Source organism: Enterobacter sp. C3_dUdeg, from assembly GCF_057536195.1.
In genome coordinates this window covers 342863-439181 of the sequence record NZ_BAAKFX010000003.1, presented here as the reverse complement: position 1 = coordinate 439181, position 96319 = coordinate 342863, and the positions used below count along the sequence as shown (strand labels likewise).

Here is a 96319-nt window from a genome sequence, read left to right as displayed (position 1 = left end):
CGGGAATAGCTCAGTTGGTAGAGCACGACCTTGCCAAGGTCGGGGTCGCGAGTTCGAGTCTCGTTTCCCGCTCCAAATTCTTCTTAATCTCTAAAATATCCACAGCGAAAAGAGTCGTTGGGGACGTTTTCTATTGTCTCTGAAATACTCTTGTGAACAGAGTTATCCACAGAAACTACGCTTAACCGTAACAGGGTTAAAGCTTAGCAGGGTGAATAATATCTTTGTAACGCACTGTATTTAGTAAATAAATTTTCATTTCAAAATGTTATTGAGATCACTTGACCTCTTCTCCAGCCCAGATGGCGCTTGAGTTTGTAATTTTATTCACAGGCTGTGAATAGTTCAGGCATCCCGCGTAAGCCCTTTTTCAATTACCCGCACCAGACGCTGTTTCTTCGGTAGCTGCACCTCGATCGTGCAGGCATTACGCTTCTCTATTTGCTGCGCAATCGCCCATTCTATGTGTTCATCAAGAAGTGGGTGCTCACCTTTACGGCTTTCAAGCGCCCGAATATTCGCTTCATCCCACGGGGCATTACCCAGCGCGACGGCAACATTACGCAGCCAGCGCAGATGACCGATACGGCGAATGGCCGAACCTTCCGTCACTTTCAGGAACCAGGCTTCGGTCCAGGCGAATAACTCAATGAGCTGCGGCGCATGCAGCGCCTTACGCGGGCTGAAATCCTCTTCGTCCGTGAGCTGCGAATAGCGGTTCCACGGGCAGATCAGCTGGCAGTCGTCGCAGCCGTAGATGCGGTTGCCGATAAGCGGTCGAAATTCCTCTGGAATGGCTCCTTCCAGTTCGATAGTGAGGTAGGAGATGCAGCGGCGCGCATCAACGGTGTAAGGCTCGACGATGGCACCCGTCGGACAGATGGTCATGCAGGCCACGCAGCGTCCGCAGCCTTCCTCTACCGGGCCGTCTACCGGCAATGGTAAATCAATCAGCAGTTCACCCAGGAAGAAAAACGATCCGGCGTCGCGGCTGAGGATAAGTGAGTGCTTACCTGTCCAGCCAAGCCCGGCTTTTTCGGCGATCGGGCGCTCAAGAATAGGCGCAGAATCGACAAAGGGTCTAAAATTCAGCGAAACACAGTGCTGCTGAATAGTTTCCCCGAGTTTTTTTAAACGGTTACGCAAGAGCTTATGGTAATCACGGCCCAGAGCGTACCGGCTGACGTAACCCAGAGAGGGATTTTTTAGCGTGCGCGCAAAGGCCGCGTTGGCGGGCAGATAATTCATGCGCACGCTGATGACGCGTAACGTGCCCGGCAAAAGCTCGTGAGGGCGGGCGCGCATCATGCCATGACGCGCCATCCACTCCATTTCGCCGTGGTATTGTTTGTCCAGCCATGCCTGCAGTTTTGGCTCGCTGGCGGAAAGGTCGGTATCGGTAATGCCCACCTTCTGGAAGCCAAGCTCAGCACCCCACTGTTTTATTTTTTGCGCTAATTCATTGAGATCGAGGGGCTGTGACATGACGGACCATACGGTGAAGAAAAACCCCACAAGTATACCACATTCCATCTGGCATGCGGATGACCTCCGGCGCGCCGAAAAAGAGGCCGCAGACAGCCTCGGGATTACCCTTTATGAACTGATGCTGCGCGCGGGGGAGGCGGCGTTTAACGTTGCCCGCAGCGTGTACCCTCAGGCCGCCCACTGGATGATTCTGTGCGGTCACGGCAATAACGGCGGCGACGGCTACGTCGTCGCCCGTCTCGCGGTTGCGGCAGGTATCCGCGTGACGTTGCTGGCCCTGGAGAGTGATAAACCGCTGCCGGAAGAGGCCAGCGGGGCGCGGGAGGCGTGGCTTAACGCAGGCGGCGTGATTCATGCGCCTGATATCGTCTGGCCGGAAGAGGTGGATCTGATTGTTGACGGTCTGCTGGGTACCGGGCTACGCAGTGCGCCTCGCGAGAACATTGCCGCCCTTATTGAACACGCTAACAGACATTCCGCGCCGGTAATTGCCCTGGATATTCCCTCTGGCCTGATTGCACAAACCGGCGCGACGCCGGGGGCGGTCATTCAGGCTGCACATACGGTAACCTTCATCGCCCTCAAGCCGGGGCTACTGACCGGTAAAGCACGAGACGTTGTTGGCGTGCTGCACCACCATGCGCTGGGGCTGGAGAGCTGGCTGTCCGGGCAGGAAACGCACCTCGCGCGTTTTGATGCTTCGCAGCTTGCGGCGTGGCTCCCGCCGCGCCGGCAGACGTCCCATAAGGGCGATCACGGTAGGCTGGTGATTATTGGCGGCGACCATGGTACGGCAGGTGCAATTCGCATGACCGGCGAAGCGGCCCTGCGCTGCGGTGCCGGATTAGTGCGAGTACTCACTCGCATTGAGAATATTGCGCCGATCGTTACGGCCCGACCGGAGCTGATGGTCCATGAGCTTACGCCTCAGTCGCTTGAAGAAAGCCTGGAATGGGCGGACGTGGTGGTGATCGGCCCCGGGCTTGGGCAGCAGGCATGGGGTAAACAGGCCCTGCAAAAGGTCGAGAATTTTCGTAAACCGATGCTGTGGGATGCCGACGCGCTTAACCTTCTGGCAATAAACCCCGATAAGCGTCACAATCGCATTCTGACGCCACACCCCGGCGAAGCCGCGCGCCTGCTTAACTGCAGCGTGGCAGAAATTGAAAGCGATCGCTTACTTTCTGCTCAGCGTCTGGTAAAACGTTACGGAGGTGTTGCTGTTTTGAAAGGGGCTGGAACCGTTGTCGCCAGTGACGAGACGCAGGGCATTATTGATGCCGGAAATGCGGGCATGGCAAGCGGCGGCATGGGCGATGTGCTTTCCGGCATCATTGGCGCATTGCTTGGACAGAAACTTCCCCTTTATGATGCAGCCTGCGCGGGCTGCGTGGCCCACGGTGTCGCGGCGGATAAACTGGCCGCGCGTTACGGTACACGCGGCATGCTGGCCACCGATCTTTTTTGCACGCTGCGGCGTGTTGTTAACCCGGATGTGATTGACGTAGAAAATGACTAATCGAGCGATTCCTTTACCTGATGAACAAGCCACTTTAGAACTCGGCAAGCGCGTGGCGCAGGCCTGTCAGGGGGCAACCGTCATTTATCTGTATGGTGATTTAGGTGCGGGTAAAACCACCTTCAGCCGGGGTTTTTTGCAGGCGTTAGGGCATAACGGGAATGTGAAAAGCCCAACCTACACGCTGGTAGAACCGTACACCCTTGAAAATCTCATGGTGTACCACTTCGATTTATACCGCCTTGCGGATCCTGAGGAGCTGGAATTTATGGGGATCCGTGATTATTTTGCCAACGATGCCATTTGCCTGGTGGAGTGGCCGCAACAAGGTGCGGGTGTGCTGCCTGACCCGGATGTCGAAATTCACTTAGATTACCAGGCACAAGGGCGTGAGGCACGCATCAGTGCTGTTTCCTCATCAGGCAGTTCCTTACTGGCACGACTGGCCGGTTAAGCGTAGGGATGACGGGATGATAAATCGCGTTAAAGGTTGGTTGTTGGCTGCCACCGTGCTGCTGTGCGCGCAGGCCGGGGCGGCAAACCTCTCAGATATTCAGGTATCAAACGGCGAAAGCCAGGCCCGGATCACGTTCAGCTTTATGGGCGACCCTGAATATGCGTTCTCACAGCCAGACAGCCACAGCGTGGCGCTGGATATCAAACAAACAGGCGTGATCCAGGGGCTACCGCTGCGGTTCAGCGGCAACAACTTGGTAAAAAGTATCCGTTCGGGAACGCCGCAGGATAGCCAGTCGTTACGCCTGGTGGTTGATCTGACCGAAAATGGCAAAACGAAGGCGGTGAAGCAGCAAAACGGGGCGAACTATACGGTGGTGTTTACCATCAATGCCGACGCGCCGCCACCGCCTCCACCGCCGCCGGTCGTAGCGAAGCGCGTGGAAGAACCGGTGTATACGCCGCGTCCTTCTGAACCTGCGCGTAATCCGTTTAAATCGCAGAACGATCGCATTACTGCGGCAACCAGCAGCAATACGGTGACGCGTCCTGCGGCCAGCGCGCGACGCGCGACGGTCAGCGGTGACAAAGTGATTATCGCCATTGATGCGGGCCACGGTGGGGAAGACCCGGGGGCGATTGGCCCTGGCGGCACGCGAGAAAAAAACGTGACTATCGCGATCGCGCGGAAACTGCGTTCGCTGCTCAATGACGACCCGATGTTTAAAGGCGTGTTGACCCGCGACGGGGATTACTTTATCTCCGTAATGGGGCGCTCGGACGTGGCGCGTAAGCAAAACGCAAACTTCCTGGTCTCTATTCATGCGGACGCCGCACCGAATCGTAGCGCCACCGGCGCCTCGGTTTGGGTGCTGTCGAACCGTCGCGCTAACAGCGAAATGGCCAACTGGCTGGAAGAGCACGAGAAGCAGTCTGAACTGTTAGGCGGCGCGGGCGACGTGCTGGCGAACAGCCAGTCCGATCCGTACCTCAGCCAGGCGGTGCTGGATTTACAGTTCGGTCATTCGCAGCGCGTCGGGTATGATGTCGCCACTAACGTATTGAACCAGCTGCAAAGCGTTGGCGTGCTGCATAAGCGCCGTCCGGAACATGCCAGCCTCGGCGTTCTGCGCTCCCCGGATATTCCGTCCATCCTTGTAGAGACGGGCTTTATCAGTAACAACGGTGAAGAGCGTCTGTTGGGAAGCGACAGTTACCAGCAGCAAATTGCCGAAGCGATTTATAACGGTTTACGTAAATATTTTGAGGCGCATCCTCTGCAGTCTGCGCCGCAGAGCGGCTCAGCACAGACGGCCAGCGCAGCGCTGCCGGGTGAGATGACCGCGACCAACTAAGGAGCATTCATGCCGATTCAGGTTCTACCGCCGCAGCTCGCGAACCAAATCGCCGCCGGTGAGGTGGTGGAACGCCCTGCGTCGGTGGTGAAGGAGCTGGTGGAAAACAGCCTCGATGCGGGCGCAACCCGCATCGATATTGATATCGAACGCGGTGGCGCGAAGCTTATCCGCATTCGCGACAACGGCTGTGGCATTAAAAAAGAGGAGCTGGCGCTGGCGCTGGCTCGTCACGCCACCAGTAAAATCGCCTCTCTGGACGATCTGGAAGCGATTATTAGCCTCGGTTTTCGCGGCGAAGCGCTGGCCAGTATCAGCTCCGTTTCGCGCTTAACGCTGACCTCCCGTACTGCTGAACAGCAGGAAGCCTGGCAGGCTTACGCCGAAGGGCGCGATATGGATGTGACGGTCAAACCCGCGGCGCACCCTGTCGGCACGACGCTGGAAGTCCTGGATCTGTTCTACAACACCCCCGCCCGACGCAAGTTTATGCGTACCGAGAAGACCGAGTTCGGCCATATCGACGAGATCATTCGCCGTATTGCGCTCGCCCGATTCGATGTCGCCATCAACCTCAGCCATAACGGTAAGGTGATGCGCCAGTACCGCGCGGTGGCGGAAGGTGGACAGAAAGAGCGTCGCCTGGGCGCTATCTGCGGGACGCCGTTTCTGGAACAGGCTCTGGCCATTGAGTGGCAGCACGGCGATCTGGCTTTACGCGGCTGGGTTGCCGATCCAAACGCGAGCAGTGCTGCGTTCTCTGAAATTCAGTATTGCTACGTGAACGGGCGCATGATGCGCGATCGTCTCATCAATCACGCGATTCGCCAGGCCTGCGAAGACAAACTCGGGGCCGATCAGCAGCCAGCTTTCGTCCTTTATCTGGAAATCGACCCCCATCAGGTGGATGTAAACGTTCATCCTGCCAAGCATGAGGTGCGTTTCCACCAGTCGCGTCTGGTTCACGACTTCATTTATCAGGGCGTGGCCGCCGTGTTGCAGCAGCAGGCAGCGCCAACGCTGCCGCTGGAGAACGACGCCCCTGCGCCGCGTCCGCTGCCTGAAAACCGTGTAGCGGCAGGGCGCAACCATTTTGCTGAGCCTGCCGTCGCGCGTGAACCGGAAGCTCCGCGTTTCTCCCCGACCGGGAGCGCACCGCGTCCAACGGGCGCGAACTACCCGAATGCCCAGCCGGGCTATCAGAAGCAGCAGGGAGCGTTGTACCGCAAGCTGCTGGAAACGCCCGCCGTGGAGCGTAAAGAGCACATTCCGCCCGCTCAGCCTTCTCTGGACGGCCATAGCCAAAGTTTTGGCCGGGTGCTGACGATTATCGCGCCCGATATGGCGCTGCTTGAGCGTGACGGCAAACTGATGCTTCTGGCCCTGCCGGTCGCCGAACGCTGGCTCAAGCAGGTGCAGCTTACGCCAGGCGAAAATGCAGCCTGCGCGCAGCCGTTATTAATTCCGGTTCGCCTGAAAATATCCCCTGATGAAACGAGGGTATTGCAGCGCGCAGAGCCGCAGCTGGCGCAAATGGGTATTGAAACTGTGCTCGAACCACAACATGTGACAATTCGTGCAGTGCCTTTACCCTTACGCCAACAAAATTTACAAAACTTGATTCCTGAACTGATAGGCTACCTGGCGCAGCAAACGTCGTTTGATGCCGCCAACACCGCGCAGTGGATCGCCCGCCATCTGGCAAGCGAACACGCGCCGTGGAGTATGGCGCAGGCCATTAGCGTGCTGGCGGAGGTAGAACGCCTCTGTCCGCATCTGGTGAAAACGCCGCCGGGTGGGTTATTACAACCTGTTGATTTACAAACGGCGATGAACGCCCTGAAACATGATTGACGCAAGTAAGGCGAGCCTGCCTAAGGCAATTTTTTTAATGGGCCCAACGGCCTCCGGCAAAACGGCGCTAGCCATTGAGTTGCGTAAAGTTTTGCCTGTAGAGTTGATTAGCGTCGACTCCGCCCTCATCTACCGGGGGATGGACATCGGCACGGCGAAGCCTGACGCAGAAGAGTTGCGTGCGGCACCGCACCGTTTGCTCGATATTCTCGACCCGGCTCAGGCGTACTCCGCAGCGGATTTCCGCCGGGATGCCTTAGCCGAGATGGACGAGATAACGGCGGCGGGACGTATACCGCTGTTGGTTGGCGGAACCATGCTCTATTTCAAGGCGTTGCTGGAGGGGTTGTCACCTCTGCCATCCGCGGATCCGGAAATAAGAGCGAAAATTGAGCAGCAGGCGGCAGAGCAGGGTTGGGACGTTTTGCATCAGCAACTGGCGGAGATTGACCCGGTTGCAGCAGCACGGATCCATCCAAATGATCCGCAAAGGCTTTCCCGGGCACTGGAAGTTTTTTTCATTTCGGGTAAAACTTTAACGGAACTGACGCAAACGTCAGGAGACGCTCTGCCGTATCAGGTGCATCAGTTCGCCATCGCCCCGGCGAGCCGTGAACTGCTCCATCAGCGAATTGAGCAGCGTTTTCATCAGATGTTAGCTTCAGATTTTGAAGCAGAAGTGCGGGCGCTATTTGCCCGTGGAGATTTGCATACGGACATGCCTTCCATTCGTTGTGTGGGATACCGCCAGATGTGGTCGTATCTTGAAGGTGAGATTTCATACGATGAAATGGTTTATAGAGGTGTTTGCGCCACGAGACAGTTAGCGAAGCGCCAGATCACCTGGTTGCGCGGTTGGGAGGGTGTTCACTGGTTAGACAGTGAAAAACCGCAACAGGCGTTAAACGAAGTGATTGAGGTTGTTGGTGATATCGCTCACTGAATGTGTACAATTGAGACGTATCGTGCGCAATTTTTCAGAATCGCAAGGTTCTAAGTACAAAACAAGCATATAAGGAAAAGATAGAATGGCTAAGGGGCAATCTTTACAAGATCCGTTCCTGAACGCATTGCGTCGGGAACGTGTTCCAGTTTCTATTTATTTGGTGAATGGTATTAAGCTGCAAGGTCAGATTGAGTCTTTCGATCAGTTTGTGATTCTGTTGAAAAACACGGTCAGTCAGATGGTCTACAAGCACGCTATTTCTACTGTTGTTCCGTCCCGTCCGGTATCTCATCACAGCAATAACGCTGGCGGCGGCACTGGTAGTAACTACCATCATGGCAGCAGCGCGCAGGGTTCTTCAACGCCGGCGCAGGACAGCGACGAGACCGAATAAGGTTTCGCACTGTTATCCACACGGGGAGCCAGGGATCCTGCGTTCCCCGCTGATCTTTTTAGAGAGGTTTACGCTTGTTTGACCGTTATGATGCCGGTGAGCAGGCGGTGCTGGTACACATCTATTTTTCGCAAGACAAAGATATGGAAGACCTCCAGGAGTTTGAATCTCTGGTCTCTTCCGCCGGTGTCGAAGCAATGCAGGTGATTACCGGTAGCCGTAAAGCGCCGCACCCAAAGTATTTTGTTGGTGAAGGTAAAGCAGTCGAAATTGCGGATGCCGTAAAAGCAACCGGCGCGTCAGTCGTGTTGTTTGATCATGCGCTGTCTCCAGCCCAGGAGCGCAACCTGGAAGCCCTTTGCGAATGCCGTGTTATCGATCGCACGGGTTTGATTTTAGATATTTTTGCTCAGCGTGCACGTACCCACGAAGGGAAACTGCAGGTTGAGCTGGCGCAGCTGCGCCATCTGGCAACGCGTCTGGTGCGTGGCTGGACACACCTTGAAAGACAAAAAGGCGGGATTGGTTTGCGCGGCCCGGGTGAAACCCAGCTCGAAACCGACCGTCGTTTGCTGCGTGGCCGAATTACCCAGATCCTTTCACGTCTGGAACGTGTAGAGAAACAGCGTGAACAGGGGCGTCGGGCGCGAACCAAAGCCGACATCCCGACGGTGTCGCTGGTGGGCTATACCAACGCCGGTAAATCCACCCTGTTTAACCAGATAACCGAGGCCCAGGTGTATGCCGCAGACCAGCTGTTTGCGACCCTGGACCCTACGCTGCGCCGTATTGACGTTGCAGACGTCGGTGAAACGGTGCTGGCGGATACCGTAGGGTTTATCCGCCACCTGCCGCATGACCTGGTGGCGGCGTTTAAAGCCACCCTGCAGGAGACGCGACAGGCGACTCTGCTGCTGCACGTGATTGATGCGGCAGACGTGCGCGTGCAGGAGAACATCGACGCGGTGAACGTGGTGCTCGAAGAGATCGACGCCCACGAGATCCCAACGCTGTTGGTCATGAATAAGATCGATATGCTGGACGATTTCGAACCGCGTATCGACAGAGATGAAGAAAACAAACCGATTCGGGTCTGGCTTTCTGCCCAGACCGGTATTGGTGTGCCACTGCTTTTCCAGGCTTTGACAGAACGTCTTTCCGGTGAGGTAGCTCAGCACACGCTGCGACTGCCGCCACAGGAAGGCAGGCTGCGCAGCCGGTTTTATCAGCTTCAGGCGATAGAAAAAGAGTGGATGGAGGATGACGGCAGCGTGGGGATGCAGGTGCGTATGCCGATCGTTGACTGGCGTCGCCTCTGTAAACAAGAACCTGCGCTGGTCGACTATATCGTCTGATCAGAAAGGGGATGCCTGAATAATTCGCCCTTGCATAACAAATATGGAGCATATACATGGCGTGGAATCAGCCCGGTAATAACGGACAAGACCGCGACCCGTGGGGAAGCAGCAAACCTGGCGGCAACTCTGAGGGAAATGGCAACAAAGGTGGTCGCGAGCAGGGGCCGCCGGATCTGGATGATATCTTCCGCAAACTGAGCAAGAAGCTTGGTGGCCTTGGCGGAGGAAAAGGTTCTGGCTCGGGTGGCAATTCCACTCAGAGCTCGCGCCCGCCAATGGGTGGCCGCGTAGTGGGCATCGTGGCCGCTGCGGTAGTCATCATCTGGGCAGCCAGCGGGTTCTACACCATTAAAGAAGCAGAACGCGGCGTAGTCACCCGTTTCGGTAAGTTCAGCCATCTGGTTGAGCCGGGTCTGAACTGGAAGCCGACCTTCATTGACGATGTGACCGCGGTAAACGTGGAATCTGTCCGTGAACTGGCCGCCTCTGGCGTGATGCTGACCTCTGACGAAAACGTGGTGCGCGTTGAGATGAACGTGCAGTACCGCGTGACCGATCCTGAGCGTTATCTGTTTAGCGTGACCAGCGCCGATGACAGCCTGCGTCAGGCGACCGACAGCGCCCTGCGTGGCGTGATCGGTAAATACACCATGGACCGTATTCTGACCGAAGGTCGTACCGTTATTCGTAGCGATACCCAGCGCGAGCTGGAAGAGACCATTCGTCCGTACAACATGGGTATTACCCTGCTGGACGTTAACTTCCAGGCTGCACGTCCGCCGGAAGAGGTGAAAGCCGCATTTGACGATGCGATTGCTGCCCGTGAAAACGAACAGCAGTACATCCGTGAAGCAGAAGCGTACACCAACGAAGTTCAGCCACGCGCTAACGGTCAGGCGCAGCGTATTCTGGAAGAAGCGCGCGCGTATAAGACGCAGACCATCCTGGAAGCTCAGGGTGAAGTGGCCCGCTTCGCGAAGATCCTGCCGGAATATAAAGCTGCACCGGAAATTACCCGTGAGCGTCTCTATATCGAGACCATGGAAAAAGTGCTGAGCCACACCCGCAAAGTGTTGGTTAACGACAATAAAGGCGGGAACCTGATGGTTCTGCCGCTGGATCAGATGCTGAAAGGCAGTTCTGCGCCAGCAGCGAAAGGCGACACCAGCGGCGCGAACAACCTGCTGCGTCTGCCGCCAGCCTCATCAGGCAGCGCCAGCACGAACACAACGCCTTCTTCGAACGATGGTGACATTATGGACCAACGCCGTGCTAACGCGCAGCGTAACGACTACCAGCGTCAGGGGGAATAAGGATGCGTAAGTCAGTTATTGCGATCATCGTCATCGTACTGGTCGCGCTTTATACCTCGATCTTTGTGGTGAAAGAAGGCGAGCGTGGGATTAAGTTCCAGTTCAGCAGCGTCGTGCGTGACGGCGACAAACGCCCGGTGATTTACGAGCCGGGTCTGCACTTCAAGGTGCCGTTTATTCAGTCCGTGAAAACGCTTGATGCGCGTATCCAGACCATGGATAACCAGGCCGACCGTTTCGTGACCAAAGAGAAGAAAGACCTGATCGTTGATTCCTATATCAAATGGCGCATCAGCGATTTCAGCCGTTACTTCCTGGCAACGGGCGGCGGTGACGTTTCTCAGGCAGAAGTGCTGCTGAAACGTAAGTTCTCTGACCGCCTGCGTTCCGAGATTGGTCGTCTGGATGTGAAAGACATCGTGACCGACTCCCGTGGTCGTCTGACCCTGGAAGTTCGCGATGCGCTGAACTCCGGTACAGCGGGCACTGAAGACGAAGTTTCAACGCCGGCAGCAGATGATGCGATTGCCAAAGCGGCTGAACGCGTTCAGGCGGAGACCAACGGTAAAGTGCCGGTGATCAACCCGAACAGTATGGCTGCGCTGGGTATCGAAGTCGTTGACGTGCGTATTAAGCAGATCAACCTGCCAGTAGAAGTGTCCGAGGCGATTTACAACCGTATGCGCGCCGAGCGTGAAGCGGTAGCCCGTCGTCACCGTTCACAGGGCCAGGAAGAGGCTGAGAAGCTGCGTGCTGCAGCGGACTACGAAGTCACCAAGACGCTGGCGGAATCTGAGCGCCAGGGCCGTATCCTGCGCGGTGAAGGCGATGCCGAAGCGGCGAAGCTGTTCGCGGATGCCTTCAGCCAGGATCCTGACTTCTACGCCTTTATCCGTAGCCTGCGCGCTTACGAGAATAGCTTCCAGAGCAACCAGGATGTGATGGTGCTCAGCCCGGACAGCGATTTCTTCCGTTATATGAAGACGCCGACTAACGCAACGCGATAAACTCAGGCCCGTTTGAGTATTCAAACCACCGCTCCCAACGGAGCGGTGGTTTTCTTTTATAAGGAATAAAAATGAATTCAACGATCTGGCTCGCACTGGCTTTGGTCCTTGTGCTGGAAGGTCTTGGACCGATGCTTTATCCGCGTGCCTGGCGCCGAATGATCGCCACGATGAGTCAGCTGCCGGATAATATTTTGCGTCGTTTTGGCGGCGGTCTTGTGGTTGCGGGCATCGTGATCTACTACATGTTGAGGAAAACGATTGGCTGATCAAAAAGTAGGCGCAATCGGCGTATTTTGAGGTCAAAAAGTGCTGTATATCTGAAAAAGCGATGGTAGAATCCATTTTTAAGCAAACGGTGATTTTGAAAAAAATGGGTAACAACGTCGTCGTACTGGGCACCCAATGGGGTGACGAAGGTAAAGGGAAGATTGTTGATCTTCTGACTGAACGGGCTAAATATGTTGTACGCTACCAGGGCGGTCACAACGCAGGCCATACTCTCGTAATCAACGGTGAAAAAACCGTCCTCCATCTTATTCCATCAGGCATTCTTCGTGATAACGTCACCAGCATCATCGGTAACGGCGTTGTGCTGTCTCCTGCTGCGCTGATGAAAGAGATGAAAGGTCTGGAAGACCGTGGTATCCCTGTTCGTGAGCGTCTGCTGCTCTCCGAAGCCTGCCCGCTGATCCTGGATTATCACGTGGCGCTGGACGTAGCGCGTGAGAAAGCGCGCGGCGCGAAAGCGATCGGCACCACCGGTCGTGGTATCGGTCCGGCTTACGAAGATAAAGTTGCACGTCGCGGTCTGCGCGTGGGCGACCTCTTCGACAAAGCAACCTTCGCTGAAAAACTGAAAGAAGTGATGGAATATCACAACTTCCAGCTGGTGAACTTCTACAAAGCTGACGCTGTTGACTACCAGAAAGTGCTGGATGACGTCATGGCGATCGCTGACATTCTGACCGGTATGGTTGTTGACGTATCCGATCTGCTGGACCAGGCGCGCAAGCGTGGCGATTTCGTCATGTTCGAAGGTGCGCAGGGTACGCTGCTGGACATCGACCACGGTACCTATCCGTACGTAACGTCCTCTAACACCACTGCAGGTGGCGTGGCGACCGGCTCTGGCCTGGGTCCACGTTATGTGGATTACGTACTGGGCATCATCAAAGCGTACTCCACTCGCGTGGGTGCGGGTCCATTCCCGACCGAGCTGTTTGATGAAACCGGCGAGTTCCTGTGCAAGCAGGGTAACGAGTTTGGCGCGACCACCGGTCGTCGTCGTCGTACCGGCTGGCTGGATGCGGTTGCAGTGCGTCGTGCGGTGCAGATCAACTCCCTGTCTGGCTTCTGCCTGACCAAGCTGGACGTACTGGACGGCCTGAAAGAAGTGAAAATCTGCGTAGGCTACCGTATGCCAGATGGCCGCGAAGTGACCACCACTCCGCTGGCTGCTGACGACTGGGAAGGCATTGAGCCAATCTACGAAACCATGCCGGGCTGGTCTGAGACCACTTTCGGTGTGAAAGAGCGTAGCGGCCTGCCGCAGGCGGCGCTGGATTACATCAAGCGTATTGAAGAACTGACCGAAGTGCCGATCGATATTATTTCTACCGGCCCGGATCGTACTGAAACGATGATCCTGCGCGACCCGTTCGACGCATAATCTTCGTGACTGCTGGCCTGCGGGGAGACCCGTAGGCCGGATAAGCGTAGCGCCATCCGGCGACCGCTCTTGGATCTCCGCTTTTTCGCCCCGTCTGTCAAATAAATTAGCCGCTAACTATCTGGCTGGTTTATCATCATTAATGAATATCTCTGCGGTTTGACCGCGTTTTCCCTTTTTCCTGAGGTTGATGTGCAGTTAACAAGTTTCACCGATTACGGCTTACGTGCGCTGATTTACATGGCGTCGTTACCCGAGGGGAAGATGACCAGTATCTCTGAAGTGACAGAGGTCTACGGCGTATCCCGTAATCATATGGTCAAAATAATCAATCAACTTAGTCGTGCCGGATACGTTGCTGCCGTCCGCGGGAAGAATGGTGGGATCCGTCTCGGTAAACCGGCACAGAGTATTCGTGTTGGCGATGTGGTACGTGAACTGGAGCCGCTGTCTCTGGTGAACTGCAGCAGCGAGTTCTGCCACATCACGCCCGCTTGCCGCCTGAAAAAGGCGCTTTCAAAGGCCGTGCAAAGTTTTCTCATGGAACTGGATAACTACACGCTGGCCGATTTGGTTGAAGAGAATCAACCGCTTTATAAATTATTGCTGGTGGAATGAAGAAAATTTCCACCGGAGCTGACAACGGAGGAACCGACATGTCACATGATCCTTTCCAGGAACGCGAAGCCGAAAAATACGCGAATCCTATTCCCAGCCGCGAGTTCATCATTGAACACTTAACAAAACGCGAAAAACCCGCCAATCGTGAAGAACTTGCCGTTGAATTAAACATTGAAGGTGAAGAGCAAATTGAAGCCCTTCGCCGCCGCCTGCGCGCGATGGAGCGTGACGGGCAGCTGGTCTTTACTCGCCGCCAGTGCTACGCGCTGCCAGAACGCCTCGATCTGCTGAAAGGGACCGTCATTGGTCACCGCGATGGCTTCGGCTTCCTGCGCGTGGAAGGCCGTAAGGACGATCTGTACCTCTCATCTGAACAGATGAAAATGTGCATCCACGGCGACCAGATCCTGGCGCAGCCGCTGGGCGCTGACCGTAAAGGCCGCCGCGAAGCGCGCGTGGTACGCGTTCTGGTGCCAAAAACCAGCCAGATCGTCGGCCGCTACTTTACCGACGCGGGCGTAGGCTTCGTGGTGCCGGACGACAGCCGTCTGAGCTTCGACATTCTGATCCCACCTGAAGAGGTGATGGGCGCCCGCATGGGCTTTGTGGTGGTGGTTGAACTCACCCAGCGCCCAACCCGTCGCACCAAAGCGGTAGGTAAAATCGTCGAAGTGCTTGGCGACAACATGGGCACCACGATGGCCGTTGATATGGCATTGCGTACCCATGAAATTCCGTACATCTGGCCGAAAGCGGTTGAAGAGCAGATCGAAAGCCTGCGCGAAGAAGTGCCGGAAGAATCCAAAGTGGGCCGCGTGGATCTGCGCTCCCTGCCGCTGGTCACTATTGATGGCGAAGACGCCCGCGACTTCGATGACGCCGTATACTGTGAGAAAAAACGCGGCGGTGGCTGGCGTCTGTGGGTTGCTATCGCTGACGTAAGCTATTACGTCCGTCCGCACACCCCGCTGGATAACGAAGCCCGCAGCCGCGGTACCTCGGTCTACTTCCCGTCCCAGGTCGTGCCGATGCTGCCGGAAGTGCTGTCTAACGGCCTGTGCTCCCTGAACCCGCAGGTTGACCGCCTCTGTATGGTTTGCGAGATGACCATCTCCACCAAAGGGCGCTTAACCGGCTACAAGTTCTACGAAGCGGTGATGAGCTCGCACGCGCGTCTGACCTATACCAAGGTCTGGCATATGCTGCAGGGCGACCAGGATCTGCGCGAACAGTACGCGCCGCTGGTCAAACATATCGAAGAGCTGCATAACCTCTACAAAACGCTGGATCAGGCGCGCGAAGAGCGCGGCGGGATCTCGTTTGAGAGTGAAGAGGCGAAATTCATTTTCAACGCCGAACGCCGCATTGAGCGTATCGAGCAGACCCAGCGTAACGACGCGCACAAGCTGATCGAAGAGTGTATGATCCTGGCGAATATCTCGGCGGCACGTTTCGTCGAGAAAGCCAAAGAGCCAGCGCTGTTCCGTATTCACGATAAGCCGACCACGGAAGCCATTACGTCGTTCCGCTCCGTGCTGGCTGAACTGGGTCTGGAACTGCCCGGAGGCAACAAGCCAGAGCCGCGCGATTACGCCGAGCTGCTGGAATCCATTAGCGATCGTCCGGATGCAGAAATGCTGCAGACGATGCTGCTGCGCTCTATGAAGCAGGCGATTTACGATCCGGAAAACCGCGGCCACTTCGGCCTGGCGCTGCAGTCTTACGCCCACTTTACGTCGCCGATCCGTCGTTATCCTGACCTCTCTCTGCACCGTGCGATCAAGTATCTGCTGGCGCAGGAGCAGGGCCATAAAGGGAACACCACCGAAACCGGTGGCTACCATTATTCGATGGAAGAGATGCTGCAGCTGGGTCAGCACTGCTCCATGGCCGAACGTCGTGCCGATGAAGCAACACGTGACGTGGCGGACTGGCTGAAGTGTGACTTTATGCTCGATCAGGTCGGTAACGTCTTTAAAGGCGTGATTGCCAGCGTGACCGGCTTTGGTTTCTTCGTTCGTCTGGACGAGCTGTTCATCGACGGTCTGGTGCACGTCTCCAGCCTGGATAACGACTACTACCGCTTCGACCAGGTCGGCCAGCGCCTGATTGGCGAGTCTGGCGGCCAGACCTATCGTCTGGGCGACCGTGTGGAAGTGAAGGTCGAAGCCGTGAATATGGACGACCGTAAGATCGACTTCAGCCTGATCTCCAGCGAGCGCGCGCCGCGTAACGTCGGTAAAACCGAGCGTGAAAGGGCGAAAAAAACCGGTAACGGTAAACCGGGCGGCGGTAAACGTCGTCAGGCGGGCAAGAAGGTAAACTTCGAGCCGGACAGCGCGTTCCGCGGCGAGAAGAAACAGAAGCCGAAGGCGGCGAAGAAAGAAGCTCGTTCAGCGAAAAAACCTTCCGCGAAAACGCAGAAAATCGCTGCCGCCACCAAAGCGAAGCGCGCGGCCAAGAAAAAGCAGGCGGAGTAAATTCTCCCCTCAACCTGACCCTCTCCCCAGCGGGGGGAGGGGAAATACTTATTACGAGAACCATCAATGAGTGAAATGATTTACGGCATCCACGCGGTGCAGGCCCTTCTCGAGCGCGCACCGGAGCGTTTTCAGGAAGTGTTTATTCTGAAAGGGCGTGAAGATAAGCGTCTGATGCCGCTGATCCACGCCCTGGAAGCGCAGGGCGTGGTGATCCAGCTGGCGAATCGCCAGTTCCTGGATGAGAAAAGCGAAGGCGCGGTCCACCAGGGGATCATTGCCCGCGTGAAGCCGGGTCGTCAGTATCAGGAAAACGATCTGCCGGATCTGATTGCTGAGCTGGATAACCCGTTCTTCCTGATCCTCGACGGCGTTACCGATCCGCACAACCTCGGGGCGTGCCTGCGCAGCGCCGATGCGGCGGGCGTGCACGCGGTGATCGTGCCGAAAGATCGCTCCGCGCAGCTGAACGCGACGGCGAAGAAGGTGGCCTGCGGCGCGGCGGAAAACGTTCCGCTGATCCGCGTGACTAACCTGGCGCGCACTATGCGTCTGCTGCAGGAAGAGAATATCTGGATCGTCGGTACCGCCGGTGAAGCGGATCATACTCTGTACCAGAGCAAAATGACCGGCCGTCTGGCGCTGGTGATGGGTGCGGAAGGCGAAGGCATGCGTCGTCTCACCCGCGAGCACTGCGACGAGCTGATCAGCATCCCGATGGCGGGCAGCGTGTCGTCCCTGAACGTTTCCGTTGCGACGGGCATCTGCCTGTTTGAAGCGGTGCGTCAGCGCGGAGAATAAACAGCAAGGCCGTCCACAGGACGGCCTTTTGTGTTTTCTCCCTCTCCCCGTTGGAGAGGGGCGGGGTGAGGGCACCTGACGGTGACAACCTCACTCCTCCAGTGACCGCAAATGGTCGTCCTTCCTCAGCGTCATCAGCGCGAAAATACTCACTACCGCCGTCGCCATCACGTAATACGCCGGAATATCCAGGTTGCCCGTCTGCTTAATCAGCCCGGTAATAATTAACCCTGCGCATCCCGAGAAAATCGCGTTCGACAACGAGTAGGCCAGCCCCAGCCCCGTATAGCGCACGCGCGTCGGGAACATCTCAGATAGCATCGCCGGGCCCGGACCCGCCAGCATGCCCACCAGACCGCCCGCAATCAGCACCACAACAGCCTTCACCGCCAGCGTACTCGACTCCGCCTGCAGGATTTTCAGCAGCGGCAGGGCGAGGATCAGCAGCAGCGCGGTGGCGAGAATCATCACCGTGCGGCGGCCGAGCCGGTCGCTCAGGATCCCCGACGGAATGATGGTGAGTGCAAAACCAATATTTGAAATCACCGCTATCAACAGCGCCTGGTTGAACCCGGTGTGCAGCGCCGACTGAAGATAGGTCGGCATAATCACCAGGTAGGTATACCCCGCCGCAGACCAGACCATGACGCGCCCGATTCCCATCACGATGGCCCGGAGCGTGGCGGCAGTATCCGCCTGAGCGACAGCCGGTTTATCCTGCTGCTGCACAAAGCTCGGTGTCTCTTCCATACTGACGCGAAGCCACAGCGCCACAACGCCCATGGGCAGCGCCAGGAAGAACGGAATGCGCCAGCCCCAGTCGTGCATGGCTTCAGGCGTGAGAAGGGTGGAGAGCAGCGCCACGATGCCTGCGCCCGCCAGCAGCCCCAGCGCCACGGTAAAGGACTGCCACGCGCCATAGAGCCCACGCTTGCCGCGCGGGGCGAACTCCGTCATCAGCGAGACCGCACCGCCGTACTCGCCGCCCGCGAACAGCCCCTGCAGGATGCGCAGCAGCGTAATAATCAGCGGCGCGGCAATCCCGATGCTGGCGTAGACCGGCACAATGCCGATGGCGGCGGTAGCGAGCGTCATCAGCACCAGCACGATGATTAGCGTCGGTTTACGGCCAATCCGGTCGCCGATGCGGCCAAACACCACCGCACCCAGCGGGCGGAAGAAGAAGGCGATGGCAAACGAGGCGTAGGTGAGGATCAGGCTGGTCAGCCCCGCCTCTCCTTCAAGCTGGAAGAAGTTTTTCGCAATGACGGTCGCCAGAAAACCGTAGACCGCAAACTCATACCACTCGATAAAGTTACCAATGGAGCCTGCAATTAATGCTCGCTTGTGCGCGTCCGGTTGCATAACGATCCTCACTGAAAAGGGTAAGAATAAATTATTCAACAAAAGCGAAGTCATGAAATAGTTTATTCTTATGTTCTGTGAGCTATTTCACGAATGATATCAGCGGGATCGTGAACGTGTGACTCCCCTCCCATGCAGCGTGCGCGCGGTCTGTCCATACTTATCGTCATTGCCACTGAAGGAGGGAGACAGCATGCACTGGCAGACCCATACCGTTTTCAATCAACCTGCACCGCTTTCCAACAGCAACCTTTTCCTCTCGGACTGCGCCCTGCGCGATGCGGTCGCGTGTGAAGGAGCCGAGTGGGATTTTGAGCTGCTCGCCAGCATCGGGCAGCAGTTGGGCACCGCGGAGTCGCTGGAGCTGGGCAGGCTGGCTAACGTCAACCCGCCCGAGCTGTTACGCTATGACGCCACCGGGGAGCGGCTGGACGACGTGCGTTTTCATCCGGCATGGCACTTGCTGATGCAGGGGCTTTGCGCCAACCGCGTGCATAACCTGGCGTGGGAAGAGGAGGCGCGTAAAGGGGCGTTTGTCGCTCGGGCCGCACGCTTTGTGCTGCATGCTCAGGTGGAGGCGGGCACGCTTTGCCCGGTCACCATGACGTTCGCCGCCACGCCGCTGCTGCAGCAGGCGCTCCCCAAAGCATTTCACGACTGGCTGACGCCGCTGCTCAGCGATCGCTACGATCCGCATCTCGCCCCCGGTGCGCAAAAGCGCGGCCTGCTGATTGGCATGGGGATGACGGAAAAGCAGGGCGGCTCGGACGTGCTTAGCAACACCACCAAAGCGGAAAAATGCAGTGACGGCAGCTACAGGCTGGTGGGGCATAAATGGTTTTTCTCCGTCCCGCAAAGCGATGCGCATCTGGTACTGGCCCAGGCGAAGGGCGGGCTGTCCTGCTTTTTTGTGCCGCGCTTTTTGCCTGACGGACAGCGCAACGCCGTGCGGCTGGAGCGCCTTAAGGACAAGCTCGGGAACCGCTCCAACGCCAGCAGCGAGGCGGAGTTCCTCGATGCCTCCGGCTGGCTGCTGGGGGAAGAGGGCGAAGGGGTACGGCAGATCCTCAAAATGGGCGGTCTGACGCGCTTTGACTGCGCGCTGGGCAGCCACGGACTGATGCGTCGGGCGCTCTCGGTGGCGCTGTACCATGCCCACCAGCGTCAGACCTTCGGCAAAAACCTCATCGATCAGCCTTTAATGCGCGAGGTATTAAGCCGGATGGCGCTGGTGCTGGAGGGGCAAACGGCGCTGCTGTTCCGCCTGGCCCGGGCGTGGGACAAGCGTGCCGATCCGCAAGAGGCCGCCTGGGCGCGGCTGTTTACCCCGGCGGCGAAATTTAGCGTCTGTAAAGCAGGCATCCCGTTTGTGGCTGAGGCGATGGAGGTGCTGGGTGGGAATGGATATTGCGAAGAGAGCGAACTTCCCCGCCTGTACCGCGAGATGCCGGTGAACAGCATCTGGGAAGGGTCAGGAAATATTATGTGCCTGGACGTTCTGCGCGTGCTGGCGAAGCAGCCGGGTATTCACGACCTGCTTGCCGACGAGTTTGCGCAGGTGAAAGGGCAGGACAGACACTTCGACCGCAGCTGGCGACAGCTTCAGCAAAAACTGCGTAAACCGCAGGAGGCGCAGGGGCGGGAGATCGCGCAGCAGCTTTTCTTGCTGGGTGCCGGAAGCCAGATGCTGCGGCACGCATCGCCCCCGGTGGCGCAGGCGTGGTGCCGTATGATGCTGGATACCCGTGGCGGCACGCTGATGAGCGAGCAGGTGCAAAGCGACCTGCTGCTGCGTGCGACGGGCAGAGTTGGTTAGCCTTTTAGCTGGAACAGGCTCACCAGCTGAGTCAGGTGTGAACCCTTCTCGCGCAGCGTTTGAGCCGTTTGTTCGCTGCGTGAGATGCGATCGGCATTGATATGCGACGCTTCGCCAATATGGGTCATGGCGAGGTTCACCTGGCCGATCCCGGCGGACTGCTCGCGTGAGGCATGGTTAATCTCGGTGACCAGCTGGCTGATGTTATCGATATGAATGATGATGTCGTCCATCGCCAGGCGCGTCCGTTCAGACAGCGCATGACCCTCACTCACTTTTCTGAGCGTATCGCCAATCAGCTGTTCAATCTCCTTCACCGCGTTAGCGCTGCGTCCCGCCAGGGCGCGAACTTCCTGCGCGACTACCGCAAACCCTTTTCCGTGCTCGCCTGCGCGGGCCGCTTCCACTGCCGCGTTCAGCGCCAGAATATTGGTCTGGAAAGCGATGGACTCGATCACGCGGGTGATGTCTTCGATGCGTTTTGACGCTTCGCGAATGTCGTCCATGGTCGACACCGCGTGAGTGACCGTCTCACCGCCCTGATGGACCGCGAGCGAGGTTTCACCCACCAGCTGCTGCGTTTGCTCCATGTTGGCGGCATTTTGCTGCACGGTGGCGGCCAGCTGCTCCATGCTGGCGGACGTCTCCTCCACGCTGCTGGCCTGCTTGTTGATCTGCTCTGAAATCTCGCCAGTGTCGGCGGCCAGCGCGTTGGTGCCCAAATGGATCTCGCCTGCAGCCTCACGGACCTGCAGGACAATTTTTTGCAGGCCGCCGCCGATGCCGTTGATGGCATCGATCAGCTGGCCGACTTCGTCCTGACGCGTCACGGGCAGGCTGGAACGGAGATCCCCTGCGGCATATTGACGGGCAAGATGGATCACGTTGCGCAGCGGTCGGGTCAGCACGCGGCGAATAATGACCACGAACAGGCCAGCAAAAAGGATGGATAAGACCACGCCGGCCAGCAGGAAGCGATCGCGCATGGCGGTAACGCTTGAGAGCAGCACCGATTTATCCACTTCGCCCACGATAGTCCAGTTCCAGCCCGGCAGCGGGGTATAGGCCATTTTCAGCGTCCGGCCGTCGTCGCTTGAACGCTCCAGCGTGCCGGGTTTGTCACTCAGAAGCTGTTGCTGCGTCGCGCCGTCCCATTTCGGCAGTTTTCCCTCTTCGCTGGCGTGGAACAGGTATTGCCCACGCGTTTTGCCGTTGCTGCGATCCAGCACGAAGAAGCGACCGCTCTCGCCCAGGCGGCGGTTGAGGATTTTCTCGCGCATGACGTTCCAGGAGTGGGTGATGTCCACCCCGACAAAGACGATCGCAATGACCTGCCCTTCGGCGTTTTTAACGGGCTGGTACTGGGTGATGTAGCGTTTGCCGAAAAGCAGCGCCAGGCCGCGGTAGACTTCACCTTTGTTGACGGCAGCAAAGGCCGGGCTGGCGTTATCCAGAACGGTACCCATTGCCCGATCGCCATTCTCTTTGCGCAGGGAAGTGGCTACGCGAACAAAGTCGTTACCGCTGCGTACAAACAGCGTCGAAATGGCTCCCGTACGGTTCAGGAACTCGTCCGAAAGGGGGTTATTTTCATGCAGCCCGGTGTCTCCGCCTTTCAGAAGCGGAACGCTAAGTCCGTTAATCGTCTGGTGTTGGGAATTATCAATGTTCAGGGGCTGCGGTAAAAAGGTGGAAAACAGACGGGTATAGCTCTCAACCTCTTCACTCAGGCTGGTGTTGAACATCTGCACCATGTCGACCATGCCGGTGGACTGATTATGCAGATCTTCGACCGCAAGGGCTTCAAGCTGCTGGCTGGCTTTTTGGCTGAGCAGAAAAGTGAATAGCAGAAACAGCGTGGCGACACTGACGCCAGTTAGCAGCGAGAGTTTCGACCCCAGGCCCGCACGGCGGAAAAAGTTGATCATAAATTGCTCATCTTTGAAAAGTTATGGTTCTTCAACGGCAGAGCGGGGATTACGTTTACTGTTTTAATGTAACAAAATGTTATTTAATTGTTCTTTATTGGTTTTATATAAGATAAAAAATTTGCAAAAACGAAAAGCCACTAAAAGTAAGTGGCTTTTATCAGGAGGGAGTTTACACGTAGAGAATGGCCTGTACCCGCCAGCGATCGATATGGTTATCTTCCTGCATCTGGATGATGCGATACCATGAAGCACCCTGCTCATCGGCCTTTAATGCCACGACACGTTCAACGTCTTGCGGGCTCCCCGAGATATTATTCACGGAGATCTGGCCAATTTCATTCAGGCCAGTCACACAATCAGCACTGGCGAATTCTGCTGACTGCGCGGTGGTGCTCAGCAGGCCTGCTGAGAGCAACAGTGAGGTCAAAGCAAGAGTTCGTTTCATCGTCAGCTCCATTTCACATATATCCGGTATCCGCCGGGCAATCCTTCGCTAATAAACTCCCTTCCATTGATGCGGGCGTGGAGTTTATTGTGGACAGGAAAATGTCTATGGACGCAAAGCAGTGTAAATCTCGTTCAAAGGAAAACCATTATTTACGGTACAAAATGGCCTGTGAATACCATTGTCCCGTTATGATGGTTTCGTCGATCATAATGATGACGTAATAATCTGCTTTGGCAGCGACGGCCTGTGCTTTTATTGCCGATTCTGCGTCATCCGGAGAACCGCGAACCAGCGCGGAGATGGTGCCCATTCGTTGTAATCCTTCCGTCTGATTACGACGAATCTCCTGTGGATGATCGGCGACCGGTGGAGCGGGTTGCGGCGTTCCCTGCAGCGCGCTACAGCCACTCAGCAGAAACACCAGCAATAAAGCAGCAAACCTGCGCATAACCATATCTCGTTTCCTGATAGCCATAGTGTAGTTGGCTGTGAATTTAGTTTTGGGGGAATGTTCCCGAAGTGTTATCTGGGACGTATATTTCGAATGAAAATGACGCGAAAGCGTAACCCAGTTCTCAACATTATGAATCATAGATTCGCACAGGGTCGACAATGATTGAAATTGAAATACGCCACCTCGGCGACCATGAAATTTTACACGCGATGCCGGTGGGTAAACGTGATAAACCGCTGCCTGTTGTGGTTTTTTATCATGGGTTTACCTCATCGAAGCTGGTTTACAGTTATTTTGCGGTAGCGCTGGCGCAGGCGGGTTTTCGCGTGGTGATGCCAGATGCACCCGACCACGGCGCACGCTTTACGGGTAATGAACAGGCGCGGCTGGGGCAGTTCTGGCACATTCTGCACGGGAGTCTGACCGAGTTTTCCGGGCTGCGCGATGCGCTTTATGAGGCAGGGCTGGTGGCCGACAATCGTCTGGCGGTAGCCGGGGCATCGATGGGCGGTATGACGGCGCTGGGGATTATGACGCATTATCCTGAAGTGAAGTCTGTCGCCTGTCTGATGGGCTCGGGCTACTTTACTTCGCTGGCGAAGACCCTCTTTCCCCCTCAGGATTTAACGGAAATGACCGCGACGCTGGCAGAGTGGGAAGTGACCCGGGCATTGCCGCGCGTGGCCGATCGCCCGCTGCTGCTGTGGCACGGTGACGCGGATGATGTGGTCCCGCCCGAGGGAACCTTCCGTCTGCAGCAGGCGTTAATCAATGAAGGGCTGGACGCTAATCTGACCTGTCTGTGGGAACCGGGCGTCCGCCACCGCATTACGCCAACGGCGCTGGACGCTACGGTGGCTTTTTTCCGCCAGCACCTGTAAACGCGCAGGACTTTGACGCCCTTACCTTCCAGCATGTGAAGGATCTCAGGGGGCTCTTTTACCGGGAGTATTCCGGAGCCATTCAAAAAAAAAGCCCCCGGGCAGGGGGCAACGTCAACTATGGCTATGTTCTCGTTGTTGGCTTTCCTGGTGCTAGCGTTAAAGCGTTATCGGTAAATATCTGCACTGGCGTGCATGTTGCCGTTGCTGCCGGGCTCACGGGTTAACATCACGTGATAATAGGTTGCGCCCTGCGCATCGGTTTCTGCGTTTAATGCCTGATCTGCTTCACTTTCCGTGGCGAAATTATGATTGATGTAAATTACGCCCAAGCTTTGCACATCATCCATGTTTCTGGCCTGTCGGCTGTCTATCTTGATGGCTGCCATCGCGTTTGCACTGAGCAAAAGCGCAGCCATTATGGCTAATGCGATTTTTTTCATGATATGCGCTCCACGACTACGTGCTGCGAGAGGGGGGATGCTCCTTCTTTAATTCAGGCGATCTCTAATTAAAGTGTAATCACTCATCCGGCGGGGATGCGTGACCATTTCTGATGCAGTTGTTCAAAAAAACAACGCTTCCGGGTGTGACCAATTTTAAATCACCCACTTAGACCCGCTTCGCGCTTTGTGCGAATTATTTGTGCAATCAGCTTGAGTTTCCAGGGGCGCGCAAGTATTATGACGCGTCAATTTTTCAGCCGACCTTTAACACGTTCCTTGCCTCCCCGGGCCTCGGCTGACCCAGACAGGAGGCTGAATAATCCGTAAGGAGCAATTCGATGCGTCATTACGAAATCGTTTTTATGGTCCATCCTGACCAGAGCGAACAGGTTCCGGGTATGATCGAGCGTTACTCTGCTGCCATCACTGGTGCAGAAGGTACGATCCACCGTCTGGAAGACTGGGGCCGCCGTCAGCTGGCTTACCCGATCAACAAACTGCACAAAGCACACTACGTTCTGATGAACGTTGAAGCGCCGCAGGAAGTGATCGATGAGCTGGAAACTACCTTCCGCTTCAACGATGCCGTTATCCGCAGCATGGTTATGCGTACCAAAAACGCAGTTACCGAAGCATCTCCGATGGTTAAAGCGAAAGACGAGCGCCGTGAGCGTCGCGATGATTTCGCAAACGAAACCGCAGATGATTCTGATGCTGGGGATTCTGAAGAGTAATTTCTGATGGCCAACCGTCTGGCGTTGTCCGGCATCGTATGCAGGGCTCCCCTTCGAAAGGTCAGTCCATCAGGAATTCCGCATTGCCAGTTCGTGCTTGAGCATCGTTCTGTGCAAGAGGAAGCCGGGTTTCACCGGCAGGCGTGGTGCCAAATGCCCGTTATTATTAGCGGACACGAAAACCAGGCCATTACTCACAGTTTAACGGTCGGTAGCGCAGTAATCGTTCAGGGGTTCATCTCTTGCCACAAGGCAAAGAACGGCCTGAGCAAAATGGTTCTGCATGCCGAGCAGATTGATTTGATAGATTCTGGAGACTAGCCATATGGCACGTTATTTCCGTCGTCGCAAGTTCTGCCGTTTCACCGCGGAAGGCGTTCAAGAGATCGACTATAAAGATATCGCAACGCTGAAAAACTACATCACCGAAAGCGGTAAGATTGTCCCAAGCCGTATCACCGGTACTCGTGCAAAATACCAGCGTCAGCTGGCTCGCGCTATCAAACGCGCTCGCTACCTGTCCCTGCTGCCGTACACTGATCGTCATCAGTAATCGGGCACGGTCCATTAATACGACTTTAAGAGGATAAGGTAATGCAAGTTATTCTGCTTGATAAAGTAGCAAACCTGGGCAGCCTGGGTGATCAGGTTAACGTTAAAGCGGGTTACGCACGTAACTTCCTGGTTCCACAGGGTAAAGCTGTTCCAGCTACCAAGAAAAACGTAGAGTTTTTCGAAGCACGTCGCGCTGAACTGGAAGCCAAACTGGCTGACGTTCTGGCGGCTGCTAACGCTCGCGCTGAAGCAATCAACGCACTGGGCACCGTTACCATCGCGTCTAAATCAGGCGACGAAGGTAAACTGTTCGGTTCCATCGGTACTCGCGATATCGCTGATGCAGTTTCTGCAGCAGGCGTTAAAGTGGCTAAGAGCGAAGTTCGTCTGCCGAACGGCGTTCTGCGTACCACTGGTGAGCACGAAGTTGACTTCCAGGTTCACAGCGAAGTGTTCGCTAAACTGGTTGTTAACGTTGTAGCTGAGTAATTTTTTACTCTGCTCACGTTGAAACGCCGGCCTTGTGCCGGCGTTTTGCTTTTTAGAAAACCGGGTCTTAACGCGCCCTGATAAAACTGCCGTCTGGCTGGCGGGTAAACAGCACCTGTTGTCCATTTCCCGTATCAATCGTTAACCCTGTCACCACCCCGCTGGCATTCTGGCGAACCTGTACCATCTGTCCATTCTGCAGATTACTGAGCGGTTTACCCGCACCTTCCACCTTCGCCATGGCATACACGTCGGTTGGCGGCAGATTGTGGTCGCGGAACAGCTGTGCCAGAGTTTTGCCCGGCTCTACGCGATAGGAACGCCACTGTTGCTCAATACCGGTAGGCTTTTGCGTCTGAGGCTGAGACGGGGCGGCGGCTTGATCCTGCGGCTGTTCATCCTGAATAGGTTCTGGCTCAACCGGCGCGACCTGACCCGGATCGTTAGACGGGGTCACAAGCTGCGTCTGCATCGGCTGTGCGTCATGCTGCGGCCGCGTCTGCGACTGAATGTCCAGCTGAGCATTGCGGGTGACGGGTGCGGTATCGACATCATCGCCCCCGGAAGGAAGCAGGAAGCCCACGATCACCATCAGCGCGCCAATGATGATCCCTCTGCGATGCAGAGGAGGCAGCGGGTCCATGATGCGAAAATTGTCCGGCGCCTGCCAGATTTTCGCCAGGGTAGGTTTCAGTTCAAATCGCCCGGGCATGGCACTCCTCCTGCTCCGCGTATTTTTTATCCTGTGCCCCGAAGTATAGTTTGCTAACTGCCTGAACGGCGTAGTAAACCCGACATCCGTGACATCAGTTCGGGATTAATCCTGGTTATCTCTATTGTTTCTGTTTCGTCGCGGTTTGTCACCTTAACTTCAGACAAAGTTTTACCCATAAGGGCATGGCTGATATGCTGCCCGCTACTTTAAATGCGATGGAAGGAAAACCCATGACCACCCCGACTTTTGACACTATCGAAGCGCAGGCAAGTTACGGTATCGGCTTGCAGGTAGGACAGCAGCTGAGCGAATCCGGCCTGGAAGGTCTGTTACCAGAAGCGCTGGTGGCGGGTATCGCTGACGCGCTGGAAGGCAAACAGCCTGCCGTTCCGGTAGACGTTGTGCACCGTGCGCTGCGTGAAATCCACGAACGTGCTGACGCCGTGCGTCGCGCGCGCTTCGAAGAGATGGCTGCCGAAGGTGTGAAATATCTGGAAGAGAACCGCGAGCGTGAAGGCGTGAACAGCACCGAGTCTGGTCTGCAGTTCCGCGTGATCAATCAGGGCGACGGCGCAATCCCGGCGCGTACCGACCACGTTCGCGTGCATTACACCGGTAAACTGATCGACGGTACCGTGTTCGACAGCTCCGTGGCGCGCGGCGAACCGGCTGAGTTCCCGGTCAACGGCGTGATCGCAGGCTGGATCGAAGCTCTGACCCTGATGCCGGTCGGTTCCAAATGGGAACTGACTATCCCGCATAACCTGGCCTACGGCGAGCGCGGCGCTGGCGCGTCCATTCCGCCATTCAGCACCCTGGTCTTTGAAGTCGAGCTGCTGGAAATTCTGTAATCGACTTTTCTTATTTCCTCTTCCCGGTTGGGGAGAGGAAATAGTGTTAAAACCTATAGTTACGACGTAATCAATATTTTATCTTGCAAACGAAACTGTTGCGTGTATTTTTGTGAGCTGTTTCGCGCTGTATGAGTGATATGACACTCACTTTCAACATATTATTAACATAATATCTAAATCATAGTATTCATCCCGCCGATTCTTACCTAATATCGATTAGCCCTTACAAGGGAACGTCATCTTTTGACGTATTTAAAGGCCAGAAGAGCCTTAACAACACAGACAGGCATAAACAGGAAAATATCACATGGTAGATCAGGTCAAAGTCGTCGCCGACGAAGAGGCGTCGTCTGAACAGTCGCTACGGCGCAATCTCACTAACCGTCATATTCAGCTCATTGCGATTGGGGGTGCCATCGGTACCGGGCTGTTTATGGGGTCAGGCAAAACCATCAGTCTCGCCGGGCCGTCGATCATATTCGTTTATATGATCATCGGTTTTATGCTCTTCTTCGTGATGCGTGCAATGGGTGAACTGCTGCTCTCGAACCTCGAATACAAATCCTTTAGCGACTTCGCTTCTGACCTGCTCGGGCCGTGGGCGGGCTATTTTACCGGCTGGACCTACTGGTTCTGCTGGGTTGTCACCGGTATGGCGGACGTCGTGGCGATTACCGCCTACGCGCAGTTCTGGTTCCCGGGGCTGTCGGACTGGGTCGCCTCGCTGGCGGTCATTGTTCTGCTGCTGAGCCTTAACCTCGCCACCGTTAAAATGTTCGGTGAGATGGAGTTCTGGTTCGCGATGATCAAAATCGTGGCGATTGTCGGGCTTATCGTCGTGGGGCTGGTGATGGTGCTCACCCACTTCCAGTCCCCAACGGGCGTTCAGGCGTCGTTTACCCATCTGTGGAATGACGGCGGCTGGTTCCCGAAAGGCATTAGCGGCTTCTTTGCCGGCTTCCAGATCGCGGTTTTTGCTTTCGTGGGCATTGAGCTGGTGGGCACGACGGCAGCGGAGACCAAAGATCCCGAGAAGTCTCTCCCGCGCGCGATTAACTCTATTCCGCTGCGTATCATCATGTTCTACGTCTTCGCGCTGATCGTCATTATGTCCGTGACGCCGTGGAGCTCCGTGGTGCCAACCAAGAGCCCGTTCGTTGAGCTGTTCGTGCTGGTAGGCCTGCCTGCTGCCGCGAGCCTGATTAACTTCGTGGTGTTGACCTCTGCTGCCTCGTCTGCCAACAGCGGCGTATTCTCCACCAGCCGTATGCTGTTTGGTCTGGCGCAGGAAGGCGTGGCGCCGAGCGCGTTCGCCAAGCTGTCGAAGCGCGCGGTACCGGCAAAAGGGTTGACCTTCTCCTGCATGTGCCTGCTGGGCGGCGTGGTGATGCTCTACGTGAACCCAAGCGTGATTGGCGCGTTCACCATGATCACCACGGTCTCAGCGATCCTGTTTATGTTCGTCTGGACCATCATCCTCTGTTCATACCTGGTGTACCGCAAGCAGCGCCCGCACCTGCATGAAAAATCGATCTACAAGATGCCGCTGGGCAAGCTGATGTGCTGGGTGTGCATGGCGTTCTTCGTCTTCGTGCTGGTTCTGCTGACGCTGGAAGATGATACCCGTCAGGCACTCATCGTCACGCCGCTGTGGTTTATCGCGCTGGGGCTGGGCTGGGTGTTTATCGGTAAGAAACGTATGGCAGGCGTAAGGTAAAAGCAAAACGGCAACTTCGGTTGCCGTTTTTAGTTTTTGCACCCTCTCCCCGTGGGAGAGGGCCGGGGGGAGGGCATCAGGCCGCAGCGGCCTTTTTTATTCCCCAGCTAATGCCCGCGGGAACAGAACGTTGTTCTCAAGACTGATGTGTTCCATCAGGTCGTCAATCATCTCGTTAATGCCGTTGTACATCGCTTTCCACGTTGTGCACGCTTCTGGCGGCGGCGTGACGTTGTGGGTGGTGTGTTTGATCACTTCCAGCAGCTCACCCGCATCATCGTGCTCGCTTTCCATCACGCTGATAGGCCCCATCGCCTGGCTTCCCATTCCCTGTTTAATCATCGGGAAGAGGATCTGCTCTTCTTTCATCATATGGCTGGAAAGCTCTTCGTGCAGCAGGGTCAGGTATTTCGCCAGACCGCGCGGTACGGAAGGTTTGTCGGCATGTACGCGCTCGACTTTGGTTGCCTGCAGGATCAGTTCCGGCAGCTGTTCACGGTGACGGTCATGGTATCGCACGATGATATGGTCGATGATTTCAGCGAGCGGGGCGGTTCGCCAGTCTTTGTCGGCGGGCTGCCCGGCCAGCTGCGCCAGCTCTGCTTCAATCACCTCAACGTCCAGTTCCTTGCGTGAGGCCGCACGCGCCAGGGTTTGCTTACCACCGCAGCAGTAATCCATATCGTATTTACGGAACAGCGCAGAAGCGCGAGGAATGGAGAGCGCCAGCTCGCCAAGGGGTTGGTCGCGAAAGGCCATAGCAGTTACCTCGTCATCAATAATATAAGGTGCATATTAAATGCATCTTTAAGCCAGCGCTATAACCCTTTAGAGGGAAGGGGAAAGTGAGATGCAGATCACAAAAAAATACCCCGTTTAACTCTCTGAATGGACTTAGGAAAGTGGTTTAGAAACTTTTTAAAGGTGTAGAAACAGTAAACAACCCGCCGCGCCTGCCGATATATCCACGTCAGACAAACCTGCATATAACAAAGGCAACGCATGTTTAAACGTATAAAAGTCATTACCCTTCTGATTTCGGTGCTGCTTGTGCTCGGCATCATGCAAGTGATTTCCGCGGGTATCTTTATCAACGCGCTGAATAACGATAAAGACAACTTCACCGTGTCGCAGCTCTCCAGCAAGAACGTGGCGGAGTTTACCGATGCGTGGATCAGCCTGAACCAGGCGCGCGTGACGCTGAACCGCGGGATGCTGCGTCTGCAAAGCAGCATGGCCTCTCAGATTAACGGTGGGCAGCTTAATGAGCTGGTCAACACGGCGAAAAATCTGCTCGCCGATGCGCAGGTCCATTACGATAAATACTATGCCCTGCCAAATACGCCGGGCCTGGACGAGAACCTGGCTAACCGGCTTGAAGAGCAGTACCGCATTTACTCTGCAACGCTGACGCAAATGAACGTCCTGCTGAGCCAGGGCAATCTGGAAGACATGTTCAAGCAGAACGCGGAGCAAAAGCAGACCGCGATGCAGGCGGTTTACCGTGAATGGCGTGAAGCGCAGGCAACGCTCACCGATAAAGGCATCCAGGACAATGAAAGCGACTACAAGCGCATCCTGTGGATCCTCTCTGCGGTTATGCTGCTGGTGATTGTGGTGATTATTTCCAGCTGGGTAGCCATGCGCCGCGTGCTGCTGCTGCCTCTGGAAGAGGTGATTAACCATATTCGCGCCATTGCGGCGGGAGATTTAACCCAGCCGATTCAGGCTGAAGGTAAGAACGAAATGGCTATCCTGGCGCGCAACGTTCAGGAGATGCAGACCTCGCTGGCGAACACCGTGGGCGTGGTGCGTGAAGGTGCGGATACCATCTACACCGGTGCCGGTGAAATTTCTGCCGGCAGCAACGACCTCTCTTCCCGTACCGAGCAGCAGGCCGCGTCTCTGGAAGAGACGGCAGCCAGCATGGAACAGCTGACGGCAACCGTGAAGCAGAACGCCGATAACGCGCGTCAGGCTTCCCGTCTGGCGCTGGACGCCTCCTCAACGGCGAAGAAGGGCGGTAACGTGGTGGAAGGCGTGGTGCGTACAATGGACGAAATCGCCACCAGTTCCAGTAAAATCGCGCAAATTACTAACGTGATCGACGGTATTGCCTTCCAGACTAACATTCTGGCGCTGAACGCGGCGGTTGAAGCGGCGCGCGCGGGCGAGCAGGGCCGTGGTTTTGCGGTGGTAGCAGGGGAGGTCCGTACTCTCGCACAGCGCAGCGCCCAGGCGGCGAAAGAGATCAAAGCGCTGATCGATGATTCCGGCGAGCGCGTGAACGCGGGCTCCCAGCTGGTCAACGAAGCCGGGGAGACGATGGCAGAGATCGTTAATGCGGTCACCCGCGTCACCGACATCATGGGTGAAATTGCCTCGGCCTCTGACGAGCAGAGCCGCGGTATTGACCAGGTGGGCCAGGCGGTAGCCGAGATGGACCGCGTGACCCAGCAGAACGCATCGCTGGTAGAGGAATCTGCGGCCGCGGCGGCGGCGCTGGAAGATCAGGCTGCCCGCCTGAACGAAGCGGTGGCGGTGTTCAAAATCACCCGCAACCAGGCGGTCAAAGCGGCGCCGGTGAAAACCTATGTACCTAAAGCGCAGCCCGTAGCGGCGGCGTCTGAAGGGAACTGGGAAACGTTTTAAGGGCTTGCCCGGTGGCGGCTACGCCTTACCGGGCCTACGATTTTGTAGGCCCTGCAAGCGCAGCGCCGCTGGGCAATGCTCACATCTCCGAAGCCGGAATGACCCTCGGTTTTTCCGGCTTCGCTCTTACCGCCATCACCACTCCCACCACCAGCAGCGCGATCCCGCAGGCCGTGAATAACGGCGGTAAGCTCTGGCGCATCAGGAAGGTATAAAGCAGTCCGGCCAGGGTTTCGAAGACAATCAGCGGCCCTAAAATCACCGTCGGCAGCTTCTGGCTGGCAATGTTCCAGCACAGCGCGCCCACCCATGAGCACAGCACCGCAATCGCAACCATCAGGCCGATAAAAACCCAGGGTCTTGGCCCGAAGGGTTGGGCGAAGTCTGGCTGTTGATGGCCTAACCAGATGCACGCGCCGGCATAGCCCACCAGCGAGACGGGCAGCGTAACCAGCGCCTGCGCCGTCGCCCACATCATCGGATGCTTGTCAGGGTTCTCCCGCAGCCAGCGCGCGTTGCGCAGGGCATACCATGCCCAGCACGCCACGGAAATGAACGCCAGCACAATGCCAGAGCCGTAACGCCACAGGTCAACATCCGCCTGCCCGTGACGCAGCTCGGCAATATTGACGCATACCAGCCCCATGGCGGTGCATACCAGCGCCGGCGCCATTTTTGACCACGCCAGTTTGCCATCGCGGTGGCTGTAGAGCAGGTTAGCAAAGACGGGAATGACGACCGGCAGCGTGCCGATAATCATGGTAGATACCGGCGCACCGGTACGCTGAATGGCACTCGCAAGGCAAACGTAGTAGATAAGATTGCCCATCATGGTCAGCGCCAGCGCGGTGCCCCAGTCCTGACGGCTGAGCTGACGCAAGCGCGCGCGTCCCAGCCACGCCAGGGGCAGGGCAATCAGCCCGAGCGCCAGATAGCGTCCGGTCGACTGCAGTATTGCCGGATACTCGGGCACGATCAGCGGGCCGACAAAAATAAGCCCCCACATCATCCCGGCCAGCAGGGCATACAACACTCCACTAATCATTTTTCCATCCACAGGTATTTACGCTGCATGCAGTGTAGGAGGGGAAAATGCGTGCGTATTGTATGAGATTGCGCATTAGCGCCGGGTGACCTGCTTCTGGTAGCGCACGGGCGTAATGCCGTAGCGGCGGGTAAACGCGCGGGTTAAGTGGGACTGGTCGGTCAGCCCGGTCGCGGCTGCCACTTCGGCGGCTGGCATGCCGTGGGTGAGGAACGCTTTAGCGCGCCAGAGGCGAATGGCCATCAGCATCTGGTGCGGCGTAACGTGAAAATGGGCTTTGAACTGGCGCTGGAAATGGTACGGGCTCAGCGAAACGACGCTGGCCAGCTCGTCCAGCGTCAGGGCGTGCATGTAGTTGTCGTGCAGGTACTCGCGCACGCGTTCGAAGCGGTGCGCGCCTTCCTGAATCACCGGCGCGTGATGGGCCAGCGGCTGGAAGGTCTCAATCAGATCCAGCAGTAATCCTTTTTGCGCAAGCGGATCGTCCGTATGCCACAATCCGTAAATCAGCCTGCCGATTTGCTGCGAGCGCAGCGGGTCATGACGCGTGACATCGCTAAACCACCAGTGCCGGAGGCCGGTCACCTCTTCCAGAAGATCGGGTTCGATATAGACCATCCGGTAGCGCCAGCCGCCTTCGGTGGCGGATTCGCCGGTATGGATCTCGTCCGGGTTCATGGTGACGACGGATTTTTCCGCCGCGAGATGCTGGGTACCGCGATAGCGAAAGCGTTCGGCACCGGTTTCAATCGTGCCGATCCCGAAGGCTTCATGGGTGTGAGGCTCAAAGGCGTAGTCAGAAATATGCGCGTGATAAAGCTCCAGGCCCGGCAGCTGCGCCAGATGGCGAAAGCGCGCGCTGTCTCTTTCATCATTAAACTGTTCCGGTACGCCTTGCACGTTGAGCCTCCTCGTGGTCATCTTTTCATTATCAGAGATGACCGCAGTTTATGCACTAAACATCTTTGCCCGGACGGTCTTACGGTAATCCCCCGGTGAAACCGTTGTTTTATGCTTAAACTGGCGATTAAAGTGCGCAATATCCTGATATCCAACCGCATTTGCAATCTCCTGAATACACAGATTGGTGGATTGCAGCATTGTCATGGCGGATTCAATTCTGGCGGTTAATAAATACTGCAGTGGGGACATGTCGGTGGCATTTTTAAAGCGGCGATTAAAGTTGCGCAAACTCATGCCGGCCATATCTGCAAGATTCTGCATGGATATATCCGAGGCGCAGTTGGCTTTTATCCAGATTTGAATTTGAACAATATCTTCATCCGGATGGGGTTTGTTTTCTTCACTGTAACATTGGCGTTCAAACTGGCTACGAATTTCATGGAAAAATGTCCGTTGAGTATGGGTGGCTACACGTTTCCCGTATATCGTTTCTATAAAATGGATCGTCAGATCGGACAGGGCCTTAACGCTTGCGGCGCAGAAAATATTATCGGCCTGAGTGAGAAAATGCTTTGTCTGTAATTTTACGCTGGGGTAGTCGCGCGAGAATTGTTTGAAGTAGTGCCAGTGGGTGGTGGCGGGCTTTCCGTTTAGCAATCCCGACTCCGCCAGAAAACAGCAGCCCGTTCCGACGGCGGCGATGCGGGTTCCTCGCGCGGCCTGCTCGGTCAGCCATTCCAGAAGTTCAGGCTGTTGTCTGACCACCGCGCGAGGATTGCGCCACAGGGCAGGAAGATAGATAACGTCATAGTGTCTGTCTGCGGCAAGGGTGGTATCGGCGGTAATGCTAAAACCACTGTGCGTCAGGATGGGCTCGCTGTTTATGCCAATGGTATTCACCTTCAGAATATTCTCCGGGCGACAGAGCCTGAAGGGTGACTTCTCCGGTTTGTGCGTGCCTGCGTGGGATGTTGTTTTTTGCTCAGCTAAATAGCTACTGGCTGCCGCTTTCCACATTTCAATCGGAAGGCTGAGACCGGAACTTAGCATGCGTTCACATAACACAAATCCTATTTGTGTATTTGTCATTTTTGATTAATACCTGTTTTGACTATTATTTTTGGTAGCTCATCGTTGCCGTGGCCAAAAAAGTCAGCGTTTTGGCTGGATTTTCATATTAGCTTTTGTTGGTGATTTGTAAACTAATATCTGAAATTATCGCACTTGCTTAATAAAATAAATCCACGACCACGAGAGAATAAATTATGGTGAAATTACCCGTAATAACGGCTTTTGGCGGCTATGGTCCAGCTGGGCGTAGTTCTTCACATCATGCATTCCGTCGAATGATTATTGAGTCATTATCGGAAGAGGAACGGCAGGATACGTTATTATCGTTAGCCATCCTGATGGGCATCCTTAAATATGATGAAGGTGGGTATTACGATATTTCCGGTAAAAGATTCACACCTGCTCAGGCTGCCGCGAGGATAAAAGACGAGGTGCTTGAGGGAACCCTTATCAGAAAAATTACGCGCGACTACTTTGATGTCGATGCTATTGCCGGCCATGCAAAATTGAATATGGCTTCAGGCGAAGAGGGATTCAGTTTTAATATATCTGCCAGGCAATTACCTCAACCCTTACCGGCGGGATGGCACGTTGAAGAATTAGCGGAGCGGCGCGTCCGTATTACCGTCCAGGGAGAGATGGACTGTAAAATTGAGGCGTTGCTGCGCACGGAGGTTCAGGCTGCAGGGCTGTTGCCGCAGGGATTCCGTCCGGGCGACCATTACAATTCGCAGTTCCATCCGCGGGCGTTACAAATGGCGATTGTCGGAGCGTCAGACGCCATCAACGCGCTGGGGATCCCGTGGCGAGAGGTACAGGCCAAAATCACGCCGGATCAGCTCGGCGTCTATTCGGGCAATATCATGGGGCAGCTCGACGATTATGGCTTTGGCGGAATGCTGCAGTCGCGCCTGAAAGGCCATCGCGTCAGCGCCAAACAATGCCCGCTGGGCCTGAACAGCATGTGCGCCGATTTCCTCAATGCGTATGTGCTGGGTAGCGTCGGTCATACCAGCGCCACGCTGGGGGCGTGCGCCACGTTTCTGTATAACCTGAATGCGGCAGTTGAGGATATCAAAGCGGGGCGCATTCGCGTAGCCGTCGTTGGCAGCGCCGAAGCGCCGGTCACCTCAGAAGTGATTGAAGGATTCGATGCCATGGGCGCCCTGGCAACGGAGAGCAAGCTTAAGCACACTGATGAAACGGAAACGGCCGACTGGCGCAACAGCAGCCGCCCGTTTGGTAACAGCTGCGGTTTTGTTATCGCAGAATCCAGCCAGTATGTCGTGCTAATGGACGACGAGCTGGCGCTGCAGCTTGGCGCAGAGATCCACGGTTCGGTGGGGAATGTCTTCATCAACGCTGACGGCTTTAAACGCTCTATTGCGTCGCCGGGGCCGGGGAACTACATCACCATGGCGAAAGCCGTAGCCTCTGCGGTATCGATGGCCGGGATAGAGACGGTGCAGAAGGGATCGTTTATTCAGGCGCACGGCTCAAGCACGCCGAAGAATTGCGTCTCCGAGGCCGATATTTTTGACCGCGTTGCGCAAGCTTTTTCGATTCGCGACTGGCCGGTGACGGCGGTGAAATCGTACCTCGGTCACTCCCTGGGCCCAGCCAGCGGCGACCAGCTGATCGGCTGCCTCGGCGTCTTCCGCTATGGTATTTTGCCGGGAATTAAAAGCGTGTCCCACATCGCGCCGCAGGTGAACAATGCGCGCTTAACCATTCCTCTTCAGGACTGCAAATTAGAGGAAGGTCAGGGACAAATCGCCTTTATTAATTCAAAAGGCTTTGGCGGTAATAATGCCACGGGGGTGGTTTACTCGCCAAAGCTTACCCATCAATGGTTGCGCAAACGCTATGGGGAAACGGTGTTTGCGGATTATCAGCAGCGTAACCGCCAGGTGCGACGTCAGGCTAACGCCTACGACCAGGCGGCGTCACAGGGGGAACTGAATGTCATTTATCTGTTCGGCCAGCAGGGGATAAATGAGGAAGATATTAAGATTGATATGAATGGCATCACCATTCCCGGATTTGAAAAACCGATAACGTACGCGACGGATAAAGAATACCCGGACTTTTAATCGTTATATCTGTTTTTATTATTAATAAATATGAGCGGGCCGGGTAAGGGAAATCACCCGGCCGCAGGAAAGAACGGTGACACTGTTAAAGAATGGCTTTAATACTCTGCGCCAGCGGCGTCGTTGCGCGCCCGATCAGTTTGCTCAGCGTATGGCTATCGTCAAAGAGTCCCCCTTTGGACGCACCCACATCCGAGTCCGCCAGCATATCTGCCAGCCCTGCAGGCAGGCCGACGCTTTTCAGGGCGGCGGCAAAATCCGCTTCACTGAGATTCTGATAGGTTACCGGCTTCCCGCTCTGTTTGCTGAGTTCAGCCGCCAGTTCGCTCAGCGTCCAGCCGTGGTCGCCCGCCAGTTCGTAGACCTTGCCCGCGTGGCCCTCTTCAGCAATCACTTTGGCGGCTGCCGCGGCATAGTCGGCGCGGGTGGCAGAGGCAATTTTGCCTTCGCCTGCCGCACCAATAAACACGCCGTGTTCCAGCGCAGGCGGCGCGCTCGCCAGGTAGTTTTCGGTATACCAGCCATTGCGCAGCAGGGCATAAGGGATGCCGGACGCCGCCAGCGCTTTTTCAGTGGCAACATGTTCAACATGCAGACCCAGCGGTGAGTTGTCCGCATGCAGCAGGCTGGTGTAGGCGATAAATTTCACGCCTGCCGTTTTGGCGGCGTTAATCACGTTCTGGTGCTGGGTCGCGCGCTGGCCGACTTCGCTGGAAGAGATCAGCAGCAGCTTATCCACGCCGCTCAGCGCGGCGGTGAATGCGGCTTCATCCGTGTAGTCCGCCTGGCGAACGACAATTCCCTGCTGGCTTAAGGCCTGCGCTTTCGCCGGGTTACGTACGATGGCCACAATCTGGCTGGCCGGTACGGTTTTCAGCAGCTGTTCGATAACGAGATGGCCAAGCTGGCCGGTAGCGCCGGTAATCGCGATCATGATGAATCTCCTTCGTGTTTGTCTGGTGTTGTGGCACACTAGCACCATGGCTAACTTTTAGTAAGTACGTACAAAAAGGTAAGTATGAAAACAACGATACCGACGCTCAGCGAACAAATGCGCGATGGCAATCTTTTCGCGGAACAGTGCCCTTCACGCGAGGTGCTCAAACACGTGACCAGCCGCTGGGGTGTCCTGATTCTGCTGGCCCTGCGCCAGGGAACGCATCGCTTTAGCGATCTGCGCCGTAAAATGGGCGGGGTGAGCGAAAAGATGCTGTCCCAGTCACTCCAGGCGCTGGAGCTGGACGGGTTTGTCGATCGCGTGTCGTATCCGGTGGTGCCGCCGCACGTAGAGTATAGCCTGACGCCGCTGGGGATTGAGGTCAGCGAGAAAGTCGCCGCGCTGGCGGACTGGATTGAGGTGAATACGCCGAAGGTGATGGCGAATCGGGACGATCGTGCGGCCTGATGTCTTCACCCTGACCTAATGCCTGCGTGGGCGACCCCCTCTCCCTTGAGGGAGAGGGCTGGGGTGAGGGGGGAACATATAACTCTGGTGGTCATTCCGTTCACTTTATGTTCCTTGCTTCTCTGTAACGACATGGCCTGTGAACGTGCCAGGGCGGCTCAATCGCCGCCGCCCTGGCGACCCGGGCTCCCGGCGGTAAATCGCCGCTTCGCGGATTGCTCGCCCCATCCCTGGGGCTCACCCTTTCAGGGCCAGCTCAGGCGCTGTCCAAAATTGCTCCCGGCAATTTTGTCCTCAGCTTATTCCTTCAGGCTATCGGGTCGGGCATGAGCCTGCATCCCTGCAGGCCACGCCCTCTCGGCGCATCCTTGCGCCTCGCCCCGGCCTTGCGGAAACGCTTCGGCGATTTACAGCCGGACCAGGGCATCGCTGCAATTCATTAATTTTTCTGAAGAAATATTCATCGCTTCGAGTTGGAAAATTACTGAGGACCCCTCTCCCATAGGGAGAGGAAACAAACACGAAAAACGGCAACGTATGTTGCCGTTTTGTTTTTACTTACTCAAATCCACCTGATAAATCGCGAACCCGATATCATCTGTTGCGACCTTCTTCATCGGATACTGGGCTTTATCCTTGATGAACGCGGCTGCCTTATCGGACGGCGACGTTTCTATGCGGATATCCAGCTTCGTATCGCTGTGGATCGGCGCGAGGCGCCAGTTGTTGTCCACCGCCGGATGAATTTCGCCCGCCTTCTTCGACTCCGCGCTGATCCACGCCGCCAGCACCGAGCGGTTCTCGTCCGGCGAGGCAAAGGCGATGTGGCTATCTCCCGTACCGGCAAACTTACCGCCGTAGGCGCGGTAGTTATTAGTCACCACCAGGAAGGTGGCATTCGGGTCGATCGCCTTGCCGTTGAAGGTCAGGTTTTTGATGCGCTCCGCCTGCGGGTTGATCGCCTGACACTCGCCGTCATATTTCGCCGGCTGGGTGACGTCAATCTGGTAGTTCACGCCGTCGATCACGTCGAAGTTATAGGTACGGAAGCCGTCCCAGTTAATCAGCGACTGCGGCTTACTGCTGTGCGGGTCAATCTGGTTAAACTGTCCGGCAGAGCACTCCAGCCACTCTTTCACCTCCTGGCCCGTCGCTTTTACCACCACCAGCGTGTTCGGGTAGAGATAGAGATCGGCGGCGTTACGGAAGGTCAGCTGGCCCTTTTCGACTTCAACATAGCTTGCCGGGTCGTTCTTACGCCCGCCAACCTTGAATGGCGCAGCCGCTGACAGGACCGGCAGTTTTGCCAGATCCGGATCGCCCTGCACAAAGTGTTCCGCATAGGCTTTCTGCGCCATGTTGACGACCTGAACGGTCGGGTCGTCCTGCACTAGCGCCAGGAAGCTGTACATGTTATCGGCGGATTTGCCGATCGGCTTGCTGACGAATTCGCGCGTGGCGTCGTGATCGTGCTTCAGCACGTCGACCAGTTTTTTATCTTCCGCCGCCAGAGATTTTTTAGCCGCAGCGTCGTAAATCGGGCGCGCTTCGGCTTTTGACTGCGTCACCTTCCAGCTGCCGCCGTCGTTATTCAGCACCAGATCCACCACGCCAAGATGGTCGCCCCACATGCCCGGCATCACCGAAGGCACGCCGTTGAGCGTCCCTTTCTCAATGTCCGCTCCTTTTATGCTGGCGAAATCTTTGCCCGGGAAGACCGCGTGGGCGTGGCCGAACAGGATCGCGTCGACGCCCGGGACTTCACTCAGATAGTAAACGGAGTTTTCTGCCATGGCCTGATACGGATCGGCGGAGAGACCCGAGTGGGCGACAACGACCACCAGATCGGCGCCTTTTTCGCGCATTTCCGGCACGTATTTCCGCGCGGTTTCGGTGATGTCGTTAACGGTCACTTTGCCGTCGAGGTTGGCCTTATCCCACGTCATGATCTGCGGCGGCACAAAACCGATATAGCCGATTTTCAGCGTCTGTTTTTTACCGTCCTGGTCGACGACGTTTGTCTCTTTAATCAGGTAAGGGGTAAAGAGCGGCTTTTGCGTCTTAACGTCGATGATATTGGCGTTAACGTACGGGAATTTCGCACCGGCCAGGGCGTCATGCAGGTATTTTAGACCGTAGTTGAATTCGTGGTTGCCGAGGTTGCCGACGGTATAGTCCAGGGTGTTCATCGCTTTATAAACAGGATGGATCTCGCCTTTTTTCAGCCCCCTGGTCGCCATGTAATCCCCGAGCGGACTGCCCTGAATGAGATCGCCATTGTCGACCAGCACGCTGTTTTTCACTTCGCCACGCGCCGCATCGATCAGGCTTGCCGTGCGTACCAGACCGAATTTTTCCGTCGGGGTATCTTTGTAGTAATCGAAGTCCATCATGTTGCTGTGCAGATCGGTCGTTTCCAGAATACGCAGATCTACCGTCGCCGCCTGTACGCTTGCTGCAATCAGCGTCGCCAGAAGCGTTGCACTAAACTTAATCATCAGAGGAGTCCTTTTTTCGATGCAGAGCACAAAAGAGTATGTATCTATAGCTTGTTGCTTACAGAAATGTGAATCCTGACAGAAAAAAGTCACCTGAAACCGGAATTGCTTCACAGATAGCGGAATTGTTCACATTACGATATAACTAAAACAAAGAGTTAACCTCACTGCGTTAACAAAGAGGTGGAAAATGCTAGATAAAATTTGTCAGCTCGCACGGGATGCGGGAGATGCCATCATGCAGGTGTATGACGGCAGTAAACCTATGGAGGTGGTCAGCAAGGCCGACGACTCTCCGGTCACGGCGGCGGATATCGCGGCGCATAAGGTGATCCTGAAAGGATTACAGGCCTTAACGCCGGACATCCCCGTTCTGTCAGAAGAAGCGCCGCAAAGCTGGGACGAGCGCCAGCACTGGCAGCGTTACTGGCTGGTCGATCCGCTGGACGGGACAAAAGAGTTCATCAAGCGCAACGGTGAATTCACCGTCAATATCGCCCTGATTGAGAAGGGCAAAGCGGTGCTGGGCGTGGTCTACGCGCCGGTAATGAAGGTGATGTACAGCGCTGCAGAAGGGAAGGCGTGGAAGGAAGAGTGCGGCGTGCGCAAGCAGATCCAGGTGCGCGATGCGCGTCCACCGCTGGTGGTGATTAGCCGCTCGCACAGCGACAGCGAGCTGCAGGAGTACCTGCAGCAGCTGGGTGAACACCAGACCACCTCGATTGGCTCATCGCTGAAATTCTGCCTGGTGGCGGAAGGCCATGCGCAGCTCTACCCTCGCTTTGGGCCAACCAACGTCTGGGATACCGCGGCAGGTCATGCCGTTGCCGCGGCCGCCGGGGCGCATGTTCATGACTGGCAGGGCAAGCCGCTGGACTATACCCCGCGCGAATCCTTCCTCAACCCCGGTTTCCGCGTCTCTATTTACTGAGCCAGCAGCTTATGCAGCAGGTCGACAACCTGCTGCACCTCTTCCTGGGTTAACGCGCCGTCTTTCGCCCACTGTACGCGGCCCTCTTTATCCAGCACGATAATCGCGGAGCTCTCTTCTTCCAGCTGCCAGGCCTTACGGGTTACGCCGTTGCTGTCGACGATAAACTGCGACCACGGGTAGAGCTTTTTATTGCTCTCAAGGCTTGAGCGCACAAACATCCCGGAGCCCGGAATGGCGTCGTCGGTGTTAACAATCGTGGTCGTCTGGTAGCGGTCGTGAGGGAATTTTGCGGCCTTGATCGCTTCCACCAGGGTAGCATTTTTCTCTTTTGCGGATGTACGACCGGCAATATGTTGTACAACTCTCACTTTGCCCGCGAGCTGCGCGCTATTCCAGGGTTTGTAGCTAAACTTATCATTGTCGAGAATCAATTCTCCCCGGTCAGCAATGCCGACTGGCGGTACACGTTGTCCTTTTTCAATGTTGTGAGCGGAAGCCCACAGCGGCAGCAGCAGGCAGGTTGCTGCAAGGATATTACGTAGGGTCATGGCGTTTCCTTATTGTTTGCAGGTGATCCGACCACTTGGTCTTGCGCTTTTAATCATAAGTGCGATCAATGGGGTTTTCCCGCAATCCCGATGCCAGTTTGCGGGCGAACGCACATATCCATGAAAAAACGACGGCTTATACTGCGCCCGGTCACGCTTTGCAAAGATTATTCTGAATAATTGTAATCAAACGGTAAATAAACTTATGCACACTGGGTAACACCGTAGTTCTGGTCTATAGTCATTGGGCATTAAAATTTGCGCTCAGGACAGTCGGGCCGATTGTGGCACCGCAAGAGCGTATGATTCGCAGGAGATACAAGAATGAAAATTTTCCAACGCTACAACCCGCTTCAGGTGGCGAAGTACGTGAAGATCCTGTTCCGTGGACGGTTGTACATCAAGGATGTTGGCGCTTTTGAGTTTGATAAGGGCAAGATCCTTGTCCCAAAAGTGAAGGACAAACAGCACCTGTCTGTGATGTCCGAAGTCAACCGTCAGGTTATGCGTCTGCAGACTGAGATGGCTTAACCAACGTGCTATGCAGTAGTTAAAAAAACGGCTCCCAATGGGAGCCGTTGATGTTTGTAGAGGCTGGTACTTTACGCCGACACCTTCTCTTCCGCGTCCGGCAGCTTCGGTACCAGTACGGTCGGTTTGTTATCGATGCGCGTCACCAGCAGCTGGTCGATGCGGTAGTTATCAATATCCACCACTTCAAACTTGTAGCCGGAGAACTTCACCGAGTCGGTACGTTTCGGGATCTTACGCAGCATAAACATCATAAAGCCGCCGATGGTCTCGTAGTTGCCGGACTGCGGGAACTCGTCGATATCCAGCACGCGCATCACGTCTTCAATCGGTGTGCCGCCATCAATCAGCCACGAATTATCGTCGCGCTGAACAATCTGCTCTTCCAGCCCCTGGCCAACCAGGTCGCCCATCAGCGTGGTCATCACGTCGTTCAGGGTGATAATACCCACCACCAGCGCGTATTCGTTCATGATAACCGCGAAGTCTTCCCCGGCGGTTTTGAAACTTTCCAGCGCTTCTGAGAGCGTCAGGGTGTCCGGCACAATCAGGGTATTGCGGATCTGCACGCCGCTGTTAAGCGCCAGGCTCTGGTTTGCCAGCACGCGGTTCAGCAGGTCTTTGGAGTCGACGTAACCGATGATGTGGTCGATATCTTCATTACAGACCAGGAACTTAGAGTGCGGATGCTGCGCCACTTTGTTCTTCAGGCTCTGCTCATCTTCATGTAAATCGAACCAGATAATGTTTTCACGGCCCGTCATGGAAGACGGCACGGTACGGGATTCCAGTTCGAATACGTTCTCAATCAGCTCGTGCTCCTGCTTGCGCAGCACCCCGGCCAGCGCGCCGGCTTCCACCACCGCATAAATGTCGTCAGAGGTGATGTCGTCTTTACGCACCATCGGCAGCTTAAAGATGCGGAAAATGACGTTCGCCAGGCCGTTGAAGAACCACACCAGCGGACGAAACACGTACAGACAGAAGCGCATCGGGTTGATGATACGCAAAGCCACAGCTTCTGGCGCAATCATACCGATGCGTTTCGGGGTCAGGTCTGCAAAGAGGATGAACAGGCCGGTTACCAGCGAGAAGGAGAGGATAAAGCTCAGCTGTTCGGCCAGTTCAACGGACATGTACTTAACAAACAGACTATAAAACGCCGGAGAAAACGCCGCATCACCCACGATACCGCCGAGAATGGCGACCGCGTTGAGGCCAATTTGCACCACGGTGAAGAACATCCCGGGATTTTCCTGCATTTTCAGGATGCGGGTGGCATTGATGTTGCCTTCATCGGCAAGCAGCTTCAGTTTGATTTTACGGGACGCGGCCAGCGAGATCTCAGATATCGAGAAAAACGCGCTGACGGCAATCAGACAAAGTATTACTAAAATACTGTTTAACATAGTTTATCCGGCTTATCGCCAGATCCTCAGAAGGGGAGTTGATACCATTTGTGTGAAAACACATTGAAAATCAGCTCGTAGCGTTGAGCCGATTATTTCAGCGGGTAGTATAGCGTAAAGAGATGTAAATCTGCCAGAGGTCACATTTTGGCATAAAAAAGACCGGACAGCGTGGCGCTGTCCGGTACGGGCGACGATTTAACGGCTGATAATCAGGCCAGCTGTGGCGGCAGGCAGACGCCGATGCCCCCGATACCGCAGTAGCCGTACGGGTTTTTATGCAGATACTGCTGGTGATCGTCCTCGGCATAGTAGAACGGTTTCGCGGTGGTGATTTCCGTCGTCACCTCGCGCGTATCGCCCGCTTCACGCATGGCCTGCTGGAAACGCTCAAGGCTGGCGCGCGCGGCGGCATCCTGCTCGGGCGTGAGCGGATAAATGGCCGAACGGTACTGTGTGCCGTGGTCGTTGCCCTGACGCATGCCCTGCGCCGGGTCGTGGTTTTCCCAGAAGACCTGCAGGAGCTGTTCGTAGCTAATGACTGCAGGGTCATAGACCACGCGTACCGCTTCCGCATGCCCGGTTTCGCCGGAGCAGACTTCGCGATAGGTAGGATTCGGCGTGTAGCCGCCCGTGTAGCCAGCCGCCGTGCTGTAAACGCCGGGCAGCTGCCAGAAGAGGCGCTCAACGCCCCAGAAGCAGCCCATGGCGAACAGGGCGATTTCCATTCCCTCCGGCACGTTTGTCATGGAATGGTTATTGACGGCGTGTAAGGTCGCCACAGGCATAGGGGTGTTGCGTCCCGGTAATGCATCAGTTTGTGAAACCAGATGCTTTTTGTCGAATAAACTCACGATGGGGCCTCCCGGGGTGCGATGTTTCGGTTAAGGTTGTCACGAAGCGTTTAATTGAACACAATAAATGCGCTGAATGAGTCTAGATTTAATCATAAGAAATATTTGGGTGTTACACCCGTTTTCAACCCGTGATTTGGGTTTTTGGCCAACAGGCCGTATTTTGCCGCGGAGCGGTACTTCATTTGCTTCCAGGGTGGAAACAGGGATATTCAGGAGAAAACGTGACAAAAATCCGCCAGTTATGTTTAGTCAGTGTATTGCTGACAAGCGGGATTGCCAGCGCGGCGAATGTCCGTTTGCAGGTTGAGGGGTTATCCGGGGCGCTGGAAAAAAACGTGCGTGCGCAGTTGTCGACCATCCAGAGTGATGAGGTGACGCCGGACCGGCGTTTTCGCGCGCGCGTCGATGACGCCATCCGTGAAGGGCTGAAAGCGCTGGGGTATTACGAACCCACCATTGATTTCGATCTCCGCCCGCCGCCAAAGAAGGGGCGCCAGGTTCTTATTGCCCGCGTTTCGCCGGGTGAGCCGGTATTGATTGGCGGCACGAACGTCATTCTGCGCGGCGGGGCGCGTACCGACCGGGATTACCTGGACCTGCTCAACACGCGGCCGAAAATCGGTACCGTGCTTAACCACGGTGACTACGACCATTTCAAAAAAGAGCTGACGAACGTTTCCCTGCGTAAGGGCTACTTCGACAGCCAGTTCAATAAAAGCCAGCTGGGGATTGCGCTGGATCGGCGTCAGGCCTTCTGGGATATCGATTACGACAGCGGAGAACGCTACCGCTTTGGCGATGTGACGTTTGAAGGTTCGCAAATTCGTGAAGAGTATCTGCAAAACCTCGTGCCGTTCAAAAAAGGGGATTACTACCAGTCGAGAGACCTGGCGGAACTGAACCGTCGTCTTTCCGCTACCGGCTGGTTTAACTCCGTGGTTGTCGCACCGGAATTTGATAAGTCTCGCAAAACGAAGGTGTTGCCGCTGCATGGCGTTGTCTCGCCGCGCACCGAGAACACCATTGAGACCGGTGTTGGCTACTCGACGGATGTTGGACCACGCGTGAGAACCTCGTGGAAAAAGCCGTGGATGAACTCGTACGGTCACAGCCTGACCACCAGCCTGAGCCTCTCTGCGCCCGAGCAGCAGCTGGATTTCAGCTACAAAATGCCGCTGCTGAAAAACCCGCTTGAGCAATATTACCTTGTGCAGGGCGGTTTTAAGCGCACCGACTTGAACGACACCAAGCAGGATTCTACGACCCTTGCGGTCTCCCGCTTCTGGGATCTCTCCAGCGGCTGGCAGCGCGCCATTAACCTGCGCTGGAGCCTGGACCACTTTACCCAGGCCAACGTCACCAATACCACCATGCTGCTTTATCCGGGCGTGATGATCAGCCGTACCCGCTCGCGCGGCGGCCTGATGCCGACCTGGGGCGACTCACAGCGCTACTCCATCGATTATTCCAACTCCGCCTGGGGCTCCGACGTGGATTTCTCGGTGATTCAGGCGCAAAACGTCTGGATCCGCACGCTGTACGACAAACACCGCTTTGTGATGCGCGGCAATCTCGGCTGGATTGAAACGGGAGACTTCGAGCGCGTTCCGCCGGATCTGCGCTTCTTCGCCGGGGGCGACCGCAGCATTCGTGGGTATAAGTACAAATCGATCTCACCTGAGAACGAGAAAGGCCAACTGACCGGTGCATCAAAACTGGCGACCGGATCGCTGGAGTATCAGTACAACGTCAGCGGAAAGTGGTGGGGCGCTATGTTTGTTGACGGCGGTGAGGCGGTGAACGATATCCGCCGCAGCGACTTTAAAACCGGCGCGGGCGTGGGCGTACGCTGGCAGTCACCCGTCGGGCCCATCAAGCTCGACTTCGCCGTGCCTGTCGGTGACAAAGAAGAGCACGGATTACAGTTTTACATCGGTCTGGGGCCTGAATTATGAGTTTATGGAAGAAAATAAGCCTCGGGGTGCTGATTTTTATCGTGCTGCTGCTCGGTACGGTGGCGTTTCTGGTGGGAACGACGACCGGGCTGCATCTGCTGTTTAACGCTGCGAACCGCTGGGTGCCGGGGCTGGAGATTGGCCAGGTAACGGGCGGCTGGCGCGATCTGCGTCTGAAGAATATCCGCTACGAGCAGCCGGGCGTGGCGGTGAACGCCGGGGAGTTCCACCTGGCGGTGAAGCTGGGCTGCCTGCGCGACAGCAAGCTCTGCGTCAACGATCTGTCGCTTAAAGACGTCAACGTGGCGATAGATTCGAAAAAAATGCCGAAGTCTGCGCCGGTCGAGGAAGAGGACAGCGGCCCGCTGAATCTCTCCACGCCGTACCCGATCGCGCTCTATCGGGTCGCGCTTGATAACGTCAATATCAAAATCGACGACACTACCGTGTCCGTGATGGATTTCACCTCCGGCCTACGCTGGCAGGAGAAAAACCTCACCCTGACGCCGACGTCCCTGCAGGGCTTGCTGATCGCGTTGCCGAAGGTGGCCGACGTGGCGCAGGAAGAGATCGTCGAGCCGAAGATCCAGAACCCGCAGCCGGAAGAAAAGCCGCTGGGCGAAACGCTGAAAGATCTCTTCTCGAAGCCTGTCCTGCCGGAAATGACCGACGTTCACCTGCCGCTGAACCTCAACATCGAGGAGTTCAAAGGCGAGCAGCTGCGCCTGACCGGCGATACCGATCTGACGGTCTACACCATGCTGCTGAAAGTCAGCAGCATTGACGGCAACATGAAGCTCGACGCGCTGGATATCGACACCAACCAGGGCTCGGTGAATGCGTCAGGGAATGCCCTGCTGCGCGATAACTGGCCGGTGGACATCACGCTTAACAGTGCCCTCAACATCGATCCGCTGAAAGGCGAAAAGGTGAAGGTCAAAGTGGGCGGTGCGCTGCGCGATAAGCTGGATGTCGGGGTGAATCTCTCAGGCCCGGTGGACATGGTCCTGCGCGCGCAAACGCAGCTGGCGGAAGCCGGGCTGCCGCTCAATCTGGAGGTTGTCAGCAAGCAGCTTTACTGGCCGTTCACCGGCGAAAAGCAGTTCCAGGCCGATGATCTGAAGCTGAAGCTGAGCGGCAAGATGACCGACTACGCGCTCTCGTTCCGCACCGCGGTGAAGGGACAGGGCGTGCCGCCCGCGAACATCACGCTGGATGCGAAGGGCAACGAACAGCAGGTCAACCTCGACAAGCTGACCGTCGCGGCGCTGGAAGGCAAAACCGAGCTGACCGCGCTGCTCGACTGGCAGCAGGCGATCAGCTGGCGCGGCGAGCTGAAGCTGACGGGTATTAACACCGCCAAAGAGGTGCCGGACTGGCCGTCGAAGCTGGATGGCCTGATTAAAACCCGCGGCAGCCTGTACGGCGGTACGTGGCAGATGGACGTGCCGGAAATCAAGCTCACCGGGAACGTGAAGCAGAACAAGGTTAACGTTGAAGGCTCGGTGAAAGGCAACAGCTATCTGCAGTGGGTTATCCCGGGGCTGCACGTGGCGCTGGGCCGCAACACGGCGGATATCAAAGGCGAGCTGGGGGTGAAAGATCTCAATCTGGACGCCACCATCGACGCGCCGAATCTGGATAACGCCCTGCCGGGGCTGGGCGGCACGGCGAAGGGCCTCGTGAAAGTGCGCGGTACGGTGGAGGCACCGCAGCTGCTGGCGGACATTACCGCCAATAACCTGCGCTGGCAGGAGCTGAGCGTTGCCCGCGTCCGCGTGGAAGGGGATGTGAAATCCACCGATCAGATCGGCGGTAGCCTGAACCTGCGCGTGGAGCGCATTTCTCAGCCGGACGTGAACATTAACCTGGTCACCCTGGACGCCAAAGGGAACGAGAAACAGCACGACCTCCAGCTGCGCGTGCAGGGCGAGCCGGTCTCCGGCCAGCTTCACCTTACCGGCAGCTTCGACCGCAAAGAAGAACGCTGGAAAGGGACGCTGGATAACACGCGCTTCAATACGCCGGTCGGGCCGCTGGCGCTCTCGCGCGCCATTGCCCTCGACTACCGCAACGCTGAGCAGAAGATAAGCATTGGGCCACACTGCTGGACCAACCCGAATGCGGAGCTGTGCGTGCCGCAGACCATCGATGCGGGTGCGGAAGGGCGCGCGCAGATCAACCTCAACCGCTTCGATCTGGCGATGCTGAAGCCGTTTATGCCGGACACGACCCAGGCCAGCGGCGTCTTCAGCGGGAAAGCCGATGTCGCCTGGGACACCACCAAAGAGGGGCTGCCGCAGGGCAGCGTCACGCTGTCCGGGCGTAACGTGAAGGTGACGCAGGAGGTCAACGACGCGCCGCTGCCGGTGGCGTTCGACACCCTGAACCTGAGTGCCGATCTGCATAACAATCGCGCACAGCTGGGGTGGACGATCCGCCTGACCAACAACGGTCAGCTGGACGGGCAGGTCCAGATTACCGATCCGCAGGGACGGCGTAATCTGGGCGGCAACGTCAACGTCCGTAACTTCAACCTGGCGATGGTGAACCCGATTTTCGCGCGCGGGGAAAAAGCGGAGGGCATGCTGAACGCTAACCTGCGCCTGGCCGGTAACGTGCAAAGCCCGCAGCTGTTCGGTCAGATGCGGCTCAGCGGCGTGGATATCGACGGTAACTTCATGCCGTTTGACATGCAGCCCAGCCAGATCGCGATGAACTTCAACGGTATGAGCTCGACGCTGAGCGGCTCGGTATTGACGCAGCAAGGGCAAATCAACCTGAGCGGCGACGCGGACTGGAGCCAGCTCGACAACTGGCGCGCCCGTATTGCCGCGAAGGGCAGCCGGGTACGCATCACCGTACCGCCAATGGTGCGCCTGGACGTTTCGCCTGATGTGGTCTTTGAAGCCACGCCAAGCCTCTTTACGCTTGACGGGCGCGTCGACGTGCCGTGGGCGCGCATCGTGGTTCACGACGTGCCGGAAAGCGCGGTCGGCGTCTCAAGTGATGAAGTGATGCTCAATGAAAATCTGAAACCTGTCGAACAGAAGAGCGCGGGCATACCGATCAATAGTAACCTCATCGTGCACGTGGGAAATAACGTGCGGTTGAATGCGTTTGGGCTGAAGGCGAGGCTCACGGGCGATCTGAAAGTGGCGCAGGATAAACAAGGGCTTGGCCTGAACGGGCAGATCACTATCCCTGAAGGGCGTTTCCACGCCTATGGTCAGGATCTGATTGTGCGCAAAGGCGAGCTGCTGTTCTCCGGCCCACCGGATCAGCCCCTGCTGAATATCGAGGCGATTCGTAACCCGGAAGCGACGGAAGATGACGTCATTGCTGGCGTTCGCGTCACCGGCTCCGCCGACGAACCGAAGGCGGAGATCTTCTCTGACCCGGCGATGTCGCAGCAGGAAGCCCTCTCTTATCTGCTGCGTGGACAAGGTCTGAACAGCGGACAAAGCGACAGTGCGGCGATGACCTCGATGTTAGTGGGTCTGGGGGTTGCACAAAGTGGGCAGGTTGTGGGTAAAATCGGCGAGACGTTCGGCGTAAGCAATCTGGCGCTGGACACCCAGGGCGTGGGTGACTCCTCGCAGGTGGTGGTCAGCGGCTATGTATTGCCGGGTCTGCAGGTAAAATATGGTGTGGGGATCTTTGACTCACTGGCAACTCTCACGTTACGCTATCGCCTGATGCCCAAGCTATATCTGGAAGCAGTGTCCGGCGTAGACCAGGCACTTGATCTGCTCTATCAGTTTGAGTTTTAGCAATGCGAATATTTGTCTACGGCAGTTTACGAACCAAGCAAGGCAACAGTCACTGGATGACCAATGCCCTGCTGCTGGGGAATTACAATATCGAGAACTACCAGTTGTACAGCCTGGGCCACTATCCAGGCGCGGTTCCGGGCGAAGGAACAGTACAGGGTGAAGTCTATCGTATTGATAACGCGACGCTTGCCGAACTTGATGCCTTGCGCACCAGGGGCGGTGAATACGCACGCCAGTTGATCCAGACGCCGTACGGAAGTGCGTGGATGTACGTCTACCAGCGTCCGGTCGAAGGGTTAACGCGGATTGTAAGCGGTAACTGGTTAGACAGAGACCAGTACTGAAAAAAACAACGCCACCGTGAGGTGGCGTTGTTTTTTTTATTCCTTCAACTCTCTTCTGTATCCCGGCGTCGGGTTAAAAACAGAGGAACGAACAGCATGATGTACGGGGCAATAAGCCATAAAAAACACAAGGCGCGTGAACGGCCATAGTAGTTTATGCACCGCGTATTGCTTGAAATGACGGGCAGGAAAAACAGTAAAAACAGCAGAATCACATAATCGCTTCGATAAGGGATCCATAAGTAAAACAAAAACCAGGCAAGCTGGAATGTCATGATGCAGAGATACTGCCATTTACTGTCTTTACCGTAACAGTCAAACGCCTTTATGTAGCCCATCTTTATGCTTTGAAGAAAGAAACTTAGCATGTATAACGCTCACGATCGCGACGGTCAGGAGTGTGCTCATCAGCAACGCCCCTAAAAAATAGCTTTGGGTGATATCAGTAGCACCCGAGCCTAAAGTATGCAATTTACTATAACCTCTATCTACTGCAACAAAAAGCGTATATAGCCCTATGTTAATAAAGAATTGCAGAAGACAAGAAAAAAAGATATTTCTGGGAATTGTTTTTAATAGAGTGAGTAACGCATAAATAATGCTTGATGATAGCGCGAAGTAAAGTCCGTTAAGTAAACCAGATAGTAATGCGCTATTTATTTGACTGAATATTAAATGATCGCTTCCATAGTACCATGACAGATATTCAACATAAGTACTTCTGCCAAAGACAAAGGAGGCAATAATAAGGACGAATAGGCTCATGACATGGCTTTTCTTACTCATAATTTTGCTCCCTTAGATAGCAGCTCCTTCATCGTTTTACTGGCTTCTAGCTGATCTTTGATTATGGCAAGGTCACGAGTATTGTGGTTATATTTTGCAATAGCGGTTGGTGTACCCTTACCACCATTATCCATAAAGAAGACTATATCCTTACGACCATAAAGAAGGACTTGTGGGATGGGATCACGCCCATAACTCACCGCCTGTGGAAGGGAGTGGATAGACTCTGTCGTGAGGAAGCGAGGAATATTTTCATGCTCAATATTACCTAAAGGCGTGGTGGCAACAAGGGAGCCGATAAAATCGGTCGTATACACTAACGCATCTGTATCCTTGGTCGTTACTTTTGAACCCGTAATATATTTTATCTGTTGCCAAAGGGTAATATCTTTAGGGGTAACCTTAACACCATCCATAAACATATCCTGCTTGCGTTTTAGCTGAATGACAGTACGGTGCACCTGTGTCAAAGAGGGGCTGATTTCCCCAATAGAAGGCATATAACCATCGCGGGAATACAACCGTTCAATGATAAAATAAATTCCAGTTGGGCGGGCAACATCAATGTTAATGGATGACATATGAATCCTGTAATGAATGGGGATTAATGATCATCATGACAGTATGTTGTGAACAGCCAGGCTATTCAACCACTCCCACTATAAATGATAGGGAGTCTTTTTTTGTTTTTAATATCCAAAACAAAAGGAATGGGATTATTCTTAAAAGTTAAGTTTGTACTACTCTCAACCAGGGAAATAAAAAAGCCCCGACTCGCGGGGCCTTCATTAACAGCAGTAAGAATTACTTCTTAGCAGCGCGTTCGAAGGAGGCGATGATTTCTGCTTTCGCCGCTTCTGCGTTGTCCCAGCCGTCAACTTTAACCCACTTGCCTTTTTCGAGGTCTTTGTAGTGCTCGAAGAAGTGAGTGATCTGCGCTTTCAGCAGCTCTGGCAGGTCGTTCACATCTTTGATGTGATCGTATTCTTTGCTCAGCTTGGTGTGCGGTACCGCAACCAGCTTCGCATCTTCACCGGATTCGTCGGTCATTTTCAGCACGCCAACTGGACGGCAGCGAATGACGGAGCCTGGCTCCAGTGGGTATGGCGTTGGGACCAGCACGTCAACCGGGTCACCGTCCAGAGACAGGGTGTGGTTGATGTAACCGTAGTTGCATGGATAGAACATCGCGGTAGACATGAAACGGTCTACGAACAGGGCGCCGCTCTCTTTGTCCACTTCGTATTTGATCGGATCTGCGTTAGCCGGGATTTCGATAACTACGTAGATGTCTTCTGGCAGTTCTTTACCCGCTGGGACGTTGAGTAAGCTCATGTCGGTGTCCTTTAAAATGGATGGTAAACAAGTGGCAGGTATTATAGCCAACTCGCGCTGAATGTCTCCGCCTGTTTTCGCTTTCTCTCCCCGCTTTCTCCACTTTTCAGACCGATTCCATGACAGAAAAATCCATAAACTCAGCCGCATTTTTCATGGTGAAATGAAAGCGATTACAAACTTGTGATTAACGTTTTATTCACTTTTCTGAAGTGTGATGTAACGCAATTCGTTACATATTTCATGGGCTATAGTCATTTCGCAGAACATCTTTTAACCAACAATAAACACCCCTACGAGGACGCTCATATGTGGAAGCGCTTACTTCTTGTCACAGCAGTTTCGGCAGCCATGTCGTCTATGGCGATGGCCGCTCCCTTAACCGTAGGTTTTTCGCAGGTCGGCTCCGAATCTGGCTGGCGAGCGGCAGAAACCAACGTTGCGAAAAGCGAGGCTCAGAAACGCGGCATTACCCTGAAAATCGCCGATGGTCAGCAAAAACAAGAGAATCAGATCAAAGCCGTGCGCTCCTTTATCGCCCAGGGCGTGGATGCCATCTTTATTGCACCCGTCGTGGCGACCGGCTGGGAACCCGTCCTGAAGGAAGCGAAAGACGCTGAGATCCCTGTCTTCCTGCTCGACCGTTCCATCGACGTCAAAGACAAATCCCTCTATATGACCACCGTGACCGCCAACAACGTGCTTGAAGGGCAATTGATTGGCGACTGGCTGGTGAAACAGGTCGACGGCAAGCCGTGTAACGTCGTTGAGCTGCAGGGCACTGTCGGCGCGAGCGTGGCCATCGACCGTAAAAAAGGCTTTGCTGAGGCCATCGCTAAAGCGCCAAACATCAAGATTATCCGCTCTCAGTCCGGCGACTTTACGCGCAGTAAAGGTAAAGAGGTCATGGAGAGCTTCATCAAGGCTGAAAACAACGGCAAGAACATCTGCATGGTTTACGCCCACAACGATGACATGGTGATCGGTGCGATTCAGGCAATTAAAGAAGCGGGCCTGAAGCCGGGCAAAGATATCCTCACCGGCTCTATCGACGGCGTGCCGGACATCTACAAAGCGATGATCGACGGCGAAGCCAACGCCAGCGTGGAGCTGACGCCAAACATGGCTGGCCCGGCATTCGACGCGCTGGAGAAATTCAAGAAGGACGGCACGATGCCTGAGAAGGTGACGGTCACTAAGTCCACGCTCTACCTGCCTGATACGGCGAAAGAAGAGTTAGAGAAGAAGAAGAATATGGGCTACTAAGAACCGCGCCCCTCACCCCAGCCCTCTCCCCGGAGGGGAGAGGGAAAAGGCAGGGCGGAGCTGGATATTAACAATTGGCACGATCAATCCCCTCTCCCCTCCGGGGAGAGGGTCAGGGTGAGGGGGGAAACCATGACCACTGAACAACACCAGGAAATCCTCCGCACAGAGGGCTTAAGCAAATTCTTCCCCGGCGTAAAGGCGCTGGATAACGTTGATTTCAGCCTGCGGCGCGGTGAGATCATGGCGCTGCTGGGCGAGAACGGCGCGGGAAAATCGACGCTGATTAAATCCCTCACCGGCGTTTATCACGCCGATCGCGGCACCATCTGGCTGGAAGGCAACGCCATTTCGCCGAAAAATACCGCCCATGCCCAACAGCTGGGGATCGGGACGGTGTACCAGGAAGTAAACCTGCTGCCGAATATGTCGGTGGCGGATAATCTGTTTATTGGCCGTGAGCCGCGACGTTTTGGCCTGCTGCGCCGCAAAGAGATGGAGGCGCGGGCGACAAAGCTGATGGAGTCGTACGGCTTCTCCCTTGACGTCCGCGAGCCGCTGAACCGCTTTTCCGTGGCGATGCAGCAGATCGTCGCCATCTGTCGCGCGATCGATCTCTCCGCGAAGGTACTCATCCTCGACGAACCCACCGCCAGCCTCGATACCCAGGAAGTTGAGATGCTCTTTACCCTGATGCGCCAGCTGCGCGATCAGGGCGTCAGCCTGATCTTCGTTACCCACTTCCTCGATCAGGTATATGAGGTAAGCGATCGCATCACGGTGCTGCGCAACGGCAGCTTTGTCGGCTGCCGCGAAACCCGCGAGCTGCCGCAGATCGAGCTGGTGAAAATGATGCTGGGCCGCGAGCTGGAAACCAACGCCCTTCAGCGCGCCGGGCGCACGCTGCTCAGCGAGAAACCGGTCGCCGCGTTCAGCGATTACGGCAAGAAAGGCGTGATATCGCCGTTTAATCTGGAAGTCCGCCCGGGCGAAATTGTCGGGCTGGCGGGCCTGTTAGGATCCGGACGAACCGAAACCGCCGAGGTGATCTTCGGGATCAAGCCGGCCGACAGCGGCAGCGCGCTGATCAAGGGCAAACCGCAAACCTTACGATCCCCGCATCAGGCCTCCTGTCTGGGCGTCGGCTTCTGCCCGGAAGACCGAAAAACGGACGGCATTATTGCCGCGGCCTCGGTGCGGGAAAATATCATTCTGGCGCTGCAGGCCCAGCGCGGCTGGCTGCGCCCGATCCCCCGTAAAGAGCAAAACGCCATTGCCGAGCGCTTTATCCGTCAGCTGGGTATTCGTACCCCGAGCGCGGAACAGCCTATCGAGTTCCTCTCCGGCGGCAACCAGCAGAAGGTGCTGCTCTCCCGCTGGCTGCTGACCAAACCCCAGTTCCTGATCCTCGACGAACCAACCCGCGGCATTGACGTGGGGGCGCACGCCGAAATTATCCGGCTTATCGAAACCCTGTGCGCGGACGGTCTGGCGCTGCTGGTTATTTCGTCCGAGCTGGAGGAGCTGGTGGGCTATGCCGATCGCGTCATCATCATGCGCGATCGCAAACAGGTGGCAGAGATCCCGCTGGATAAGCTGTCCGTTCCGGCGATCATGAATGCCATCGCGGCATAAGGAGTAAATCGTGATGCCCCGTTCGCTTTCGCAAACCGGTGAGTCAAAGCGCCGCTTCAGCTGGCCAACCGGCACGCCGCAAATCGCAGCGCTGCTGGTGGTGCTGCTGGTTGATAGCCTGGTCGCGCCGCATTTCTTCCAGATTATCGTGCAGGATGGCCGCCTGTTTGGCAGCCCGATAGACATTCTAAACCGTGCCGCGCCCGTGGCGCTGCTGGCCATCGGGATGACGCTGGTCATCGCCACCGGCGGGATTGACCTCTCCGTCGGCGCGGTGATGGCTATCGCCGGGGCCACGGCAGCCTCCATGACCGTGTCCGGACACAGCCTGCCGGTGGTACTGCTGGCGGCCTTAGGCACCGGCGTGCTGGCCGGATTATGGAACGGCATTCTGGTGGCGGTGCTGAAAATTCAGCCCTTTGTCGCCACCCTTATCTTAATGGTGGCCGGGCGCGGCGTGGCGCAGCTGATTACCTCCGGGCAGATTGTCACCTTTAACTCGCCGAGCCTGGCGTGGATCGGGAGCGGCAACCTTCTGTTCTTCCCGACGCCGGTGATCGTTGCCCTGGTCACGCTCGTTGTCTTCTGGCTTTTCACCCGCAAAACGGCGCTGGGCATGTTCATTGAAGCCGTCGGGATCAACATCCGCGCCGCGCGCAACGCCGGGGTCAACACCCGTCTGATGGTGATGCTGACCTACGTGCTGAGCGGCGTCTGCGCCGCCATCGCCGGGGTCATCGTCGCGGCGGATATTCGCGGGGCCGATGCCAACAACGCGGGACTTTGGCTGGAGCTGGACGCGATCCTCGCGGTGGTGATCGGCGGTGGATCGCTGATGGGCGGGCGCTTTAACCTGCTGCTCTCGGTGATTGGCGCGCTGATCATTCAGGGAATGAACACCGGGATCCTGCTCTCGGGGTTCCAGCCGGAACTCAACCAGGTGGTGAAAGCGGTGGTCGTGCTCTGCGTGCTGATCGTCCAGTCGCCGCGCTTTGTCAGCATCATTAAGGGGATCCGTGGCCATGATAAAACGTAATTTACCGTTGATGATCACGCTGGGCGTGTTTGTGCTGGGGTATCTCTACTGCCTCACCCAATTCCCCGGTTTTGCGTCGACGCGCGTGATTTGCAATATCCTGACCGATAACGCCTTTTTAGGCATTATCGCCGTCGGAATGACCTTTGTGATCCTCTCCGGTGGGATCGATCTCTCCGTCGGGTCAGTGATCGCGTTTACGGGCGTGTTCCTCGCGAAGGCGATCGGCTTCTGGGGGATCTCTCCGCTGGTGGCGTTTCCGCTGGTGCTGGCGATGGGCTGCGCGTTTGGCGCCTTTATGGGGCTGCTGATCGACGCGCTGAAAATCCCGGCGTTTATCATTACCCTCGCGGGAATGTTCTTCCTGCGCGGGGTGAGCTACCTGGTGTCGGAAGAGTCGATTCCGATTAACCATCCGGTGTACGACACGCTCTCCAGCCTGGCGTGGAAAATTCCCGGCGGCGGCCGCCTGAGCGCGATGGGGCTGCTAATGCTGGGCGTGGTGGTGATTGGCATCTTCCTCGCCCACCGTACCCGGTTTGGCAACCAGGTTTACGCCATCGGCGGTAACGCCACGTCGGCAAACCTGATGGGGATCTCCACCCGCAGTACCACCATCCGCATCTATATGCTCTCGACCGGCCTGGCGACGCTGGCGGGGATCGTCTTCTCGGTGTATACCCAGGCGGGTTATGCCCTTGCAGGCGTGGGCGTTGAGCTGGATGCGATTGCTTCTGTGGTCATTGGCGGCACGCTGCTCAGCGGCGGGGTGGGGACGGTGCTGGGAACGCTGTTCGGCGTGGCTATCCAGGGGCTGATACAAACCTATATCAACTTCGACGGCACGCTCAGCTCCTGGTGGACGAAGATCGCCATCGGCATTCTGCTGTTTATTTTTATTGCCCTGCAGCGCGGTCTTACGGTGCTCTGGGAGAACCGCCAAAGCTCACCTGTTACCCGCGTAAACACATCGGTAACAGAGCGATAACACGCTGAATTTGCTTAAAGTCTAAACATTTTCCGGTAGCGGCCGATACTCTTTTTTTATGCCCAGAAATATCTCGCTACCGGAAATAATATCATGCTTAAAACGCTATCGATTCGTACCGGCTTGCTCTCTTTACTGGCCGTTATGACCCTTCTGCTGCTGATTGTCAGCGGCATTGGCATTTATGCCCTCACACAGAGTTCTTCTTCACTGCAGCGTATTAATCACCTTCAGGGTGAGCAGATGGTGCAGCTTAATTCAGGCTATACGCTGATCCTGCGCGCGCGCAATGAGGCGGGCCAGGCCGTCCGCATGATGGAAATCGGCATGCTGGACGATGCGGCCAAAGCGGTAAAAAACATCAATCAGGAAGTTGCCCTGGCCCAGAAAACGCTGAAAGGCGTGATCGACGGCGGCGTGGCTGACGAGCAGGGACAACAGCTGCTCGATAAAGTGGCGGCCAGCCTGGCGACGTATAGCCAGCAGGGGATCAACCCGATGCTGAAAACCCTGAATGACCAGAGCGCGGACGGGTATTACGATCTGCTGGAGAAGACGCTGATTCCGGTGGCGAAGCAGTTTGATAACGACATGCAGGCGTTTCAGAAATGGAGCGAAGCGCGTGGTCAGGCGGAAGTGAGCGCCGTGCAGGCGAGTAAAACCCGCGTACTGATCCTGATTATCGTCGCAGCGCTGCTGACGGCGGGTATTATCGTGCTCGCGTGGCTGGTGCTGCGCCATATGCTGCTCAAGCCGCTCTCTGCATCGATCGCTCAGCTGGAGAACGTGGCGGCGGGGGATTTAACCCATACGCTGAATGCCCCCGCGAGCCAGGAGTTTAACCGCCTCAACGCGGTGATAGAGGAGATGCGACAGTCGCTGATGAACTCGGTTATGCGGGTACGCGATGCCAGCTCGCAAATTGACACCGGTAGCCGCGAGCTGACGTTGGGAAACCGCGATCTTGCCGAGCGTACGGAATCCACCGCCACGTCGCTGGAGCAGACGGCGGCCAGCATGGAACAGATCACCGCGACGGTGAAGCTCAACGCCGATAACGCCGAGCAGGCGCACCAGCTGGCGAAGTCGGTGTCCGACACGGCCGATCACGGCAGCGAAATGGTCTGCTACGTGATTGAAAAAATGCGCGATATCTCCGGCAGCTCGGCGCGCATCGCCGACATCCTGAGCGTGATCGACGGTATTGCCTTCCAGACCAATATCCTGGCGCTTAACGCCTCCGTGGAAGCGGCGCGCGCGGGCGAGCAGGGGCGCGGGTTTGCCGTCGTCGCGGGCGAAGTGCGAAACCTTGCCAGCCGCAGCGCCGACGCGGCGAAAGAGATCCGATCGCTTATCAGTGATTCGCAGACCCACGTTAACGAGGGCAGCGAGCTGGCCCAGCAGGCTGGCGAAACGATGGACGAAATCGCAACAGAAGTGCTGCGCATGACCAAACTGATGCGTGAGATTGCGACCGCGTCTCAGGAGCAGAGCCGCGGTATTGAGCAGGTGAATATTGCGGTGAATCAGATGGACGAAACCGCGCAGCAGAATGCCGCGCTGGTGCAGCAATCCTCCGCCGCGACCCGCTCTCTTGAGGAGCAGTCGCGTCAGCTGATTGAAGCCATGTCATCATTCAAAGTGACGACTCAGACCGCTGCATAATATTACCCAGCCCCGGTACGTTCTGTGCCGGGGTTTTATTTTTTCCGGAATTAACTGCCGCAATATTATCGTGAATTTCACCCATTAATATTTCCAGTGAGCTGGTTAAAGCTAACGCTTTTTCCGTCGGTTCAAGATATAAACCTTTGCGGAAAAATAACGGTTCATCAAAGAGTTGATTAAAGCGCTTTAAGGCCAGGCTCACCGCCGGACGTGACATCTCCAGACGCAAAGAGGCTTTTGCCATGCTGCCGCAGCGGACGATTTCAATAAATACAGGGATAAGATTTAAATCAATGCCGGTATTAGCACGGGAATAATTGTTCATTGCGATTCTGCTCCACGAAATATCTGTCAAACTGTTATGGAAATAATGCAGGAGCAGTGGTGAATATTAAAGCCTGTTTTTTATAAACACTTATACGGTAAAACATATAAATGACCAGGGGAGCCAGAACAGCTCCCCTGTAGAGAGGCATTACGCGTCCGGATACTCACGGATAAAACGTTCAACGTCTTCAACCATGTGGTTGTTGCCGACGAAGAATGAACGGCGCTGGTGAAGGCTTTCCGGCACGATATCCAGAATACGCTCTTTACCGTCGCTCGCCTTGCCGCCCGCCTGTTCGGCGAGGAACGCCATCGGGTTGCACTCGTACAGCAGGCGCAGCTTCCCGTCCGGGTGGCTGGCGGTGCTTGGGTAGAGGTAGATACCGCCTTTCAGCAGGTTACGGTGGAAATCTGCGACCAGAGAGCCAATATAGCGGGACGTGTACGGGCGCTGGGTCGCTTTATCTTCTTCCTGGCAGAATTTAATGTACTTCTTCACGCCGTTCGGGAAGCGGATGTAGTTGCCTTCGTTGATGGAGTAGGTGTTGCCCTTCTCCGGGAAGCGCATGCGTTCCTGGCTCAGGCAGAAAACGCCCAGTGAAGGATCGTACGTAAAGGCGTGAACTCCGCAGCCGGTGGTGTACACCAGCATGGTGGAGGAGCCATAAACGACGTAACCGGCAGCAACCTGGTTAATGCCCGGCTGCAGGAAATCTTCTTCGGTCACCGGCGTGCCAACAGGCGTGACGCGGCGGTAGATGGAGAAAATGGTACCGACAGAAACGTTAACGTCGATGTTTGAGGAGCCGTCGAGCGGATCCATCAGAACAACGTATTTAGCGTGTTCACACCCTTCGAAAACAACAATTTCATCTTCTTCTTCAGAGGCGATACCCGCAACGATGTCGCGCGCGCGCAGTGCAGCTTTCAATTTTTCATTTGCGAACAGATCGAGCTTCTGTTGAACCTCGCCCTGAACGTTCTCGGCACCGCTGGCACCCAGGATATCGACCAGACCGGCCTTGTTGATATCGCGGTGGATGATCTTAGCGCCCAGCTTTATTGCCGACAGCAAAGCAGTGAGTTCACCGGTAGCATGAGAGAACTCGTGCTGCTTTTCGACAATAAATTCACCTAACGTTTTCATAACACTTTCCCTGCATCTTTGTGAGTAGAGCGATTGTATGTTCACTAAAACGACTAAAGCCCAACAATCTTAACAAACATTCAAATATTAGCGCAGAGGTGAATCGCGCCAGCAACATACGGATTTACCTGAAATGCGTTTCACAGCCGCTAACATGTGAGTAAAATGTGCGCCACATTGAAGAAGGATAGTGACGTATGCGCATTCATATATTGGGGATTTGTGGCACTTTCATGGGCGGACTGGCAATGCTGGCGCGCTCGCTGGGCCATGAAGTGACAGGTTCGGACGCCAATGTGTATCCGCCAATGAGCACACTTCTGGAGAAACAGGGCATCTCGTTAATTCAGGGCTACGATGCCAGCCAGCTGGATCCCGAGCCGGATCTGGTGATCATCGGCAACGCCATGACCCGCGGCAATCCGTGCGTCGAGGCGGTTCTGGAACGCAATATTCCGTTCATGTCCGGCCCGCAGTGGCTGCATGACTTCGTCCTGCGCGACCGCTGGGTGGTTGCCGTTGCCGGTACCCATGGCAAAACCACGACCGCGGGCATGGCGACCTGGATCCTCGAAGCCTGCGGCTACAAGCCGGGCTTCGTGATTGGCGGCGTACCGGGTAATTTCGACGTTTCTGCGCGTCTGGGTGACAGCCCGTTCTTCGTGATCGAAGCCGACGAATACGACTGCGCGTTCTTCGACAAGCGCTCCAAGTTCGTGCATTACTGCCCGCGCACGCTGATCCTCAACAACCTTGAGTTCGACCACGCGGATATTTTTGACGACCTTAAAGCGATCCAGAAACAGTTCCACCACCTGGTGCGCATTGTTCCGGGCCAGGGGCGCATCATCCTGCCGGAAAACGACATCAACCTGAAGCAGACGATGGCGATGGGGTGCTGGAGCGAGCAGGAGCTGGTGGGCGAGCAGGGCCACTGGCAGGCGAAGAAACTCAACGCCGATGCCTCCGAGTGGGAAGTGCTGCTCGACGGTGAAAAAGTGGGTGAGGTGAAGTGGGGCCTGGTGGGCGAGCACAACATGCACAACGGCCTGATGGCTATTGCGGCGGCGCGTCACGTTGGCGTTCTGCCTGCGGATGCGGCCAATGCGCTGGGCTCGTTCATTAACGCCCGTCGCCGTCTGGAACTGCGCGGTGAAGCCCACGGCGTTACCGTATATGACGATTTTGCACACCACCCAACGGCCATTCTGGCAACGCTTGCCGCCCTTCGTGGCAAGGTCGGCGGGACAGCCCGCATCCTCGCGGTGCTGGAACCGCGCTCGAACACCATGAAGATGGGCATCTGCAAAGATGATCTCGCGCCGTCGTTAGGACGTGCCGATGAGGTCTTCCTGCTGCAGCCGCAGCATATTCCGTGGCAGGTGGCCGAAGTGGCCGATGCCTGCATTCAGCCCGCGCACTGGAGCGCGGATGTGGATGCGCTCGCGGATATGGTGGTGAAAGCCGCTCAGCCTGGCGACCACATTCTGGTGATGAGCAACGGCGGTTTTGGTGGGATCCATCAGAAGCTGCTGGACGGTCTGGCGAAGAAAGCGGAAGCGGCAGCCGCAGAGTAAAAAAAAGCCCGGTGGCGCTTGCGCTTACCGGGCCTACTTTCTTTTCTCCCTCGCCCCTACGGGGTGAGGGTCGGGGTGAGGGGAACAGATTACTCTTCGTTTTCAGACAGCTCGCGCAGATACTGGAAAATCAGGCGCGCAGACTTCGGCGGCTTATTCCCTTCTTTCTCTTTCTGCGCGTTGCGGATCAAAGAACGCAGCTGCTGGCGGTCGGCATCCGGCCACAGGTTCAGCACTTCCGGTACGGCGTCATCACCCTGTTCAATCAGGCGATCGCGGATCTGCTCAAGCTTATGGAAAAACGCAACCTGCTGGTTGTGGCGGTTTTTCAGCTTGTCCAGCGCCTGGCGGATCGGATCGACGTCGCGCTGACGCAGCATTTTCCCGATAAGCTGAAGCTGGCGACGACGGCCTTCTTTCTTGATTTTCTGTGCCAGTTCAATGGCATCACGCAGATCCTGGTCGAGCGGGATCTTGTCCAGCGCGTTTTTACCCAGTTCTACCATTTCTGCGCCAAGCTGTTTTAACTCTTCGGCGTCACGTTTAATTTCACTTTTACTGACCCAGATGATCTCATCATCTTCGTCTTCGATGTCATCACCGGGAACGTCGTCGAGCCAGTCTTCGGGCTGCTTAGTCATGTCAGGCTCCTTAAAAAAAGAGGCTAATGTTACCAGTTAAGACGCGCACTGAAAAACGGTTCTCTGTTAGACTTCAGATAACTCTCTCTTACAGTATGGCATTTGCGATGAAAGTAACCTCACAAGTTGAAGCGCAGCGTAAGATTCTTGAAGAAGCCGTCTCCACCGCGCTGATGCTTGCTTCAGAAAAATCAGATGGCGCCGAAGTGGCGGTCAGCAAAACCACCGGCATCAGCGTGAGTACCCGCTATGGTGAAGTGGAGAACGTAGAATTCAACAGCGATGGCGCGCTTGGGATCACGGTGTATCACCAGAATCGCAAAGGCAGCGCGTCATCCACCGATCTCAGCCCGGATGCCATTGCCCGCACGGTGCAGGCTGCGCTGGATATCGCCCGTTATACCTCCCCGGATCCTTACGCAGGCGTGGCGGATAAAGACCTGCTGGCGTTTGACGCGCCGGATCTCGATCTTTTCCACCCGGCGGAAGTGACCCCGGACGAAGCGATCGAACTGGCCGCGCGCGCCGAGCAGGCTTCCCTGCAGGCCGATAAGCGCATCACCAATACCGAAGGCGGCAGCTTCAACAGCCACTACGGCATCAAAGTCTTCGGCAACAGCCACGGCATGCTGCAGGGCTACTGCTCCACCCGTCATTCTCTCTCCAGCTGCGTGATCGCCGAAGAGAACGGTGACATGGAGCGCGACTACGCCTACACCATTGGCCGCGCGCTGGGGGATTTGCAGTCTCCTGAGTGGGTGGGTAAAGAGTGTGCCGAACGCACGCTGTCACGCCTGTCGCCGCGTAAACTCTCCACCATGAAGGCCCCGGTTATTTTTGCCAACGAAGTGGCGACCGGTCTGTTTGGCCATCTGGTGGGCGCTATCGCGGGCGGCTCGGTTTACCGTAAATCGACCTTCCTGCTCGACTCGCTGGGCAAGCAGATCCTGCCGGAATGGCTCACCATTGAAGAACATCCGCACCTGCTGAAAGGGCTGGCCTCCACGCCGTTCGACAGCGAAGGCGTGCGCACCGAACGTCGCGATATCATCAAAGACGGTATTCTGACCCAGTGGCTGCTGACCAACTACTCCGCGCGCAAGCTGGGGCTGAAAAGCACCGGACACGCTGGCGGCATCCACAACTGGCGCATTGCCGGACAGGGCCTGAACTTTGAGCAGATGCTGAAAGAGATGGGCACCGGGCTGGTGGTGACCGAGCTAATGGGCCAGGGCGTAAGCGGCATCACCGGCGACTACTCGCGCGGCGCGGCGGGCTTCTGGGTGGAAAACGGCGAAATCCAGTATCCGGTGAGCGAAATTACTATCGCCGGCAACCTGAAGGACATGTGGCGCAATATCGTTACGGTCGGTAACGATATTGAAACACGTAGCAATATACAGTGTGGTTCTGTACTTCTGCCGGAAATGAAAATCGCCGGTCAGTAATACCCGTAAAGGCGTTTTAATAATAAAAAGGAAGTGAGCAATGCGTAAACATCTGTTAGCGATCGTCGCGGCTTCAACGCTGGTTCTTGGCTCTTCTGCGTTTGCTGCCGATCTTGAAGACGACATGGGCATCCTCGGTCAAAACCTGAAGGTGGTGCAGAAAACCGACAATGCGGCTGAAATGAAAGACGCGCTGACCAAAATGCGTGAAGCGGCGCTCGACGCACAAAAAGCGACGCCTCCGAAGCTGGAAAGCAAAGCGGCAGACAGCGCAGAGATGAAAGACTACCGCCACGGCTTTGACGTGCTGGTCGGCCAGATCGACGGCGCGCTGAAGCTGGCTAACGAAGGCAAAGTGAAGGAAGCCCAGGCGGCGGCCGAGCAGTTTGTGACGACGCGTAACACCTATCACAAGAAATACCGTTAACCGATCGCGCATCTGACAAACAACCAGCGGGGGCCAGCGGCCCCCGTTTTTTTTACGCGGTAATAAGTAAACCCTATCGCCATCACATTTTTGCGTCACCGCGCCTGAACGTTTCGTTTCCCCGGCGCGCGTTTTGCCGCTGGAATACGTGATATTCATCACGCAAATACCGTCATTAATTCAGATTGACCGCATTTATGTGGCACAGATCACTGCTGCGGCTCGCCTTTCCACTTCGAAGTGGAAAACAACTCGCTACAAACAATTCCCCCCCAACGTTAGTTTTATTCCAGAGCCATTAACGGGGTAAGACCAGTGATTAACGGAGCGGTAATGAACGACGTTGGGGAACAGGCAGAGCAAACAGAACAGCTCGCGAACACCATGCTGCAGCAGGTTTATGCCCTGCTGGCCCGAAACAACATCATCCCCAATGCGGTACAGGAGCAGATGCTCACCTCCCACGTGCGCGCAATGGCGCACCGGTCCGTGACCGGCGAGCCGCTGCCGGAGGTTGAAGCAGAGCTGTTTGACGAAATTTCACCGGATTCAATGCGGCTCGCCCGTGAAGTGGTCGCGCAGTTTGGCAATCTTCCTGATGAAGAAGCCTGGCTGCTCTCCGTTCACTTTGAAGTCGCGAAAGACAACCTTTAAGGAGCAACACATGGAACAGATTACAGTCGTGATTGGCGATCGCCTGGGTAAAGGTCAGAAAGTGGCTGCCGGTGTGGAAAAAGCAGGTGGACGCGCGGTGGTCGTACCGGGCATGGCGGCGGACATGAAGCTCGGCGACGTGATGAAAGCGGAAAACGCCACCTTCGGCATCTCCTTCTGCGGCAGCGGCGGCGCGGGTGCCATCACTGCCCAAACCAAATATGGCTATAAGGCCAAATACGGCATGCGTTCGGTGGAAGAGGGCGTGACCGCCATCAACGAAGGCTGCAACGTGCTGGGCTTCGGCTTTATGGATAAAGAAGAGCTGGGCGAGCGTCTGGTACAGGCGTGGCAGAAGAAATACGGCGCATAAGCATGAAAGAACAGTTCACAACCACGGTGAGAGTGAAGGGCAAAGGCGACGCCAAAGCGCGCGCCTTTGCCGACGCGCTCAACCACGTTCAGGCCGCGGTGATGAAAGCCTCACCGCATATCTTACTGCGTATTGAGCCACAGGATGTGCAGGTCGTTCAGGCGCAAGAAGCGGTGCGAAAAGAAGCGTTTCTGTTCTTCTTTCTGCGCCGGGAAAGACGCACCTACAGCGTGGAGCTGGATGTGACCGTCAACGTGACCGCTATCAATCTTGACCAGGTGGATTTCGTCACGCAACGCTGATTATTCATAAAAGGGCAGACTGATGTTCTTAATTATATTAATAAAATCGCTCATCATTGGCGGCCTGGTTGGCGTCGGTGTTGGCGCCGGGGCTGCACGCATGTTTCATGCGCCTACCACTCAGGGTATGGGCGCGTTTCGTACGTTGGGGGAACTGAACTCCTGTGAAGGGGATCCGGCGTCCCACTTCTCCTTTGGGTTAGGTTTCTTCTTTAACGCCTGGGCCTCTTCCGTGGCCGCAGGTGCCTTCACACAGGACGTTGACCACCGCATCATCCCGAACTGGGGTGCTGCTGCACTGATGATCAAAAACCGTAACGTCGGCGAAACGCTGCACGATCCCCGCAAAATGGCGATTGCCTGCGGCGTGATCGGCATGATTGTCGTCACCTTCCTGAACCTGACCGCCTCCTCCGTTCCGGCAGCGCTCCAGGTCACCGCCGTGAAGGTGCTGGTACCGGCGGCAAACCTGCTGGTCAACACCGTCATGCCGGTGATCTTCTGGCTGGCGGCCATCGACGCGGGTAAAAAATCGGGCTTCTGGGCCACCATCTTTGGCGGCGCGGCGCAGCTGATTATGGGGAACGCCGTACCGGGCCTGGTGCTGGGGATCCTGATCGGGAAAGGTGTCGAAGAGAGCGGCTGGAACCACGTCACCAAAGTGATGATGGCGGCGATCGTCCTGCTCTTCGTGCTGAGCGGCTTCTTCCGCGGCTTCGACATGAAGATGATCGAATCCTTCCATCTGACCGTGCCGAACTGGCTCGACATGATCCACAACTCGCTCAGCGGTAAATAACAGGAGCCTCTAAATGGAACAGAATAAAGGTTTTTGGTATGCCGACTGGTCGTTCCCGATCTTCGTTGGCCTGCTCTCCTCCGGCGTTTTCGCCGGGACGCACATGTACTACCTCTACGGCATCGGCGCGTTTAACGAAGTGGCCTTCGTGGCGATGCTGAAAGCGGGGATCGATACCGGGGTTTACGGCGCGGTGGCGGCGTTCGGCGCGAGCTTCCTGTTCGCCCGCATTATCGAAGGGTCGCTGGTGGGTATTCTCGACATCGGCGGCGCCATCCAGACCGGCGTGGGCCTCGGCGTTCCGGCGCTGCTGCTGGGCGCGGGCATCATGTTCCCGGTGACCAACTTCATTGCCGCGCTGATTACCGGCCTGGTGATTGGTCTGGCGATTGGCTACGTCATCATCCTGGCGCGTAAGTTCACCATCAACCAGAGCAACTCCACCTACGGTGCAGACGTGATGATGGGCGCGGGTAACGCCTCCGGCCGCTTCCTCGGGCCGTTGATTATCCTCAGCGCCATGACCGCCTCCATTCCTATCGGCGTCGGCTCCCTGCTGGGTGCGCTGGTGTTCTACATCTGGCAGAAGCCGATCACCGGTGGCGCGATCCTCGGCGCAATGCTGTTGGGCTGGCTGTTCCCGGTCGCCCTTTAATACCCGCGGGCGCTCAGGCGCCCGCCTTATCAGGAGATCCTCATGTTTGATTTACTCCTGCGCCGTGCGCGCCTTGCCGACGATACCCTGACCGATATCGCCATTCAGGACGGGAAGATCGCGGCGCTGGGCGAGATTGACGCCCCCGCGCATAAAACGGTTGAGCTGAACGGCGACGTGTTCGTCAGCGCAGGCTGGATTGACTCCCACGTTCACTGCTACCCGAACTCCCCGATTTACCACGACGAGCCGGACAGCGTGGGCATTGCCACCGGCGTCACCTCCGTGGTGGACGCGGGCAGTACCGGTGCCGACGACGTGGACGATTTCTACGAAATCACCCGTAAAGCCTCCACCGAGGTGTTTGCCCTGCTGAACATCTCCCGCGTGGGGCTGATTGCCCAGAACGAACTGGCCAACATGGCGAATATTGACGCCGACGCGGTGAAGCAGGCGGTGAAGCGCCACCCTGATTTTATCGTCGGCCTGAAGGCGCGCATGAGCAGCAGCGTGGTCGGTGAAAACGGCATCACGCCGCTGGAGCGCGCCAAAGCCATTCAGAAAGAGAACGGCGACCTGCCGCTGATGGTGCACATCGGCAACAACCCGCCGAACCTCGACGAAATTGCCGAGCTGCTGAGCTCCGGCGACATCATCACCCACTGCTACAACGGCAAACCCAACCGCATTCTGACGCCCTCCGGCGAGCTGCGCGCCTCCATCACCTCCGCCCTGAAGCGCGGCGTGCGTCTGGACGTCGGCCACGGCACGGCGAGCTTTAGCTTTGAGGTGGCGAAACGCGCCATCGCGATGGGCATTCTGCCGCACACCATCAGCTCGGATATCTACTGCCGCAACCGCATCAACGGGCCGGTCGGCTCGCTGGCAAGCGTGATGTCGAAGTTTCTCGCCATCGGCATGTCCTTGCCGCAGGTGATTGACTGCGTCACCGCGAACGCCGCCGACGGCCTGCGCCTGGCGCGCAAGGGCCGCATCCAGCCGGGTCTCGACGCCGACCTGACGCTGTTCACGATTAAACGCCAGCCGACGGTGCTGACGGACGCCGAAAACGACAGCCTGCAGGCTGAACACATTCTGGTGCCGCTTGCCGCGATCCGCGCGGGCAAGGGCTACATGACCGAACAAGGGAGCACGGAACATGCCTTCGATTTATGAGAAGTACCATTTAAAGCAGGTTATCAACACCTCTGGCCGCATGACGGCGCTGGGCGTCTCCACGCCGCGCCCGGAAGTGGTGCAGGCGGCGATGGACGGCATGAATCACTATTTCGAGATGAAGGATCTGGTCAACAAAACCGGGGAATACATCGCGAAGCTGCTGGATGTGGAAGGCGCGACGGTAGTTTCCTGCGCGTCTGCGGGCATTGCCCAGTCCGTGGCGGCGGTGCTGGTCAAAGACAGCGACTGGCTGCTGGAAAACCTGCACGTGACCCCGATTGAGAACAACGAAATCGTCCTGCCGAAAGGCCACAACGTAAACTTTGGCGCGCCGGTGGGCACCATGGTGGCACTGGGCGGCGGCAAGCTGGTGGAGGCGGGCTACGCCAACGAATGCTCCGCCGATCAGCTGGCGGCGGCGATCACCCCGCGCACGGCGGCGATCCTCTACATCAAATCGCACCACTGCGTGCAGAAAAGCATGCTCAGCGTCGAGCAGGCGGCGGTGGTGGCGCGCAAGAACGATCTCCCGCTGATCGTCGATGCGGCGGCGGAAGAAGATCTGCACGCGTACTACCGATCCGGTGCCGATCTGGTGATCTACAGCGGCGCGAAGGCGATTGAAGGCCCAACCAGCGGGCTGGTGATCGGCAAAACCCAGTACGTTGAGTGGGTGAAGCGCCAGACCGCGGGCATTGGCCGCGCGATGAAGGTGGGCAAAGAGGGCATTCTTGGCCTGACCTGCGCCATCGAACACTACCTGACGGCGACCAAAGAGAGCGGGGCCGAGATGGTGGCGAAGATGACGCCGTTTATCGAGGCGCTCAACACCCTCAACGGCGTGACCGCGCGCGTGGTCTGGGACAGCGCCGGTCGCGATATCGCGCGCACCGAGATTAAGTTCGACGAAGCCGCAACGGGCGTCGGCACGGGCGATCTGGTGGCGAAGCTCAAGCGGGGCGAATATGCCATTTACTTCCGTGGCTACAAGGCCAACGAAGGGATTATCGAGGCGGACGTGCGCAGCGTGAATGCTGACCAGCTGAACATCGTGTATCGCCGCATTAGCGAAGTATTAGGACAGGAGAAAAAAGCATGAAACTGACCCCCAACTTTTACCGTGACCGCGTCTGCCTGAACGTGCTGGCAGGATCGAAAGCCAACGCCAGCGCCATTTACGAGGCGGCGGAAGGTCACGTGCTGGTGGGCGTGCTCTCCAAAAATTACCCGGACGTGGCGAGCGCCGTTGCCGATATGCGTGAATATGCCGCGCTGATCGATAACGCACTCTCCGTCGGCCTCGGCGCGGGGGATCCGAACCAGTCGGCGATGGTAAGCGAGATCTCCCGTCAGGTGCAGCCGCAGCACGTCAACCAGGTCTTCACCGGCGTGGCCACCAGCCGCGCGCTGCTGGGGCAGAATGAGTCGGTGGTCAACGGCCTGGTCTCTCCGACCGGCACCGTCGGGATGGTCAAAATTTCCACCGGACCGCTGAGCAGCAACGCACCGGACGGCATCGTACCGGTTGAAACCGCGATTGCCCTGCTGAAGGATTTCGGCGGCAGCTCCATCAAATACTTCCCGATGGGCGGCCTCAAGTGCCGTGACGAGTACAACGCGGTGGCGGAAGCCTGCGCCCGTCACGACTTCTGGCTGGAGCCGACCGGAGGTATCGATCTCGAAAACTATGAGGAGATCCTGCAAATCGCCCTCGACGCGGGCGTGAGCAAAATCATCCCACATATCTACAGCTCGATTATCGACAAAGCCAGCGGCGACACGCGCCCGGAAGACGTGCGTACGCTGCTTGCGATGACGAAGAAGCTGGTGAAGTAGTATCTGCCCTCGCCCTAACCCTCTCCCAAAGGGAGAGGGAACTTTTACCTCCTCTCCCTTTGGGAGAGGGCCGGGGTGAGGGAAAACAAACCGCACACACCTGAAGGAGCCACCATGCACACCCGTACCCTGCTTGTTGCTTCACTCTCAATGTTCGCCACCGCCGCTATCGCCCTGCCGCAGTACGCCTGGGTGGGCACCTACAACCCCAACGGCGAAGGGCTGTACCGCTTTACCGTTGACCCGCAAAGCGGCGCGCTGGCGAATAAAACGCTGGTGAGCAGGCTGCCGAACGCCGCGCAGCTGGCCGTCTCACGCGATGGCAAAACGCTCTATCTGGCAAGCGAAGTGGAGCAGGGCGTGGTGCAGGCGCTGCGGGTGGGGGATAACGGCGCGCTGAGCGAGCTGAATCAGGTGGCCTCCGGCGGCGCGGGGCCGGTTTACCTGTCGCTGACCCCGAACGGTCGTCATCTGCTGGTGGCGAACTATGTCAGCGGATCTATCGCAGTGCTGCCCGTTAAAGCAGACGGCAGCTTGGGTGAGGCGACGGACACACATCAGGATCAGGGCGAACCGGGCGCGGCGAAGCCGGAAGCGGCAGCGGAGGGCAGCTTTGCCATCAGCGATCATAACGGCCCCCACGCGCACATGATCGCCGCCGATCCGAGCGGGAAATACGTGTTTTCCACCGATCTTGGGCTGGATCGCCTCTACCAGTACCGTTTTGACGATCGAACAGGGAAGCTGACGCCGAACGATCCGCCGTTTATCAGCGCCTCCTCAAAAGGCGCCGGGCCGCGCCACTTTGTCTTTACGCCAAAAGGCGATGCCCTGTGGCTGATTAACGAAGAGGCGTCTACGCTCACCCATTATACCGTGAACGCCAACGGCACCCTGAAAGAGGGCAAAACGCTCTCAGCCCTGCCGGAAGGTTACAAAGGCACAGCTTTGCTGCCGGGCTCGCATTAAGCGCCGACGGTAAACAGCTGTATGTGGCTAACCGTTTGCATAACAGCATCGGGCACTTTACCGTAACAGCGGAGGGCACGCTGACGCATCAGGACGACGTGTGGACGCGCGGCGACTACCCGCGCACCCTGACGCTCGATAAGCAGGGACACTGGCTGTACGTCATGAACCAGCGCAGCGACAACATCACCCGTTTCCGCGTGGCGCAGGACGGCAAATTGAGCTTCGAGCCGGACTATACCCCGGTCGGCAGCCCATCTCAGATGGTCATTTCACCTTAAGCTGTAAGAGGACAAACCCGTGCGATTTCCGAACCAACGTTTAGCGCAACTGTTCGATTTGTTGCAAAACGAGACGCTGCCGCAGGACGAGCTGGCGCAGCGGCTGTCGGTCTCCACGCGAACCGTCCGTGCCGATATCACCGCCCTGAACGCGCTGCTGGCAGGCCACGGCGCGCAGTTTATATTGAGCCGGGGCAACGGCTATCAGCTCAAAATTGATGATGCCCAGCGCTACCAGCAGCTGCAGGCATCCCACCCGCGCGCGCTGCGTATTCCCCGGACCGGGCCGGAGCGCGTGCACTATCTGGTGGTGCGTTTTCTGACCTCGGCATTTTCTCTTAAGCTCGAGGATCTGGCGGACGAGTGGTTCGTCAGCCGCGCCACGCTGCAGAGCGACATGGCCGAAGTCCGCGAGTGGTTCCACCGCTATAACCTGACGCTGGAAACGCGTCCGCGCCACGGGATGAAGCTGTTTGGCAGCGAGATGTCGACCCGCGCCTGCCTGACCGATCTGCTCTGGGAGCTGGCGCAGCAGGACAGCCTGAACCCGCTGGTGACCGACGTGGCGCTGAATGCAGGCGTGGCGGAGCAGATGGTGCCCGTGCTGCACGAGGCGCTGACGCGTCATCACATCCGTCTGACCGACGAAGGCGAGCTGTTCCTGCGCCTGTACTGTGCGGTGTCGGTGCGGCGCATCAGCGAGGGCTATCCGCTGCCGGAATTCCATGCCGAAGACGTTGAAGAGAACGTGCGCGAGGCGGCAAAAGATATCGCCGTCACTATCCAGCAGCTGGCGGGCAAAGCGCTTTCACCTTCGGAGGAGAGCTGGCTGTGCGTGCACATTGCGGCGCGGCAGATCCAGGAGATTGCCCCGAGCGCAATTAACGCGGATGACGACGAAGCGCTGGTCAACTACATCCTGCGCTACATCAACACCCACTATAACTACAACCTGCTCAGCGACGCGCAGCTGCACGCGGATCTGCTCACGCACATCAAAACCATGATCACCCGCGTGCGGTATCAAATCATGATCCCCAATCCGCTGCTGGATAACATCAAGCAGCACTACCCGATGGCGTGGGATATGACCCTCGCGGCGGTGTCGAGCTGGGGAAAATACACGCCGTATGTGATCAGCGAAAACGAGATCGGCTTCCTGGTGCTGCATATCGGCGTCGGGCTGGAGCGCCATTACAACATCGGCTACCAGCGCCAGCCGCGGGTGCTGCTGGTATGCGACGCCGGGAATGCTATGGTCCGCATGATCGAGGCGGTGCTCCAGCGCAAGTACCCGCAGATTGAGGTGGCCCGCACGCTCACCCTGCGCGAGTACGAGCTGGCGGATTCCATCGGCGAGGACTTTGTCATTTCCACCGCCCGCGTGAGCGAAAAATCTAAACCGGTGGTGACGATCGCCCCGTTCCCGACCGATTACCAGTTAGAGCAGATCGGCAAGCTGGTGCTGGTGGACCGCACCCGCCCGTGGATGCTGGATAAATACTTCGACGCGGCCCATTTCCGCATTATCGACAAGCCCGTTGACCAGCAAACGCTGTTCCGTGAACTGTGCGCGCAGCTTGAAGGCGAGGGGTTTGTCGGCGCGGAGTTCCTGGATTCTGTCGTCGAGCGTGAAGCCATCGTCAGCACCATGCTCGGCGACGGCATCGCGCTGCCGCACTCCCTCGGCCTTTTAGCGCAGAAAACCGTGGTCTATACCGTGCTCGCCCCGCACGGCGTTCAGTGGGGAGACGAAACCGCGCACGTCATCTTCCTGCTCGCCATCAGCAAAAGCGAATACGAAGAGGCGATGGCGATTTACGATATCTTCGTCACCTTCCTGCGTGAACGGGCGATGTCGCGGCTCTGTAGCTGCGGAGATTTTGCCGGGTTTAAGGCGGTGGCGATGGAGAGTTTGAGCCGGTTTTGAGGTAAGGGCGGACGGATAACATCCGCCTTTGTTCATCGCAAATGGTGCACAACCTGGTTGCTGCTGCCGCGCCAGATCAGGGCCGGGTCTTTTAAATCCTGCACGAACTTGCCGTCGACCAGGACGTTAATCAGATCCACCACTTCCATCTGAGCAGCGTTCAGCTCATTCAGCCTGTATCCCGTCCAGACCCAGATATCTTTTCCCGTACACTCTGCCCGAATGCGCTTCACCAGCTTCAGGATCTCCGGCACGTTTTGCGGGTGCAGCGGATCGCCGCCGGAGAGCGAAATTCCCTGGCGTTTGATGCGCGTGTCGTTAAGGTCGTTGACGATCCGGTCTTCCATTTCGGCGGTGAACGGCATGCCGGAATTTAAGCGCCAGGTGCTTTTGTTATAGCAGCCGGGGCATTCGTGGACGCAGCCTGAAACGAACAGGGTGCTGCGGGTGCCGGGGCCGTTGACGATGTCGACGGGGTAGTATTGATGATAATTCATAGCGTTAACCTGATGCCCTCACCCCGCCCCTCTCCCACAGGGAGAGGGAGAAAACCGGAGTCAGGCTTAGCAATGTGCTCGAGCGGTTCCCTCTCCCTTGAGGGAGAGGGGTAGGGTGAGGGGGAGAACCCTGCGCAGAACTTACCCGATCTGCCCATTCCCCAAATGCTTCACGCGACGCTTCACCTCTTCCTGCTTGCCGGCGTTAAACGGACGCGCGTCCGGGCTGCCGAGATAGCCGCACACGCGACGGGTCACGGAGACGCGGGCCGCATCGTGGTTGCCGCATTTCGGGCAGGTGAAGCCTTTGCTCGTACACTCGAACTCGCCGGTAAAGCCGCACTCGTAGCACTCGTCGATTGGCGTGTTGGTCCCGTAATACGGCACGTGCTGATAGCTGTAATCCCACACGTCTTCCAGCGCCTTCAGGTTGTGCTGAATGTTCGGGTACTCGCCGTAGCAGATGAAGCCGCCGCTGGCGATCGGCGGATACGCCGCTTCGAAGTCGATCTTGTCGTACGGGTTCACCTTTTTCTCCACGTCGAGGTGGAAGCTGTTGGTGTAATACCCTTTGTCGGTCACGCCTTCCACAATCCCGAATTCGGCGGTATCCAGACGGCAGAAGCGGTCGCACAGGTTCTCGCTCGGCGTGCTGTAGAGGCTAAACCCGTAGCCGGTTTCCTCTTTCCACTGGTCTACCGCGTCGCGCAGGCGCTGAACAATCGCGATGCCTTTCTCACGCAGGGCCTCGCTGTCGTACATATGCGTATCGCCCGCCAGGGCGTTGATGGTCTCGTGAATACCGATATAGCCCAGCGAAATCGACGCGCGGCCGTTTTTGAAGATCTCCGACACGTCATCGTCCGCTTTCAGACGTACGCCGCAGGCCCCTTCCATATAAAGGATCGGCGCGACGCGGGCCTTGACCCCTTCCAGACGTGCAATACGTGTCATCAGCGCTTTGCGCGCCAGCTGCAGACGTTCATCCAGCAGCGTCCAGAATTCCGCTTCATTGCCTTTCGCCTCCAGCGCGATGCGCGGCAGGTTAAGGCTGATGACGCCCAGGTTGTTGCGCCCGTCGTGGATCTGCTCGCCGTTTTCATCTTCGTACACGCCGAGGAAGCTGCGGCAGCCCATTGGCGTTTTAAACGAGCCGGTCACTTTCACGACCTGGTCGTAGTTCAGGATGTCCGGATACATGCGCTTGCTCGCGCACTCCAGCGCCAGCTGTTTGATGTCGTAGTTCGGATCGCCAAACTTGTGGTTCAGGCCGTCGCGAATGGCGAACACCAGTTTCGGGAACACCGCCGTTTTGCGGTTCTTGCCGAGACCGGAAATGCGGTTGCGCAGGATGGACTGCTGGATCAGGCGTGATTCCCAGCTGGTGCCCAGCCCAAAGCCGAAGGTCACAAACGGCGTCTGGCCGTTGGCGGTGTGCAGCGTGTTTACCTCATACTCCAGCGACTGGAAGGCGTCGTAGCACTCTTTCTCGGTGCGGGAGTGCGCGTAGCCGTCGGCGTCCGGGATCTGCCACTCTTCGGCCGTTTTACGATGCTTGTTGAAGCTTGCCGTCACGAACGGGGCCAGCACTTCATCAATGCGGTTAATCGTGGTGCCGCCATAAATATGGCTGGCGACCTGAGCGATAATCTGCGCGGTGACGGCGGTGGCCGTGGAGATTGATTTTGGCGGTTCAATCTCGGCGTTACCCATTTTAAAACCGTGGGTCAGCATGCCTTTCAGGTCGATCAGCATGCAGTTGAACATCGGGAAGAACGGCGAATAGTCGAGATCGTGGTAGTGAATTTCACCGCGCTCGTGCGCCGACACCACGTCGCGCGGCAGCAGATGCTGACGGGCATAGTGTTTGGCGACGATACCGGCCAGCAGGTCGCGCTGGGTCGGGATCACTTTACTGTCTTTGTTGGCGTTTTCATTGAGCAGGGCGGAGTTGGTCTGCTCCACCAGGCCACGGATCTCCTGGTTCAGACGACCGCGCTTCTCACGCTGCACGTCACGATCGTGACGGTACTCAATGTAGGCGCGCGCCAGCTGCTTGTAGGGCCCCGCCATCAGCTGGTTCTCAACCGCGGTCTGGATCTCGTTGATATCGACCTGGCTGCGTTCGTTCATCTGGCTGCTAACGACTTCTGCGACGGTGGCGCAGTAATCTGCGTCATCGACTCCCGCTGCTTTAGCTGCACGCAGAATGGCTTCCTGGATGCGCTCTGATTTAAACGGCACTTTACAGCCATCACGTTTCATCACATGCGGTGTCATGATCACTCCATTTTTTGAAAACAGGTTATCCACAGAGGTGGAGAAGTCATAACCGGGCATATTCCCCGCCGGGCCAAAGACTTCCCGCGTTCCCAGCTCGTGTTATCCACAATTCCGGCCAGCGTAAGCGCCGTCTTGTTGTTGGAATAGTAGACGATAAATACAAGATGTTGGGTCGGCGTGCATTTTAAGTGCTACATATAGTGATTTGCATCAAACATGTTTGCGATTTATTTGATGCAGAACAAAGTAAAAAGACGAGAGTACAAACGACGGGCGCTTCAGCGATTGTAAAGGCGCGAGAGAAAAATCTGATTATTTACTCAACAAAAACAGTAAAGTAAGCCGGGTGCTGAGCCGCACCCGGCAGGGAAAGTTACTGCTGCAACCACCAGACGGCTTCAAACGGACGCAGCGACGTCGTTTGCGGTGCCGGGTAGTTACTCATCAGCACCTGCGACCTATCGCTGAGGGCGTCTGTCTGCCATTCCTGCGGCGTATTACACAGGTTCGCCGCCACCATCAGCGTCTGCCCCTGCCACTGACGACGGTAGCACCAAAGAGAAGGATGTTCCGGCAGAAGATCCTCATAATCTCCCCACGTCAGCACCGGCAGGGTTTTACGCAGGCCGATCAGCGACTGGTAGGTGTAGAACACCGAATCAGGGTCGTCGAGCGCCGCGCGGGCGTTCACCGTCTCGTAATTGTCGCAGACGCCAATCCACGGCTCGCCCTCGGTAAAGCCCGCATTGCGCGAAGCGTCCCACTGCATTGGGGTTCGCCCGTTATCGCGGGACTTACTCGCCAGAATCGCCAGTAGTTCATCCGATTCGCGGCCGTTGGCGCGCAGTTCGGCGAACATGTTCAGGCTTTCCACGTCGCGATAGTCGGTGATGCGGCTGAAGTGCGGGTTGATCATACCCAGCTCTTCGCCCTGATAGATATACGGCGTGCCCTGCATGCCGTGCAGCACCATGCCGAGCATCTTCGCGGCCTGAACGCGGTATTCCCCTTCGTCACCAAAGCGCGACACGATGCGCGGCTGATCGTGGTTACACCAGAACAGCGCGTTCCACGCCCTGTTGTGCATCCCCTGCTGCCAGTGGCGGAAGAGGGTTTTCAGCGCCACGAAGTCCGGCTTCGCCTTCGTCCATTTTTCTCCGCCGGGGTAGTCCACCTTCAGGTGGTGGAAGTTAAAGGTCATCGACAGCTCGCGTCCGTCGAGCGAGGCGTACTGCTGGCAGTTCTCCAGCGAGGTCGAGGACATCTCGCCCACCGTCATCAGGTTGCGCGGGGTGAAGACGTCGCGGCTCATCTCCTGCAGATATTCGTGAACGCGCGGCCCGTCGGTGTAGAAGCGGCGGCCGTCTCCGGTGTTGTCGTCCGGGAAATCCTGATCTTTCGAAATCAGGTTAATCACGTCGAGACGCAAGCCGTCGACGCCGCGATCGGCCCAGAACTCGCACACCTTTTTCAGCTCGGCGCGCACTTCTGGGTTCTCCCAGTTGAGATCCGCCTGCTCCGGGGCGAACAGATGCAGGTAATACTGCTCGCTCTCGGCGTGCCAGCGCCAGGCGTTGCCACCAAACTTGGAGCGCCAGTTGTTGGGAAGCAGCTCCGGCGTGCCGTCGCGCCAGATGTAGAACTGGCGGTACGGGCTCTCTTTGTTCAGCGACTCGCGGAACCAGGCGTGCTGCGTGGAGGTGTGGTTAAACACCATATCCAGCACGATACGGATGCCGCGCTCGTGCGCCCGGGCAACCAGCTCGTCGAAATCATCCAGCGTGCCGTAAGCCGGGTCGATGGCGGTGTAATTCGCCACGTCGTAGCCATTATCCACCTGCGGGGAGATATAAAACGGCGTCAGCCAGATGGCGTCGATGCCGAGGGTTTTCAGGTAGTCCAGCCGCTGCGTCACGCCGCGCAGATCGCCGGTGCCGCTGCCGGTGGTATCCTGGAAACTCTTTGGGTAAATCTGATAGATGACGCCGTTCTGCCACCAGTGAGGAAGGGTATTCATAATGCGTTCCTGCAAATGCGAAGGGGCGCAACTGCGCCCCGAAAGAAGAAGTTAAACAATCTGCAGCGAGCCCTGACGGAACTTACGTTGGTAAACCACGGTGGTGAGCGCCATAGGGACGATGATCGCGATGGCCATCGCCAGGGCAAACACCTGCCAGTAAGCCGGCTGGATGGAGAGAATGCCCGGCAGGCCGCCGACGCCAATCCCGTTCGCCATCACGCCGTTCAGACCGCACACGAGGCCCGCCAGACCGGAACCGATCATCGCGCAGAGCATCGGGAAGCGGTATTTCAGGTTGATACCGTACATCGCCGGTTCTGTGACGCCGAGGTAAGCAGAGATGGCTGCCGGAACGGAGATCTCACGCTCGTTGTGCTTGCGGCTGACGATGATGATGCCAGTGACCGCCGACGCCTGTGCAATGTTAGACAGGGCGATAATCGGCCAGACCGGCGTGCCGCCGAGGCTCTGGATCATCTGCATATCAATGGCCAGCGTGGTCTGGTGCACGCCGGTGATCACCAGCGGGGCGTAAAGGAAGCCAAACAGCGCGGCACCGATTGGCGCAAAGCTGCCGGTCATCAGGTGACGCACCGCGAAGGCCACGCCGTCGCCGATCATGCGGCCAAACGGACCGATAAAGGCGTGCGCCAGGAACACCGCCAGAATCAGCGAGCAGACCGGCACCACTACCAGATAGAGGTAATCCGGCACGATGCGCTTCAGGCGCGTTTCAATAAAGCCCAGCGCCAGACCGGCCAGCAGGGCCGGAATGACCTGCGCCTGATAGCCCACTTTGGCGATAGTAAACAGGCCGAAGTTCCACACCTCAGGCACCTGCTGACCAAGTAAGTAAGCGTTCATTAACTGTGGAGAGACCAGCGTGACGCCCAGCACGATACCGAGAATCGGTGTGCCGCCCATCTTGCGCACCGCGGACCAGCAAATCCCGACCGGCAGATAGAAGAAGATCGCCTCGCCAATCAGCCACAGGAAATCGTAAACGGTTTTCAGCGCCGGATACATCTGCGCCAGGGTTTTGCCGTCGCTCATCGGCACATCGCCGATGACGTTACGGAAGCCTAAGATTAAGCCCCCGCTGATCAGCGCGGGCAGCAGCGGGAAGAAAATTTCCGCGAAGTGGGAAATCAGCTGCTCGTGCCACTTCATATTCTGGCGCGCGGCCTTCTTCGCCTGCTCTTTATCGGCAGAAGAGTGCCCGGTTGTCGCCAGCAGAGCCTGATAGTAATCGCCCACTTCGGTACCAATAACGACCTGGAACTGCCCGGCGTTGGTGAAGCAGCCTTTGACCATGGAAAGTTCTTCAATGGCCTTCGGGTTGGCTTTGGCCGGATCGTTCAGCACGAAGCGCAGGCGGGTAATGCAATGGCTGACGGTAGCGATGTTTTCGCGTCCGCCGACCAGGACGATCAGCCGATCGATATCTGCTTGTTTGACTTTACTCATCATGAAACCTCATGACAGATGGTGAGGGGGTGTAATGACCTGAGCGCAAGCCTACTCCTTCAGCGTGACGGCGAAAATGGGAACGTTCCCGAAATCAGGCGAAGATCACAATAATCTGTTTAAGAGGGGTTACGAAAGGTGAGCGGGAATGACGATCTGACGAGGCTCTGAACGCCCGTTTATCTGCTCGATAAGCTGTGCTGCGGCCTGTCTGCCGGACTCGGCGTAGCCCGGATCGACGGTGATGATCTCCGGGTGCAGGAACTTCATCAGCGGCGTGCTGCCGACGCTCGCCACCTGCAAATTATCGATGCGCTGCTCCTGCAGATATTTGCTGGCACCCAGCGCCAGGGTATCCGTGGCGCACACCAGCGCCGTGGTCTGCGGCGTAAGAACGCTGGCGGCCTGCTCGTAGCCCTGCTTCATGCCCAGCCCCGGCAGGGAGGCCACGGCGGAGAGGTTGTGCTTTTTGCAAAAGGCCAGATACGCCTCATGGCGACGCTTGCCGGTGGTGACGTCCGCGTGCGGGACGCCGAGGAAGCTGATGTGGCGATGACCTTCGTCAAACAGGCGCTGCATCAGGGTGATAATCGCGCCCTCATCGTCGTAGCAGACGGAGGCAAAGCCGTGTGCATCGCGCGCCAGCAGCACCAGCGAAGGCTGCCAGGGTTTCAGCATCTCGTCCTTAATGCCGGTAAAACCGAACAGCACCACGCCATCAATGTTGCGCCGCTGGAGCATCCCCAGATGCTCTTCAACCAGCTGCACAGAGAACTGGCTCTCCATCATGATCGGATCATACCCCTGCTCATAGAAGGCGGGCAGCATGGTCTGCACGGCGAGATTTTCAGAAAGAGAGTCCAGACGCGAAACAATGATGGCGACGACTTTGTCACTCTGCCCGCGCATGGCGCGCGCAGAGCGGGAAGGGGAAAAACCGTGCTGATTCATAACCGCCTCAACGCGCTCGCGGGTGCGTTCGCTGACGCCGCTTTCGTTGTTCAGCACGCGTGAGACGGTCGATTTCCCCACGCCGCTTAAACGCGCGATGTCTTTAATCGTTAGGCGGTTCTGCATGCTGTATTCCCTGTAACAACGACGATGTAGTGAATTGAGCCTAATGCTATAGCGCGATTTCGCTATGGGCAAAGTCTGGTTTACGTTCGGTTTATTTGCAGGGGGGTATAATACCGCCCGAATCGTCATAAAGGGTACGCTTAAATCCTTATACTGCGCGGCGACACCCTGTTTTTTTACTTACCGGAGGCTTCATGGATCCCGATCCCACACCTCTCCTGAACGGGAGAATGCGTTCTTTCCGGTAAGCCAGCTTTTGCTGTCTCACCGGCGTGAGGCAGCAACGTCTTAAACGTTCCTGCTTGAAAAATTGAGTGCCTCTCAGGTACGGCTTTGCCACGCCTGAAGGAATTGCTGCGTCCGCCCAGGCGGATGCGGAGGAATGACTATGTTTAAAAATATCACCCGGCAGCTGCAGGCCCTGCTGAGCCGCCACCTGCCACACCGTCTTGTTCAGCGCGACCCGCTGCCAAACGCCAAAAACATGGCGGGGGCGGCGATCCCCGCGTCCCTGACCGAACGCTGCCTGAACGTGGCGGCGATGGATGAAAACGAAGTCTGGCGCGCGTTCGGCGGACACCCGGAAGGGCTAAACGCGGCCGAAGTGGAAAAAATCCGCGCCGTGCACGGCGATAACCAGATCCCGGCGCAGAAGCCGTCTCCGTGGTGGGTGCACCTGTGGCTCTGCTACCGCAACCCGTTCAACCTGCTGCTGACCGTGCTCGGCCTCATCTCCTACGCGACGGAAGATCTGTTTGCCGCAGGCGTTATTGCCCTGATGGTGGGTATCTCCACGCTGCTGAACTTTATTCAGGAGGCCCGCTCCACCAAAGCGGCGGATGCCCTGAAGGCGATGGTCAGCAACACCGCGACCGTCTCGCGCGTGATTAACGATCTCGGCGAAAACGCCTGGGTGGAGCTGCCGATCGACCAGCTGGTGCCGGGCGATCTGGTGAAGCTGGCCGCGGGGGACATGATCCCGGCGGATTTACGCATCATCCAGGCGCGCGATCTGTTCGTCGCCCAGGCCTCCCTGACCGGGGAATCCCTGCCCGTAGAAAAGGTAGCGCGCAGCCGCGACCCGCAGCAGATGAATCCGCTTGAATGCGATACCCTGTGCTTTATGGGCACCACGGTGGTCAGCGGTACGGCGCAGGCGATTGTCACCGCCACCGGGGGCAACACCTGGTTTGGTCAGCTTGCCGGGCGCGTCAGCGAGCAGGAGAGCGAGCCAAACGCCTTTCAGAAAGGGATTGGCCGCGTCAGCATGCTGCTGATCCGCTTTATGATGGTGATGACGCCGATCGTGCTGCTGATCAACGGCTACACCAAAGGCGACTGGTGGGAAGCGGCCCTGTTCGCGCTCTCCGTGGCCGTTGGCCTGACGCCGGAAATGCTGCCGATGATCGTCACCTCCACGCTGGCGCGCGGGGCGGTGAAGCTCTCTAAACAGAAAGTGATCGTTAAACACCTCGACGCCATTCAAAACTTTGGCGCGATGGACATCCTCTGCACCGATAAAACCGGCACCCTGACGCAGGACAAAATCGTGCTGGAGAACCACACCGATATCTCCGGCAAAACCAGCGAGCGCGTCCTGCACAGCGCGTGGCTGAACAGCCATTACCAGACCGGGCTGAAAAACCTGCTCGACGTCGCGGTGCTGGAAGGGGTGGATGAGGAATCCGCCCGCACGCTCTCCGGGCGCTGGCAGAAGGTGGATGAGATCCCGTTCGACTTCGAGCGCCGCCGCATGTCGGTGGTGGTGAGCGAGCAGACGGACGTGCATCAGCTGATCTGCAAAGGGGCGCTGCAGGAGATCCTCAACGTGTCGACGCAGGTTCGCTATAACGGCGACATCGTGCCGCTGGACGACACCATGCTGCGCCGCATCAAGCGCGTCACCGACAACCTGAACCGTCAGGGGCTGCGCGTGGTGGCGGTCGCGAGCAAGTTCCTGCCCGCGCGCGAGGGTGACTATCAGCGTATCGACGAATCCGATCTGATCCTCGAGGGTTACATCGCCTTCCTCGATCCGCCGAAAGAGACCACCGCGCCGGCGCTGAAAGCGCTGAAGGCGAGCGGTATTACCGTCAAAATTCTCACCGGCGACAGCGAGCTGGTGGCGGCCAAAGTGTGCCATGAAGTGGGGCTGGACGCGGGCGACGTGGTGGTGGGAAGCGATATTGAGCACCTGTCCGACGACGAGCTGGCGAAGCTTGCCCAGCGTACCACGCTGTTTGCCCGCCTGACGCCGATGCACAAAGAGCGCATCGTCACCCTGCTTAAGCGCGAAGGGCACGTGGTGGGCTTTATGGGCGACGGCATCAACGACGCGCCCGCGCTGCGTGCGGCGGACATCGGTATCTCCGTCGATGGGGCGGTGGATATCGCCCGCGAAGCGGCGGATATCATCCTGCTGGAAAAGAGCCTGATGGTGCTGGAGGAGGGGGTGATCGAAGGGCGCCGCACCTTCGCCAATATGCTCAAGTACATCAAGATGACCGCCAGCTCCAACTTCGGTAACGTCTTCAGCGTGCTGGTGGCGAGCGCGTTTCTGCCGTTCCTGCCGATGCTGCCGCTGCACCTGCTGATCCAGAACCTGATGTACGACGTGTCGCAGGTGGCGATCCCGTTTGATAACGTGGACGACGAGCAGATCCAGAAGCCGCAGCACTGGAACCCGGCGGATCTGGGGCGCTTTATGCTGTTCTTTGGGCCGATCAGCTCCATCTTCGATATCCTGACCTTCTGCCTGATGTGGTTTGTGTTCCACGCCAACACCCCGGAACACCAGACGCTGTTCCAGTCCGGCTGGTTCGTGGTAGGTCTGCTGTCGCAGACGCTGATTGTGCACATGATCCGCACCCGCCGCATTCCGTTTATCCAGAGCCGCGCCGCGTGGCCGCTGATTGTAATGACGGGCATTGTGATGGCGCTCGGCATCGCGCTACCGTTCTCGCCGCTGGCAGGCTACCTGCAGCTGCAGGCGCTGCCGCTGAGCTACTTCCCGTGGCTGGTGGCAATCCTTGCGGGCTATATGGTGCTGACGCAGATGGTGAAAGGATTCTATGCGCGTCGGTATGGGTGGCAGTAATTTTTTACCCTCACCCTAACCCTCTCCCTGAAAGGGAGAGGGGACCGCTTGGTGCCGCCTTTCACCCTCGCCCCTTTGGGGAGAGGGCCGGGGTGAGGGGGCTGGCTTTCCTCCCAAATTCAACAACCTGTGATCTCCGTCGGCGCATTCGCTTGACGACAAATTGAGCGCATGTTAACAGAATGTTTTGCCTTTATTTGGCCCGTCAGATAAGGAACATTCATGTTACGGTACAGCCTCTTAACCGCCGGGCTGATGCTCGGCGCCTCTGCGTTTGCCGCCCCGGCAGGCGATCTCCCCCTGATGCCCTGGCCTGCGAAGGTCGAACGCCCTACGACCCAAGGCGCGCTGGTGCTCAGCAACAACGTATCCATTAGCGTCAGCGGGGACGATCTCGGTGACGCCGTCAACCGCCTGCGCCAGCGCATTGCCCTGCAAACCGGCTGGACGCTGCAGCCCCAGGCCGACAAGCCTGAAAAGCCGACCATCCGTATCGCGATTGCCAAAAAGGTAAAACCGCAGCCGCTGCCGGACAGCGATGAAAGCTATAGGCTCACGGTGGATGCTAACGGCGTCGATATCTCCGCCAACACCCGCTTCGGCGCGCTGCGCGCCATTGAAACCCTGCTCCAGCTGATGCAGAACGGGGCGGAAAACACCTCGCTGCCGTGGGTCACCATTGAAGATTCGCCGCGCTTCCCGTGGCGCGGGCTGCTGCTCGACTCGGCGCGTCACTTTATTCCGCTGCCGGATATCAAGCGCCAGATCGACGGCATGGCCGCGGCGAAGCTCAATGTCCTGCACTGGCACCTGACCGACGACCAGGGCTGGCGCTTCAGCTCGAAGCGCTACCCTAAGCTGACGCAGCTTGCCAGCGACGGGCTGTTCTACACGCCTGAACAGATGCGTGAAGTGGTGCGTTACGCCGCCGAACGCGGTATCCGCGTGGTGCCGGAGATCGACATGCCGGGCCACGCCTCGGCGATTGCCGTAGCCTATCCGGAGCTGATGAGCGCCCCGGGGCCGTACGCCATGGAGCGCCACTGGGGCGTGCTGAAGCCGGTATTAGATCCCACAAAAGAGGCAACCTACGCCTTTGCTGACGCGATGGTCAGCGAACTGGCGGCGATTTTCCCCGATCCGTATCTGCATATCGGCGGCGATGAGGTCGACGACAGCCAGTGGAAAGCGAACGCCGCGATCCAGAATTTCATGCGCGACAACAGGCTGGCGGACAGCCACGCGCTGCAGGCGTATTTCAACCGCAGGCTGGAAACAATCCTTGAGAAGCATCACCGGCAGATGGTCGGCTGGGATGAGATCTACCATCCCGACCTGCCGAAAAGCATTCTGATCCAGTCCTGGCAGGGGCAGGACGCGCTGGGGCAGGTGGCGCAGAACGGCTACAAGGGCATTCTCTCCACCGGTTTCTATCTCGACCAACCCCAGTCCACCGCCTATCACTACCGCAACGAAATTGTCCCGCAGGGGCTGAACGGCGTGGATGTGATTGCCGACACCGACAGCGTCCAGAGCTGGGCCTTCTCCATGCCGCGCCTGAAGGGCAAGCCGGTAGAGGGGAGTTTTACGCTGGTGAAAGGGGATTCAGGCTGGCGCGGGTTTATTGATTTTGCCGGGAAATCCCGCCGCGCGGTGCAGGATATTGAATGGCGTGACGACAGCCAGGTGACCTTCACCGTCGACACGTGGATGGGCGAGACGCGCCCGGTGGTTTCCGTCGATAACGACAAGCTCACCGGCTATTTCCTGGTGGGGAATACGCGTTACCCAATCAGCGGCACGCGTCTGGACGCGGTGCCGAAAGGCATTCCGCCGGTCGTGCCGGACGTGGCGAATCAGGCCAACCTGCTCGGCGGGGAAGCCGCTCTGTGGGCGGAAAACGTGGTGGCGCCGGTGCTGGATATCCGCCTGTGGCCGCGCACCTTCGCGGTGGCGGAGCGGCTGTGGTCCGCGCAGGACGTCAACGACGTCGACAACATGTACACCCGCCTGCAGGCGATGGACAGCTGGTCGACGGTGTCGGTCGGGCTGCAGCAGCATACCCAGCAGCAGGTGCAGTTCACGCGCCTCGCCGGTAATGCCGACACGCTGCCGCTGCAGATCCTCGCTCAGGCGGTAGAGCCCGCGCAGTATTACACCCGCCAGCACCTGAAGTTCCAGGCGGGAAATTATCATCAGTTCGAACCGCTCAACCGCTTCGCCGATGCGCTGAACGCCGAAAGCGCCACCGTGCGCCAGATGAACAAATGGGCGGACCGCCTGGTGAGCGATGCGGAAGATGCGGAAAGCGCCGACGCGCTGCGCCACGTCTTTAATCGCTGGCAGAGCAACATCAGCGACGCGCTGGCGCTAAGCGAAAACAGCTATCAGCTGAAGGCCATGAAGCCGGTGATCCAGGAGGTGGATAAGCTGGCCTCCATTGGCCTGAGGCTGACGGATCTGGTGGCGCGCCAGGGCACGCTGGATGATAAAGAGATAGCCTCGATTCAGAGCGAGCTGGATAACGCGGCGAAGGTTCAGGACGAAGTGGTGATTGCGGCGGTCTATCCGCTGGAGACGCTGCTCAGGGCGACGCGGAATCAGTAGCAAGCAACAAAAAAGGCAGCCTGGGCTGCCTTTTTTATCGCCAAAGCGAATTAGCGACGTACCGCAATCGCTTCGATTTCAATTTTCACGTCTTTTGGCAGACGGGCCACTTCCACGCAGGAGCGCGCCGGGAAGGTGGCGTTGTGCTCGGTGAAGAACGCTTCGTAAGTGGCGTTAACGGTCGCGAAATCGTTCAGATCTTTCACGAAAACGGTGGTTTTCACGATATCGCCCACTTTCAGACCGGCAGATTCAACGATAGCCTGCACGTTTTCCAGCGACTGACGCGCCTGTGCCGCGACGTCTTCCGGCACCGCGCCGGTTTTTGGGTTCACCGGGATCTGACCGGAAGTGATGATCATGCTACCCAGATCAACGCCCTGAACGTAAGGGCCGATAGCCGCTGGTGCATTTTCCGTCGCGAGTACTTTGCTCATGTTTTCTCCAGAATTACAGCGTTAAGAATGTTCCCGGCCATTATAACAGCCGGGATTTCATTACCAACCTCAATTAGTTGGCCAGCACCACATAATGAGAAAACTCTTTTTCGCAGTATTTGCATTTGAGCGCGATGTCATCGGCGCGTTTTTTCACTGCAAAGCTGGAAGACACCGGCTCAGCATGACTGATGCAGTTGCTGTTCGGGCAGACCAGCACGCTTTCGATGCGATCCGGCAGGCTCGGACGGGATTTGCCGACCACTTCATACTCGTCGATGCGGTTGACGGTGGCGTCCGGCGCGTACAGCGACAGCTGGTTGACCTGCTCGTCGGTCAGGAAGGTGTTCTCGATTTTAATCAGGTCCTTGCGGCCCATCTCGCCCGACGGCAGGTTCAGGCCGATGGTGATGCGCTGGTCGGTTTCGGTCAGTTTGAACAGCGTCAGCAGCTTAAAGCCCACCTGCGCAGGGATGTGGTCAATCACGGTGCCGCGCTTGATGGCTTCAACCTGGAGTTTGTTATCGTGTGTCATGGTCGTTTCCCCTTACAGTGCCAATTCGCGATTCAGAACCAGTGCCAGTAACGCCTGGCGGGCGAAGATGCCGTTTCCGGCCTGCTGGAAGTACCAGGCGTGCGGCGTCTTATCCACGTCTGTGGTGATCTCATCGATGCGCGGCAGTGGGTGCAGCACCTTCATATTGTCGCGCGCGCCCTCGAGGTCGCTGGCGCGCAGCACGAACTGTGCCTTCACGTTGGCGTATTCGGACGGATCCAGACGCTCTTTCTGCACGCGGGTCATGTAGAGAATATCCACGTGGCTCATCACCTCTTCGATGCTGGCGTGCAGGCTCCACTGAATGCCTTTTTCGTCCAGCATGTCGAGAATGTACTGCGGCATCGCCAGCGCGTCAGGGGCGATGAAGAAGAAGCGGTTGCCGTTAAATTTCGCCAGCGCCTGGGTCAGGGAGTGGACGGTGCGGCCATATTTCAGGTCGCCGACCATGGCGATATTCAGGTTCTCGAGCTTGCCCTGCGTCTCCTGAATGGTGAACAGATCCAGCAGGGTCTGCGTTGGGTGCTGGTTGGCACCGTCACCGGCGTTCAGTACCGGAATGCCGCCGGAAAATTCGGTCGCCAGGCGCGCCGCGCCCTCCTGCGGGTGACGCATCACAATCGCGTCGACGTAGGTGCTGATCACTGAAATGGTGTCCGCCAGGGTCTCGCCTTTTTTACCCAGCGACGTGTTGCTGCTGTCCGAGAAGCCCACCACGCTCGCGCCCAGGCGGTGCATGGAGGTTTCAAAGGAGAGGCGGGTGCGGGTCGAGGCTTCGAAGAAGCAGCTCGCAATCACCTTGTGCTTCAGCAGCTCCGGTTGCGGATTGGCCTTCAGTTTTGCCGCGGTTTCCAGAACCAGTTCCAGCTCTTCGCGGCTGAGGTCGTTTATGGAAATGATGTGTTTTTGATAAAGCGGATTCATGTTTATCTCCTGACGCCGGGCAAAAAAAAGCCCCTCAAATGAGGGGCTCTGGGAATAGGTTTAGCAACGGGAAGAAAAACGGCAGGCCAGCGTCTGATTTCAGACGCGGTAAGACGTTATGTCGTACACGCTTGACCATGCTTCCTCCCGGCAAATTGTCGGGCATTATACGCAGCTCGCTTTTCGGATCAAGCGATTTAATGCACGCTTTACTCAATGCAAACGGTTCTTTATGAATATTAATGCGTTCTGAGTAAATAATTAATTTGCTTATGCACCAGTGCGGTGCGCTTCACGACCCGGGGAGCGACCCAGACGATACTGCTGCCGGCCACCACGCCTAAAATTTCCGGTAGCTGGTGATAATCCAGAATACGCGCCACCGCGCGGCCATATCCGGCGACGGTATGAACAAGGATAAACTCGCTATTGTGCTCGACGCTGACCACCATTTCGGACACGGTACGCGCGGCGTCGGGGGCAGGGCGCAGCTGGGGATTCAGCGAATAAATCTTTAGCCCTTTGGCATTTCGAATTTTTATGACGCCGAGCAATTTAAGCAAACGTGAAACGGTGGACTGGCTGATGGTCTCAAAACCACGCTCCTGCAAATCCCGGCGGATCTCCTCCTGAGAGAGATAGCTTTTTTCTGCGATCAGGCGCTGGCAGACCGTCAGCTGTAGTTGCTCTTTGGGAGAGTACTCTTCGTAATCCATCATAGTTCCCATATCAGTTCCTGAAATAACCGGTGGCACCGCACCGATCCGTAGGCCGGATAAGCGCAGCGCCATCCGGCAAATCACAACAAGGCACCCAGACTTAACGCCACCATAATCACCACCGTTAAAATGCCCAGCAGCGGCGCCACCCATTTCAGATAGCGCACGTAGGGCACGCGGGCGATGGCCAGCCCGCCCATCACGACGGCAGAAGTGGGCGTGACGAGGTTAACGATGCCGGAGGCCGACTGGTAAGCCGTCACCACCAGGTCGCGGTTGACGTTAGCGAAATCGGCAAGCGGCGCCATGATCGGCATCGTCAGAACGGCCAGGCCGGATGAAGAAGGCACAAGAAACGACAGCACGACCTCCAGCCAGTACATCACGTTGATAAACGCTACCGTGGACAACCCGCTGACCAGCCCTTCCGCGCTGTGCAAAATGGTGTGGGTAATCATGCCCTTATCCATGATGACTACGATACCGCGCGCGATGCCGATAATCAGCGCGACGCCCAGCAAATCTCGCGCGCCGTTGATAAACGTCGACGTCAGCTCCTCTTCGCTCATGCGGGCAATCAGGCCGACGATAATCGCGCTGGCGAGAAATACCGCTGAGATCTCCGCCATCCACCAGCCCAGCACCGCCACGCCGTAGATCATCACCGCAAAGGCGAGGGCGAAAATCACCAGGATGATTTTGCGCACCGGGGTGAATTCCAGCGACTGTTCGCCCTTGTCGCCGAGGAAGTGGGCGCGGTTCTCTTCCTGTTTGTCTGCGACGATCGACAGCGACGGATCCAAACGCACCTTACGGGCGTAACGCATCACCCACGCCACGCAGATGACCCAGCCGATGACCAGCAGCGCCACGCGCAGGGCGATGCCGTTAGTGAAGGGGATCCCGGCGGCGTTGGCGGCGATCACCGTGGCAAACGGGTTAATGGTAGAGCCGAGCGTGCCGATCCCCGCCCCGAGCAGCACGGTGGACGCGGCGACAACCGGATCGAACCGGGCGGCCAGCATCACCGGTACCAGCAGGGTGTAGAACGGCAGCGACTCTTCGGCCATGCCGTAAATGGTGCCACCTGCGGCAAACAGCGCCATCAGGATCGGGATCATCCACTCCTCGCGGCCGCGCAGCCGGGTGGTGACGCGCTCGATCCCGGCGTCAATCGCCCCGGTTTTGGTGACGATCCCGAGAAAACCGCCGATGATCAGGATAAACAGCGCGACGTCGATCGCCCCGGCCTGGCCGGAGACCGGATCGTACAGCCCGGCGATGGGCGCCATCAGGACGGAAACCAGCCCCTGCGGATGTGCCGCCACGTGCGCGTACGTTCCGGCAATCGGGACTTCTTTACCGAGGGTTTCGTTCATCGCCATCTGGTACTGACCGGCGGGGACGACCCAGCTCAGCGCCGCCACAACGGCAATCAGGAAAAAGAGAATGGTGTAAGCGGAGGGAAACTTAAACTTGCCCATGATGTTCTCCTTAAACCCGGCGCACCGCGCGGCGCGCCGGGCGGTGATTAGTCGCCGAGTGTCGCCACCATGACCGCTTTAATGGTGTGCATGCGGTTCTCTGCTTCGTCGAAGACGATGGAGTTCGGTGATTCGAAGACCTCTTCCGTCACCTCCAGCCCCTTCAGGCCGTAGGCCATCTCGATCTCGCGGCCCACTTTGGTGTGTTCGTTGTGGAACGCCGGCAGGCAGTGCATAAACTTGACGTTCGGGTTGCCGGTGGCCTTCATCACGTCCGCGTTGATTTGATACGGCTTCATCAGGCTGACGCGCTCGGCCCAGGCTTCCTTCGGCTCGCCCATGGAGACCCACACGTCGGTGTAGAGGAAATCGGTCCCCTGCACGCCTTCTTCCACGTCGTCGGTGAGGGTGATGCGCGCGCCCGTCTCTTTCGCGATGGCGCGGCACTGCTCAACCAGCCCGGCTTCCGGCCAGAAGGATTTCGGTGCGACGAGGCGGATATCCATCCCCATCTTGGCCGCCCCGACCATCAGCGAGTTGCCCATGTTGTTGCGCGCGTCGCCCAGGTAGGCAAAGCTCAGCTCCGGCAGGGTTTTGCCCGGCGCATGCTCCAGCATGGTCATCAGGTCGGCGAGGATCTGCGTTGGGTGGAACTCGTCGGTCAGGCCGTTCCACACCGGCACGCCCGCGTACTCGCCCAGCTCCTCAACGATGGCCTGGCCGTAGCCGCGGTATTCGATGCCGTCATACATGCGGCCCAGCACGCGGGCGGTGTCTTTCATCGACTCTTTATGGCCGATCTGCGAGCCGCTTGGGCCGAGATAGGTGACCTGCGCGCCCTGGTCGAACGCGCCCACTTCAAAGGCGCAGCGGGTGCGGGTGGAGGTTTTTTCAAAGATCAGGGCGATGTTTTTCCCGATCAGGGTTTGCTTTTCACGTCCGGCTTTTTTGGCCGCCTTCAGCTCGATGGCGAGGTCGATCAGGTACTGGATCTCCGCCGGGGTGTAGTCCAGCAGTTTCAGGAAGTTGCGGTTTTTCAGGTTGATGGTCATGTGGGAAATCCTTTTAAAAATTTAGCTGTCTGGTGCCCTCACCCCAGCCCTCTCCCACGGGGAGAGGGTGTAATCGTCTCCTCTCCCTTAGGGAGAGGGTTAGGGTGAGGGGAAAACGACTCAGTTACGAATCAACGTGCCTTTCTCGCCCGCCAGGATCTCCGCGCCGTCGGCCAGCGCGCCGATCCCGGCAATGCCGTTGCAGGCTTCTACAAACTCGCGGCAGGCGGCCACTTTCGGCCCCATCGATCCGGCGTCGAACTGCATGCCTCTGAGCAGCTCCGGCGTTACCTGCGCCAGCGGGCGCTGGGTCGGCTTGCCCCAGTCGAGGTACACCGCGTCGGCATCGGTCAGGATCAGCAGGGCGTCGGCCTCGATCTGGCGCGCCAGCAGGGCGGCGGAGAGGTCTTTGTCGATCACCGCCTCAATGCCGCGATAGCCGTTGGCGTTCTCCACTACCGGCACGCCGCCGCCGCCGTTGCAGATCACCAGGTGATCGCGCTGGATCAGCGCCGTGATGGCGTCGCTCTCGACGATGCGTTTCGGCTGCGGTGATGGCACCACGCGGCGGACGTAGCTGCCGTCGGCCTTGAACACCCAGCCTTTTTCCGCCGCCAGGCTTTTCGCCTGGGCTTCGCTGTACACCGGGCCGATGTATTTGGTCGGGTTGCTGAAGGCCGGGTCGGCGGCGTCCACTTCCACCTGCGTGAGCAGGACGCTCACCTCGCGCTGCGGCAGATTGTTTTTCAGCGCCTGCTGGAGCATGTAGCCGATCATTCCCTGGCTTTCGGCGCCGAGAACGTCCAGCGGGTAGGGTGTGACTTTGTCGTAGGCGCTGTTCTGCAGCGCCAGCAGCCCGACCTGCGGCCCGTTGCCGTGCACCAGCACCACGCGCCACTGTTCTGTTAATCCGGCGATGGTGCGGGCGGCCTGCTCGATGTTCTGACGCTGGATTTCGGCTTCCAGCGGCTCGCCGCGCTTGAGCAGCGCGTTGCCGCCAAGGGCCACAACCAGAGTGGGTTTTCGTTCCATGATGGCTCCTTTAAATTCCGTCGCGTTCCAGCGGGCAGCTCATGCAGCGCGCGCCGCCGCGACCGCGTCCGAGCTCGTCGCCCGGGATGGGCAGCACGGTGATACCCGCTTTGTCGTACTTCTCGTTGGTCCAGACGTTGCGCTCGTAGCCAATCACCACGCCCGGGCGAATGGTCAGCACGTTGTTGGCGTCGTTCCACTGCTCGCGTTCGGCTTCAAAGGCGTCGCCGCCGGTAGTGATCAGGCGCACCTGGTTAATGCCGAGCGCTTTCTCGATGGCGTGCAGCAGGTCGGTTTCCTGGGTGCGCAACAGGCCGCCGCGTCCGTCTGGGGTGAGCGTCCAGCACTGGGCGTCCTTGCGCACCACTTCCGGGTAGACGGAGAAGGTGTCCACGTCGATGTGGGTCATCACGGTGTCGAGGTGCATGCAGGAGCGGTGTTTTGGCAGCTCAACGGCGATCACGCGCTCGGCCTGACGGTGTTTGAACAGGCTGTTGGCGAGGAACTCCACGCCCTGCGGCGTCGTGCGCTCGGACATGCCGATTAATACCGCCCCGCGGCCAATCACCAGTACGTCGCCGCCTTCTAGCGTGGCGTGGTCGTAATTAATATTCTCGTCGCCGAAATACTTAATAAAATCGCCGTCGGCAAACGCCGGGTGCCAGCGATATATTGCCCGCAGGTTATTGGTTTCACGCTGACGGGCCGGTTTCGCCATTGGGTTAATAGAGACGCCGTTATAAATCCAGCACGAGGTATCGCGGGTAAATAAATGGTTCGGCAGCGGCTTCATAATAAAATCATTCGCCGTGTGGGTATCCACCACCATATTTTTAATGGCCGCCGGAATTTCGCCGTAGGTTAATCCGCCGCTTAATCTGCGCGCCAGTTCGCGGTGCGGCATATCCGCCAGCCAGCCGCGGACGTCGCCGGCAAAGGTCGGGCCGAGGCGGTAGTCGGAGATTTGGGTATCCAGAAGCCAGGCTTTCGCTTCTGCAATATCAAGGGTTTGTGTCAGAAGGTCGGTCAACAGCAGGACTTCCACACCCTGCTCGCGCAGCGTGTTTGCGAAGATGTCATGCTCCTCACCCGCCCGCTCAACCGAGAGCACGTCATCGAAAAGCAGCTCCTGACAGTTTGATGGCGTTAAACGTTTCAGACTTAAATTAGGACGATGCAGCATAACGCTACGCAATTGACCAATTTCAGAACCGACGTAATGCTTTTCCATAATTATTCCTTTAACTTTTTTTCAGAATAAAAAGGGCATGCGCCATGTGATGCATTTAATTTCATGGCGGCTAAGCTCAATTGATTTCGTGATTCATACTAGGCAGTTAAATAATCCGTATTGTGATATTGCTCACGCGAAACTGGATATTAAGGGGTTTGTTTTCATTTGCATGATTCGCGTCAGATAATGATTGATTTCATATTATTGAGGGGTGAATAGCTAAGCAGGATCCGCTGGCATTATTCGAGGTTGTTATTATTTTGTAGATTTTAATATTGTGAAAGATATCGTTATGTGGATGATTTTAAATGATAAATATTATAATCAAGAATGGCTATGCAATTAACGTAATTAACTATTTTTGACTTAAGAGAAATCAATAAATAATTATGGTTTTTTAGAGCAAATTATCAAAATAGTAAAGTGTGAGGCGGCAACGGGTTTTGTTAATTAGAGAGCATGATCAAGAGGTTAGAAGAGTCGTCCGATAAGCGTTGATCGAGGTTATGCATAACCCCTGCATAATTGCCTGGACAGGATTAACAGTGAATTAACACCTTTCCCGATAAACATGCGCTCGCGCAAACCTCTTCGAAAAAGGGCTGGTATGGCAGTCTTAACTCTCGTATAAAAGATAAAAATGAAACGTTGTTTTACGTAGGGGGATTTCACATGATTATCGGCAACATCCACCATCTGCAGCCCTGGCTGCCTGACGCGCTGCGCCAGGCGATTGAGCACGTTAAAGCCCACGTCACCGACGCCACGCCGCTCGGGAAACACGACATCAACGGCAACAGCCTGTTTTATCTGGTCTCTGAAGACATGACCCAGCCGTTCGTCGAGCGCCGCGCCGAGTACCACGCGCGCTATCTGGATATCCA

86 protein-coding genes and 2 pseudogenes (1 of these 88 only partly in view) are annotated in these 96319 nt (G+C 57.0%); 52 read left to right on the top strand and 36 right to left on the bottom strand.

Annotated elements, in window-relative coordinates; translation table 11 throughout:
• Positions 1 to 345: 345 nt before the first annotated feature.
• On the bottom strand, positions 346 to 1485 hold the full coding sequence (gene queG, locus AC27FC_RS12080) for a tRNA epoxyqueuosine(34) reductase QueG (RefSeq protein ID WP_048979083.1): 1140 nt from the start codon (positions 1483 to 1485) through the stop codon (positions 346 to 348).
• Between queG and nnr the strand changes: the two genes are divergently transcribed.
• The 14 genes from nnr to rlmB all read left to right on the top strand — a co-directional run bounded on the left by nnr (position 1484) and on the right by rlmB (position 17264).
• A complete protein-coding gene (nnr, locus tag AC27FC_RS12075; RefSeq protein WP_094935122.1) occupies positions 1484 to 3007 on the top strand; it encodes a bifunctional ADP-dependent NAD(P)H-hydrate dehydratase/NAD(P)H-hydrate epimerase in 1524 nt (507 codons plus the stop codon). The genes queG and nnr overlap by 2 nt on opposite strands.
• Positions 3000 to 3461, top strand: a complete 462-nt coding sequence (gene tsaE, locus AC27FC_RS12070) for a tRNA (adenosine(37)-N6)-threonylcarbamoyltransferase complex ATPase subunit type 1 TsaE (RefSeq protein ID WP_013095283.1) — start codon at positions 3000 to 3002, stop codon at positions 3459 to 3461. Before nnr ends, tsaE begins: the two co-directional genes overlap by 8 nt.
• Positions 3462 to 3477: 16 nt before the next feature.
• Positions 3478 to 4818 carry an N-acetylmuramoyl-L-alanine amidase AmiB gene (amiB, locus tag AC27FC_RS12065; protein WP_196354817.1) on the top strand — a complete coding sequence of 447 codons (1341 nt, stop codon included), beginning with the start codon at positions 3478 to 3480 and terminating at the stop codon, positions 4816 to 4818.
• Positions 4819 to 4827: 9 nt separating this feature from the next.
• Complete coding sequence (gene mutL, locus AC27FC_RS12060; protein WP_094935124.1) at positions 4828 to 6672, top strand: DNA mismatch repair endonuclease MutL; 1845 nt, start codon at positions 4828 to 4830, stop codon at positions 6670 to 6672.
• Positions 6665 to 7615 carry a tRNA (adenosine(37)-N6)-dimethylallyltransferase MiaA gene (gene miaA, locus AC27FC_RS12055; protein WP_112778129.1) on the top strand — a complete coding sequence of 317 codons (951 nt, stop codon included), beginning with the start codon at positions 6665 to 6667 and terminating at the stop codon, positions 7613 to 7615. The genes mutL and miaA overlap by 8 nt, the downstream gene beginning before the upstream one ends.
• Before the next feature lie 85 nt (positions 7616 to 7700).
• Positions 7701 to 8012, top strand: coding sequence for an RNA chaperone Hfq (hfq, locus tag AC27FC_RS12050; RefSeq protein ID WP_023334248.1), 312 nt, complete (start codon positions 7701 to 7703; stop codon positions 8010 to 8012).
• Positions 8013 to 8086: 74 nt separating this feature from the next.
• Positions 8087 to 9367, top strand: a complete 1281-nt coding sequence (gene hflX / locus AC27FC_RS12045; RefSeq protein WP_023310136.1) for a ribosome rescue GTPase HflX — start codon at positions 8087 to 8089, stop codon at positions 9365 to 9367.
• 56 nt (positions 9368 to 9423) lie between these two features.
• Positions 9424 to 10683 (top strand): FtsH protease activity modulator HflK, encoded by a 1260-nt coding sequence (hflK, locus tag AC27FC_RS12040; RefSeq protein WP_094935126.1) that lies wholly within the window; start codon positions 9424 to 9426, stop codon positions 10681 to 10683.
• A gap of 2 nt (positions 10684 to 10685) precedes the next feature.
• Positions 10686 to 11690 carry a protease modulator HflC gene (gene hflC / locus AC27FC_RS12035; RefSeq protein WP_023334250.1) on the top strand — a complete coding sequence of 335 codons (1005 nt, stop codon included), beginning with the start codon at positions 10686 to 10688 and terminating at the stop codon, positions 11688 to 11690.
• Between the two features lie 71 nt (positions 11691 to 11761).
• Entirely contained in the window at positions 11762 to 11959 is a 198-nt protein-coding gene (locus AC27FC_RS12030) for a DUF2065 domain-containing protein (protein ID WP_003855996.1), read from the top strand.
• Between the two features lie 104 nt (positions 11960 to 12063).
• Positions 12064 to 13362 (top strand): adenylosuccinate synthase, encoded by a 1299-nt coding sequence (locus AC27FC_RS12025; protein WP_024907332.1) that lies wholly within the window; start codon positions 12064 to 12066, stop codon positions 13360 to 13362.
• Positions 13363 to 13554: 192 nt separating this feature from the next.
• Positions 13555 to 13980, top strand: a complete 426-nt coding sequence (nsrR, locus tag AC27FC_RS12020; RefSeq protein ID WP_023334253.1) for a nitric oxide-sensing transcriptional repressor NsrR — start codon at positions 13555 to 13557, stop codon at positions 13978 to 13980.
• 38 nt (positions 13981 to 14018) lie between these two features.
• Complete coding sequence (gene rnr / locus AC27FC_RS12015) at positions 14019 to 16463, top strand: ribonuclease R (RefSeq protein ID WP_033144465.1); 2445 nt, start codon at positions 14019 to 14021, stop codon at positions 16461 to 16463.
• A gap of 66 nt (positions 16464 to 16529) precedes the next feature.
• The gene (gene rlmB, locus AC27FC_RS12010; protein ID WP_010427468.1) at positions 16530 to 17264 is read left to right on the top strand and encodes a 23S rRNA (guanosine(2251)-2'-O)-methyltransferase RlmB; all 735 of its coding nucleotides are present in this window, start codon (positions 16530 to 16532) and stop codon (positions 17262 to 17264) included.
• Between the two features lie 90 nt (positions 17265 to 17354).
• Here the strand turns inward: rlmB and AC27FC_RS12005 are convergent, their stop codons facing one another.
• Complete coding sequence (locus AC27FC_RS12005) at positions 17355 to 18629, bottom strand: MFS transporter (RefSeq protein ID WP_196354818.1); 1275 nt, start codon at positions 18627 to 18629, stop codon at positions 17355 to 17357.
• Positions 18630 to 18822: 193 nt separating this feature from the next.
• Here AC27FC_RS12005 and AC27FC_RS12000 point away from each other — a divergent pair, with 193 nt between their 5' ends.
• Entirely contained in the window at positions 18823 to 20445 is a 1623-nt protein-coding gene (locus tag AC27FC_RS12000; RefSeq protein ID WP_196354819.1) for an isovaleryl-CoA dehydrogenase, read from the top strand.
• Here AC27FC_RS12000 and AC27FC_RS11995 read toward each other — a convergent pair.
• From AC27FC_RS11995 to bsmA, 3 genes are all read right to left on the bottom strand, one after another.
• Complete coding sequence (locus AC27FC_RS11995) at positions 20442 to 22373, bottom strand: methyl-accepting chemotaxis protein (RefSeq protein WP_196354820.1); 1932 nt, start codon at positions 22371 to 22373, stop codon at positions 20442 to 20444. The two genes, AC27FC_RS12000 and AC27FC_RS11995, sit on opposite strands and share 4 nt — an antisense overlap.
• Positions 22374 to 22545: 172 nt before the next feature.
• Complete coding sequence (gene yjfN, locus AC27FC_RS11990) at positions 22546 to 22833, bottom strand: DUF1471 family protease activator YjfN (RefSeq protein ID WP_032665074.1); 288 nt, start codon at positions 22831 to 22833, stop codon at positions 22546 to 22548.
• 136 nt (positions 22834 to 22969) lie between these two features.
• Positions 22970 to 23299 (bottom strand): biofilm peroxide resistance protein BsmA, encoded by a 330-nt coding sequence (bsmA, locus tag AC27FC_RS11985; RefSeq protein WP_029740376.1) that lies wholly within the window; start codon positions 23297 to 23299, stop codon positions 22970 to 22972.
• Between the two features lie 137 nt (positions 23300 to 23436).
• Between bsmA and yjfP the strand changes: the two genes are divergently transcribed.
• Positions 23437 to 24159: an esterase gene (gene yjfP / locus AC27FC_RS11980; protein ID WP_196354821.1), complete on the top strand. Its 723-nt coding sequence runs from the start codon at positions 23437 to 23439 to the stop codon at positions 24157 to 24159.
• Between the two features lie 167 nt (positions 24160 to 24326).
• Here the strand turns inward: yjfP and yjfY are convergent, their stop codons facing one another.
• Positions 24327 to 24602, bottom strand: coding sequence for a DUF1471 family protein YjfY (gene yjfY / locus AC27FC_RS11975; RefSeq protein ID WP_029740378.1), 276 nt, complete (start codon positions 24600 to 24602; stop codon positions 24327 to 24329).
• 341 nt (positions 24603 to 24943) lie between these two features.
• On the opposite strand from yjfY, the gene rpsF reads away from it, so the two are divergent.
• From rpsF to rplI, 4 genes are read left to right on the top strand one after another with little or no spacing between them, the layout of a single operon-like run.
• A complete protein-coding gene (gene rpsF, locus AC27FC_RS11970; RefSeq protein ID WP_014068637.1) occupies positions 24944 to 25339 on the top strand; it encodes a 30S ribosomal protein S6 in 396 nt (131 codons plus the stop codon).
• A 6-nt stretch (positions 25340 to 25345) separates the two neighbouring features.
• A complete protein-coding gene (gene priB / locus AC27FC_RS11965) occupies positions 25346 to 25660 on the top strand; it encodes a primosomal replication protein N (protein ID WP_094935130.1) in 315 nt (104 codons plus the stop codon).
• Between the two features lie 4 nt (positions 25661 to 25664).
• Positions 25665 to 25892: a 30S ribosomal protein S18 gene (gene rpsR, locus AC27FC_RS11960; protein WP_000135199.1), complete on the top strand. Its 228-nt coding sequence runs from the start codon at positions 25665 to 25667 to the stop codon at positions 25890 to 25892.
• Positions 25893 to 25933: 41 nt separating this feature from the next.
• Positions 25934 to 26383 carry a 50S ribosomal protein L9 gene (rplI, locus tag AC27FC_RS11955; RefSeq protein ID WP_023310148.1) on the top strand — a complete coding sequence of 150 codons (450 nt, stop codon included), beginning with the start codon at positions 25934 to 25936 and terminating at the stop codon, positions 26381 to 26383.
• Positions 26384 to 26450: 67 nt separating this feature from the next.
• On the opposite strand, the gene AC27FC_RS11950 is transcribed toward rplI, so the two are convergent.
• Positions 26451 to 27095, bottom strand: a complete 645-nt coding sequence (locus AC27FC_RS11950; RefSeq protein WP_094935131.1) for an OapA family protein — start codon at positions 27093 to 27095, stop codon at positions 26451 to 26453.
• Between the two features lie 233 nt (positions 27096 to 27328).
• Here AC27FC_RS11950 and bamJ point away from each other — a divergent pair, with 233 nt between their 5' ends.
• Both bamJ and cycA read left to right on the top strand, forming a co-directional pair.
• Positions 27329 to 27949 carry a BamJ family beta-barrel-assembly machinery protein gene (gene bamJ, locus AC27FC_RS11945; RefSeq protein ID WP_008502892.1) on the top strand — a complete coding sequence of 207 codons (621 nt, stop codon included), beginning with the start codon at positions 27329 to 27331 and terminating at the stop codon, positions 27947 to 27949.
• 310 nt (positions 27950 to 28259) lie between these two features.
• On the top strand, positions 28260 to 29669 hold the full coding sequence (gene cycA, locus AC27FC_RS11940) for a D-serine/D-alanine/glycine transporter (RefSeq protein ID WP_048977313.1): 1410 nt from the start codon (positions 28260 to 28262) through the stop codon (positions 29667 to 29669).
• 96 nt (positions 29670 to 29765) lie between these two features.
• Here the strand turns inward: cycA and ytfE are convergent, their stop codons facing one another.
• Complete coding sequence (gene ytfE / locus AC27FC_RS11935; RefSeq protein ID WP_094935132.1) at positions 29766 to 30428, bottom strand: iron-sulfur cluster repair protein YtfE; 663 nt, start codon at positions 30426 to 30428, stop codon at positions 29766 to 29768.
• Between the two features lie 243 nt (positions 30429 to 30671).
• Between ytfE and AC27FC_RS11930 the strand changes: the two genes are divergently transcribed.
• Complete coding sequence (locus tag AC27FC_RS11930; RefSeq protein WP_063440651.1) at positions 30672 to 32321, top strand: methyl-accepting chemotaxis protein; 1650 nt, start codon at positions 30672 to 30674, stop codon at positions 32319 to 32321.
• A 79-nt stretch (positions 32322 to 32400) separates the two neighbouring features.
• Here AC27FC_RS11930 and AC27FC_RS11925 read toward each other — a convergent pair whose 3' ends face one another.
• The 3 genes from AC27FC_RS11925 to AC27FC_RS11915 form a co-directional block, all read right to left on the bottom strand.
• Entirely contained in the window at positions 32401 to 33366 is a 966-nt protein-coding gene (locus tag AC27FC_RS11925; RefSeq protein WP_196354822.1) for a DMT family transporter, read from the bottom strand.
• A gap of 75 nt (positions 33367 to 33441) precedes the next feature.
• Positions 33442 to 34266 (bottom strand): AraC family transcriptional regulator, encoded by an 825-nt coding sequence (locus AC27FC_RS11920; protein WP_033144477.1) that lies wholly within the window; start codon positions 34264 to 34266, stop codon positions 33442 to 33444.
• A 48-nt stretch (positions 34267 to 34314) separates the two neighbouring features.
• Positions 34315 to 35358: a GlxA family transcriptional regulator gene (locus AC27FC_RS11915; protein ID WP_033144478.1), complete on the bottom strand. Its 1044-nt coding sequence runs from the start codon at positions 35356 to 35358 to the stop codon at positions 34315 to 34317.
• A gap of 620 nt (positions 35359 to 35978) precedes the next feature.
• Between AC27FC_RS11915 and AC27FC_RS11910 the strand changes: the two genes are divergently transcribed.
• A complete protein-coding gene (locus AC27FC_RS11910; protein WP_224435041.1) occupies positions 35979 to 37433 on the top strand; it encodes a beta-ketoacyl synthase in 1455 nt (484 codons plus the stop codon).
• Between the two features lie 85 nt (positions 37434 to 37518).
• Here the strand turns inward: AC27FC_RS11910 and AC27FC_RS11905 are convergent, their stop codons facing one another.
• Complete coding sequence (locus tag AC27FC_RS11905; RefSeq protein ID WP_033144480.1) at positions 37519 to 38367, bottom strand: SDR family oxidoreductase; 849 nt, start codon at positions 38365 to 38367, stop codon at positions 37519 to 37521.
• A gap of 84 nt (positions 38368 to 38451) precedes the next feature.
• On the opposite strand from AC27FC_RS11905, the gene AC27FC_RS11900 reads away from it, so the two are divergent.
• On the top strand, positions 38452 to 38838 hold the full coding sequence (locus AC27FC_RS11900) for a winged helix-turn-helix transcriptional regulator (RefSeq protein ID WP_094935135.1): 387 nt from the start codon (positions 38452 to 38454) through the stop codon (positions 38836 to 38838).
• Between the two features lie 554 nt (positions 38839 to 39392).
• Here AC27FC_RS11900 and AC27FC_RS11895 read toward each other — a convergent pair.
• Complete coding sequence (locus AC27FC_RS11895) at positions 39393 to 41336, bottom strand: bifunctional 2',3'-cyclic-nucleotide 2'-phosphodiesterase/3'-nucleotidase (RefSeq protein WP_094935136.1); 1944 nt, start codon at positions 41334 to 41336, stop codon at positions 39393 to 39395.
• Positions 41337 to 41526: 190 nt separating this feature from the next.
• Between AC27FC_RS11895 and cysQ the strand changes: the two genes are divergently transcribed.
• Positions 41527 to 42267, top strand: coding sequence for a 3'(2'),5'-bisphosphate nucleotidase CysQ (gene cysQ / locus AC27FC_RS11890; protein WP_023310160.1), 741 nt, complete (start codon positions 41527 to 41529; stop codon positions 42265 to 42267).
• Here the strand turns inward: cysQ and AC27FC_RS11885 are convergent.
• Positions 42261 to 42818, bottom strand: coding sequence for a YtfJ family protein (locus tag AC27FC_RS11885; RefSeq protein WP_094935137.1), 558 nt, complete (start codon positions 42816 to 42818; stop codon positions 42261 to 42263). The genes cysQ and AC27FC_RS11885 overlap by 7 nt on opposite strands.
• 324 nt (positions 42819 to 43142) lie before the next feature.
• On the opposite strand from AC27FC_RS11885, the gene AC27FC_RS11880 reads away from it, so the two are divergent.
• Positions 43143 to 43349, top strand: coding sequence for a DUF1107 domain-containing protein (locus AC27FC_RS11880; protein WP_008501430.1), 207 nt, complete (start codon positions 43143 to 43145; stop codon positions 43347 to 43349).
• Between the two features lie 71 nt (positions 43350 to 43420).
• On the opposite strand, the gene paeA is transcribed toward AC27FC_RS11880, so the two are convergent.
• Positions 43421 to 44758 (bottom strand): polyamine export protein PaeA, encoded by a 1338-nt coding sequence (paeA, locus tag AC27FC_RS11875; RefSeq protein WP_032662457.1) that lies wholly within the window; start codon positions 44756 to 44758, stop codon positions 43421 to 43423.
• A gap of 212 nt (positions 44759 to 44970) precedes the next feature.
• Positions 44971 to 45612 carry a peptide-methionine (S)-S-oxide reductase MsrA gene (gene msrA, locus AC27FC_RS11870; RefSeq protein WP_029741954.1) on the bottom strand — a complete coding sequence of 214 codons (642 nt, stop codon included), beginning with the start codon at positions 45610 to 45612 and terminating at the stop codon, positions 44971 to 44973.
• Between the two features lie 224 nt (positions 45613 to 45836).
• On the opposite strand from msrA, the gene tamA reads away from it, so the two are divergent.
• The 3 genes from tamA to AC27FC_RS11855 are packed head-to-tail and all read left to right on the top strand — an operon-like array spanning position 45837 to position 51690.
• The gene (gene tamA, locus AC27FC_RS11865) at positions 45837 to 47570 is read left to right on the top strand and encodes an autotransporter assembly complex protein TamA (RefSeq protein ID WP_094935138.1); all 1734 of its coding nucleotides are present in this window, start codon (positions 45837 to 45839) and stop codon (positions 47568 to 47570) included.
• Entirely contained in the window at positions 47567 to 51343 is a 3777-nt protein-coding gene (gene tamB / locus AC27FC_RS11860; protein WP_094935139.1) for an autotransporter assembly complex protein TamB, read from the top strand. Before tamA ends, tamB begins: the two co-directional genes overlap by 4 nt.
• A 2-nt stretch (positions 51344 to 51345) precedes the next feature.
• Positions 51346 to 51690 carry a gamma-glutamylcyclotransferase family protein gene (locus AC27FC_RS11855; protein WP_014830431.1) on the top strand — a complete coding sequence of 115 codons (345 nt, stop codon included), beginning with the start codon at positions 51346 to 51348 and terminating at the stop codon, positions 51688 to 51690.
• A gap of 315 nt (positions 51691 to 52005) precedes the next feature.
• Here the strand turns inward: AC27FC_RS11855 and AC27FC_RS11850 are convergent, their stop codons facing one another.
• The 3 genes from AC27FC_RS11850 to ppa form a co-directional block, all read right to left on the bottom strand.
• Positions 52006 to 52476, bottom strand: coding sequence for a hypothetical protein (locus AC27FC_RS11850; RefSeq protein ID WP_182382950.1), 471 nt, complete (start codon positions 52474 to 52476; stop codon positions 52006 to 52008).
• A complete protein-coding gene (locus tag AC27FC_RS11845; RefSeq protein ID WP_032662463.1) occupies positions 52473 to 53057 on the bottom strand; it encodes a hypothetical protein in 585 nt (194 codons plus the stop codon). Before AC27FC_RS11845 ends, AC27FC_RS11850 begins: the two co-directional genes overlap by 4 nt.
• A gap of 223 nt (positions 53058 to 53280) precedes the next feature.
• Positions 53281 to 53811, bottom strand: coding sequence for an inorganic diphosphatase (gene ppa / locus AC27FC_RS11840; RefSeq protein ID WP_010427397.1), 531 nt, complete (start codon positions 53809 to 53811; stop codon positions 53281 to 53283).
• A gap of 309 nt (positions 53812 to 54120) precedes the next feature.
• Here ppa and ytfQ point away from each other — a divergent pair, with 309 nt between their 5' ends.
• From ytfQ to AC27FC_RS11815, 5 genes are all read left to right on the top strand, one after another.
• Positions 54121 to 55077 (top strand): galactofuranose ABC transporter substrate-binding protein YtfQ, encoded by a 957-nt coding sequence (gene ytfQ, locus AC27FC_RS11835; protein WP_014882271.1) that lies wholly within the window; start codon positions 54121 to 54123, stop codon positions 55075 to 55077.
• Positions 55078 to 55209: 132 nt separating this feature from the next.
• Entirely contained in the window at positions 55210 to 56712 is a 1503-nt protein-coding gene (gene ytfR / locus AC27FC_RS11830) for a galactofuranose ABC transporter, ATP-binding protein YtfR (RefSeq protein WP_008501421.1), read from the top strand.
• Positions 56713 to 56722: 10 nt separating this feature from the next.
• Positions 56723 to 57748, top strand: coding sequence for a galactofuranose ABC transporter, ATP-binding protein YtfT (ytfT, locus tag AC27FC_RS11825; protein WP_165356711.1), 1026 nt, complete (start codon positions 56723 to 56725; stop codon positions 57746 to 57748).
• On the top strand, positions 57735 to 58736 hold the full coding sequence (yjfF, locus tag AC27FC_RS11820; RefSeq protein WP_023293434.1) for a galactofuranose ABC transporter, permease protein YjfF: 1002 nt from the start codon (positions 57735 to 57737) through the stop codon (positions 58734 to 58736). The genes ytfT and yjfF overlap by 14 nt, the downstream gene beginning before the upstream one ends.
• A gap of 93 nt (positions 58737 to 58829) precedes the next feature.
• A complete protein-coding gene (locus AC27FC_RS11815) occupies positions 58830 to 60401 on the top strand; it encodes a methyl-accepting chemotaxis protein (RefSeq protein WP_196354826.1) in 1572 nt (523 codons plus the stop codon).
• Here the strand turns inward: AC27FC_RS11815 and AC27FC_RS11810 are convergent.
• Both AC27FC_RS11810 and fbp read right to left on the bottom strand, forming a co-directional pair.
• Positions 60373 to 60729 carry a helix-turn-helix domain-containing protein gene (locus AC27FC_RS11810; RefSeq protein WP_033144492.1) on the bottom strand — a complete coding sequence of 119 codons (357 nt, stop codon included), beginning with the start codon at positions 60727 to 60729 and terminating at the stop codon, positions 60373 to 60375. The two genes, AC27FC_RS11815 and AC27FC_RS11810, sit on opposite strands and share 29 nt — an antisense overlap.
• Before the next feature lie 150 nt (positions 60730 to 60879).
• On the bottom strand, positions 60880 to 61878 hold the full coding sequence (gene fbp, locus AC27FC_RS11805) for a class 1 fructose-bisphosphatase (protein ID WP_023310178.1): 999 nt from the start codon (positions 61876 to 61878) through the stop codon (positions 60880 to 60882).
• 197 nt (positions 61879 to 62075) lie between these two features.
• Here fbp and mpl point away from each other — a divergent pair, with 197 nt between their 5' ends.
• Positions 62076 to 63455, top strand: a complete 1380-nt coding sequence (mpl, locus tag AC27FC_RS11800) for a UDP-N-acetylmuramate:L-alanyl-gamma-D-glutamyl-meso-diaminopimelate ligase (RefSeq protein WP_029739256.1) — start codon at positions 62076 to 62078, stop codon at positions 63453 to 63455.
• Positions 63456 to 63544: 89 nt separating this feature from the next.
• Here the strand turns inward: mpl and yjgA are convergent, their stop codons facing one another.
• Positions 63545 to 64096 (bottom strand): ribosome biogenesis factor YjgA, encoded by a 552-nt coding sequence (yjgA, locus tag AC27FC_RS11795; RefSeq protein WP_029739257.1) that lies wholly within the window; start codon positions 64094 to 64096, stop codon positions 63545 to 63547.
• A 95-nt stretch (positions 64097 to 64191) separates the two neighbouring features.
• Between yjgA and pmbA the strand changes: the two genes are divergently transcribed.
• The 12 genes and pseudogenes from pmbA (at position 64192) to AC27FC_RS11735 (ending at position 74949) form a co-directional block, all read left to right on the top strand.
• Positions 64192 to 65544: a metalloprotease PmbA gene (pmbA, locus tag AC27FC_RS11790; RefSeq protein ID WP_023310180.1), complete on the top strand. Its 1353-nt coding sequence runs from the start codon at positions 64192 to 64194 to the stop codon at positions 65542 to 65544.
• A gap of 40 nt (positions 65545 to 65584) precedes the next feature.
• Positions 65585 to 65971 carry a cytochrome b562 gene (cybC, locus tag AC27FC_RS11785; RefSeq protein ID WP_008501412.1) on the top strand — a complete coding sequence of 129 codons (387 nt, stop codon included), beginning with the start codon at positions 65585 to 65587 and terminating at the stop codon, positions 65969 to 65971.
• 315 nt (positions 65972 to 66286) lie between these two features.
• Positions 66287 to 66625, top strand: a complete 339-nt coding sequence (locus AC27FC_RS11780; RefSeq protein ID WP_025911967.1) for a glycine dehydrogenase — start codon at positions 66287 to 66289, stop codon at positions 66623 to 66625.
• 10 nt (positions 66626 to 66635) lie between these two features.
• Positions 66636 to 66998: an SFCGS family glycine-rich protein gene (locus tag AC27FC_RS11775; RefSeq protein ID WP_023293430.1), complete on the top strand. Its 363-nt coding sequence runs from the start codon at positions 66636 to 66638 to the stop codon at positions 66996 to 66998.
• Positions 66999 to 67000: 2 nt separating this feature from the next.
• On the top strand, positions 67001 to 67300 hold the full coding sequence (locus AC27FC_RS11770) for a DUF4312 family protein (protein WP_006810338.1): 300 nt from the start codon (positions 67001 to 67003) through the stop codon (positions 67298 to 67300).
• Between the two features lie 22 nt (positions 67301 to 67322).
• Entirely contained in the window at positions 67323 to 68099 is a 777-nt protein-coding gene (locus tag AC27FC_RS11765; RefSeq protein WP_008501408.1) for a DUF4311 domain-containing protein, read from the top strand.
• A gap of 13 nt (positions 68100 to 68112) precedes the next feature.
• On the top strand, positions 68113 to 68754 hold the full coding sequence (locus tag AC27FC_RS11760; protein WP_023310183.1) for a DUF4310 family protein: 642 nt from the start codon (positions 68113 to 68115) through the stop codon (positions 68752 to 68754).
• 42 nt (positions 68755 to 68796) lie between these two features.
• Positions 68797 to 69930 (top strand): amidohydrolase/deacetylase family metallohydrolase, encoded by a 1134-nt coding sequence (locus tag AC27FC_RS11755; protein ID WP_094935144.1) that lies wholly within the window; start codon positions 68797 to 68799, stop codon positions 69928 to 69930.
• Positions 69914 to 71032, top strand: a complete 1119-nt coding sequence (locus AC27FC_RS11750) for a DgaE family pyridoxal phosphate-dependent ammonia lyase (protein WP_196354828.1) — start codon at positions 69914 to 69916, stop codon at positions 71030 to 71032. Before AC27FC_RS11755 ends, AC27FC_RS11750 begins: the two co-directional genes overlap by 17 nt.
• The gene (dagF, locus tag AC27FC_RS11745; RefSeq protein WP_033144496.1) at positions 71029 to 71769 is read left to right on the top strand and encodes a 2-dehydro-3-deoxy-phosphogluconate aldolase; all 741 of its coding nucleotides are present in this window, start codon (positions 71029 to 71031) and stop codon (positions 71767 to 71769) included. Before AC27FC_RS11750 ends, dagF begins: the two co-directional genes overlap by 4 nt.
• Positions 71770 to 71883: 114 nt before the next feature.
• Positions 71884 to 73019 (top strand): annotated as a pseudogene (locus AC27FC_RS11740) (lactonase family protein).
• 19 nt (positions 73020 to 73038) lie between these two features.
• Positions 73039 to 74949, top strand: coding sequence for a BglG family transcription antiterminator (locus AC27FC_RS11735; RefSeq protein WP_039261071.1), 1911 nt, complete (start codon positions 73039 to 73041; stop codon positions 74947 to 74949).
• A gap of 32 nt (positions 74950 to 74981) precedes the next feature.
• Here the strand turns inward: AC27FC_RS11735 and nrdG are convergent, their stop codons facing one another.
• The 5 genes from nrdG to treR all read right to left on the bottom strand — a co-directional run bounded on the left by nrdG (position 74982) and on the right by treR (position 82293).
• Positions 74982 to 75446 (bottom strand): anaerobic ribonucleoside-triphosphate reductase-activating protein, encoded by a 465-nt coding sequence (gene nrdG / locus AC27FC_RS11730; RefSeq protein WP_196354830.1) that lies wholly within the window; start codon positions 75444 to 75446, stop codon positions 74982 to 74984.
• 141 nt (positions 75447 to 75587) lie between these two features.
• The gene (nrdD, locus tag AC27FC_RS11725; RefSeq protein ID WP_023310191.1) at positions 75588 to 77726 is read right to left on the bottom strand and encodes an anaerobic ribonucleoside-triphosphate reductase; all 2139 of its coding nucleotides are present in this window, start codon (positions 77724 to 77726) and stop codon (positions 75588 to 75590) included.
• A 376-nt stretch (positions 77727 to 78102) separates the two neighbouring features.
• Positions 78103 to 79746 carry an alpha,alpha-phosphotrehalase gene (gene treC, locus AC27FC_RS11720; RefSeq protein ID WP_487160191.1) on the bottom strand — a complete coding sequence of 548 codons (1644 nt, stop codon included), beginning with the start codon at positions 79744 to 79746 and terminating at the stop codon, positions 78103 to 78105.
• A 51-nt stretch (positions 79747 to 79797) separates the two neighbouring features.
• Positions 79798 to 81216 (bottom strand): PTS trehalose transporter subunit IIBC, encoded by a 1419-nt coding sequence (gene treB / locus AC27FC_RS11715; protein ID WP_029739268.1) that lies wholly within the window; start codon positions 81214 to 81216, stop codon positions 79798 to 79800.
• A 129-nt stretch (positions 81217 to 81345) separates the two neighbouring features.
• The gene (treR, locus tag AC27FC_RS11710; RefSeq protein ID WP_047174646.1) at positions 81346 to 82293 is read right to left on the bottom strand and encodes a trehalose operon repressor TreR; all 948 of its coding nucleotides are present in this window, start codon (positions 82291 to 82293) and stop codon (positions 81346 to 81348) included.
• Positions 82294 to 82681: 388 nt separating this feature from the next.
• Between treR and mgtA the strand changes: the two genes are divergently transcribed.
• Positions 82682 to 85390: a magnesium-translocating P-type ATPase gene (mgtA, locus tag AC27FC_RS11705; protein WP_047174645.1), complete on the top strand. Its 2709-nt coding sequence runs from the start codon at positions 82682 to 82684 to the stop codon at positions 85388 to 85390.
• A 222-nt stretch (positions 85391 to 85612) separates the two neighbouring features.
• Positions 85613 to 87997 (top strand): beta-N-acetylhexosaminidase, encoded by a 2385-nt coding sequence (locus AC27FC_RS11700; protein ID WP_094935151.1) that lies wholly within the window; start codon positions 85613 to 85615, stop codon positions 87995 to 87997.
• Positions 87998 to 88047: 50 nt separating this feature from the next.
• On the opposite strand, the gene ridA is transcribed toward AC27FC_RS11700, so the two are convergent.
• The 4 genes from ridA to AC27FC_RS11680 form a co-directional block, all read right to left on the bottom strand.
• Positions 88048 to 88434 carry a 2-iminobutanoate/2-iminopropanoate deaminase gene (gene ridA, locus AC27FC_RS11695; RefSeq protein WP_008501391.1) on the bottom strand — a complete coding sequence of 129 codons (387 nt, stop codon included), beginning with the start codon at positions 88432 to 88434 and terminating at the stop codon, positions 88048 to 88050.
• Between the two features lie 73 nt (positions 88435 to 88507).
• Entirely contained in the window at positions 88508 to 88969 is a 462-nt protein-coding gene (gene pyrI, locus AC27FC_RS11690) for an aspartate carbamoyltransferase regulatory subunit (RefSeq protein ID WP_023310197.1), read from the bottom strand.
• Between the two features lie 12 nt (positions 88970 to 88981).
• Complete coding sequence (gene pyrB, locus AC27FC_RS11685) at positions 88982 to 89914, bottom strand: aspartate carbamoyltransferase (RefSeq protein WP_023310198.1); 933 nt, start codon at positions 89912 to 89914, stop codon at positions 88982 to 88984.
• 34 nt (positions 89915 to 89948) lie between these two features.
• A complete protein-coding gene (locus AC27FC_RS11680; protein ID WP_022646880.1) occupies positions 89949 to 90053 on the bottom strand; it encodes a pyrBI operon leader peptide in 105 nt (34 codons plus the stop codon).
• On the opposite strand from AC27FC_RS11680, the pseudogene AC27FC_RS11675 reads away from it, so the two are divergent.
• Positions 90033 to 90150: pseudogene (locus tag AC27FC_RS11675) on the top strand (hypothetical protein). The gene AC27FC_RS11680 and the pseudogene AC27FC_RS11675 overlap by 21 nt on opposite strands.
• Before the next feature lie 3 nt (positions 90151 to 90153).
• On the opposite strand, the gene AC27FC_RS11670 reads toward AC27FC_RS11675, so the two are convergent.
• The 5 genes from AC27FC_RS11670 to arcA form a co-directional block, all read right to left on the bottom strand.
• On the bottom strand, positions 90154 to 90633 hold the full coding sequence (locus AC27FC_RS11670) for an arginine repressor (RefSeq protein WP_029739272.1): 480 nt from the start codon (positions 90631 to 90633) through the stop codon (positions 90154 to 90156).
• Positions 90634 to 90713: 80 nt separating this feature from the next.
• Positions 90714 to 92117, bottom strand: a complete 1404-nt coding sequence (locus tag AC27FC_RS11665) for a YfcC family protein (protein WP_047059521.1) — start codon at positions 92115 to 92117, stop codon at positions 90714 to 90716.
• A 47-nt stretch (positions 92118 to 92164) separates the two neighbouring features.
• Positions 92165 to 93169: an ornithine carbamoyltransferase gene (gene argF / locus AC27FC_RS11660; RefSeq protein WP_196354831.1), complete on the bottom strand. Its 1005-nt coding sequence runs from the start codon at positions 93167 to 93169 to the stop codon at positions 92165 to 92167.
• A gap of 120 nt (positions 93170 to 93289) precedes the next feature.
• Entirely contained in the window at positions 93290 to 94201 is a 912-nt protein-coding gene (gene arcC, locus AC27FC_RS11655; RefSeq protein WP_048980687.1) for a carbamate kinase, read from the bottom strand.
• Between the two features lie 10 nt (positions 94202 to 94211).
• Positions 94212 to 95432: an arginine deiminase gene (arcA, locus tag AC27FC_RS11650; protein ID WP_029739276.1), complete on the bottom strand. Its 1221-nt coding sequence runs from the start codon at positions 95430 to 95432 to the stop codon at positions 94212 to 94214.
• A gap of 675 nt (positions 95433 to 96107) precedes the next feature.
• On the opposite strand from arcA, the gene AC27FC_RS11645 reads away from it, so the two are divergent.
• Positions 96108 to 96319, top strand: partial view of a YhcH/YjgK/YiaL family protein gene (locus tag AC27FC_RS11645; RefSeq protein ID WP_196354832.1) — the 5' end (the start) only. The gene runs 241 nt beyond the window's last position; 212 of the gene's 453 nt are visible here — the first part of the coding sequence; the start codon lies at positions 96108 to 96110; its stop codon lies off the right edge, out of view.

Bases quoted from the DNA above. Each gene is read 5' to 3' on its own strand.
- AC27FC_RS11995 (WP_196354820.1), bottom strand. From the start codon at position 22,373: ATGATCAACTTTTTCCGCCGTGCGGGCCTGGGGTCGAAACTCTCGCTG.
- treB (WP_029739268.1), bottom strand. From the start codon at position 81,216: ATGAGTAAAGTCAAACAAGCAGATATCGATCGGCTGATCGTCCTGGTC.
- AC27FC_RS12030 (WP_003855996.1), top strand. From the start codon at position 11,762: ATGAATTCAACGATCTGGCTCGCACTGGCTTTGGTCCTTGTGCTGGAA.
- cycA (WP_048977313.1), top strand. From the start codon at position 28,260: ATGGTAGATCAGGTCAAAGTCGTCGCCGACGAAGAGGCGTCGTCTGAA.
- AC27FC_RS11665 (WP_047059521.1), bottom strand. From the start codon at position 92,117: ATGGGCAAGTTTAAGTTTCCCTCCGCTTACACCATTCTCTTTTTCCTG.
- fbp (WP_023310178.1), bottom strand. From the start codon at position 61,878: ATGAAAACGTTAGGTGAATTTATTGTCGAAAAGCAGCACGAGTTCTCT.
- yjfY (WP_029740378.1), bottom strand. From the start codon at position 24,602: ATGAAAAAAATCGCATTAGCCATAATGGCTGCGCTTTTGCTCAGTGCA.
- AC27FC_RS11750 (WP_196354828.1), top strand. From the start codon at position 69,914: ATGCCTTCGATTTATGAGAAGTACCATTTAAAGCAGGTTATCAACACC.
- mutL (WP_094935124.1), top strand. From the start codon at position 4,828: ATGCCGATTCAGGTTCTACCGCCGCAGCTCGCGAACCAAATCGCCGCC.
- argF (WP_196354831.1), bottom strand. From the start codon at position 93,169: ATGACCATCAACCTGAAAAACCGCAACTTCCTGAAACTGCTGGACTAC.
- queG (WP_048979083.1), bottom strand. From the start codon at position 1,485: ATGTCACAGCCCCTCGATCTCAATGAATTAGCGCAAAAAATAAAACAG.
- AC27FC_RS11900 (WP_094935135.1), top strand. From the start codon at position 38,452: ATGAAAACAACGATACCGACGCTCAGCGAACAAATGCGCGATGGCAAT.
- treR (WP_047174646.1), bottom strand. From the start codon at position 82,293: ATGCAGAACCGCCTAACGATTAAAGACATCGCGCGTTTAAGCGGCGTG.
- rlmB (WP_010427468.1), top strand. From the start codon at position 16,530: ATGAGTGAAATGATTTACGGCATCCACGCGGTGCAGGCCCTTCTCGAG.
- AC27FC_RS11755 (WP_094935144.1), top strand. From the start codon at position 68,797: ATGTTTGATTTACTCCTGCGCCGTGCGCGCCTTGCCGACGATACCCTG.
- rpsR (WP_000135199.1), top strand. From the start codon at position 25,665: ATGGCACGTTATTTCCGTCGTCGCAAGTTCTGCCGTTTCACCGCGGAA.
- cysQ (WP_023310160.1), top strand. From the start codon at position 41,527: ATGCTAGATAAAATTTGTCAGCTCGCACGGGATGCGGGAGATGCCATC.
- yjgA (WP_029739257.1), bottom strand. From the start codon at position 64,096: ATGACTAAGCAGCCCGAAGACTGGCTCGACGACGTTCCCGGTGATGAC.
- miaA (WP_112778129.1), top strand. From the start codon at position 6,665: ATGATTGACGCAAGTAAGGCGAGCCTGCCTAAGGCAATTTTTTTAATG.
- tamB (WP_094935139.1), top strand. From the start codon at position 47,567: ATGAGTTTATGGAAGAAAATAAGCCTCGGGGTGCTGATTTTTATCGTG.
- dagF (WP_033144496.1), top strand. From the start codon at position 71,029: ATGAAACTGACCCCCAACTTTTACCGTGACCGCGTCTGCCTGAACGTG.
- AC27FC_RS11770 (WP_006810338.1), top strand. From the start codon at position 67,001: ATGAAAGAACAGTTCACAACCACGGTGAGAGTGAAGGGCAAAGGCGAC.
- AC27FC_RS11670 (WP_029739272.1), bottom strand. From the start codon at position 90,633: ATGATGGATTACGAAGAGTACTCTCCCAAAGAGCAACTACAGCTGACG.
- pyrI (WP_023310197.1), bottom strand. From the start codon at position 88,969: ATGACACACGATAACAAACTCCAGGTTGAAGCCATCAAGCGCGGCACC.
- tsaE (WP_013095283.1), top strand. From the start codon at position 3,000: ATGACTAATCGAGCGATTCCTTTACCTGATGAACAAGCCACTTTAGAA.
- hfq (WP_023334248.1), top strand. From the start codon at position 7,701: ATGGCTAAGGGGCAATCTTTACAAGATCCGTTCCTGAACGCATTGCGT.
- nnr (WP_094935122.1), top strand. From the start codon at position 1,484: ATGACGGACCATACGGTGAAGAAAAACCCCACAAGTATACCACATTCC.
- AC27FC_RS11925 (WP_196354822.1), bottom strand. From the start codon at position 33,366: ATGATTAGTGGAGTGTTGTATGCCCTGCTGGCCGGGATGATGTGGGGG.
- hflK (WP_094935126.1), top strand. From the start codon at position 9,424: ATGGCGTGGAATCAGCCCGGTAATAACGGACAAGACCGCGACCCGTGG.
- AC27FC_RS11810 (WP_033144492.1), bottom strand. From the start codon at position 60,729: ATGAACAATTATTCCCGTGCTAATACCGGCATTGATTTAAATCTTATC.
- AC27FC_RS11895 (WP_094935136.1), bottom strand. From the start codon at position 41,336: ATGATTAAGTTTAGTGCAACGCTTCTGGCGACGCTGATTGCAGCAAGC.
- AC27FC_RS12025 (WP_024907332.1), top strand. From the start codon at position 12,064: ATGGGTAACAACGTCGTCGTACTGGGCACCCAATGGGGTGACGAAGGT.
- pmbA (WP_023310180.1), top strand. From the start codon at position 64,192: ATGGCATTTGCGATGAAAGTAACCTCACAAGTTGAAGCGCAGCGTAAG.
- rnr (WP_033144465.1), top strand. From the start codon at position 14,019: ATGTCACATGATCCTTTCCAGGAACGCGAAGCCGAAAAATACGCGAAT.
- hflC (WP_023334250.1), top strand. From the start codon at position 10,686: ATGCGTAAGTCAGTTATTGCGATCATCGTCATCGTACTGGTCGCGCTT.
- yjfN (WP_032665074.1), bottom strand. From the start codon at position 22,833: ATGGAGCTGACGATGAAACGAACTCTTGCTTTGACCTCACTGTTGCTC.
- rplI (WP_023310148.1), top strand. From the start codon at position 25,934: ATGCAAGTTATTCTGCTTGATAAAGTAGCAAACCTGGGCAGCCTGGGT.
- AC27FC_RS11700 (WP_094935151.1), top strand. From the start codon at position 85,613: ATGTTACGGTACAGCCTCTTAACCGCCGGGCTGATGCTCGGCGCCTCT.
- AC27FC_RS11855 (WP_014830431.1), top strand. From the start codon at position 51,346: ATGCGAATATTTGTCTACGGCAGTTTACGAACCAAGCAAGGCAACAGT.
- pyrB (WP_023310198.1), bottom strand. From the start codon at position 89,914: ATGAATCCGCTTTATCAAAAACACATCATTTCCATAAACGACCTCAGC.
- ppa (WP_010427397.1), bottom strand. From the start codon at position 53,811: ATGAGCTTACTCAACGTCCCAGCGGGTAAAGAACTGCCAGAAGACATC.
- yjfF (WP_023293434.1), top strand. From the start codon at position 57,735: ATGATAAAACGTAATTTACCGTTGATGATCACGCTGGGCGTGTTTGTG.
- cybC (WP_008501412.1), top strand. From the start codon at position 65,585: ATGCGTAAACATCTGTTAGCGATCGTCGCGGCTTCAACGCTGGTTCTT.
- AC27FC_RS11885 (WP_094935137.1), bottom strand. From the start codon at position 42,818: ATGACCCTACGTAATATCCTTGCAGCAACCTGCCTGCTGCTGCCGCTG.
- ridA (WP_008501391.1), bottom strand. From the start codon at position 88,434: ATGAGCAAAGTACTCGCGACGGAAAATGCACCAGCGGCTATCGGCCCT.
- ytfQ (WP_014882271.1), top strand. From the start codon at position 54,121: ATGTGGAAGCGCTTACTTCTTGTCACAGCAGTTTCGGCAGCCATGTCG.
- amiB (WP_196354817.1), top strand. From the start codon at position 3,478: ATGATAAATCGCGTTAAAGGTTGGTTGTTGGCTGCCACCGTGCTGCTG.
- rpsF (WP_014068637.1), top strand. From the start codon at position 24,944: ATGCGTCATTACGAAATCGTTTTTATGGTCCATCCTGACCAGAGCGAA.
- AC27FC_RS11850 (WP_182382950.1), bottom strand. From the start codon at position 52,476: ATGAGTAAGAAAAGCCATGTCATGAGCCTATTCGTCCTTATTATTGCC.
- arcA (WP_029739276.1), bottom strand. From the start codon at position 95,432: ATGGAAAAGCATTACGTCGGTTCTGAAATTGGTCAATTGCGTAGCGTT.
- bsmA (WP_029740376.1), bottom strand. From the start codon at position 23,299: ATGGCTATCAGGAAACGAGATATGGTTATGCGCAGGTTTGCTGCTTTA.
- paeA (WP_032662457.1), bottom strand. From the start codon at position 44,758: ATGTTAAACAGTATTTTAGTAATACTTTGTCTGATTGCCGTCAGCGCG.
- AC27FC_RS11905 (WP_033144480.1), bottom strand. From the start codon at position 38,367: ATGATCGCGATTACCGGCGCTACCGGCCAGCTTGGCCATCTCGTTATC.
- yjfP (WP_196354821.1), top strand. From the start codon at position 23,437: ATGATTGAAATTGAAATACGCCACCTCGGCGACCATGAAATTTTACAC.
- AC27FC_RS11950 (WP_094935131.1), bottom strand. From the start codon at position 27,095: ATGCCCGGGCGATTTGAACTGAAACCTACCCTGGCGAAAATCTGGCAG.
- AC27FC_RS11915 (WP_033144478.1), bottom strand. From the start codon at position 35,358: ATGACAAATACACAAATAGGATTTGTGTTATGTGAACGCATGCTAAGT.
- nrdD (WP_023310191.1), bottom strand. From the start codon at position 77,726: ATGACACCGCATGTGATGAAACGTGATGGCTGTAAAGTGCCGTTTAAA.
- nrdG (WP_196354830.1), bottom strand. From the start codon at position 75,446: ATGAATTATCATCAATACTACCCCGTCGACATCGTCAACGGCCCCGGC.
- AC27FC_RS11760 (WP_023310183.1), top strand. From the start codon at position 68,113: ATGGAACAGAATAAAGGTTTTTGGTATGCCGACTGGTCGTTCCCGATC.
- AC27FC_RS11880 (WP_008501430.1), top strand. From the start codon at position 43,143: ATGAAAATTTTCCAACGCTACAACCCGCTTCAGGTGGCGAAGTACGTG.
- AC27FC_RS11765 (WP_008501408.1), top strand. From the start codon at position 67,323: ATGTTCTTAATTATATTAATAAAATCGCTCATCATTGGCGGCCTGGTT.
- AC27FC_RS11775 (WP_023293430.1), top strand. From the start codon at position 66,636: ATGGAACAGATTACAGTCGTGATTGGCGATCGCCTGGGTAAAGGTCAG.
- ytfE (WP_094935132.1), bottom strand. From the start codon at position 30,428: ATGGCCTTTCGCGACCAACCCCTTGGCGAGCTGGCGCTCTCCATTCCT.
- mpl (WP_029739256.1), top strand. From the start codon at position 62,076: ATGCGCATTCATATATTGGGGATTTGTGGCACTTTCATGGGCGGACTG.
- priB (WP_094935130.1), top strand. From the start codon at position 25,346: ATGGCCAACCGTCTGGCGTTGTCCGGCATCGTATGCAGGGCTCCCCTT.
- AC27FC_RS11680 (WP_022646880.1), bottom strand. From the start codon at position 90,053: ATGGTCAAGCGTGTACGACATAACGTCTTACCGCGTCTGAAATCAGAC.
- bamJ (WP_008502892.1), top strand. From the start codon at position 27,329: ATGACCACCCCGACTTTTGACACTATCGAAGCGCAGGCAAGTTACGGT.
- AC27FC_RS12005 (WP_196354818.1), bottom strand. From the start codon at position 18,629: ATGCAACCGGACGCGCACAAGCGAGCATTAATTGCAGGCTCCATTGGT.
- arcC (WP_048980687.1), bottom strand. From the start codon at position 94,201: ATGGAACGAAAACCCACTCTGGTTGTGGCCCTTGGCGGCAACGCGCTG.
- AC27FC_RS11930 (WP_063440651.1), top strand. From the start codon at position 30,672: ATGTTTAAACGTATAAAAGTCATTACCCTTCTGATTTCGGTGCTGCTT.
- AC27FC_RS11845 (WP_032662463.1), bottom strand. From the start codon at position 53,057: ATGTCATCCATTAACATTGATGTTGCCCGCCCAACTGGAATTTATTTT.
- AC27FC_RS12000 (WP_196354819.1), top strand. From the start codon at position 18,823: ATGCACTGGCAGACCCATACCGTTTTCAATCAACCTGCACCGCTTTCC.
- ytfR (WP_008501421.1), top strand. From the start codon at position 55,210: ATGACCACTGAACAACACCAGGAAATCCTCCGCACAGAGGGCTTAAGC.
- treC (WP_487160191.1), bottom strand. From the start codon at position 79,746: ATGAATACCCTTCCTCACTGGTGGCAGAACGGCGTCATCTATCAGATT.
- AC27FC_RS11815 (WP_196354826.1), top strand. From the start codon at position 58,830: ATGCTTAAAACGCTATCGATTCGTACCGGCTTGCTCTCTTTACTGGCC.
- AC27FC_RS11910 (WP_224435041.1), top strand. From the start codon at position 35,979: ATGGACTGTAAAATTGAGGCGTTGCTGCGCACGGAGGTTCAGGCTGCA.
- mgtA (WP_047174645.1), top strand. From the start codon at position 82,682: ATGTTTAAAAATATCACCCGGCAGCTGCAGGCCCTGCTGAGCCGCCAC.